This window comes from Mesorhizobium sp. B2-1-3A (assembly GCF_006442655.1).
GTDB lineage: Bacteria > Pseudomonadota > Alphaproteobacteria > Rhizobiales > Rhizobiaceae > Mesorhizobium.
In genome coordinates this window covers 114,638-228,868 of the sequence record NZ_VFWK01000006.1, presented here as the reverse complement: position 1 = coordinate 228,868, position 114,231 = coordinate 114,638, and the positions used below count along the sequence as shown (strand labels likewise).

Below are 114,231 nucleotides of genomic sequence, written 5' to 3'. Positions count from 1 at the left end.
AAGCGGACAGCACCCCTGCCAGAGGCAAGAGACCGTCCAAAGCCGCCCCGCCTGCGAAGGCGGCGCGGCAGACGCTGAGCCGCGAGGCCTGGATCGCGGCGGCGCGCAAGGTGCTGGAAAAGCGCGGCATCGGCGAGGTCAAGATCGACCGCCTCGCCCAACAGTTCAAGGTGACGCGCGGCTCCTTCTACTTCCACTTCGCCAGCCTGGCCGACCTTCGCGACAGCCTGCTGCAGGAATGGCGCAACACCAATTGCGCGCCGTTCTGGGCGATGCGCGACATGCACGACATAGACGGCCTGCAGTTCTTCACCGACATCGTGCATGTCTGGGTGGACGAAGCGCCGTTCAGCCCTCTGCTTGATCTGGCCGTACGCGACTGGTCGCGCACGTCGAAGAAACTGACGCAGGAGGTCAAGGACATGGACGACCTGCGCATCGCGCTCTTGATCCGCTCCTTCCGCGCCATGGGCTATCCCGAGGATGAAAGCCTGGTCAGGGCGCGCATCACCTATTTCCACCAGATCGGCCAGTACGCGCTGTCCTTCAAGGAGGATCCGGCGGTGCGCAGAAGCTACCAGCCGCTGTTCGGAGAGGTGCTGCTTGGACCGCTCGTGCAGGAGCCGGGTTCGGCGCCGCGACCGAGCGAAATGCGGACCGGCCGTCGCCAGCAAGGGGCGTAGCGGCGGCAGGTTGCGGGACGCCCGGGCCGATCTCCAAACAATCTACGAAGCAGTCGCCTCGTTGGCGATGGCGCGTGTCGCGTTCTGGTCCGGGCGCAGCAGAAAATAGAATGCGGTGATGTGCGTGATCATCAGCAGCGGCACGTAGATGACGGGGATGGCATAGGTGGCGCCAAACAATCCCGCATGGGCCGGGAGGTTGGCCTGGATGGCTTGGTAATAATCGACGATGAGGTCGACCATCCCGATAATATTGAAGGCGACGACGAACGGCCAGAAGAGCTGGCGTATCCGCACCGTCAGCAGTGCCAGCATGGCCAGCACACCCGTTGCGAAGTCGCCATAAGCGGCGAAGGTGGCAAAGCTGGCGGGCATATCTGGGCTGACGACGCCCGGAAGGATGAAGACGAGCCCGAAGAAGCGGAAACTGTGCAGTGTGGCGATCGCGCGTTGCGCCGCGACGCGGTCCATCGAGCTCAGCCAGGGCCAGATATACGCAACGAAGCAAAGCAGCCATGCGACATAGCCCAGGACGAGATGGGTCTGGAAAAGGATTTCCGTCGACATTGCGGTCTCCTGTCAGCTGTTGGTGGATGCGGCCTCGAACACCGCGGTCAGGATGCCGAGCCGGCCTTCCATGAGATTTCGCCCCAGATTGGCTGCAAGCTCGGCAAAGTCCGGTCCCATCACCACGCCGAGATTTGGCGACGGCGGCGGACCCGACGCACGCAACTGCGCGAACCAGGTCTTGGCGGCCTCCGTGTCGTCTTGCCATGCCAGCATATGGAAGCCGGCCGGTTCGATCGCCTCGCGCGTCGCGTCGCTTGTCAGGACGAAGCTCGTCGCCGGCGTTCGCGCCCAGGGAAGCGGATAGTGCGGCTGGCCGCTGCCCAACACGACATCGAAAGTTGCAAACCTGCCGCCTGACTTCAGCACGCGTCGAATCTCGCGGTAGAGCCGCGCCCGGTCGGAGATATTCATTGCCACATGCTGTAGCAGCACGATATCGAAGCGGCCGTCATCGAACGGAAGCTCCAGGGCACTGGCGGTCTGGAACGACAACTGCCCGCCCTGCCCCGTGCGCCCGGTCAGATAGCGCGCGGCATCCACGAAAGGCTCGCTGAGATCCACGCCGATAACCCGGCAGCCATAGGTCGCAGCCAGTAAGCGCGCCGGCCCGCCGACGCCCGAGCCGACGTCCAGAACCGACATGCCGGCAGTGATGTCAGCCAATTGGGCAAGCTCGGCCGTCGCGGCAAGCCCACGGGTGTGAAACTGGTCGAGGGCGCCCAGCTGCTGCGGCGTGAGAAGCTGATCCTCCGGGCCGAGGTCGGCGAGCACCGTCCTCAGCCGCTCGGTCAGGCCAGTCGCGCGATAGTGGTCACGCACTTCATCAAGTTCATCGGTCATGGCAAGATGCTCCTGTCTCGGGCTCTTACCTAAACCTGCTTCCATCGTTCGACTATCCGCTATAATCATAACAACCCATGAAGCAGAACTACACAATCCGGCACGGAGCGCTGGAGGGCGTCGAGGTGTTCCTGGCTGTCGCCAGGCGCCGCAACTTCCGCCGCGCCGCCGCCGATCTCGGCGTGACGCCGTCGGCCGTGAGCCAGGCGGTACGCGCGCTGGAAGCGCGGCTCGGTGCGGCGCTGTTTGTCCGCACGACACGAAGCGTCGGCCTGACCGAGGCCGGCCAGCGGTTCCTCGACCGTGCCGGCCCTGCCTTCGAGGAGATCGTCGCGGCCGGCGAGGCCGCGCGTGATGTCGGCCAGCGGCCGACCGGCCTGCTGCGCCTGTCCGTGCCGCGCGCCGTCGTGCCGTTGATCCTGGAGCCGGTGATCGCGTCGTTCTGCCAGGCCTATCCCGAAGTCGAACTGGAGATCGCCGCGAGCGACGAGATGGTCGATCTGGCGACCGGCGGGTTCGATGCCGGTATCCGCCTCGGGCAGTTCATCGCAACCGACATGGTCGCGGTGCGGCTGACCCCGTCCTTCTCGTTCGTTGTCGTCGGCAGTCCCGACTATTTCGCGCGCCATGGCCGCCCCGAACGTGTCGACGATTTGCGCCGCCATGCCTGTCTGCGCCTGCGCCGCTCGAACGGCGCCATCGCGCTCTGGTCCTTCGTCGACGGCAATGAAGCGATCGAGGCCATGGTCTCAGGTCCGCTGATCGCGCATGACTACCCTACCCTGGTCGGGGCAGCGATGCGTGGGATCGGGCTGGCGCAGATCCCGCGACCCGTCGCCGAGGGACCGATTGCCCAGGGAAAACTCGAGCCCGTGCTGGACACCATCGCGGCAACGACGCCGGGCATCTTCCTCTATCATCCCGGCAAGCGCCAGATCCTGCCGAAGCTGCGCGCCTTCATCGACCAATTGAAATCCGGGATCTGAGATAGCGAAGGATCTCGGAGCCTTGGCGCTTCGCTTGCACCAAAGCGCTCACGGTATAAATATCAGAAATACATAAGTAAAAAATACCACGAGATGGACCATTCCGGTCAGGAACGTCGTTCTTTCGGTGCTGAAGCTTACATTGCATATGAAAAGCGCCAGGACCAAAAGGACCGCATCGGCGGCCGGCAGCCCCAGGGTCAGTCCTCTCCCCGTCAGCAGGCTGGCGGCTGCGACTCCTGGTATGGTCAGGCCGATCGTGGCGCAAGCCGACCCCATCGCCACATTCAAGCCGCGCTGCAACTCGTTGTTGAGTGAAGCACGCACCGCCGAAATGGCCTCTGGCATCAACACCAGCCCCGCGATCATCGCCCCCACAATGCCGTCGGCCTGGGTCACCTGATAGGCAACGAGCGTATCTTCGACGCTGGCCGCGACCTGCTCGGCGAGCATGACAATTCCGATCAGCCCGGCCATCAGCAGCAGAGCGCTGGCAGAGATGTTCTCTTGAGGGGCAGCGCGCACCGAAACGTCGTGTGGTTGTCCCTGGGTAAAGTCTTCCCGGTGCCGGACGGTCTGCGCGAACACGAAGCTTGCATAGAGCAGCACTGAAAGGACGCTGACGAAACCAAGTTGGACTGCCGAAAACGTGCCGGGGTCCGTGGTCTGGGTGTAGGTCGGCAGAATAAGCGTCATGACGGTCAGCGCGATCAGAACCGCCAGATAGGCACTGGTCCCTTGCCGCACGATGGCCTGCTTGCGATGACGCCAGCCGCCAAGCGCGAGACACATGCCGACAACACCGGTGGATGTGATCATCACGGTGGAGAAGACGGACTCCCGTGCCAGCGTCGGGTTGTTCTCTCCATGCAGCATCATGGAAACAATGATCGACACTTCGATTGCCGTGACGGCAAACGTCAGCACCAGCGTGCCGTACGGCTCCCCTACCCGCCGAGCCACCGCCTCGGCGTGGTCGAGCACCACGAAAATGGTGACGAACATGATCGCACACGACAGCGCACCGACAAGGATCCTGGCGTCCAGCGAACCCTGGTCCACCGACAGTCCGCTGGCTCTGACCGCGACAGCCATCGCCAGCGCAGCCAGCGGCATCGCATAGGAAATCGCCGATCGCCCGAGACCCGTCATTCAAGCCCCTGTGCGCTTCTGCGAACCTTGGCTGCATTCACGCGCCGACAGATCGAAGCGCCCACCCCTTTCACGCCGTCTTCTGCGTCACCAGCCCCAATTCCTCGACCATCGCCTGGCGCATCAGGAACTTCTGCGGCTTGCCGGTCACCGTCATCGGCAATTCGGTGCGGAAGCGGATGTGGCGCGGGATCTTGTAGTGGGCGATCTGGCCGGCGCAGAAGTTCCTGATCTCCTGTTCGGTGGCGATCTGGCCGGGCTTGAGCACGATCCAGGCGCACAGTTCCTCGCCATACTTTTGGTCGGGAATGCCGAACACCTGCACTTCCCTGACCTTGGGATTGCGATAGAGGAATTCCTCGACCTCGCGCGGATAGACATTCTCGCCGCCGCGTATGACCATGTCCTTGACCCTGCCGACGATGTTGCAATAGCCCTCGGCATCGATGGTGGCGAGGTCGCCGGTGTGCATCCAGCCGTCGCCATCGATCGCCTCGCGGGTCTTTTCGTCGTCGTCCCAATAGCCCTTCATGACGGAATAGCCGCGCGTGCACAATTCGCCCGGCGCGCCGACGGCAACGGTGGCGCCGTCAGAATCGACGGCCTTGACCTCGACATGAGGGTGGATGCGCCCAACCGTCGAAACGCGCTTTTCCAGCGGATCGTCAACGCCGCTCTGGAAGGAGACCGGGCTGGTCTCGGTCATGCCGTAGGCGATGGTCACCTCGGACATATGCATCAGCGACACCACCTTCTTCATCACCTCGATCGGGCATGGCGAGCCGGCCATGATGCCGGTGCGCAGGCTGGAGAGATCGAAGGCGCTGAAATCGGCATGATCGAGCATGCCGACGAACATGGTCGGCACACCATAAAGGCCGGTGCAGCGCTCCTGCGCCACGGCCTTCAGCGTCGCGCCGGGATCGAAACCCTCGCCCGGGAAAACCATGGTGGCTCCCTTCGACACGCAGCCCATCGTGCCCATCGACATGCCGAAGCAGTGATAGAGCGGCACCGGGATGCAGAGCCGGTCGTCGACGGTGAGCTTGATCGCCGAGGTGACGAAATTGCCGTTGTTGACGATGTTCAAATGGGTCAGCGTCGCGCCCTTGGGCGCACCCGTCGTGCCCGAGGTGAACTGGATGTTGATCGCATCGTTCGGCTTCAGTCCCTCTGAAATGCGGTCGAGACTGTCATGCTCGTCGCGACCGGCCATGGCCAGCACGTCGGCGAAATTGAACATGCCTGGCGAATTGTCGTCGCCCATGCGGATGATGATCCTGAGCGACGGCAATTTCGTTGCCTTGAGCTTGCCCGGCGTGGCCTTGGCGATCTCCGGCGCCAGCGTCTCGATCATGCCGAGATAGTCCGAAGTCTTGAAACTGGCGGCCGTCACCAGCGCCTTGCAGCCGACCTTGTTCAGCGCGTATTCGAGTTCGGTCAGCCGGTAGGCCGGGTTGATGTTGACCAGGATCAGGCCGATGCGGGCGGTGGCGAACTGCGTCACCAGCCATTCCCATCTGTTGGGCGACCAGATGCCGACGCGGTCGCCCTTTTCGAGACCGAGCGCCAGGAAGCCGGCGGCCAGCGCATCCACCGTGTCCGACAGTTCGCTCCAGGTGAAGCGCTTGTCCTGGCCGACGAAAACGGCGGCATCCTGCGTGGCGTATTTGCTCGCGGTGTCGGAGAAAAGTGCCGGAATGGTCTTGTCGAGCAGCGGTACCTTGCGCTCGCCCGAGACATGCGCCCTGCCATCGACGGGTGCGATAAAGACGCTGCCGGCGCGCGCGCCGCGGCCACGCAGATTGGTGGCGTTCTTCAGCTCGTCGAGATTGACCGGCATCGCTGTCTCCTCCCAGGCCGCACCGAGCCTATCAGCCTGCCGGGACGGTGGAAATCCCGCCGATGGTACTGAAGTTCTGTTCCCATGGAGGGGGGAGTGATCGTTACCCGACCGCCGCCGCCATCTTCGTGACGATGTCGCGCAAGATGGCTTCATCGCTTGCGGCACGCACCTTCTTCGATGCGACCAGACAGGCCTGCGACTGCAACACGACGCCGTCGCCCAGCACCTTGAGATGGTTGGCCCGCAGCGTCGAACCGGTCGTGGTGATGTCGACGATGACATCGGCAAGTCCCGCCGCCGGCGCACCTTCGGTGGCACCCAGGCTTTCGACGATGCGATAGACCTGGATACCATGCTTCTGCGAGAAGAATTGCTGCGTCAGCCGCCAGTATTTGGTGGCAATCCTCAGCCGCCTTCCATGGCGCTGGCGGAAATCGGCGGCAACGTCGTCGAGGTCGGCCATGGTGTCGACATCGAGCCAGATCTCGGGCACGGCCACCACGACGTCGGCATGGCCGAAGCCGAGACGGGCGACGATTTCCGCGCGCGCCTCCCAGTCGGCCAGGTTTTCCCGAACCAGATCCTCGCCGGTGATGCCGAGATCGACCGCGCCCTGGCCGATCTCGCCCGCTATTTCGGAAGCTGAGAGGAAGGCGACCTCGACATTGTCCAGGCCCTCGACGCGGGCATGATATTTGCGCTCGTCGCCGGGCATGCTGATGGCGAGGCCGGCCTTGGCCAGCACCTCCAGCGCCTGCTCTTTCAGCCGGCCCTTCGAGGGGATCGCCAGAGTGATCATGGTGCCGTCTCCCGCAACGCCTCGATACGGTCGAGCCAGACGGAAAAGCCGACGCCGGGGATCGCGGTCTTGGCGCCAAGCAATGTCAGCAACCGGTCGTAACGGCCGCCGCCAGCCAGAGGCCGCTCGCCGCCTTGTGCCGCGATTTCGAAGACCACACCGGTGTAGTAATCGAGCGGACGGCCGAAGGCGGCGTCATAGCGGATGTTTCCGGCCGGCAAGCCATGTGCCTCGATCGCCCTGGCACGGGCGGCGAATTTCTCCAGCGCGGCACCCAGTGAAAGCCCAGCACCGGCGGCGAAGGTCTCCAGCGCCTCGGCCGCGCCATCGAGTGGCACGTCGATCGCCAGAAAGCTTTTCAATGCCGCGAAGGCCTCGTTCGACAGCCTTACGCTGCGCAATTCGGCCTTCTCGATCAATCGCCGCGCAATGTCGGAGGGCGAGCGCCCGGCCGTTGCCGAAAGCCCAGCCTCTTCCATGCCTCCGGCGATATGGGTCGAGAGACCTTCGAGATCGCCATCTAGGACAAGGGCGGCGACATCGCCAGAGAGCTGGCCGTTGCGCGGCGGGTTGGCGAGGTCGGCAAGTGCCGCCTGCAACATCGGTGCGGAGCCGAAGGCACGAGCCAGCCGCATGCGCCAGCCGCGCGGCAGGCCGAGTGCGGCCAGCACCGCTTCAAAGATGCCCTGGTCGCCAAGCGTGACCGTTAGCGGCTGGCCGGGCAGCACAAGCGACAGCAGCGCATGGGCATCGGCCACGGAGCGGGCATCGGCCTGCGCCGTGTCGCGGTCGCCAAGATCCTCGATGCCGGCCTGGAAGAATTCATTGCCGCCTTCGCGACGCTGGCGGAACACTTCACCCAGATAGGAATAGCGGCGCGGCGTGCCGGCCTGCGAGCTTATGTGATCGAGGCAGACCGGAATGGTGAATTCCGGCCGCAGGCACAAGGTCTGCCCGGTCTCGCTTTCGGTGAGGAAAATGCGGCGGCGCAGATCCTCGCCGGCCATGTCGAGGAACGGGTCCGCCGGCTGCAGGACGGCGACTTCGACCGCGTGCGTGTCGCGCGCGGCGAAGAGGCTGGTGATGTCGGCTGCGATGGCGGGGTAGCGCGAAGTCACTGGCCGCGCTCTTATTTCGCGCGATCGGCAGCCTGTGCCGCCAGGATCTTCTTCACCTCGGCGACCAGTTCACTTTCCGCCACCGTGACCTGCGCCGGGCGGGCGGCACGCCATTCGGCGTTGTCGGTGATTTCCGCCGACATGCGCGCGCCTTCGATCAAATCCTTGATCTGCAGCTCGCCCTTGGCGCGCTCATCGCCGCCCTGGATGATTGCAACCGGGCAGCCGCGCCTGTCGGCATATTTGAGCTGCGCCTTCATGCCGGCGCCGCCGAGATACATTTCGGAGCGGATGCCGGCGGCGCGCAATTCGCTCACCATCTTCTGGTAGCGGCCGAGGCTCTCGGTATCCTTGTCCATGACCAGCACGACGACGGGCGCGATCACATCGGCGCTGTCGAGCTTGCCGAGGTTCTTCAGCGCCGTCATCAGCCTGGAGACGCCAATGGAGAAGCCCGTCGCCGGCACCGGTTCACCACGGAAGCGCGAGACGAGACCGTCATAACGGCCGCCACCACCAACCGAGCCGAAGCGCACGATCTGGCCGTCCTCATTGGGGATTTCCGCCAGCAATTCCGCCTCGAAGACAGGGCCCGTGTAATATTCGAGGCCACGCACCACCGAACGATCCATGGCAATGCGATCCTCGGCATATCCCGCGGCCCGGACCAAGGCTTCGATCGTCGAGAGTTCGCCAACGCCTTCCTGGTAAGTCGCGTTTGAACTGACCATTGAGTCCTGGCCGACCTGTGCATTTCTAGCCGTCGCTTGAAGAACCGCTTCGGCTTGCCCATTGTTCAGCCCGGCACCCTTGGCGAAATCGCCCTCGCCTTCCTTGCCGCCATCCCAGCGGCCGGGCCCAAGCAGGAGCTTCACCCCTTCCGGCCCGAGCTTGTCCAGCTTGTCGATCGCGCGCAGCACCGTCAGCCGGCGGCCGGCATTCTCGTCGCCGCCAAGGCCGATCGCCTCCAGCACGCCATCCAGCACCTTGCGGTTGTTGACGCGGATGACATAGTCGCCGCGCTTGATGCCGAGCGCTTCCATCACGTCGGCCATCATCATCGCCATTTCGGCGTCGGCGGCGACGCCCGGCGTGCCGATCGTGTCGGCGTCGAACTGCATGAACTGGCGGAAGCGGCCGGGGCCGGGTTTCTCGTTGCGGAACACCCAGCCGGAGCGGTAGCTGCGATAGGGTTTTGGCAGGCGTTCGTAATTCTCGGCGACGAAACGCGCCGTCGGCGCGGTCAAATCGTAACGCAGCGACAACCACTGGTCGTCATCATCCTGGAAGGAGAACACGCCTTCATTCGGCCGGTCCTGGTCGGGCAGGAATTTTCCAAGCGCATCGGTGTATTCGATCAGCGGCTGGTCGGCGGGCTCGAAACCATAGAGCTCATAGACCGAGCGGATCGTCGCCATCATCTTCTCGACGGCGCGAATGTCCTCGGCGCTGCGGTCGGCAAAACCGCGCGGCAGCCGCGCTTTCGTCTTTTCCGATTTATCGGCCATGAGATGTTTGCCCGGAGTTTCGTGATGCTTGCAGGTCAACAATGTTGCGATCTTCGCAACGCGCGTGTCCTAACCGATGAAGCCCAGAGCGGCAAGGGTCGCCGCCTCGGACCCGCCCGGATCAAGAGAAGACAGAACCGAACTTGCGTGAAACAAAAACGCACTGAAAATGAAACAATCCCGCCATGAGCGCGGCATCGTACCGACACAATCGGAGCCGATATAGCGCATCGACATGAAGGGGTTCGGGAACATGACCAGCGCAGTGAAATTCCATGCCGATAGCGATGCTGGCGCGTTGCCGGCGCGACTGCGCCCGGCGGGCATCCACGCCCCGAAAATGCTTGGCCAGGCTGCCGGCCCGTTCGATGTGCCGGCCGCCACGGACAACGGGACTTCCCTGCGCGACGCGTTGGTGACCGGCCTGCTAGTCATCTATCCGACGGTGGCCACGGTGGTGGCAATCGTTGCCGGACTTTTCCTGGCCAGCGCCAACGGCACCTGAACCTCCCGTTTCGTCGGGAGCGATATCCAAGAGTTTTCTCGATCGGGGGATTGAGCATGCGACCGGGCTACGCATACGCGCTTGGCTGCGCACTTCTTCTTGGAACGGCAAATCCGGCCAGCGCCGCAAGTTGCAAGCCCGGCGATGCCGGCCTTGCCGGCCACTACTACCTGCGCGGCGTCATGGAGGTTGGCTCCGAACTGCTGCTCAGGAAGGACGGCAGCTTCGAGTTCATGCTCGCCTACGGCGCCAACGACCAGTACGGCAAGGGTTGCTGGGTAAAGAAGGGATCAACCGTCGAGGTGATTCCGGCCGGACGCGGTTCGGCATCGACGCATCACACACCCGACGACAGCGGCTTCAGCGGTCTGGTGCTGACCATTTCCGACCGCGGCCTGGTGTGGGACATCAATGGCAGCGGACACAAGGGACGGTTTGAGAAGTAGTGGCTCCGCTCTTCCTTCTCCCCTTGTGGGAGAAGGTGGATCGGCGCGCAGCGCCGAGACGGTTGAGGGGTGGGTGACGGAGTGCTGTCGGCGCCAAGCTGGAGCACCCCTCATCCGACCTCGCTTCGCGAGGCCACCTTCTCCCACAAGGGGAGAAGGTAAAACTGAGCCCTACTCCGGCCGCTTGAACGCCTTGCGTTCCTTCTCGACCTGCTTGCGGCAGACGCAGCCTTCGAGATGGTCGTTGACCAGGCCCATGGCTTGCATGAAGGCATAGACGGTGGTCGGGCCGACAAAACTCCAGCCGCGCTTCTTCAAGTCCTTCGAAATCCGCACCGACACCGCCGTGGTCGGATTGGCGCGCAAATGGGCGAGATCGACAATTCTGGGCCGCTCCTCCTTGCCGGGTTCGAATTTCCAGAACCAGGCGGCGAGAGAGCCGAACTCGTCCACCATCTCGCGGGCGCGTTTGGCGTTGTTGATGGTCGAGACGATCTTGCCGCGATGGCGGATGATGCCGGCATTGCCGAGCAGGCGCTCTACATCCTTGTCGGTGAAGGCGGCGACCTTGTCGAAGTCGAAGCCGGCGAAGGCCTCGCGAAAATTATCGCGCTTGCGCAATATGGTCAGCCACGAGAGGCCCGACTGGAAGCCTTCGAGGCAGATCTTTTCGAACAGCCTGCGGTCATCGGCCACCGGCCGGCCCCATTCATGGTCATGGTAGTGGAGATAGTCGGGCAGGTTGCCGTGCCAGAAGCAGCGCGTGACACCGTCGGGACCGGCGAGCAGGCCGGTGTTTTCATTGCTCATCGCGAAAAATCCATCCGTTAACGCGCTTCCGCGCCGCTTTTACCGTGGCTTTACCAGATTCCTGAACCGGGCGGTAACCACACCAAAAGGTTTACTGACAGAACCGCATTTTACGCATTCCGATTCATGTTTCGGTTGCTGCTTGCGCGCCAATGATCGCTGAACCGGGGAGCGTTTCCACCCGGTTGTATCAGACGATCAAGGTGCGTTCCCGATGAAGAGAGTCTTGTTTTCCGTGCTCGGCGCCGTGGCTGTGTTTGCCGGCGTCACCCCCTCGGCCGCTGGCGACCGCTATGCCGACAGGCCACCGGTGATGGTGAGCCCCGATCTTTCCGCCCCCTGGGTGCTGCAGCTTGGCCGCGCGCCCGGCATCGTGCGGCAGAACCGCCAAATCGTGCAGCAGCAGCCGCGCCTGCGCACAGCGCAACCGGCACAGCCCGACCGGGTGCAGACGGCCGCCGTGCAGGCGCCGGCCAAGCGCATGGTGATGCGCCCGCAGATCAACCCGGTCTACCTGCCGCAGGAAGTCGCCTACGACGGCCCGCAGAAGCCGGGCACGATCGTCATCGATACGACGCAGAATTTCCTCTTCCTGGTCGAGAAGAACGGCAAGGCGCGGCGCTATGGCGTCGGCACCGGCAAACCCGGCTTCGAATGGTCGGGCACGCACAAGATCACCAACAAGCGCGAGTGGCCGGACTGGCGTCCGCCGGCGGCAATGATCAAGCGCGAGGCCGCCAAGGGCCGTTATCTGCCGACCTACCTGGCCGGCGGCATCGAAAATCCGCTCGGCGCCCGTGCGCTCTATCTCGGCACGACCGAATACCGTATCCACGGCACCAACCAGCCGTGGACAATCGGCGGGGCGGTGTCGTCGGGCTGCATCCGCATGCGCAACGAGGACGTCGTCGATCTCTATGAACGGGTCAATGTCGGAACCACGGTTGAGGTGATATAATAGCTCAAGCGAATCACCTGACCCGGAAATACATCGTTTTCGGAAGTTTGAAGGAATAACGGGGGACGGGCCGTATGGGGATGCGGTCGGTCGAGAAGGGCAGTGCGGGAGACCGCGCTGCCCTTTCTTTTTGATCGGCGTCCGGGCCTGCGGCACGGCCCGCGTCGTTGCGTCGCGCAAAGGGCATGGCGGTTCGCTTTCGTGCTGCCATCTTCGATGTTCTTTTGCTATGTCAGCGCCAACGAAAGAAAGAGTTCACCCATGTCCCTGTCCGATGACAGCCGCTACCTCAAGGGCGGCCCGGTTGCCCAGCGCATCATCGCCGCCGTGCGCGAGGATGCGGCAATTGCCAAAGCCGAGGGTTTTCCGCCCAAGCTGATCTCGATCACCGTCGGCGATACCGATGCGGTTGACGTCTACGTGCGCAACCAGCGCGCCAAGGCTCAGCTCGCCGGCATCGATTTCGAGGAACGGCGCTTTCCCGCCACCATCACGTCAGGTGAGCTGGAGGCGGCAATCCACGGGCTGAACGCGGATCCACGCGTCACCGGCATCATCATCCAACGGCCGGTGCCCGCCCACATCCCGATCAAGACGCTGCAGGCGGCGGTGCATCCGCTGAAGGACGTCGAGGGCATGCACCCGGCCTCGATCGGCAATATCGTCTACAATCAGCTCGATCTGGCGCCCTGCACGGCGGCGGCCTCGGTCGAGCTGCTCAAGGAAACCGGCCTCGACCTCAAGGGGCTGGAAGTCGTCATCGTCGGCCATTCGGAAATCGTCGGCAAGCCGATCGCGTTCCTGCTGATGAGCGAAGGCGCGACGGTGACGGTCTGCCATCACATGACGCGGTCGGTCGCAGCACATGCGCGCCGCGCCGACGCGCTGTTCGTCGCGGTGGGCAAACCCCGGCTGATCAAGGCGGACATGGTGAAGCCGGGGGCGGCCGTTATCGATATCGGCATCAATTCCGAGATCGGACCGGATGGGACGAGCCGCATCGTCGGCGACGTCGACACCGAAAGCGTGCGTGAAGTCGCCTCCTGGATCACGCCGGTGCCCGGCGGCGTCGGTCCGATCACGGTGGCAATCCTGCTGCGCAACACAATGGTGGCGCTCAGCCGCCAGCGTGCACTTTACGAGGCGACCTACGGCACGGCAGACAGGCTCGCGGCCGAATAAGCGCCGCCCCCCTACTCGGCGGCAATCAGGCTCTCGTCCAGAACGCCGTCCGGCTTTGGCCCGCCATAGGCCCAATCGAGCAGTTTTACCGTGTGCACCACCGGCATGCTGGCGGCGGAGGCAATTTGCGTGATGCAGCCGATGTTGCCGGTGGCGACGATGGAAGCTCCCGTCGCCTCGATGTTTTTCACCTTGCGGTCGCGCAGCTTGGCCGAAATCTCGGATTGCAGGATGTTGTAGGTGCCGGCCGAGCCGCAGCACATTTGGCCCTCGCGCGGCTCGCGCACGATGAAGCCGGCCTTGGCCAACAGTTCCTTCGGCTGGCGGATGATCTTCTGGCCGTGCTGCATGGAGCAGGCCGAGTGATAGGCAACGACCGTGCCCGGCTTGCGCACCGGCTCGGGCAGGTCAAGACCGGCCAGATATTCGGTGATGTCCTTGGCCAGCGCCGACACACGCGCGGCCTTGTCGGCATAGGCCGGATCAAGGCGCAGCATGAAGCCGTAATCCTTGATCGTCGTGCCGCAGCCCGAGGCGGTGATGATGATGGCATCGAGCCCGCCTTGGCCGATGGCGCGCGTCCAGGCGTCGACATTCCGCCTTGCCGAGGCAAGGGCAGCCTCTTCGCGCCCCATATGGTGGACCAGCGCGCCGCAGCAGCCCTCGCCCGGCGGCACCACCACCTCGACGCCGAGGCGCGTGAGCAGCGAAATCGTCGTATCGTTGATGGCTGGATCGAGCACCGATTGCGCGCAACCGGTGAGGATGGCAACGCGGCCTTTTTTTGCCCCCTGTCCGGCATGGATGCCCGGCGTGGCCGTCGGCGAAGCCGCCGGGATCGATGCCGGCGCGAGCTTGAGCATCGCACCAATTGGCTTCAGCGCCGGGATTGTCTCGAACAGGCCGATGAAAGGCCTTCCCAGTTTCGCCAGTTTGAGCGCGGCGCGAAACCGCCGGGGATAGGGCAGCACGAAGGCCAGCATGGCGCGGGTCAGGCGGTCGGGCAGCGGCCGCTTGTAGGTCTCCTGGATGTGGGCGCGCGCATGGTCGACCAAATGCATGTAGTTGACGCCCGACGGACAGGTGGTCATGCAGGCCAGGCACGACAGGCAGCGGTCGATATGGGTGACGATCTCCTTGTCGGCGGGCCGGCCGTTCTCCAGCATGTCCTTGATCAGGTAGATGCGCCCGCGCGGTGAATCGAGCTCGTTGCCCAGCGTCACATAGGTCGGGCAAGTGGCGGTGCAGAAACCGCAATGCACGCATTTGCGCAGGATCTTTTCCGATTCCGCGACATGCGGATCGGCAAGCTGGGCAAGTGAAAAATTGGTCTGCATTGCTGACGCTCTGTTTTGACGCAATTCCGGACGGAAAACCGTTTCACACTTTTCCTGGAACTGCTCTAGGCCATGCGGCCGGGATTGAGGAGGTTCCTCGGGTCGAACTCCTGCTTCAGCCGTTGGCTGAGCGCGGCCAGTGCTGGCGCCTGTGGCTCGAATACCGGCAGGGCGGCGCGATGAGCGGGGGCGGCGCGCACCAGCGTCGCATGGCCGCCGCCATGTTTGCGCAACAGCCCGCGTAGCAGAGCGGCTTCCGGGTCGCCCTCTTCCATGCGCAACCACACCAGTCCGCCCTGCCAGTCGTAGAAGGCGCTGACGGCAGCCTGCATGCGGAGCGTCAGGACCATCAGGTGACCCTGGGAAGGTGTCATCGAGACACGCCAGACCGGTTTCTCGCTGCCGTCGGCGAAGGGCCTGATATCGCGCACATCTTGCCAGATCAGCCGGGAAGCCTCGCCCGAAATCTCCTCCAGCGGCCCGGCCCTGCCGAGCAGCGCCTTGAGCGCGGCGATGCGATAGGCGACGGACGGGCCAAAACCTTCGACCCGAAGCAAGGTGGCGGCTTCACTGCCGAGCGCGCCTCCCGCGACTCGCGAGGCGATCCGCTCGGGCAGATGGGCGGCACTCGACACTTCCGCGCTGGAGCCGAGCGCCAAGGCCATGGCAGTTGCCGCGGCATCGTCGAGCAGGCCACGCACGGCGAGCGTCACCTCGGTTTCGGCGGCCGGCAGCACCTTGAAGGTAACGTCGGTGAACACGGCCAACGTGCCCCAGCTGTTGGCCATCAGCTTCGACATGTCATAGCCTGTGACATTCTTGACCACGCGCCCGCCGGACTTGAAGGCCTCGCCCCGGCCGGACACGACATTGATGCCGAGGATATGATCGCGCGCCGCCCCCGCCTTCAGCCGGCGCGGACCGGACAGGTTCGCGGCCAGCACGCCGCCGATCGTGCCTTTGCCCGGCTTGCCGCCGAGCAGCGGGCCGTAGTCCATCGGCTCGAAGGCCAGTTGCTGGCCGTTTTCCGCCAGCAGCTTCTCGATTTGGGCCAGCGGCGTGCCTGCCTTTGCCGACAGCACCAGGTCCGCGGGTTCGTAAAGCGTGACACCGGTGAGTTTCGACAGGTCAAGCGTGTGCTCCGTCTGCAGCGGACGGCCGATGCCGCGCTTGGAGCCGTGACCAAGGATCTCGATCGGCGACTCTTCCACCACCGCTGAGGTAACGGAGGAGAGGACTTCTTCTGACGTGATCGGGGTGAAAGTGGTCATGGCCGTCCCTGGTTCCTCGCCCCTGCTTTGCGGGGCGAGGAACCCCCGTTCTGACAGGCCATCCTCAAAACCTCGGAATATCCGGGAACGCCACCTGTCCCCGGTGCACATGCATGCGCCCCAGTTCCACGCAGCGGCGCAGTTGCGGGAACACTTTTCCCGGATTGAGCAGATGGTTGGGATCGAAGGCGCATTTGACGCGCATCTGCTGGTCGAGATCGGCCTGGTTGAACATTTCCGGCATCAGGTCGCGCTTCTCGACCCCCACCCCATGCTCGCCGGTGAGCACGCCGCCGACCTTGACACAGAGACGCAAGATATCGGCGCCAAAGCTTTCGGCCTTGTCGAGTTCACCGGGCACATTGGCATCGTAGAGGATCAGCGGATGCAGATTGCCGTCGCCGGCATGGAAGACGTTGGCGACGCCAAGCCCGTATTTTTCCGACAGCTCGCGCATGCCAGCCAGCACGCGCGGCAATTCCTTGCGCGGGATGGTGCCGTCCATGCAGTAGTAGTCGGGCGAAATGCGGCCGACGGCGGGGAAGGCCGCCTTGCGCCCAGCCCAGAAAGTCAGCCGCTCCTGCTCGGATTGCGAGATGCGACAGGTGGTCGAACCATTGCGGATGGCGATCGCCTCGACCTCGGTGATGAGATGATCGACCTCGACGCCCGGCCCATCGAGCTCGACGATCAGCAACGCCTCGACATCCAGGGGATAGCCGGCATGGACGAAATCCTCCGCCGCATGGATCGCCGGCCGGTCCATCATTTCCATGCCACCCGGAATGATGCCGGCGCCGATGATGTCGGCAACGCACTGGCCGCCCTGCTCGCTGGTCGGGAAACCGATCAACAGCGCGCGCGCCGTCTCCGGCCGCTTGAGGATGCGGACCGTGACCTCGGTGACGACGCCAAGCAGGCCTTCCGAACCCGTCATGACGCCAAGCAGGTCGTAACCTTCGGCGTCGAGATGGCTGCCGCCCAGCCGCACCACCTCGCCATTCATCAGCACCATCTCGATGCCGAGCACATTGTTGGCGGTGAGGCCGTATTTCAGGCAATGCACGCCGCCGGAATTCTCCGCGACGTTGCCGCCGATCGAGCAGGCGATCTGGGAGGATGGATCAGGGGCGTAATAGAAGCCCTCCTGCTCGACGGCGATGGTGATGCCGAGATTGGTGACGCCCGGCTGGGCGACCACGGTGCGGTTGGGATAGTCAATCGCAAGGATGCGGTTGAAGCGGCTCATGACCAGCAGGACCGCGTCTTCCAGCGGCAGCGCGCCGCCGGACAGCGAGGTGCCGGAACCGCGCGGCACGACACGGATGTTGCGGTCGTTGCAGTATTTCAGCACGCGCGAGACCTGCGCCACCGTTTCGGGCAGCACGACGACCAGCGGCAATTGCCGATAGGCAGTCAGGCCATCGCTCTCGAAAGCGCGCATTTGATTGGTCGCGTCAACGACGCCCTCACCCGGCACGATGATGCGCATATCCGCGATAATCTCGGCGCGCCGGCGCATCGTGGCGTCGTCTGGTTTCGGCATGGCCAGGCCGGACATCAGCAGCCCCCATTCGCTTGACTGGTCAACATCTTTTACCAGTTAAGCGAGCCGGTTGCAAATGCCGCGGTGTGAAGACGCTCGTCCAAGGCCCGGGACGAGCTTCCGTAGCGGCAATCTGCCGCTATTCGCCTGGGTGCTTCGCCGGCTCGGAATGCAGCCGGCGCACGCGGCGCACGCCCCACCAGACCAACAGGATGGCCACCGGCACCGAAGCGGCGGTGACGACCTCCGGCGCAAAGGCGTGACCGAAGATCGAGGCGCCCTTGGCGACATAGCCGATGAGGCCGACGACATAATAGGAGACAGCGGCGACCGACAGGCCTTCGACGGTCTGCTGCAGGCGCAATTGCAGGCGAGCGCGGTTGTTCATCGAGGCGAGCAGGTCACGGTTCTGCTTCTCGACCTCGACATCGACCCAAGTGCGCAGCAGCGTCGTGGCGCGGGTCAGCTTTCGTGACAGATTGGCCTGGCGCTCCTCGACCGAGCGGCAGGTGCGCATGGCTGGCGCAACGCGGCGCTGTAGGAACCCGCCCCAGGTGTCGTAGCCCGGTACGGCCTCTTCCTCGAGCGCTTCCAGCCGCTCGACGACGATGCCGTCATAGGCGCGGCTGGCGCCGAAACGGTAGAGGCTGGAGGCAGCGTCCGCCTCGAGTTCGGCGGCGAGTTCGGTCAGGTCCGCCAGCAACGTCTGGCTGTCGCGTGTCTCGGCGACCTTCATTTCCAGCGTGGTCTGAGCCAGCCTGTCCTCGATGCGGCGGGCGCGGCCCGACAGGGTCAGGGCCAGCGGCAGGCCGAGCATGGCCAGCGTGCGGTAGGTCTCGATGTCGATCAGCCGCTGCGACAGTGCCCCGGTACGGGCCGGTGTCAGCCCGCGATCAAGCACCAATATACGGGTCATGCCGTCGCCATCCTGGCGAAAATCGGTGACGATCGCCGCGTTGCCGCGCTCGACCAGCGAGTAGCACAGGCTGGTCGGGTCGAAAGCCGCGATCAGCCGCTCGCTGACTTGCGTCCATTTGCGGATTTCGAGCCGGATGCCCGAGATGACGGTTCCCGGCGGCGAAAAGCCGTTGCCGAAGGGCGAATCCTCCTGAGTCCTGCCATTTTCAGAAAGCGGCCCCTCCCACAGATAGGTCGAGAATTCCGTATGCCGCTCCCAGCGCAGCGAGCCCTTGCCCCATTTCATCGCATGGTGGCGGGCCTGGCGATCGGGCGCGGCGATGCCGAGGCGCCGCGACAGTTCGGAAAGCACGGCGTGGTCGACGCCGGAGCCGCCCTCCGTCATGAAGGCGAGTTGCACGAGGACGCGCGGCTTTTCAATGAGCGGATGCGGCCGGGCGTGGACCTCGCCGAGCGCGCCGGGCCGGCCCTCATGCGCGGGAAAACCCATGACGCTGCCCTTGGCGCGCGGCTGGAACTCGAGATTGGACGGGTCGTCTGACACGGCTTGTCCCCCGGGTTTCTCTGAACCCTCTTTCTTTGACCCTTTTTGGCGTTCGCGTCCCTCTAGGACCAATCGCCTGACGACGCAAACAGCAAAGTTTAGCCGAAGATCATAGAGCGGCGGGCGGCGAAACCGACGCGCTTCGACCAATTGGATAAATAATTTGACCAGTTGGCGACGCAGGCTTTATCCTGTGCGACACCGGTTCACCTTCCAGGCATTCTGTTGAGCGACATTTTTTCCAGGATCGAGCATTCGCGCACCGCCGACGAGGTGGTGCAACAGATCGAGAGCCTCATCCTCGAAGGCGTGCTGCGCACGGGCGATCGCTTGCCCGGCGAGCGCGAGCTCGCGCGCCAGTTCGACGTGTCGCGGCCAATCCTGCGCGATGCCCTGAAGGCCCTCGAAGGGCGCGGGCTGCTGACGACCAAGGCCGGCGGCGGCACGCATGTCGCCGACATTATCGGCCAGCTGTTCACCAAGCCGGTGGCCGACCTGATCTCGATGCATCGCAAGGCGGTGACCGATTATCTGGAATACCGCCGCGAGATCGAAGGCATCGCCGCCGAATATGCGGCGCGGCGCGCCACCCCGGAGGACCTTGCGCTGCTCGACCGCATCATGGCGCGCATGGACGAGGCGCACCGCACCGGCGATTTCGACGACGAGGCTGAAATCGACGTCGAGTTTCATCACGCGATCTGCGAATGCGCGCACAACATCCTGCTCCTGCACACGCTGCGCTCCTGCTATCGGCTGCTGTCGGAAGGCGTATTCCAGAACCGGCTGCTGGTGTTCACCGTGCCCGGCGCGCGCGAGGCGCTGCTTGCGCAGCACAAGGCAATCCATGGCGCGGTGAAGGCCGGCGATCCCACAGCTGCCCGGCAGGCGGCGATGGACCACATGATTTATGTTGAGCGATCCATGGCCGAAGCCGAGCGCAGCGGCGACTGGCAACGGGTGTCGCGGCTGAGGCTGCGGCAGCGTTCGGAAGCCGGCGATAGCGAACCAGCACGCAGACGCTCCTAGTCATTTCGATTAAGCGGGGACCATCATGAGCGACATTCTCACCATCGCAGACCTCAAGGATCTCGCCCGCCGGCGCGTGCCCAAGATGTTCTTCGACTATGCCGATTCCGGCGCCTGGACCGAGAGCACCTATCGAGCCAACGAAGAAGACTTCCAGAAGATCAAGTTCCGCCAGCGCGTTCTGGTCGACATGAGCAACCGCTCACTGGAATCGACCATGATCGGCGAGAAAGTGTCGATGCCCGTGGCGCTGGCGCCGACTGGCATGACCGGCATGCAGCACGCCGACGGCGAGATGCTGGCCGCGCGGGCGGCCGAGGAATTCGGCGTGCCCTTCACATTGTCGACGATGAGCATCTGCTCGATCGAGGATGTCGCATCGGTGACAAAGAAACCATTCTGGTTCCAGCTCTATGTGCTGCGTGACAAGGATTTCGTGCTCGACCTGATCGACCGGGCGAAGGCGGCAAAGTGCTCGGCCCTGGTGCTGACGCTCGACCTGCAGATCCTCGGCCAGCGCCACAAGGATGTCCGCAACGGGCTTTCGGCGCCGCCCAAGATGACGCTGGCCAACATCATCGACCTGGCCAGCAAGCCGCGCTGGTGCCTGGGCATAGCCGGCACCAAGCGCCGCACCTTCCGCAACATCGTCGGCCACGCCAAAGGTGTCGGTGACGTCTCTTCGCTATCATCCTGGACGACGGAGCAGTTCGATCCGCAACTGTCGTGGAAGGATGTCGCCTGGATCAAGGAACGCTGGGGTGGCAAGCTGATCCTAAAGGGTATCCTCGACAAGGAAGATGCACTGATGGCGGCCAAGACCGGCGCCGACGCGATCGTGGTTTCCAACCATGGCGGGCGCCAGCTCGACGGCGCGTCGTCGTCGATCATGGCGCTGGAAGAGATCGCGGACGCGGTTGGCGACAAAATAGAAGTGCACATGGACGGCGGCATCCGCTCCGGCCAGGACGTGTTGAAGGCGCTCTGCCTCGGCGCCAAGGGCACCTATATCGGCCGGCCATTCCTCTACGGCCTGGGCGCGCTCGGCAAGGAAGGGGTTACCAAAGCGTTGGAAATCATCCGCAAGGAGATGGACATCACGCTGGCGCTGTGCGGAAAGCGTCTGGTCACGGACATGGGCAAGGACCAGCTCCGGCGCTAGGGTCCGATGACAGCCTGACCACGGAGACCACGAGGCCTTGGCGGAACCCGGCATCCATTTTCTCGACGCGCATGGGCCGGACGATGTGCGCCTTTACGCGATCGGCGATGTGCATGGCCGGCTTGACCTGCTGGCCGCCATGCACCAGCGGATCGAGAGCGAGCTGGAGTGGAAACCGGCTCGCGACTGGCGGGTGATCCATCTCGGCGACTATGTCGACCGTGGGCCGGAGTCCAAGGGCGTCATCGATTTTCTGATCGAAGCCCGAAAACGCGATCCGCGCAACCTGATGCTGGCCGGCAACCACGACATCGGCTTTCTCGATTTTCTGGGCAACCCTGAACCGGAAGGGCTCTTCATGCGCTATGGCGGCGTCCAGACGGCGCTGTCCTACGGGGTCTCCCTCACCGCGGACGCCAGTTGGTTCGGCAAGACGGAGACGATGAGACGCGGACATCAGGCATTGCTCGAAGCCGTGCCGCAAAGCCATGTCGATTTCCTGCGGTCGCTGCCGTTCTCGGCGACATCAGGCGACTTCTTCTTCTGCCACGCCGGCATCAGGCCGGGCATTGCGCTGGACAAGCAGAGCCCGCAGGACCTGATCTGGATCCGCGACATTTTCCACGATTACACCGGCCTTTTCCCGAAGATCGTGGTGCATGGCCACACACCCGTCCCCGAGGCCGAAGTGATGGCCAACCGCGTCAACGTCGACACGCTTGCCTGGCAATCAGGCATGCTTACCGCGCTCGTCGTGGACGGAGCGGACAAACGCATCCTGGAAATGACAATAAAAGAAGCTTGAGCCGCGCCGCAGGAAGCGTCGCCAGCGAGCCGGCTTTAGCGAAGCGAGGCGGTAACGCCGTAGCCGTCTACGGCGTTGTGGTTGTTGGCGGCATCGGCGGCATAGATGCCGAGACCGCAAAGCACGATGGCGGACAACATGGCAAAGGACAGAAGCGCTGCTTTCACGGAGGTCATCTCTTGTTGAGCTTTCTGCATCTGTGCACCAGGCGGTTACCAATGCGTTGAAACGGAGAATTCGCTTCAAAGTTTCGACGATTTCGCGCTTCTAGGCGCGTTCTGTATCGACGGTGTGTCGCACGGGTCACACAAAAGGTTCATCGCGGTTGCACTTCAGATGCAGAGCGCGCGCCTTCTAGAATGGCGGGCGGACACAAGCCAAGAATGAAAGAGGTTTTCCCCAGCCGGTTTCACGGCCGCGTGCCAATTATGTCACGCGCAGGAATGGGTGCTCAGAGACTGTTTCGAAATTCGCCCTGGCGAGCGGGTGTCTCAGATGGTCGCCACCCAGGCGCGGGCGATGGCCAGCCCGGCGGCATCGGCGTCGGGTCCGTTGCGGGCCATTTCGCCATCGAGCTTGCCGGCCCAATCGGGATGGCGCGCGGCAATGGTGGGGGCGAAGGAGGTGCACCAGTCCTTCACCATCGGCCGATCGGCCTCGAAATGGAACTGGAAGCCATAGACGGCGCGGCCGACACGGAACGCCTGGTTTTCGGCGACATCATTGCCGGCGAGACGTACGGCGTTTTGCGGCAGTTCGAATGTGTCGTCGTGCCACTGGAAGATCGGGAATTTTTCCGGCAGTTCAGCCAGCACCGGATCGGCCCTGGCATCCCGCGTCAGCGACACGCCGCGCCAGCCGAATTCGTTGGCGGCGCCGATGCGGTTCTCGCCACCGAAGGCGCGGGCGACGAGCTGGCTGCCAAGGCAGATGCCGAGCACGGCGCGGTCCTTGCCGGCAAAATCGCGGGTCAGTTCGAGCAACGCCGGGAAATAGGGATACTCGTCGTCGGCCAACGCATTCTGGCCGCCGCCGAGCACCACCATGGCATCGTGCCCGGCCGCATCCTGCGGCAGCGGGTCGCCCTTGTAGGGGAGGCGCACATCGAGATCGGCACCCGCTTCCGCGAGTGCGGCACCAACCTGGCCGAGGCCGGTATTGTCGTAGTTCTGGACCACCAGCACCCGCATCGCAAAATCCTGCTGACATGAAAATGATGCGACGAGCGATATCATGCCGCCCGCACAGCAGCCAAGATGCGTATCCCAGGAGAGAACTATGCCACTGCAGAACCGGGTCGATCCGTTCGGCGCCATCCACGCCGCGCCCGAGCGCGGCCTGTTCACCGGCAATCGCGGCATCATCCATGATCCCGAAACCAAGACTCTGTTGAAGAAACGCTGGGCGCTTCAGGCCTGGATCATCTGCGTGTGCCAGTTCCGCAATGTGCGGCGCGAGCCGATGGGCCGCAACAGGCCCGGCGGCAAGGCCGGCTGGACCGAGCTTTTCTTCCTGGACGAGGTTACGGCCCTGGCGGCGGGACACCGCCCCTGCTTCTTCTGCCAGCGCGAACGGGCCAAGGAATTTGTCCAGCGCTTCGGTGAAGCCTTCGGCATTGCCGAGCCGCGCGCCCCGCAGGTCGACAAACGTCTGCACAAGGAGCGGCTGGCTTCGGGGGGCAAGCCGCCTGTGGCTGTCGTTGAAGACCTTGGCGGCCTGCCGGACGGCGCCATGGTTGCGGACGGCGGTTCAGCCTATGCCCTGCGCGGCGGCCAGGCACTGCGCTGGTCGTTCGCCGGTTATGGCCCACCCGCCGATTTCGGCTCACTCGGCGAAAAGATGCTTTTGCTGCTCACGCCAGCGACAACGCTCAATGTTCTGCGACATGGCTTTCAACCTGTTTGGCATGCATCGGCCGAGACTTGACGCAGGCGACCAGCTCGCTCATTCCTCGGCGATGCGCGCCAACTACAAGATGCAACGCCTGTTCGTGCCCGACGACCTCGGGGCGGATGCCGAATTCGACGCCGGTCAGCAGCAAAGCCATTATCTGATGCATGTGCTCCGGCTTGGCGAAGGCGCCGAGATCCTGGTCTTCAATGGCCGCGATGGCGAGTGGTCGGCGGCCATCGCGGCGAAGTCGAAGAAAGCGGTCAAGCTCAGGGTGCTGGCATTGCAGCGGCCGCAGCCGCCACTGCCCGACCTCATCTACTGTTTCGCACCGCTGAAGCAGGGGCGGCTCGACTATCTCGTGCAGAAGGCGGTCGAGATGGGCGCGGGCATCCTGCAGCCGGTCATCACCCAGCATACGCAAGTCGCCAAGCCGTCCATCGACCGGCTGCGCGCCAATGTCGTCGAGGCCGCCGAACAATGCGGCGTCCTGGCGGTGCCGGAGGTTCGCGAGGCGGAAAAGTTCGAACGCCTGCTGACCGGCTGGGACAAGGAAAGACGGCTGGTCTTCTGCGACGAGGACGCGTCGACCAACAATCCGCTGCCTGCCTTGCAGGCGGTAAAGGAGAAGAAGCTTGCGCTACTGGTCGGGCCGGAAGGCGGCTTTTCCGATGAGGAGCGCAAGATGCTGCGCGCTCTGCCCTTCGTGACCGCCATTCCGCTCGGCCCGCGCATCCTGCGCGCCGACACGGCGGCTGTAGCGGCACTTGCGGTGATGCAGGCAACTGTCGGAGACTGGTAAGACCTCTTTTCTTGCAAGAGGCCGGCTGGATCGGGGCCTTCAATTCCTCTTGACCTGTGGCTCAGGATTTTTCGCTTGATCGGCTGCTGACATTTCGTCCATTTACCGCCGGCGGTCGCTCGACCGCCTCTGAGGGCTGAACCATGGCGCGCGACACAACCGATTTCCGGCCGATCGAAGACATCGACGAACTCGTCGAGCACTTGGCCGAAGGCAACAAACCGCGCGACAAGTGGCGCATCGGCACCGAGCACGAGAAATTCCCCTTCTATGTCGATGGCAACGCGCCAGTGCCCTATGGCGGCGAGCGCGGCATCCGCGCCATCCTGGAAGGCATGCAAGAAAAGCTGGGCTGGGACCCGATCATCGACGACGGCCGCATCATCGGCCTGGTCGAGCCGACAGGCCAGGGCGCGATCTCGCTCGAGCCCGGCGGCCAGTTCGAGCTTTCCGGCGCGCCGCTGGAGACCATCCATCAGACCTGCCGCGAAGGCAATGCGCATCTGGCGCAGGTGCGCGAGATCGCCGAACCGATGGGCATCCGCTTCCTCGGCCTCGGCGGCAGCCCGAAATGGTCGCTGGCCGAGACGCCGAAAATGCCGAAGTCGCGTTATGAAATCATGACGCGCTACATGCCCAAGGTCGGCACCAAGGGCCTCGACATGATGTACCGCACCTGTACGATCCAGGTTAACCTCGACTTCGAGAGCGAAGCCGACATGCGCCGCAAGATGCAGGTCTCGCTGAAGCTGCAGCCGCTGTCGACGGCGCTGTTCGCCAACTCGCCCTTCACCGAGAGCCGGCCGAACGGACTGCAGAGTTGGCGCGGCGACATCTGGCGCGACACCGACAACCAGCGCTCCGGCCTGCTCGAATTCTGCTTCTCGTCCGAGTTCGGTTTCGCCGACTATGTCGAATGGGCGCTCGACGTGCCGATGTATTTCGTCATCCGCGACGGCCATTATCACGACATGACGCACATCACCTTCCGCCAGTTCATGGCCGGCGCCGCGCGCAACGAAGTGCCGGACGGGCTGCCGACGATGGGCGACTGGGCGAACCACCTGTCGACGCTGTTCCCTGACGTCAGGCTGAAGCGTTTCCTCGAGATGCGCGGCGCCGATGGCGGCCCGTGGCGGCGCATCTGCGCGCTGCCGGCATTCTGGGTCGGCCTGCTCTATGACGAGGCGGCGCTCGACGCGGCCGAGGCATTGACCTCGAGCTGGACCTACAAGGAAGTGCTGGCCATGCGCAACGCGGTGCCGGAGCTGGGCATTTCCGCGCCCTTCCGCAACGCCACGCTGCGCGAAATGGCGCGCGATGTGCTGGCAATCTCGCGTACAGGGCTGAAGAACCGCGGCAAGAAGAACCGTGACGGCTACGACGAAACCTCGTTCCTCAACACTTTGGACGAAGTGGTTGCGCGCGGCACGACCAGCGCCGAGGAGATGCTTTCGGCCTACCACACGCGCTGGGGCGGCTCGATCGAGCCGGTGTTCATGGAATACGCCTATTAACCGCGCGCGTTCGCGTTAAGGAGCGGCAAAAGCCGCTTCAATCGAGTGTTGAAACGAATTAGGCTCTCTTCCAAGGAATTCAGGAGGAGAAGCCGATGCCTACCTTGTTCGACATGCTGACCCAGGCCCAGAACGGCAACGGCATGCAGGCGCTTGCCCAGCAATATGGGCTTTCGATGCAACAGACACAGGCGGCGGTCGCAGCACTGCTGCCGGCCTTTTCGCAGGGGTTGCAACGCAACACCGCCGATCCCTACGGTCTCGGCGCCTTCATGACGGCCATGGCAAGCGGCCAGCACGCCAAATATTTCGAAGACGCGACCCGAGCGTTCTCGCCGCAAGGCGTCGATGAAGGCAACGGCATTCTCGGACATCTGTTCGGGTCCAAGGACCTGTCACGCGCCGTGGCCAGCCAGGCGGCGCAAGCGAGCGGCGTCAGCCAGCAGGTCCTGCAGCAGATGCTGCCCGCGATCGCCTCGATGGTGATGGGCGGCCTGTTCAAGCAGACGACAAATCAGATGCAGTCCGCGGGAGGCTTCGGCGGCGGCAACAATCCGCTCGGCGAGATCATCGAGCAGATGATGCGGCAGGGCGGCATGCAGGCCCCGGCGCCACAACAGCGTCAGGCTCCGCCGCCCCAGAACCCGATGGACAACCCGCTCGGCAAGGTCTTGCAGGACATGTTCGGCGGGCAAAGCCAGCCGCAGCAAGCGCCCAACCCTTATGGTGAAAATCCGCTCGGCAAGGTGCTGCAGGACATGTTTGGTGGCGGCGCGCCGCAACCACAAGCCCGACAGCAGCCACAGCAGACGCAGAGCCCCTATGATGACAATCCGCTGGGAAAGATCTTCGAGGAAATGCTGCGGCAGGGCGGCGGCGGATTGGGCGGCGGGCAGCCGGCGCCTCAGCCTCAGGCGCCGCAGCAGCGCCAGGCGCCGCAACCGCAGGCCAACCCGAGCGGCAGGCCGAGGAACCCGTTCGACGATTTGTTCGGCAAGATGTTCGAGACCGGCGCCCAGCAGCGCGATGACTATCAGAAGGGCGTGGAAACGATCTTCGATCAGTTCAAGCGCGACATGGATCGCAGGTAGGATTTCTCGATCGTCATCCTGGGGCGAAGCAAGGAGCAAAGCGACGCGTCGCTACGCCCAAGGATGACGAAGCAGAGGCAAAGAAAAGCCCGGTCCTTGGGAGGACCGGGCAACTTGCAGGCAGGCCGGCGGGGAACCGGCAGGGAGTGGGAAGCCTGCAGAACCTTTGGTCGCGCTGAGCCCTGAAAAGGTTCAACGCGGCCGAAACTCAACCGATCAGGCCACCTTGCGGGCAAGATCCTCGATCGTCTCCACGCGATCGCTGGCGATTTCACGCAGCATCGCCGTCGGGTCGCGGCCAAACGGCACGTCGATGGCGACATGCAGGTCGGCGCGCGTCAGGCCGATATCGGCGAGCTCGGCGTCCGACATCTCGCCAAGACGGTAGAAGGCGCGGCGGTTTTTCCAGGCGCGGTAGAAATTGAAGACGGTATTGGCCACGCGCATCGCAACGGCCGGACGCGAGGTGATGCGCGAGGTCTCGGTAGCGAAATCGATCGTGGTCATGTCGGCCTCCTTCAAGCTTCGAACGGACAAAGCCAAGCAGTCGGCGCTGGCGACAGCGGCCGTTCCGGCTTCTATTCACTTTCAAAGATGCATGTCGCTGCCCCAAAACCGGTGTCCACTTTTGGGTGACATGCATTGGGTTGATGTGGACGATACCAATTTGCCATCGGCCGATTGATTAATCCAACGAATGTTTCTAATCTTTAGCATCAACATCAATGATGGATTAGACCGATGAAAGCGCCGCTCGATCTCGATCAGTTGCAAACCTTCATCTCGATCGCCGATACCGGCAGCTTCACGCGAGCAGCCGAAGAGGTGCACCGCACCCAGTCGGCGGTGTCGATGCAGATGCGCCGGCTGGAAGAGCGGATCGGCAAGCCGCTGTTCGAGAAGGAGGGGCGCAGCAACAGGCTGACGGAGGAAGGCGACAAGCTGCTCTCCTATGCAAGACGGCTGCTCTACCTCAACCGCGAAACGCTGGCCGCCTTCGATGACCAGCGGCTCGAAGGCACGATCCGCATCGGCACGCCGGACGATTACGCCGACCGTTTCCTGCCGGAGATCATGGCGCGCTTCACGCGCTCCAATCCGCGCGTCGAACTGACTGTCATCTGCGAGCCGACGCCGGGACTGGTCGAACATATCAAGCGCGGCAATCTCGACCTGGCGCTGGTGACGCACAACGATGTGCGCGGCCAGTCGGAAGTGGTGCGGCGCGAACCGCTGCTTTGGGTCACCTCGGCCAACCATGCGACACATGAACAGGTAACGCTGCCGATGGCCTTTGGCCGGCCGAACTGCATCTGGCGGCGCGCCGCCGTCGATGTGCTGGACCAGCAGAACCGCGACTATCGCATCCTGTTCACCAGTTTCTCGGCGACTGTCATCACCGCCGCCGTGCTTTCGGGGCTGGCGATCTCGGTGCTGCCGGAATGCGCGCTCAGGCCCGGCATGCGGGTGCTGGGCGAGGCCGACGGTTTCGGCGCCCTGCCCGACTGCCGCATCGGCATCATGCGCGGCCAGACCTCGCGGCCCGAGATCGTCGATGCGCTTGCCCGCCACATCTCGGAGAGCCTGGACAACATCTCGGTGCCGCTTGGCGAGGAGACGGGAACATTCGACTTCGCCGCACTCGCCTTTGCCAAGATGAAGCGAACGAGACCGAACCAGATCCTGCCCGGCTGGTAGGGAAAAATCGGGCGCCTTGAGCGCGCGAACGGATACGGGCGCCTTGACGTGGGGCGCCAACCAACCCCCAATCGGCCGATGAGCGAAGCAGCATCCGAATCACGCACCAACGCCACCGAATACACGGTGAGCGAGATCTCCGGCGCGCTGAAGCGTACGGTGGAGGACGTCTTCGGCAATGTGCGGGTGCGCGGCGAAATCTCCGGCTATCGGGGCCCGCACTCCTCCGGCCATGCCTATTTCGCGCTGAAGGACGACCGCGCCCGGCTCGACGCGGTGGTGTGGAAAGGCACGATGAGCCGGCTGAAATTCCGTCCCGAGGAAGGGATGGAGGTGATCGCCACCGGCAAGCTCACCACCTATCCCGGCAAGTCCAACTACCAGATCGTCATCGACAATCTGGAGCCGGCCGGCGCCGGGGCGCTGATGGCGCTGCTGGAGGAACGCAAGCGCCGGCTGCAGGCGGAGGGGCTTTTCGACGCCGGCCGCAAGCGCCGGCTGCCCTTCATGCCGCGCGTCATCGGCGTCGTCACCTCGCCGACCGGGTCCGTCATCCGCGACATCATCCACCGCATCAAGGACCGCTTTCCGCTGCATGTGCTGGTCTGGCCGGTGCGCGTGCAGGGCGAGACATCAGGCGTGGAAGTGACCAATGCCGTCGCCGGCTTCAATGCACTGGCCTGGGATGGCCCAATCCAACGTCCCGATCTCTTGATCGTCGCGCGCGGAGGCGGCAGCCTGGAGGATCTGTGGGGGTTCAACGACGAAGCGCTCGCCCGCGCCGTTGCCGCCTCCGGAATTCCGGTGATCTCGGCGGTCGGCCATGAAACCGACTGGACACTGATCGACCTCGTCGCGGATGTGCGGGCGCCGACACCAACGGGCGCGGCCGAAATCGCCGTGCCGGTGAAGGCCGACCTCGAAGCGACGCTTGCCAGCCTTGGCGCGCGGCTCAAGGCGGCCATCTCACGCAATTTCGAACGCAAGCGGCAGGCCGCGCGCGCGGCGGCGCGTGCGCTGCCCTCGCCTGATCAATTGCTGGCGCTGCCGCGCCGGCGCCTCGATGAGGCGACGAGCCGGCTCGGCCGCGGCCTGTCCGTCAGCGTCGATCGCAAGCGGGCGCGTCTCCAGGGCCAAAGGCTGACGCCGGCCACACTGTCGCGGCGCATCAACGAGGCGCGCACGCTGACCGGCCGTGACCTCGCCCGCGCGCAGGCGGCGTTCTTTGCAATCGTGCGCGAACGGCGCGCGCGCTTTGCGCGCACCGCGACGCGGCTGTCGCCGGCACCGATCGCACGAAGGCAGAAGCAGCAGGCCGATGCACTGGCAGCGCTCGCAAGGAGGCAGGATCGTGTCATCTCGCTGCGGCTCGAGCGGCTGCGCGGCCAGTTGAGCCCGGCAGAGCGCCTGCTGACCACGCTGTCGCACAAGGCCGTGCTGGCGCGCGGCTTCGCGCTGGTGAAGGATGCCGATGGCGCGGTCATCAAGCAGGCCGCCGACGTGACATCGGGGATGGCGCTTTCGCTGGAGTTCGCCGACGGCACGGCGGATGCGGTGGCAACCAGCGGTGCGGCGCGGCCGAAGCCGGCTGCCAAGCCAGCGGCCAAGGCGAAAGAACCCGGCAATCAGGGATCGCTGTTCTGACCATGACCGGAAATCCGCACCATCTGGCCACGCCCAGCGGCAAGCCGCGCGCGCGGAGCTTCGGCATAGGCTTCGACGGAACGCCCGGGCCGTTCAACGCAATCACCGATGTGTCCGGCGTCGCTGTCGGCTATGCGACGTTGATTTCCGGGGACGGTGCGCTCGTCGTCGGCAAGGGGCCAGTGCGCACCGGTGTCACCGCGATCCTGCCCAGGCCGCGCGCCGATCTGGCCACGCCGGTCTTCGCCGGTATCTTCAGCCAGAACGGCAATGGCGAACTGACCGGCTCGTACATCGTCGAGGAAACCGGTGCCTTCAACTTCCCGATCACCATCACCAACACGCATTCCTGCGGTGTTTCGCGCGACGGCACGCTGCGCTGGATGCATCAAGTGCTGCCGGCCGCGCTCGACAGCGGCTGGGGCCTGCCGGTGGCGGCGGAGACCTATGACGGGTTTCTCAACGACATAAACGGCCACCATCTGACCTTTGAGCACGTGACCGAAGCCCTTGACGGCGCAACCGGCGGGCCGGTCGAAGAAGGCAGCGTCGGCGGCGGCACAGGCATGATCACCTTCGGCTTCAAGGCCGGGTCGGGCACGGCGTCGCGCATCGTTGGATGGCAGGGACATTCCTATACGGTCGGTGCCTTCGTGCAGTCGAATTTCGGCCAGCGCCACAATTTTACCCTTCGCGGCCTGCGTGCCGGGCCGGAACTCACGGAACCGGCGATCCGCGAAGGCACGCCCCGCGCCGAAAAGGGTTCGATCATCGCCGTTGTCGCCACCGATGCGCCATTCCTGCCGCACCAGATGAAGCGGCTGGCTCGCCGTGTGCCGCTCGGCGTCGCCATGACCGGCGGCTTCGGCTATCACAGCTCGGGCGATATCTTTCTCGCCTTCTCGACAGCCAACCCTGCCGCCGCATTGGCCCCGTCGGGCCGAATCGCCAATGCCGATTTCATTCCCGATACGGACATCGATCCGTTCTTCGATGCGGTGATCCAGACCGTCGAGGAATCGATCCTCAACGCCCTGGTCGCCAATGACGATATGAACGGGCGCGACGGCAATTTCGTGCCGGCGCTGCCGAAGGCCTGGTTGAAAGAAAAATTCGGGCTGAAAGAAAAGTTCGGCTGAGACGAAAACGCGGGCCGACGGGCCCGCGCATTCAGACAGAATGGCCCTTAAAATCTATTCCGCAGCCTTGCTGGAGGCCTGCTGGTGCTCGTCGGCCTCGGCCGCTTCCTCGAGCCGGGAAGCAATGAGTTCCTGGATATCGCCGACTTCTTCCTGGATGTCCTCCAGCGGGATGCCGACCTCGGCCGCCTTGGCGGCGCATTCCCTGGCCAATGTCTCGGCCTGCTTGTCGATCCTGGCCTGGGACTGGCAATGGACCTTTTCGCCGATCCATCCCCGCAAGAACTCGATGGCGTGTTCACTCATACTGCTGTTCCCTGGCGGCAAAGCCGGTTGGTAATCATAAACGTCGGCATCCCGCAAAGGATGCATGCTCCCATTCCAGCCGAGTCGCGGCCAGCCGGCAAGTCAATGCCGTGCAGGGTCCACAGAGCCGAAGGAAATCGAGGGGTGAAGAACATTTTCTGATTCTGAAGGACTGTACCGTTGGCGGGATCTGGCCCGCTCCGAGCAATTGCTTCTACCTTTTACGGCTTTCAGTCCGTTTTTTAATCTCAATGGCTGTCGCTACAGCCGCCTTTTACGTTGCGCCTCAAGGCACCAGCCAACGAGGCCGCCGGTATATAGTGATATCCTCATCCAATGTCGACTCCTCCCAACCGTGCCCACAGGTTGCACCAAAGTCGCACCCCCGCGCACCCATCAAAAGGTTTCGACCCAGGGCCTCAGCTCCATTTCCCAGGTCCAGGCGCTGCGGTGCTGGCGATGGATGGAGAGATAGGCCTCGGCGATGGCGTCCGGAGACAGCCGGCGATCCGGCGGCCCGGACTCCTGTCCGGACGCGGCCGAGGCGATGGCGCCATCGATGATGAAATGCGCGACGTGGATGTTCTTCGGCGCCAGTTCACGGGCCATGGACTGGGCCAGTCCGCGCAAGCCGAATTTGGGCATCGCAAAGCCGGCGGAGCCGGCGAAGCCCTTCACGCTTGCTGTCGCGCCGGTGAAGAGGATCGAGCCCGAACCTAGAGCCACCAGCCGGCGTGCCGCCTGCTGGCCGACCAGGAACCCGCCATAGGCCCCAACCAGCAAAGCCTGCCGGACCGCCTCGGGATCGAGCTCGGCTATCGGCCCGCGAGCGCGTCCGCTGGCGTTGAAAACCACAAGCGAGAGCGGACCCGCCTTGTCGGCGACATCGAACAGACGCTCCACCGACGCGGGATCGGAGACATCCGTTGCCACGGCCTGCGCGCCTGTCTCAGCCTGCAATGCGCCGAGTTTCTCAATGTTTCGGGCGGCCAGAACGACGCTGAACCCTTCCTTGGCAAGGAGGCGCGCCAGCGAGGCGCTCAAGCCGGAGCCCGCACCGGCGATGACGGCGACATTGGATGTCATGAGACCTTTCCTCCTTGCACGGATTGCGGTCGATGGCTGGCGAATGAACGGTGTTGAAGCTTGCCGGATCAGCGCGGCGGCGGCAACGCCGAGGCACGTGGAATTGCTCCAGAAAAATGGCCGGGCGCGAAAGCGGCCCGGCCAAAAAGAAGGTCATAACCTTCAGAGGGGAACACCGCTCAGTGAAATGGGAGGAAAACACCGAACGGATTTTTCTCTTTTGAACCGATTCTCGGACAGATACGACGGATGATTTTCTAAAGATTGGTCAGAATAGCGAAAATTCTGTCCCTTCTTCTTCAGGAAGCTCAACCAACCCGGCTTTCCCCTTCAAGCAGATCCGCGTAGTGGCGCCGCGCGACGTCGGGATGCGAGCGCAGCCGGCTTTTCAGCACATTGGTCCCGACATCGCGAAACAGCGGATTGTCCGGATCGCTGGCCGGTCCACGCGCCTGCGCCGCCAATTCCTCGGAAAGGCCAAGCAACGGTATCGTCGCATCGAGCCTTGCGCTGAAGAAGAACGGCACCGAAATGCGTTCAACGCCGGCGGGTGGCGTCACGACCCGATGCACTGTCGCGCGCAAATAGCCGTTGGAGGCCAGTTCGAGCAATTCGCCGATATTGACGACGAGTGTGCCGGGAATGGGATCGACATCGACCCAGGCGCCGTCATAGTCGACTTGCAGCCCCTTGTTGTCATCCTGGAGCAGCAGCGTCAGGAAACCGCCATCCTTGTGCGCGCCCACGCCCTGGTCGCCGACGGTTGCATCGCGGCCGGGGTAGCGCACGATCTTCATGCGATGGTTGGGCTCCCCGCGATAGATCGGGTCGAAGGCGTCCTCGGGCTGATCGAGCGACAGCGCGAAGGCTTTGAGCAACCGGATCGCCACGGCCGTCACCTTGCTCTGCCAGGCAAGCAGCGCCGGCTTGAGGTCCGGCAGCGCCGCGGGCCACTGGTTCGGTCCCTGCAGCCGCGTCCAGGCGGGAACCCCCGGCCCTTGCGCGATTGCCGGGCGTTCAACGCCGATGTCGAGCTGCTCGCGCCAGTCCTCCTTGCCCTTGGTCAGTTCACCGCCCGCGCGCGTATAGCCGCGAAACTGAGAGGACTTGACCATCTCGATTGCAAGCTTGTCGGCTTCCGGCAAGGCAAAGAAGTGACGCGATGCAGTGAGTACCTCGCTGATCTCCGCCCAGGAGATGCCATGTCCAGCCAGGTAGAAAAAGCCGATGTCGCGCGAAGCGGAGCGCAAGTCCGCCAGAAATGTCCGGCGTTCCGACGCGCCTTGCTCAAGACGGCTCAAATCGAGCACAGGCACTATTCTAGGCATATCAGGCTCCTTTCCCAGTGCTTTGCGGATGTTGCTTGAAACCTCCATCCGCAGAACACGGCCGATTGAACATGCAGGCACTTTTGCGCGACCATAGCCGCCATCAACGCGCGCAAGTCTCATCGACTTCGAATTGCCGGGAAAGAAACGATCGGCCCTTCGTCGCGGCCGCGACGAACAATTTTTCCATTCGGACGCGCGAGCTGATGAAGATCGCGATCATGCCGGGACAGGCAGACGCTGGGCGCGCCCAATCTCCCTCAATCCTGCCGGGCCGCCCTCAACAGCATGCCGAACAGGTCGCGCGGCTCATCGGGGTCTGCCAGCATGTCGAGTTCCTGGTAGAGGCCGGTCGACTTCAGCTGATCCCTGACATAGCGCAGCGCCGAAAAATCCTCGATGGCGAAGCCGACGGAATCGAACAGCGTGATCTGGCCGGCATCGCGCCTTCCTTGCACGGCGCCTGATATGACCTGCCACAGTTCAGTGACCTCATGATCCGGTGCGAGTTGCTGGATCTCGCCTTCGATACGGGTCTGCGGGGGATATTCGACGAAGATGTCGGAGCGCAACAGGATGTCGCGGTGCAGTTCTGTCTTGCCCGGGCAGTCGCCGCCGACCGCGTTGATGTGGACGCCGGAGCCGACCATGTTGTCGGTGAGAATGGTGGCATACTGCTTGTCGGCGGTGACGGTGGTGATGATGTCGGCGCCCTCGACCGCCTCCTGCGCGGTCGTGCAGGCGGTCATGTCGAAGCCGAGACCGGCCAGATTGCGGATGCATTTCTCGGTCGCCGAACGGTCGATATCGTAGAGGCGCAATGTGTCGATGCCGAGCAGTGCCTTGAAGGCCAGCGCCTGGAATTCGGCCTGGGCGCCGTTGCCGATCAGCGCCATGCTGCGGGAGCCGACTGGCGCCAGATGCTTTGCCGCAAGCGCCGACATCGCCGCCGTGCGCAGCGCGGTCAGGATGGTCATTTCCGACAAGAGCACCGGATAGCCGTTGTGGACATCGGCCAGCATGCCGAAGGCGGTGACCGTCTGGCGGCCCTCGCGCATGTTCTTGGGGTGGCCATTGACGTATTTGAAGCCATAGACCTCGCCGTCACTGGTCGGCATCAGTTCGATGACGCCCTCGGCGCTGTGCGAGGCGACACGCGGCGTCTTGTCGAACAGGTCCCAGCGGCGGAAATCATCCTCGATATAGCCGGCAAGTTCGACGAGGAAACGTTCGACGCCGATCTTCAGCACCAGCTTCATCATGTGGTCGACGCTGACGAACGGCACGATGTTGAGATTGGGGATCATTTTGTTTTCCTTGCCGGCGTTCCGGTCAGTCCTTGCGATGCGCGTTGTGCGCCTTCATCATCGCGGCAAGCGCCGGGTCTTTCTCCTCCAGCGCGCTGATGGCGCCACCCGTATCGTAAAGGCGCTCATCCTGCCCCATCTTGAACTTGGCTTCGAGCCGCTCGATCGGCAGGTCGAAGCCGATGATGTGAGGTATGCGCCGTTCCATGCCGCCGGGACCGAGTTCGCGCATGCGCCAGCGGTCGTCGCGACCCTTTTCCAGCACGTCGACCAGTTGCAGCAGATGCCGGGCAGTGGCGTGCTCGTCGAGTGGCACCGGATGGCCGTGGCAATGAACCACCGCAAAGTTCCAGGTCGGCGCGCTGTCGCGCACCGGGTTGCGCGGATACCAGGAGGACGAGATGTAGCCATGCGGCCCGTGGAAAACGCCAACCGTCTCCCTGCCCTGCGCAATCAGCTCGCTGTGCGGATTGGCCCTGGCGAGATGCGAGACCAGCGTTCCGTTTGCGCCCCGCGTACGGTCGAGCACGAACGGCAGATGCGAGACGACGAGCCCTTGCGGCCCTGCTGTCACCACCGTGGCGAAGGCGGCCGCCTCGATCAGGCCGAACACGGCGTCGCGCGACAGCGGCGCGAATTCCGGCTTGCTGTACATCAGATCAGCTACGCTGGACCCGGACCGCCGGGATCAGGCCTTGCGGCCGCAACAGCAGCACGGCGATGACACCCGACAGCACGATCGCGTCGCGATAGGGCGCGATCGCCGCCGGCAGCGTCGCCTGCAGCAGCACCTCGATGATGCCGAGCAGGAAACCGCCCGCGACAGCACCCGGCAGGCTGCCCAGCCCACCGACGACGGCGGCGATGAAGGCTTTCAGCACCGGCGTGAAGCCCATCAGCGGATCGACCGAGGCGCGCTGCGCCACCCACAGCATGGCCGCCAACCCCGCCAGCAAGCCGGAGAGCAGGAAAGCGGTGGCGATGATGCGGCTGGCCGGAATGCCCATCAGGCGCACGACGTCGAAATCCTCCGCCGCCGCGCGCATCGCCGTGCCGGTCACCGAGCGGCGCAGGAAGACCTCCAGCGCAATCAGCGCCAGCGCCGAGACGACGATCGAGATGCTGGGACCGACGCCGATGGTGAAATCACCGAAGGAGAAGGCGCCGGTCATCCAGCCGGGCATGGCGACAGCCTGCGGCCGGGCCGAAATGCCGTTCTGAAAAACAACTTTCAAAAGGCTGGACACGGCGAAACTGGTCAGCAGAAGACTGGTGACGCTGGCGCCACGCATCGGCCTGAAGGCGATACGCTCCATGGCGACAGCGGCGAGCGCGCCGCAGGACACGGCGACAAGCACGGCCACCGGGAAGGGAAAGCCGAGCACCAGCGAAGCCAGGAGCGCATAGCCCGACAGCGTCATCAGCTCGCCATGGGCGAAATTGATGAGGCCGACGATGGAGAAGACGATCGCCAGGCCGAGTGCCAGCAGCGCATAGACGCCGCCGAGGCTGACCGCATTGATGATCTGCTGCGCGACCATGCTTCTCAAGCTCCCAGATAGGCCTGGCGGACGAGGTCCGAAGAGGCGAGTTCTTTTGCCGTGCCCGACAACACCACCTCGCCATTGGCGAGCACGACGGCACGGTCGGCGATTTCCAGCGCCAGTGCCACATTCTGCTCGACCAGAAGGATGGTCAGGCCCTTGCGGCGCAGTTCGGCAATCAGGTCGAAAACGGTGTCGATCAGTTGCGGGGCAAGGCCGAGCGATGGCTCGTCGAGCAGAATCATGCGCGGTTTGCCCATCAAGGCGCGGGCGATGGCCAGCATCTGCTGCTCGCCGCCGGACAGATTGCCGCCCTTGACGCGATGATAGCGACGCAGGATCGGAAACAGCTCCAGCATCTCCTCCTCGCGCACCCTCGCCTCGGCGGCGGGCTGATGCACCGCGCCGCCGAGACGCAGATTGTCGGCCACCGTCAGGCTGGCGAAGATGCGGCGGCCTTCGGGAACCAGCGCGACCCCCTTGCGGGCGATGGCCTCCGGAGCCAGGCCGGTAATGTCGGCCCCGTCGAACACCACCTTGCCGGACGCAGCCGGCACCAACCCGGCGACGGCGCCAAGCGTCGAGCTCTTGCCGGCGCCATTGGCGCCGACCAGCGCGATGATCTCGCCGCTGTCGACGGTGAGGTCGACACGGCGCACCGCCTCGACTTCGCCGTACCGGATTTTCAGGGCTTCGACGCTCAGCATGGCATCACGGCGCGGGAACGTCGGCGGCGGCGGGGATCAGGGTTTCGACATGCTTGCCCTCGCCGCCATCGTAGCGCATCAACGCCACGGGCCTGAGCGGCATGCGGTCGGTGCCGGCATAGGTGATCTTGCCGGTGATGCCCTCGAAATCCTTGAGGTTAGCGATGGCGTCGCGGATGGCCTTGGGATCGTCGGAGCCGGCGGTCTTGACCGCCTGGTCGAGGATCAGGCCGATCTCGTAGCCATTGACCTCATAGGTCGATTCCGGCGCGTGGCCGGCATATTTGGTGAAGGCGGCGTTGAAGGCCTCGAGTTTGCTGCCCGGCTCGGCATAGCCGGCCGCGGTATAGACGACGCCGTCGACCAGCTTGCCAAGGGCCTTGATGGTCGGCGTGCCGATGGCATCGGCGCCATAGACCGGGATGGTGACGCCGGCGCCACGCAATTGCTGGATGAAGGCCGGGAAATCCGGCTCATAGGCGGCCGTCATGATCAGGTCCGGCTTGTCGGCCAAGCCTTTGATATTGGTGATCTCGGCGGAAAAGTCCGGCTGGCCCATTGTGAAGGTGCCGCGGCCGACGACGGCGCCGCCCTTCTTTTCGAACACCTTGCCGAAATATTCCGGCAGGTTGGCGGTGTAGGTGGAGTCCGGCGAGGTCAGCAGGAACACTTTCTTCTTGCCTTCGGAGACGGCGAAATCGGCCACCGCCGTCGCCTGCACATTGTCGGCCGGATAGGTGCCGAACATCACGTCACCGACGGCGCCGGTGAGCACGGGGGCAGAGCCGCACAAGGTCAAAGTCGGGATGCCGAGCGGCTGGGTCAGCTGGCCGGCCGAAATCGAGGGATCGGCGTCGCAGGGCGTGATCATGATCTTGGCGCCGGCGTCGATCAGTTCCTGGGCGACGGTGGCGGTCTGCGCGGTGTCGGAGCGCGTGTCCTTGATCAGCAGCTTGACGGTGTATTTGCCGCCGAGCCCGCCCTTGGCGTTGAGCTCGTCAAGCGACATGCGCAAGCCGGCAAGGGCCGGCTGGTCGTAGGGGGCAAGGCCGCCGGTCTGTGCGGTCGCCGCACCGATGATGATCTCCTCGGCACTCGCCGTCGAAATGGCGGCGATGCCGGACACCGCCGCGCACAGGGCAGCGCGGTGGAGGCGATAGAGGCTTGGCATGTCGGTTCTCCTTCTGGATTTGTTATCGTTGGCTGTCGTCGTTGCGGTCTATGCTGGCTGGTTTTCAGGTGTTGCGGTCTTGGCGCGCGCCGTGCGGCTGCCGAGATAGGCGGCGATGACGGCGGGGTTGTTCTGGACATCGGCCGGCGTGCCGTCGGCGATGACGCGGCCGTGATCGATGACGACGATGCGCTCGCAAAGGTTCATCACCAGCCGCATGTCATGCTCGATCAGCACGACGCCGATGCGGCGCTCGGCGCGCACCGCCGACAGGATGGAGACGAGTTCGGCGGTCTCGACGGCGTTCATGCCGGCGGCCGGTTCGTCGAGCAGCAAGAAGCGCGGCTTCAGCGCCAGGGCGCGCGCCACTTCCAGCCGACGGCGCTGGCCATAGGCAAGCCGGGCCGCCGGCTGGTCGGCTGACTTCTCCAGACCCATGCGGGACAGTTCGCGCATGGCGGCCGCCTCGGCGCGGCCGAGATCAGGTTCGACCTGGCGGGCGGCGACGACGACGTTTTCCAGCACGGTCATGTGCGGAAAGATGCGGATGTTCTGGAAGGTGCGGGCAATGCCTGACCGCGCAAAGCGAAAGGCCGAGGCCTGCCGCACCACGCCGCCGACGGACACGGTTCCCGCACTGGGTTGCACATCGCCGGCCAGCATGTTGAGCAGCGTCGTCTTGCCGGCGCCGTTGGGTCCGATGATGCCGGTGATGCTGTCGGTCTCGAAGCTCAAGCTGACGTCATCGACGGCGACGACGCCCGCATAGCGGCGCGACAGATGATCGGCCACCAGCCGGTCAGCAGCAACCTGCTGCGGCAGCGCGGCCGAAGCCATGTCCGCCCGGCGCCCGGATCGGCGCAGAAGGTTGAGCTCACGCTCGCCGAAAAGGCCGGTGGGCCGGCGCCAGATGACCAGGATCATGGCGATGGCCAGCACGCCCTGGGTCAGGCCGAAGAGAACAGGCAAATGCAGGCCGAGCACCTCGCCGCCGCCCTCGAAGCGGCGCACCACCTCGATCACCACGATGGTGACGATGACGCCGGCGAAGGCGCCGAGCGAGGAGGTCATGCCGCCGACGATCAGCATGGCGAGCATGGTGAAGCCGAGATCGAAATAGAAGTCGCGCGGCGAAAACGCGCCCAGGAACTGCGCCATCATGGCGCCGGCGGCCATGGCAGCGACAACGCCCGCCACCCAGGCGGCGAGCCGCGCCGTGCGCTGGTCAACGCCGACAGCGGCGGCGCCTCGCTCGTCATTGGCGGCGGCGCGGGTGGCAAGACCGAAGGAGGTCTCGCGAAACAGCCTCGCCGCGATCAGCGTCACCGAGGCGATCGCCGCGGCGGTCCACAACCCGACCTCTCGCGGCACGCCGTAGAAGGGCTGGCTGCCCCGGGTGATCTCGCGTCCGGCGACCAGCAGCGTGTAGACGATGATCAGCATGGCGAGCGTGGCGATCGAGGCACTCGATCCGGTCAGTCGAAGCAAGGGCGTGCCGGTCAGCAGACCTATGACAACAGCTAGAACCAGGACGACGGCCAGCGCCGCGAAGAAGGAAAGTTGGTACCCGCCAAGGAATTCCGGCAGATCGCGCAGCGCCGTGCGCTGCAGTGCGCTCGGCATGGTGAGAATACCGGTGGCGTAGGCGCCAAGGCCTACAAAGGCGGCCTGACCGAAAGAGACGATGCCGCTATTGCCGGAGAAAATCTGCAGCCCAAGCACGGCCGTCAGCATGATCGCGGCATAGGTGACGACGCGCTGCATAGCGGCGCCGCCGAAGATGAAGGCGGCAAGCGCCACCAAGAGCAGCACCGCCACCATGCACAAGGCATCGGCCGTGGCGTTGCGAAACGCGGCCGGCATGAAGCCGCGCGGCTTGCTCCCGCCCATCATCACCGCCGCCATCACGCGGCCTTGAAACGGCTGGGCGAAAACGGCGCCAGGATCGGCTGAGCGCCTTCGATGACCAGTTTGGCGATTGCCTCGCCGACGGCTGGCCCGGTCTTGAAACCGTGACCTGAGGACCCTGCCGAAACGACCAGACCTTCGACACCGGGCATGGCGCCGATGACCGGCAGGTCGTCGGGGCTCATATCGTAGAGCCCGGCATAGCCGGGGCGGATGCCAAGCTCGGCCATTGCGGGCACACGGGCAGCAAAGGTCTCCAGGATCTCGACCGATTCGGATTCTTCGACGCCTTCCATGTAGGTGTCGGGGTTCTCGACGAAACGCGGCCGGCCGGCGTGTTCGTGACGCAGGCCGGTGCCGCCGCCCGCCCAGGTGCCGGCCAGGATGACGCCGTCATTGTCGGGCCGCGCGTAGTTGCAGGAAATGTCATCGCACCAGGCGAACGGCATCACATGCCTAGCCTTGCCGGCGGCGTCGAGCACGGCCATCGGATGGCGCTCGACATGCAGCGGCAGATCGAGGCCGGCCGTCGCCAGCAGGCGGCGTGTCCAAGGGCCGGCGGCCAGCACGACCGTATCGGCCTCCAGCACTGTGCCATCGGTCAAGGTGACACCGGTGATGCGGTCTCCCTGCCGTCGGAGGTTTTCGACAAGCGTGTTCTGCAGGATCTTAGCGCCATTGGCACGGGCGGCGCGGGCGATGGCGTTGGTGGCGCCGAAGGCATCGGCATAGCCATATTCGGGTTCCCACAGCGCCAGTGCGACATTGTCCAGCGCGAAACCAGGCGCTGCATCCGCAAAGGCTTGCGGCGACAAGGTCTCGATCCGCGCGCCCTCGCCGCGAATGCGTTCGGCCGCCGCCTTCCAGCCCGCCACATTGTCGTTGCCGCAGACCCACATCATGCCGATCTCGGTGACGAAGGACCCCTCGCCCGCGATCTCGGGCAGCGACACCAGGATCTCGCGGCCACGGATGGAAAGCTGCGACAATTCCGGCATCAGGTAGAAGGCATGCAGCAGCGCCGAAGACTTGCCTGACGGACCGCCGGCGGGATGGGTCTGCTCGATCAGCACGACATTCGCACCGGCCTTGGCCAGATGATAGGCGGTGCTCGATCCAACAATTCCAGCACCAACGACGATGACGTCGCTTCCGTTTCGCATGGCTGTTCCCCACAGTCTCTTGGCTGCTTTCCGACAAGGTAAGGCTACTCTCCCGACTATGTCAACATCTCTTCATTGTTGACCTGAATTAAAATCCCTGTAATAAACTCGACATAACGAGGCTAAGAGCCCAACACCTATTTCGGGGAGGCCAATGGCGATACGCGATGTTCTGATGCGCGGGGATCTGGCGCTGACGCCATCGGAGGAGAAGATCGTCCGGCTGCTGTTGACGGACTATCCGACCTCCGGCCTCGGCACCGCCTCGTCGCTTGCCCGACGTGCCGGCGTCAGCGATCCGACCGTGGTCAGGCTGGTGGTCAAGCTCGGCTATGAAGGCTTTCCGGACTTCCAGGCAAAGCTTCTGGCCGAAGTCGAGGCCAGGCTGCATTCACCGCTGTTGATGATGGAGGCAAAGCGGCAGAGCGGCTCAAGCGACAGCGCCGTGCTCGCCTATCTCGATTCCGTCACCGCGGCCCTGCAGAAAGCCACCGCCGCGACGCCGGTGCAGACCTATGAGCGGGCCGCTCGCCTTTTGATGGAGGCCAAGGGTGAGATCGTGCTGGTCGGGGGCCGGTTCAGCCGCCACATCGCCGGCATGCTGGCCGGATATCTCGTGCAGTTCCGCACCGGTGTCCGCGATCTCGGCGTGCTCTCCCCCCAGGCATTCGACACGCTGGCCGACCTCGGCCGCCGTGACGTGCTCGTCGTCTTCGACTATCGCCGCTACCAGCTCGACGTGATGGCCTATGCAAGCCAGGCAGCGGCGCATGATGTACGCATCCTGCTTTTCACCGACCAATGGCTGTCGCCGATATCGGATCTCGCCGAAGTCACGATCGTCAGCCCGCTCGAAGTCGCCTCGCCCTACGACACGCTGGCGCCGGCAATCGCACAGATGGAAGCGCTCACAGCCCACATCGTTTCGACGTTGGGCGACGACGCCCGGGCTCGCATCGAGAGGATCGAGAAAGTGCGGCACGCCAATGCGGTGACGCTCGACAGCGACCCGCAAGAGAACGGCGCACGCCAGGCAGCCGGACCACGCAAGACACCCGGACCCAAATCACCAAAGCAGGACGACAAAGCATGACCCAAGCCTTATCCAAGCAGGCCTTACCCAAGCGAGACGAAGCCTTCCGTGCCGGCGAGACGGCGCTGCTGCTCGTCGACATGCAGCGCATCTGGCTGGAACCGGGCGCCGATCCCTCGCATCCGGAGCGCGGCCCCGACCATTATTTCTACCGCAAGACATCCTCGCAGACGATCCCCAACCAGGAGCGGCTGCTGGCGGCGGCGCGCGCCAATGGCGTCGAGGTGCTGCACACCATCATCCAGAGCCTGACCGAAGACGGCCGCGATCGCTCGCTCGACCACAAGCTGACGCCGATCCATGTCGCGCCGAGCCTCCCCGAGGGCCTGCCGGTTGCATCGCTGGCGCCGGTCGGCGACGAGATCATGCTGCCGAAGACCTCGTCCGGCATCTTCAACTCGACCAATGTCGACTATCTCCTGAAGAACCTCGGCATCCGCTACCTCGTCGTGGTCGGCGTGCTCACCGACCAATGCGTCGACATGACCGTGCGCGATGGCGCCGACCGAGGCTATCTCGTCACCTGCGTGTCGGACGCCTGCGCCACGATCACCCAGGAGCGCCACGATATCGCGCTGAAGGCTTTCGGCGGCTATTGCTGGGTCAGCGACACCGACACCGTCGTCGATCGTTTCAACGCCCTGGGAAAAAAGGCATGACATCGACCGTCGAGCCCCTCGTTGCCGTCGTCACCACGGATCTCTGCGCCGTCACGCGGGGCCGCTTCGTTGTCGAAAGCAGACTGCAGAAGACCGCGACAACCGGTGTCGGCTGGCTGCAGGCCAATCTGTCGATGACGCCGTTCAATTCCATCGTCGATCCCAATCCCTGGGGGTCGTCCGGCGATCTGCGGCTGATCCCCGATCTGGAGGCGCGCTTCCGCACCGAACGGACCGGAGCGGCGACGCCGTTCGACATGGTGGCCGGCGACATCGTCGAGCTCGACGGCAGCCCGTGGCTCGGCTGCACGCGGACCATGCTCAGGGATGCGCTGGCGGAGCTGAAGGCAGCGACCGGCCTTTCCGTCATCGCCGCCTTCGAGCATGAGTTCCACATTGCCGGCGGCAGCTTCGCGCCGGCGCATTCGATGTCCTTCGCCGCGCTGCGCCGCACCGATCCGTTCGCCCCCAATCTGATGGCGGCACTGGAGGAGGCTGATGTCGGCCCCGAGGTGGTCATCGCCGAATTCGGCGACGAGCAGTTCGAAGTGACGCACGAGCCCGCCGATGCGCTGACGGCTGCCGACCGCGCCGTCGCCATCCGTGAGATCACGCGCGAAGTGGCGCGCAATGCCGGCTGGCGCGCGAGCTTCGCGCCCAAGACAGCGCCAAATGCCGTCGGCAATGGTGTGCACATCCACTTCAGCTTCGTCGACGAGGCCGGCAAGCCGGTGACCTACGACGCGGCGCAACCTGGCGGCCTGTCCGCCAAGGCTGGCGCCTTCTGTGCCGGCGTGCTGCGTCACCTACCGGCGATCACCGCCATGACGGCGTCGAGCGTGTCGTCCTTCTACCGGCTGAAGCCGCATAGCTGGAGTTCGTCCTACACCTGGCTCGCCGACCGCGACCGCGAAGCGTCGCTGCGCATCTGTCCGACGGTGACGATCGGCGGACGTGATCCCGCGCGGCAATATAATGTCGAATACCGGGCAGCCGACGCCACCGGCAACCCCTATTTGTCGCTGGCGGCGATCATCCGCGCCGGGCTGGAGGGGCTGAAGGCGGACCTGCCGTCGCCGCCGCTGGTCACCGGTGACCCGACGCTGATGAGCGAGGCGGAGCGGACAAAGCTCGGCCTGGTGCGGCTGCCCGAGACCTTGCCGGCGGCGCTGGATGCGCTTCTGGCCGACAAGACCGTCACGGGATGGTTCGCGCCTGTCTTCATCGAGACCTTTGTCGGGCTGAAGCGCCATGAGGCCGAGCGTCTGGCCGGCCTCGACCCGGCCGCCATCTGCGATCTCTACCGGACGCTTTATTGATGACTGCGCAGACTGGAAAAGATTGGCCCGACGCCGTCGAGGCTCTCAACGAGCACGGCCACTCGGATATTGTCCTGCTGTGCGAGCATGCGTCCAACCACATGCCAGCCGAGTATCGGCAGCTCGGCCTCGATGCCAGCCATCTGCAGCGCCACATCGCCTGGGATATCGGCGCCGCGGAAGTGACGCGCATCTTGTCGGCACGGCTCGATGCGCCCGCCTTCCTCAGCGGCTATTCGCGGCTTCTGATCGACCTCAACCGGCCATTGGGCACCCCGGGCAGCATTCCGGTGCTGTCGGAAGATACCGGCATTCCCGGCAATGTCGGCATCGATGCGGCGGAACGGGACCGACGCGCCAAAGTCATGTTTTCGCCTTTCCATGACCGGGTGGCCGCACATCTCGATCGACGGGTGGCCGAAGGGCGGCCAACGCGGATCGTAACGATCCACTCCTTCACGCCGGTCTTCCTGGGGGTCGCCAGGCCATGGCATGCGGGTGTGCTGCATGAGCATGCCGCCGGGCTCGCCGAAGCGATCCTTTCGGGCCTGCGCGCCGACGCGGCACTCAATGTCGCGGCCAATGTGCCCTATGTGATCAGCCGTGACGCCGATTACGCAGTGCCCATTCACGGCGACGATCGCGGCATCCCCGCCGTCCTTATCGAAATCCGGCAGGATCTGCTGGCAAACAGGGCCGGCATCGAGGAGTGGGCGGACCGCCTTGCGGCGGCACTGCCGGCACACGAGACGGAGACGGTTTCGTGAGCAATCTGAGCCTGCGCGAACGCGACGCTGCGACCATCGCGCAGATCGGCAAGCTGCGCTTCTCGCCGCTCAGCGTCGTCGGAGGTCAGGGTAACAGGCTGATCGAGGAAGGCGGCCGCTCGCTGCTCGACCTGTCGGGATCGGCCGGCCCGGCGGTGCTCGGCTATGGCCATCCGGCTGTCGTCGAAGCGGTCGAGACCTCGGTCCGGAACATGGCGGGCGCCAGCCTGCTGCTCTATCCGAACGAGCCCGCCGTTTCTCTGGCTGAGCGGTTGCTCGCGATCACACCGGGAGAAGGAGAGCGGCGCGTCTGGTTCGGCCATTCCGGGTCGGACGCCAATGACTGCGCGGTGCGGGTGCTGCAGGCGGCCACCGACCGTTCGCGATTCATCTCCTTCATCGGCTCCTATCACGGCAACCTCTCCGGCTCGATGGGCATCAGCGGCCACACCGCCATGACACATACGCTGCCGCGACCGGGCGTGGTGCTGCTGCCCTACCCCGATCCGTTCCGGCCGAACTTCAGCGGCGAGGAGGTGCTTGCCCTGCTCGATTACCAGTTCGAGACCACCTGCCCACCGCATCAGGTCGCGGCCGTGTTCATCGAACCGCTGATGTCGGATGGCGGGCTGATCGTGCCGCCACCGGGGTTCCTGAAAGCACTGCAGGAACGCTGCCGCAAACATGGCATCAGGATCGTTGTCGACGAGGTCAAGGTCGGGCTCGCCCGCAGCGGCATGATGCACTGCTTCCAGCACGAAGGACTGACGCCGGACCTCGTCGTGTTCGGCAAGGGCATCGGCGGCGGGCTGCCGCTGTCGGCCGTGGTCGGGCCCAAGGAGATCATGGACCATGCGCCGGCCTTCGCCTTGCAGACCACCGCCGGCAATCCGGTGGCGACATCGGCAGGCAATGCGGTGCTGAAGACGATCGAGCGCGAAGGCCTGGTCGAACGCTCGGCGCGGATCGGCACGCTGTTCTCCGGCGCACTGCGGGTGCTTGGCGCAAAGCACGAGATCATCGGCGATGTGCGCGGCCGCGGCCTCGCCATCGGCGTCGACCTGGTCAAGGACCGCGTGACCCGCGAGCCGGTGCCTGCCACGACCACGGCCAAGATCATTTATCGCGGCTATGAGCTGGGCGCGGCCTTCACCTATGTCGGGCTGAAGGCCAATGTGCTCGAGTTTATGCCGCCGCTGACATTGACCGAGGACGAAGTGGCCGAGGGCGTGGCGATCGTTGACCAGGCGATCGCCGACGTGAACGCCGGCAAGGTCTCGGATGCGGATGTCGCGTCCTTCATGATGTGGTGAAGAAGAAACGCGCGCTCCATCAATTTTGCGCCAGCGGATCGGTCCTGTCTCCTGAAACATGAACGGAAGAGCTGTGACCCATCGCTCTGCGAGAGCCCGCGCCTCTGGCGGAGGCGCGGGCTTTCGTCACTGCAACGCGGCCGGCTCAGGCAGCGCGCTGGCTTTGCTTCGGCCGCAAGTTCTGGTTCATGCGGAACATGTTCAGCGGGTCATAACGCTGCTTGATCTCAAGAAGCCGCTGGTAATTGCCGCCATAGGCCGCTTCGACCCGGTCGACCTCGTCCTCGGGCATGAAGTTCACATAGGCCGTGCCGGCGGCATAGGGTTTGGCCGCCTCATAGAGGCCGCGCGCCCAACCGATGCAGGCCCTGTCCATCGCCGGTTCGCGCCAGCGGGCATGGACATTCATGACGAAGTGCGAGCTGCGTTGCGGAAACGCCGTTGCGTTCTGCGCCACTCGGCCCGCCGCACCGCCGACATGGCCGATGAATATCTCGCATTCCGGTCCGGGGAGCTCACGTATCGCTTCGGTGACGATCTCGGCCGCCCTGTCGGAAAGCTCGGTGAAGTCATGGCTTTTCCAGTAGTTGCGGGCGCCCGGGGTGAGCAATGGGTCGAATGCCTGCTGCCAGCCGGTGAACGGGTTGGGGCCGACGACATCGGCAATCGGCGAGCCGATGGCGCGAAGCTTCTTCGTCGCCTTTTCACCTGCCTGGAGATCACCGCAATAGCACATGGCCAGCACCAGAACATCCTTGCCATGCCACTCGGCGGGCAGGAAGGGCAGCGGCGGCGCTTGCCGCATGACCACCCAGCAGGTCAGTTCGTCGGGCGCCGTTTCGAGCGCCTGGCGATACTCCTCCAGCACCTTCTCGGCATCGGCGAAAGGATGGACGACAAGCCCCGACAGAACCTGCGGACCCATCTGGTGAAGTTGAAACTCGAATGCCGTGACAATGCCGAAATTGCCGCCGCCGCCACGCAGCGCCCAGAACAGGTCCGGATTTTCCGTCTCGCTGGCGCGCAGCAACTTGCCGTCGGCGGTGACCACATCGGCGGAGACAAGATTGTCGATGGTCAGGCCGAATTTGCGGGTGATCCAGCCAAAGCCACCGCCCAGCGTCAGGCCTGATATGCCGGTGGTCGAATTGATGCCTGTCGGCACCACCAGCCCAAAGGCCTGCGTTTCGCGGTCGACATCGGCAAGCGTAGCGCCAGGCCCGACCCATGCCCGCTGTGCGGCGGGATCGACCCGCACCGACTTCATCGGCGACAGATCGATCATCAGACCACCGTCACAGACGGCGCTGCCGGCAATGTTATGGCCGCCGCCGCGCACGGAGACGAGAAGCCTGTTTTCCCTGGCGAAATTCACGGCACGGATGACGTCGGAGGCGCCGACGCAACACACAATCAGCCCCGGCCGTCGGTCGACCGTGGCATTCCAGATGGTGCGGGCTTCGTCGTAGGCGGCGTCTCCCTGCTGAAGCAGTGTGCCGCGCAATTGTACGGAAAGCACTTCGATGGCTGCGGTGTCGACTGTCGTCTTGCCGCGATCAAGCGTGGTGAGGCTCATGCTGTTCATGGTTTCCTCCCGATTTGCTTATGAGCCGTTCTCCTTCAAACGCCTTCAATTCTGCTCCCATATTAGATGTCGCGCAAGTTCATGCAGGCTTTGAGCCAGATGGTGGGCCGCCGCTTGGTGCGCATCCAGTTGCCAGTGGTCGAAGGTGACTTGGCCGACGCCGCTAAGCATGCTGGAGCGGCTGACGGGAACGGCGCATGGTCGAAAAAATCCTGGCCTGCATGTCACACTGTCAGATGCTGCCTCGTCATGTGGACGGCACCAACAGAAGGAAGCCAACCATGACCGCAAAAATCGATCTCTTCGCCGTCGCCCCTTCGCTGATGAAGAACTGGCAGCGCTCCTCGATCGAACTCTCCGCAGCCGCCAGCCTCGAGCACAGCCTCACCGAACTGGTGAAGCTGCGCGCCTCGCAGATCAATGGCTGTGCCAACTGCATCAATCTCCACGCGACGGAGGCGCGCGAGAACGGTGAAACCGAGCAGCGCATCTATCTTTTGCCAGCCTGGCGCGAGGCACCCTGCTACAGCGACCGCGAACGCGCGGCCCTTGCCTGGACCGAGGCCTTGACCCGGCTCTCGGAAGGTACCAGCCATGCTAGTGTCTATGAAGAGCTGAAGGCGCATTTCACGGAGGAGGAGCAGATCAAGCTCACCTTGACGATCAACATCATCAATGCCTGGAACCGTATCGCCGTCGGTTTCGGCCTGTATGCCGACCCGGCCGCCGTGAAGGCCGCCCGGGTGGCCACGGCCTAATGACGAGCGCAGCGCCCGACGATGCCGCGGCGGACTTCGGTCCGCTGCGTCCCAAGCTCATGCGCGTCGCCTACCGCATGCTAGGCTCGGTGTCGGACGCCGAGGATGCCGTGCAGGAGGCCTTCATCCGCTGGATGAAGGCCGACCGCGGCGCGGTACGCGAACCCGAGGCATTCCTGCGCCGCACGGTGACACGCCTGTGCCTCGACCAGCTCAAATCCGCGTGGCACAAACGCGAGACCTATGTCGGCCCCTGGCTTCCCGATCCCGTGGTGGAAGACGACGAGGTGGAAGACGTCACCTTGCCATTGATGCTGGTGCTGGAGCGCCTGTCTCCGCTCGAGCGGGCGGCCTTTCTTCTGCACGATGTGTTCGGCCTGGGATTCGACGAGGTCGCGGCCGCGATAGAACGCGACCCGGCGGCCTGCCGCCAGCTCGCGACCCGAGCGCGTGGCCATGTCCGCGAGGCGCGGCCCCGCTTCACGGTGGAAAGGCAACGCGGCCTGGCACTTGCCGAGGCCTTCTTCACGGCTTCGCGCAGCGGTGACATGAAGGCGCTTGGCGCGATGCTGACGGCAGACGTCAGCGCCCATGCGGATGGCGGCGGCAAGCGTCCGGCAGCCGCCGAGCCGGCCCTGGGTTTCGACGCCGTCATGAAGCAATATGAACAGGTGGCGGCCTGGTTGCGCACGCATGGCTCAAAACTTGTCCGCGTCGGTTTCATCAACGGCTTGCCGGGGTTCGTCACCCTGGAAGCCGATGGCGAACTCCAGACCACCGCACTCGACATCGAGGACGGCAGGATCGCGGCCATCTATGTCGTGCGTAATCCTGACAAGCTCAGGCACCTACACTAGGAGCCGGATTCGATCAGGCCAACCCGAACTTCTCCACGGCGCGCATGATGCCGCGCAGTTCCGCGAGGCCTTTCAGCCGGCCGATCAGCGAGTAGCCGGGATTGATCTTCTTCTTGCCGATATCGTCGGCGAGCAGATGGCCATGGTCCGGCCGCATCGGGATGCGCCAGTCGGCGCGGCCTTCCTTGCGGCGGCGCGCCTCCTCCTGCATCAGGGCGAGGATGACATGCGCCATGTCGGTGCCGCCCTCGAGATGCTCGGCTTCGTAGAACGAGCCGTCCTCCTCGATGGTGATGTTGCGCAGATGGACGAAATGGATGCGGTCGGCGAATTCCTTGATCATGGCGACGATGTCGTTGTCGGCGCGCGTGCCATAGGAGCCGGTGCAGAAGGTCAGCCCATTGGCCGGGCTGTCGACGGCGTCGAGGATGAAGCGCGCATCCTGCGCGGTCGAAACGACGCGCGGCAGGCCGTAGAGCGAGAAGGGCGGATCGTCGGGGTGGATGCACATGCGCACCCCCTCCTCTTGCGCCGCCGGAATGATCTCGCGCAAGAACCAGGCGAGGTTGTCGCGCAATTCCTTCGGCCCGATCCCGTCATACTCCGCCAAAGCCTCGCGGAAACTGTCACGGTCATACTTGCGCTCGGTCGCTGGCAGGCCGGCGATGAGGTTGCGCTCGATCTGGTCGACCTGCTCCGATGTAAGCGTCTTCAGCCGCTTCTCGGCCTCGGCGATACGCGCCGGCGTATAGCTGGCCGCGCCGTTCTTGCGCCGCAGCACGAAAAGGTCATAGGCGGCAAAATCGATGGCATCGAAACGCAAGGCGTAGCCGGTTGTCGGCAGGCGATACATGAGGTCGGTGCGCGTCCAGTCCACCACCGGCATGAAATTGTAGCAGATCGTCTTGATGCCGGCCCTGGCGAGCGTGCGGATGCTGTCGCGATAGTAGCCGGCGTAGCGCTCGCGTTCGGGCGCGCCGATCTTGAAGGAATTGTGGACCGGGATGCTCTCGACGACAGACCATGTCAGGCCGGCGGCCTCGATGATGCGCTTGCGCTCGAGCACATCGGCTTCAGGCCAGGCCCTGCCATCATAGATGTGGTGAAGCGCCGAAACCACGCCGGTAGCGCCAGCCTGCCTGACATGCTCAAGCGTCACCGGATCATCCTGACCATACCAGCGCCAACACTGTTCCATTGCAACTTTCCTTTTTGCGAGAGACCGGCAACCTATTGTTTGACTCAGATGAGTGTCAAACTCAGAACCGGGTTTTGATAGCGCATGAAGGAGCTCCCGCGATGAAGGATTTCGACGGCAAGGTGGCATTGGTGACAGGGACGACCGGCATCGCGCTCGCCACCGCAAGACGGCTGGCGCAGGGGGGTGCGGCGATCATCGCCTGCGGCATCGACCGGGCCGCCAATGCCGCCATGCAGGAAAGCCTTGCCAAGGCCGGAGCGGATGCGCTGGTGCAAACGGTCGACGTCTCCGTTTCCGATCAGGTGCGCGACGCGGTCGCGGCCGGCGTCGCGAAATTCGGCGGCATCGACGTCATCGTCAATTCCGCCGCGGTGCATCCCTACGGAACCGCGACGACAACCGACTGGGAAACCTGGAACCGGGCGATGACCGTCAATGTCGGCTCGATCTATCTCACTGCCCATTTCGGCATTCCGGAAATGATCAAGCGCGGCGGCGGCGCCATCGTCAACGTCGCTTCGGTGCAAGGCTTCGCCTGCCAGCAAAACGTCGCCGCCTATGCCACGACCAAGGGGGCGATCCACACGCTGACCCGCTCGCTGGCGCTCGACTACGCGGCATCAGGCATAAGGGTGAATTCGGTCAGCCCGGGCTCGATCCGCACGCCGATTCTCGAAAAGGCCGCGCGTGGCGACCATGGCAGCGATGCCGATGTCGAAGAGGCCTACAGGCGTTTCGGCGCAGCCCATCCGCTTGGCCGCATCGGCGAGCCGGAGGAAGTGGCGGAGTTGATCGCCTTCCTGTGCTCGTCCAAGGCCGGCTTCTGCACCGGCGCGGACTACAGAATAGATGGCGGCCTGACCGCCGGCATTGGTGTGAAGTAGAACGAGGACGATCGGCCTTGCCTTCACCGCCGGCGCGAGGCTCAGGGGTTTTGAGAGCGCAGCGTCCGCAAGGTGATCGAGTAGCGATGCTCGGCGAGCGGCGGGATGCTGTGCTCCCACTCCGTGCGTGAAGGGCCGGTCATGAGATAGGCCGACCGAGGCTCGACGACGATGGTCCGGCGCTCCCATTTGTCACCATGCTTTCGCCGCAGCCGAAAGCTGCAGGGCGTCAGCAGGGAAACGCCGGCGACATCCTCGAAATGCGGCTTGTCGCGATGCCAGCCTATACCGGCGCCAGGCCGGTATTCATTGATCAGCACCTGCGCGAAGGCCTCGGCAGGCCGGTGCGCAAAGGCCGCGACCTGCTCTCGCAACGGCAGCAGGAAGTCGGGGATCGGCAGCGCCTCGACGACTTCGCGACGGTCATAATCATAGCGCAGACCGAAACCGACGACGCGACGGTTTGCCAGATGACCATGGAAATCGAACGCCTGGAACGGCAGTCCTTCAAGATGCCGGGCAAGCTCCGTCTCTTCCCGCGGCGTGATCAATCCGGGCTGGTAAGCAAAACCTTCGGGCAGATCCTCGGCGGCACCAAAGAGATCATGCTGGAGTACCGGAGCGCGGCCGGTGGCTTTCGATTTGAGCGACGACATCCCGCCTAGATGGTGAATGCTGTGTAGCAAGGCAATACGGAGCCCTTGCTCGCGTGCGGACAGGTGATGCCATGGGCAAAGGCAGGGAACTCGATCCGTGGCTGGCGGGTTATCTGGCTGAGCAGTCAGGTGCCAAGATGCCGTCGACCGCGATCCGAAACACACAATACGATCCCGCGACCAGAACCCTCTCCGTCTGGTTCGTGCCGAGCGGCGATCGCTACGATTACGCGGACGTTGCCCCGGCAACCTATGCCGCTTTCAGGAAGGCCACCTCGAAAGGCCGCTTCTTCAATGAATTCATTCGCGACCACTACAGCTACCGCCGCGTGGCATGATGCGAGCGCTGGCGACCTGTCATGCCTTCTTGTTCAACTCCGCTGGCGCCTTGTCCGGCGCCGGTTCCCAACCAAAGACACTGCGGCCGCCAAGCAGATGCGACTGGTCGAATTCGCCGGCGATGATTTCCTTCAGGCTGGGGCCGGTGACGTATCGCTCGACCTGCCGCGACTGATCGTCGAGCCGCCTCAGCGCGCCGACTTCTTCTTCACGACCAAGCCTGGCTTTTTGCACAGCCGACTTCAGCACGCCGATTGTTTCATCATAGACCTTGAGCGGAACAGGGAACGGGTGCCTGTCCTTGCCGCCATGCGCCAGAGAGAACCGGCCGGGATCGGAAAAACGGCACGGCGCGCCATGCACCACTTCGGCGACCAGGGCCAGCGCGCGCACCGTGCGTGCACCCACGCCGGGAACCAGCAGAAGCTCGGAAAAATCCTCCGGGCCGCGTTCGGCGGCGGCCGCCATGTTCCCGTGAAGACGACGCATCACGACATCGCTTTCGCGAACATCATGGTGGGCCGGCATGACCAGATGCGGCAGCAGCGGCTGCTCGGGAGCAGATGCGGTGCCGGGGTGCAAGGCAGCGAACTCGCGCAGAATGCGGTCCGGCCCAAGGTCCTGGAGCAGATCCAGCTGTCCCTGACGAGAGGCCTCGGCGCGACGGTCGGTCAGGTTGACGATCTCGCCCTGGTTGGCGCCCTCGATCGCGGCGTGCGGCTGATCGACAAAACTCTTTAGCCCCTCGGACAGCCAATGGTAGCGGCGCGCCACCTTGCTGTCGCCATGCATGCCTTGCTGCACCACCACCCAGTCGCCGTCATCAGTGACGATGAAACCGTGCAGATAGAGGTCGAAGCCATCCTGAACGGCGGCGCTGTCGACCTTGGCGACCAGCCGGCTGACGGTCGCCAGGCGCGTGCCGTCGAAGCCGATGCGCTCGCCGATAGCGGCAAGTTCATGCGGGGTCTTGCGCGAATGCGCGCCACGGCCGCCGCAGACATGAATGCCGAGTTCGCCCGACAGCGGCGTCAGACCGCGTTTCAAGGCGCCGACGACGCTGGTCGTGATGCCGGAGGAATGCCAATCCATGCCCATCACGGCGCCGAAGGACTGGAACCAGAACGGATGCGCCAGACGCCTTAGCAACTCGTTGCGGCCGTAGTGATGAATGATCGCCTCGCACATGACGGCGCCAAGGCGCGTCATGCGGTCGCCCAGCCATTTCGGCACGCGTCCGCCATGAAGTGGAAGATCAGCACTGCCCGATCGTTGCGCCAAGTCCGTTGCCTGTTCCGGTTGCTATCCGGACAGATATGTATCCGAGATCGCATAAGGAAGCATCGAATGAGAGCGCCCGAGGTGGTTCGATGGGCCACACCGGGTTCGACCCTATCACGGGCACGGCAACTTCCTGCTATCTCACCACGCGTTTTTCGAGCTTGCGGGCCAGGGTGCGCCGGTGCAGGCCGAGCCGGCGCGCGGTTTCGGAGATGTTGAAGCCGGTCTCGACCAGCGTTTCATGGATGCGTTCCCATTCGAGGTTCTTGATCGAGGTGGGACGGCTGCTCAGCGAAACCGAAACATCGCCCTCGGCGCGGCCGAAGGCGGCTTCGATATCGTCGGTGTTGGCGGGCTTGGCCAGGTAATGACATGCGCCGAGCTTGATCGCCTCGACCGCCGTGGCGATGCTGGCAAATCCGGTCAGCACGACAATCCTCATCGAAGCATCGCGGGCGCTGAGCAGCTTGACGCATTCCAGCCCGGAGCCGCCGGCGCCAAGCTTGAGATCAACGACGGCATAAGCCGGAACCGCTGTCTCGAGGGCGCGAGCCAAGTCTTCCCTGCCGTGGCAGACCATGACGTCGTAGTCGCGCTTTTCGAAGGAGCGCTTCAGCGTTTTCGCGAAGGTGGCGTCGTCCTCGACGATAAACAAGGATCGATCAGGCCGCATGATCATCTCCATCGGTCAGCGCCGCGAGCGGCAGCGAGAGCGTAACACAGGCGCCCTGCTCCATATTGCGCGCCGAAAAGTCGCCGCCGAGCTTTCGAACCACGTTGACGACCAGGAAAAGACCAAGGCCACCGCCCGGCCGTCCCTTGCTCGACATATAGGGCTGGCCGAGCGCGGCCAGTATACCCTGGTCAAAACCCGGCCCACGATCACGCACGGAAATCACCAGTTTCTCGCCCTGCCGCTCGGCGGTGACGTCGACCCAATCCTGCGATGCTTCCTGGGCGTTGTCGAAGACGTTGAAGATGACCTGCTTCAGCGCCGTGTCGGAAACGATCTGCTCGTCGGGTTCGAAATCATTGCTGTAGCGCAGATTGAGCGGCTGGCGGCTGACACGCCATTCCTCGACAAGATCGTCGAGGAAATGGCGGATGCTGGTGCGGATCGTGCCTTCGCCCCGCGCCTGTCCCGACGACATCAGGATGCCAGAGACGATGCTTTTGCAGCGCTCGATCTGCGCCTGCATTTCGGCCATGTCCGCCGCCAGTTCGCGGTTGCGCGTGACGCTGCGCATCTGGCGCCAGTCGGAGAGGATGACGGAGATGGTCGACAGCGGCGTGCCCAGCTCATGCGCGGCGCCCGACGCCAGCAGGCCCATGCGCACAATGTGGTCCTCCTCGGCCGACCGCTGGCGCAGATCGGCGAGATAGGCATCACGTTCGCGCAGATTGCGATTGATGCGCGTCATGAAGATCACGATCAGGCCGGCAGCCAGCACGAAGCAGATGAACATGCCCCTGATATGCAGGACCAGCAGGTCGCTGCCGCCGTGATGCGGGATCGCGATCGGCTGGAACTGGAAGGTGAGGAAGACGAAGCAGGCGGAAGCGGCGGCCACCAGGCTCCAGGTGGACCAGGGTGTCAGCAGCGCGGCGCCAAGCGTAATCTGCAGCAGATAGAGCGACACGAACGGGTTCGAGGCGCCGCCGCTGAGGTAGAGCTGGGTCGTCAGCGCCGCCATATCGAAAATGAGCGCGACGAACAGTTGCGCGTTGCTGATCGGGCGCTGACCGCGCAAGGCGAGCAGGCTGAAGATGTTCAGCCCGACGAGGAAAAGCACCACGCCCGCCATCTCCGGCAACGGAAGCGGGATATCGAACCAGTATTCCGTCACCAGGATGGTGAGGACCTGACCCGCCACCGCCAGCCAGCGCAGCTGGATGAGCAGGAGCAGGTTCTTCCTGTTCGCCGCGTCGGGATCGGCGACCGCGCCGCCCTTGCCAGCAAGGGATGCCGCCGCGAAGGATTTGTCGTTGCGAAGCATTTGGGTCGGAACGCTCATCTTGCAGGTCCTTGCCGCCGGCGGCGACCGATCATCGGCGCGGCCAGGGCCGCGGCAAGCATCGCAGCGAGCGTGAACCAGGTCAAAGCATAGACCAGATGGCTGTTGCGGAAAGTCACGACGGTCAGGCCGCCGCGCGGCCAGTCACCGGATGCCCCCGCATCGACGAAATAAGGCGCGACATCTGTCAGGCCGCGCGCGGTTGCGATGGCGGCGACGTCGCGCGAATACCAGCGATTGGCCACGGCATCGTTGCTGCGCAGGAAGCCGCCGCCGGGTTCGCTCATGCGCAACAACCCGTCAATGACGGCCGGCGACGGAAAACCGCCGCTCTCCCGTTCGAATTCGGCCTTGCGCTCCTGGGGAATAAAGCCGCGATTGACCAGCACGACAAAGCCGCTGTCGGTTCCCATCGGCGTCACGACCCAATAGCCGCCGCCAAGCTCCGTCACCGCCTGCACCAGCGTGTTGGCGCCGCCCAGAAAGCGCCCGGCCAATCGCACATGGCTGTATTCGCTGCTGGCTGCGGTCATTCCGTCCCAGTTGCCCGGGCCAGGCGCATCGACAAGCGGTGCATGGATACGTTGGTCGACACGGGCGATCAGGTCGAGCTTCCAGACCCGCCTTTCCAGTTGCCATATGCCGAGCCCAACAAACACCAGCACGCCGAGGAGGCCGAGCAGCACAAGGAAAAATCGCGACGCGGGCGACCTGCCGGCGTCCCTGCGCGGCGCGGCGGACAAGCCGATGCCAGCCTGCCCGATCCCTATCTCGCCAGTGGTCCTCCCCGCGCCCGGCGACGGGCTCATGGCATCTCGCGCATGTCGTGAAGCCCGGGCATCATGTTGGCGTTGAGATGGTACATCACCCAAAGCGAGCCGGTCAGCACGATGACGACCAGGATCAGCGTGAAGATCAAGGCCAGCATCGACCATCCGCCCTCCGAGGCGGTGTTCATATGCAGGAAGAAGACCATGTGGACCACGATCTGCACCGCGGCGAAGACCATGATGACGATCGCCGTGGCCTGCTTGTTGTCGAGGGCGCCGGTCATGACCAGCCAGAACGGGATAGCGGTGAGGATCACCGACAGGACGAAGCCGGTCAGATAGCTTTTGAGCGATCCATGCGCGGCCCCGCCATGGGCGTGGCCGTGATCGGCGGCATGATCATGAGCGCTCATCGCAACATCCCCATCAGATAGACAAAGGTGAAGACGCCGATCCAGACGACGTCGAGGAAGTGCCAGAACATCGAGAGGCACATCAGCCGGCGGCGGTTGGCTTCGATGAGGCCGAACCGGGCGACTTGCGTCATCAGCGTCACCAGCCAGACAATGCCGAAGGTGACATGCAGCCCGTGCGTGCCAACCAGGGTGAAGAAGGACGACAGGAAGGCACTGCGCTGCGGCGTGGCGCCTTCATGGATCATGTGGGCGAATTCGTAGAGCTCGATGGACAGGAAGGCCAGGCCGAACAGGCCGGTCACCGCCAGCCAGGCCTGGGTCGCAGCGATCCGGCCCCTGTCCATGGTCAGCATGGCAAAGCCATAGGTGATCGAGGAGAACAGCAGCATGGCGGTGTTGACCGCCACCAGATTGAGGTCGAACAGGTCCTTGGGCGCCGGACCCGCGGCGTAGTTGGCGCCGAGCACGCCATAGGCCGCGAACAGCATCGCGAAGATCAGGCAGTCGCTCATCAGATAGAGCCAGAAGCCGAGCATGGTGCTGCCGCCTTCGGCGTGTGCATGCTCTTCTTCCAGGTGAAAGACCGGTTCGGTTCCGGTCGTGGTTGCCATCGAAGCCATGCTCGAACCCTAGCCCTGAGCGGCGAGGAGCGTCGTCCTCGCCTCCTCCGTCTGCGTGACCTCGGCAGCCGGAATGTGGAAGTCTCTGATATAGTTGAAGGTGTGGCCGATCACGGTGGCTATGAGGCAGACGAAGCTCAGCGCCGCCAGCCACCAGATGTACCAGATCATGCCGAAACCGAGCGCGACGCTGAAGGCTGCCAGGATGATGCCGGTGCCGGTATTGCTGGGCATGTGGATCGGCTTGAAGCCCGAGAGCGGCCTGATATAGCCGGCCTTCTTCATGTCCCACCAGGCGTCATTGTCGCGCACGACAGGCGTGAAGGCGAAATTGTAGGCCGGAGGCGGCGAGGACGTCGACCATTCGAGCGTGCGGCCATCCCAGGGATCGCCGGTCGGATCGGCGAGCGCCTCGCGCCTGCGGATGGAGACGAAGATCTGGATCAGGAAGGCGGCAATGCCGATGGCGATCAGCACCGCGCCGAAGGCGGCGATGACGAACCAGATCTGCAGCGAAGGGTCGTCGAAGACGCGCATGCGGCGCGTCACGCCCATCAGGCCGAGTATGTAGAGCGGCATGAAGGCGAACCAGAAGCCGACCACCCAGCACCAGAACGACACCTTGCCCCAGAACGGATCGAGCTTGAACCCGAAGGCCTTGGGCCACCAGTAGGCAATGCCGGCGAACAGGCCGAACAGCACGCCGCCGATGATGACGTTGTGGAAATGCGCGATCAGGAACAGGCTGTTGTGCAGCACGAAGTCCGCCGGCGGGACGGCAAGCAGCACGCCGGTCATGCCGCCGACGGTGAAGGTGAGCATGAAGGCCACCGTCCACATCATCGGTAGTTCGAAGCGGATGCGGCCGCGATACATGGTGAACAGCCAGTTGAAGATCTTCGCTCCGGTCGGGATCGAGATGATCATCGTGGTGATGCCGAAGAAGGAATTGACGCTGGCGCCGGAGCCCATGGTGAAGAAGTGGTGCAGCCAGACAAGGTACGACAGGATGGTGATGACCACCGTCGCGTAGACCATCGAGGTGTAGCCGAACAGGCGCTTGCCGGAGAAGGTCGAGGTGACCTCGGAAAAGACGCCGAACAGCGGCAGGATGAGGATGTAGACTTCCGGGTGACCCCATATCCAGATGAGGTTCACATACATCATCGGGTTGCCGCCGAAGTCGTTGGTGAAGAAGTTGGTGCCGACATAGCGGTCGAGCGACAGCAGCGCGAGCACCGCCGTCAACACCGGAAAGGACGCCACGATCAACACGTTGGTGCACAGCGACGTCCAGGTGAAGACAGGCATGCGCATCATCGTCATGCCGGGCGCGCGCATCTTGATGATCGTGCAGATGAGGTTGATGCCCGATAGCGTCGTGCCGACGCCGGCCACCTGCAACGCCCAGATGTAATAGTCGACGCCGACGTCGGGACTGTAGCCGATGCCGGAGAGCGGCGGATAGGCGAGCCAGCCGGTGCGGGCGAATTCGCCGACAAACAGCGACGCCATGACCAGGATCGCGCCGCCGACCGTCATCCAGAAACTGAAATTGTTGAGGAAGGGGAAGGACACGTCACGCGCGCCGATCTGCAGCGGCACGACGAAGTTCATCAGCCCGGTGACGAAGGGCATCGCCACGAAGAAGATCATGATCACGCCGTGCGCCGTGAAGATCTGGTCATAGTGATGCGAGTTGAGATAGCCCTCGGAGCCGTTGAAGGCGATGGCCTGCTGCAGGCGCATCATGATGGCGTCGGAGAAGCCGCGCAGCAGCATGACGAGGCCGAGCACCATGTACATGATGCCGATCTTCTTGTGGTCGACGCTGGTGAACCACTCGCGCCACAGATAGGTCCACAGCTTGAAATAGGTGATCGCGCCGAAAAGGGCGATGCCGCCAAGCGCCACCGCGACGAAAGTGGCCACGACGATCGGCTCGTGCAGCGGCAGCGAGTCCCAGGTCAGACGGCCGAAGATGAACTTGGTCAGCGTATCGGGCATCGGTTGTCTCTCACAATTCGCGCCGCAGCAGGCCAAGCGCCGGCATATCCACCTCGGCGCGACGGCTCTCGGTCCCGGGCCTGAGCAGCCCCGCCCCGCGCAGCGGGGAAAGATCCTTTGACGGCCAATCCGTCGGCGTGGCATTGCTGGCGGCGCGTGCCGCGGCAGCCGCTTCCTCCGCCGTGCAGATGCTGGCGACATAGGACGGATCGTTGCCGAATACCGCGCCGCGCCGGGCGAGCTTGTCGTATTGCAGCGGCAAGGTGTTGCGGACGCCGGCAAGACCGAGGCCACCCTTGGCATCGATCGACATCATCTCGTTCATGCACATCTTGCCGCGCTCGACGCACAGGTTGAGGATAGCGCCGTAAAGGTCGGGATCGACGGAGGCATAGTGGCGGACCGGCTCGTTCTCGCTCGGCTTTTCGAGTTCGAGATAGTTCTCGCGGTTGAGAGCCGCCGAGGCAGCCTTGCTCTGCGCCACCCACTGGTCGAAAGCCTGGTCGGACAGACCGTGGAAGGCAAAGCGCATTCCCGAGAAGCCAGCGCCGCTGTAATTGGCCGAGAAGCCGCTATAGGTGCCCGGCTGGTTGATGACGGCGTGCAGCTTCGTTTCCATGCCGGGCATGGCATAGATCTGCCCGGCCAACGCCGGAATGTAGAAAGAGTTCATCACCGCCGACGAGGTGATGCGGAAGTCGATCGGCTGGTTGACCGGCGCCGCAAGTTCGTTGACCGAGGCGATGCCGTAGTCTGGATAGATGAACAGCCATTTCCAGTCGAGCGCCACGACCTCGACCTTGAGCGGCTTGTGGTTCTGCGTGACCGGCTGGCCGGGCTCGATCCGGTCGATCCGACGGTATGGGTCGAGCAGGTGCGTGCCGAGCCAGGTCAGCGCCCCGAGACATATGATGATGAGCAGGGGCGCGGCCCAGATCACCAATTCCAGTTTCGTCGAATGGTCCCAGTCCGGCGCATAGGTCGCCGAGGCGTTGGATTGCCGATAGCGCCAGGCAAAAAAGACGGTCAGCGCCATGACCGGCACGATGATGACCAGCATCAGCAAGGTCGAGACCACGAGCAGGTCGCGCTGCTGGACCGCGACATCGCCGGCGGGCGCGAGCACGACCAGATCGCAGCCGCTCAACAACCCGGCCAGGGGGAAAAGAAGCAAGGTTCCAAATCGTTTCATCAAACGCTGCCCTCGATGGACCGCGGCAACGGCTCATGTTGCAGTGCGGTATCAATCAAGGGCTACTGCTCGCGGCGGCGCGGTGACATTGGACAATTTGTCCAATGCCCAGAAGGCATGGCTTTGGCCCAGTGTGCAGCGCACAATGGAACCTTTGGGGAATCCCCCGAATTGGATCCCGGACACTTCATTCCACGCGGTGGCGACGGATAAGATGGCTCAGACTTCGACTGCCGAAACGAACAGCGAGCTGATCGGCTCGCATCATGGCCAGGTCAGCGCGGGCGACATCGCGGTTGGCGTGATCGTCGGCAGGACGTCGGAATTCTTCGACTTCTTCGTCTATGCGATCGCGTCCGTCATCGTGTTTCCCAGGCTGGTGTTTCCGACGCACGATCCGCTTGTCGGAACGCTCTATTCCTTTTGCATCTTCGCACTGGCCTTCGTCGCGCGCCCGTTCGGCTCCGTGCTGTTCATGGCCATCGATCGTGCCTATGGCCGTGGCGCGAAACTGACGATCTCGCTGTTCCTGCTCGGCACGTCGACCGTCGCCATCGCGTTTCTGCCTGCCTATGGCGATATCGGCGTGGTCGCGATCTGGCTGCTGGCGCTTGCCCGCATCGGACAGGGACTGGCGCTCGGCGGAACATGGGACGGACTGCCCTCGCTGCTGGCGCTGAACGCGCCGAAGAACCGGCGCGGCTTCTATGCCATGATCCCGCAACTGGGCGCCCCGATCGGCCTCATCGTGGCAAGCTCCCTCTTCGCCTTCTTCGTCGCCAACCTGTCGGCCGACGACTTCTTCACCTGGGGCTGGCGCTATCCCTTCTTCGTCGCCTTCGCCATCAATGTGGTCGCCTTGTTCGCCCGGCTGCGCATTGTCGTCACACCTGAATTCTCGAAACTGTACGAGAGCGGCGACCTGCAGCCGACACGCATCAGGGACACGATCCGGGCCGAAGGCCGCAACGTCGTCGTCGGCGCCTTCGCGCCACTGGCGAGTTTCGCGCTGTTCCACATGGTGACGGTGTTTCCACTCTCCTGGGTGTTCTTGTTCACCAATGAGGGACCGGCGCGGTTCCTGGTGATCGAGGCGGTGAGTGCGCTGTTCGGCATTGCGGCCATCGTCGCGTCAGGGCCACTGGCCGACCGCGTTGGACGCCGTGCGCTGCTTGGCGGTTCGGCGATCGCCATCGCGACGTTCAGCGGCTTTGCCCCGCAGCTTCTGGATGGCGGCGCCGTCGGCGAAGCCCTGTTCATGGTGCTGGGCTTCATCCTCCTGGGGCTGAGTTTCGGGCAATCGTCGGGCGTCGTCGCCTCGAGCTTTTCCCGGCAGCATCGCTATACCGGCTCGGCAATAACCTCGGATCTGGCATGGATGTTCGGCGCCGGCTTCGCGCCGCTCGCGGCCCTGCTGCTCGCCGGCAATTTCGGCCTCATCGCCGCCGGCGCCTATCTGCTGTCGGGCGCGGCTTGCACATTGCTCGCCCTGTGGATTGACGGGCGCCGTCCGGCCGCGGATCGTCAAGCCGATTAATCCGGGGCCTTCGATTGCGGATATGAGTCCGATCGCATTGGTGACCCAGCCCGTTGCCGCATTGCCATGCTCGCCTGCCCGCCCAATGCGGCGCATTCTCCAGGCGGAGGTGATCCACCGGGCCATGTCGCGATAGAAGGCTGGGCGCCGGCCGACAAATTCGCGCAGGATGAAGCCCATCCGCGGCTCGAGATCCTCCTGCTATACACGCAAACCCGACTAAACCACCGAAGCAGCCGGCTTGGCTTGCCGCATGGCGGACCGGTGCGCCGCACTGGCATATTTCTGGGCGATCATGGCGCAGACCATGAGCTGTATCTGGTGGAAGAGCATCAGCGGCAGAACGATCGCGCCGACACCCTGGCCGGCAAAGATGACGTTGGCCATCGGGACGCCGCTCGCCAGGCTCTTCTTCGAGCCGCAGAAGGTGATCGTGATCTGGTCGGCCTTGTCGAAGCCGAGAAGCCGGCTGCCATAGGCCGTGCACAGAAGCACGAGGCCGAGCAGCACCATGTCGGCGACAACGACCACGGCGATATCGCGCAGCGAGAACATATGCCATAGCCCCTCGGCGACGGCCGTACTGAAGGCCAGGTAGACGACCATCAGGATCGAGCCGCGATCGACGGGCATCAGCAGCGTCTTGCGAGAGCGTATCCAGTTGCCGATCCGCGGTTCCAGCAGCTGTCCAAGTGCAAAGGGCAAGAGCAGTTGCACCAGGATCTGGCTCACCGCATTCCATGAAAATCCGCCGTGACCGCCGATGGAGAAGAGCAATCCGACGAGCAGGGGCGTGAGGAACATGCCGAAGATGTTGGAGGCGGAAGCCGAGCAGATGGCCGCTGGGACATTTCCACCAGCCATCGAGGTGAACGCGATCGAGGACTGGACCGTCGAGGGCAGGACACACAGAAAAAGAATGCCGAGGTAGAGCGGCTTGGGCAAGATCGAGGCAGGCAGATAGCCGAGCGCCAGACCCAGCAGCGGGAACAGGCCAAAGGTCGTCAGAAGGATGACCAGGTGCAGGCGCCAATGCATCAGGCCGGCGACAACGACATCGCGCGAGAGCCGCGCGCCATGCAGGAAGAACAGAAGCGCCACGGCAAGATTGGTCGCAACCGCGAACCATCCCGCGAACGTCCCGGTTGCTGGCGCGACAGACGCAAGCGCGACCGTGCACAACAGCAGGATCAGAAAGGAGTCCGGCAGAAAGCGGCGCATGACATGTTCGCTCCAGAATGGGTCCAGCGCCGTCTTTTCGTGCATTGTGAAATAGGATACAAGGAATAACAGTTATCGTGATTTGAGATATCAGTGCTCGATCTGGTCCAACTTCGCAGTTTCGTCACCGTCCAGCAGATGGGAAGCTTCACCTTCGCGGCCGAGAGGCTGGGGCTGGGGCAATCCACCGTCAGCCAGCACATCGGCAAGCTGGAGGCCGCGATTGGCAGGCGGTTGCTGGCCCGGGATACGCACAAGGTGGTGCTGACGCCTGACGGCGAAGCCCTGCTCGGCCATGCCCGGACCCTGTTGTCCATAGAGGGGCAGGTGCAAGCGCTGTTCACCGCGCAGAGGCTGCGCGGCACATTGAGGCTCGGCGTATCCGAGGACCTGGTTGCCAGCCGTCTGCCACTGGTGCTGGAGGATTTTGTCCGGTCCCACCCATCCGTCGATCTCGAACTGACCGTTGCTCTCAGCGGCGTGCTCTACGAGATGCAGGACAATGGCGAACTCGATCTCGTCCTGGCGAAGCGCCGGCTGGGCGACAGCCGTGGGCGGCTCGTCTATCGTGAGCCGCTTGTCTGGCTCGCCCGTGATCCGGAACACGTCCTGTCACTCGCGGCCTTGCCGTTGATCTCCTTCCCCCCGCCGAGCGTCACGCGCAGCATCGCGCTGGAAGCGCTCGAGCGGCATCGCATGCCGTGGCGCATTGTCTGCACCTGCGGAAGCCTGAGCGGGCTGACGGCCGCCGCACGCGCCGGGATGGGGGTTCTGGTGCAACCGCAAAGCATGTCGCCTTCAGGTCTCAAGGAGATCGGCCACCTGCCACAGTTGGAGGACGTGGAATTCGTCCTCATCCCGAGCAAGGGCGCCGACAGGGCGCTCGTCTCAGCGCTTTCGGATGATATTCTGAACAAGGTGAGAGGCCTGCGCTGACCGGCAGCGTAGGTGGCGGTCAGGGCTAGCCGGGCCGGGCGCGCCCGTCCCGCTCCTCGATGCCTTTCGGCTTTTCTGAAATCAGGCCGGCTGAACTGAAGCCACCTTGCCGTCGCTATCGACGATGCAGCTGGTTGGCTTTCCCGCGACGTTCAGTTCGACCTGGAAGCTCTTGGCATCGAGCCTGCGCGAGCTGGTCGGCAACGCCTTGCCGCTATCGACCCCGCCCGCTTTCGCCGCCGCGCCGGCGCAAAGAAGCTGGAGATCGGCCGGTGCTGTTTCGACCGTCGTCCTCGACATCTGGTCGGGCGTCGGCGCGCTCTGGCATGCCGCCAGAACCGTTGTGATGACGATTGAGGCCGATCCGCAAACGGCCCAGTGCCTCATCCTGATCTGCCTGCCGGTCTCCATGGTGTTGTCCCCTGTGTTTATCGAACTATACGTCCGTCCTTGATCACACACCCTTGTAGAGCGCCGCGCCCTGCATCAGCACGATGACCTTCGCCCCGACCTTGATGCGGGAATGCAGATCGATGATGTCGCCATTGTTCATGCGGATGCATCCGGAAGACACGTCCAGACCAATGGTCCACGGTTCGGGCGTGCCATGGATCCGGTAGATGGTGTCATGGCCGTCTTCGTAGAGGTAGAGCGCCCGCGCGCCGAGCGGATTGTCGGGCCCACCGGGCATGCCATTGGCCCACGGCCGGGCTTTTGGATCCCGGGCAACCATTTCGGCCGGCGGTGTCCAGGTCGGCCATTCCGCCATGCGCCCGACCTTGACGATGCCGGCCCATCCGAAGCCCTCCCGGCCCACACCGATGCCGTAGCGGATCGCCTGCTGGCCGGGCTGGACGAGATAGAGGAAGTGCTGGTTGCCGTCGATGATGATGGTGCCGGGCTGCTCGGCGGTGCGGAACTTGACCACCTGCGGGCGGAAGGATTCCGGCACCTGCTTGTGAAGCTTGTAGTACTGGTAGGCCTTGGTGCGATTGTAATCCGTCCACTGCCGCGTCTTGGGATCGTAGACCTGCGTTCCCGCGGCAAGGGACGCGGTGGTGGAAAAAACCAATCCCAGCGCCAGCACGACCGCGAGGCCTGCCGCATGCCTGCCGCCAGTTCCCGCCGCTCGTTCGTCGGTGCCGAACCTCATCTTCCTGCGTCTGGTCATTGCTTGGCCCATCCTTCGACGCGCGCCTCGTTCTTGGCCACCCATTGCTCGGCGTAAGCAGAGGGCGCCTGCCGCTCGACCTGGAGCGCGTAGCTCATATCGATCGCCTCCTCCGGCTTGAAGTCGACGTGCTCCAGGAAGCGAACCACCTCCGGATGTTTCTTGCGCAACGAGGTCGCGTAGGCGATGTGGTAGTGGGCCGTGTCCCAGCCAACCGCGGCATTCGATTTCGAAAGCCATTGCGGGTCTTCCGTCGGCAGGACGATCTTCCATTTGGCGGCATCGTATGGTGGCTCCGTCAGGCGGACGATGTCGTGCAATTTGAAGACCACATGCGGCGCATAGCAAGCGAAGACCATCGGCCGATCCGAGGCCTCCGCCGCATCTACAGCCGCCATGCCCACATCTTCCGGCATTTCGAGCAGCGTCAGGTTTTTGGCATAGCCGTAGCTGTTGGCGCGGATGCGCTCGATGGTGGTCGACGACCACGTTTGGGCGCCAATCCACATCTCGCCCTTGCCGTCTCCGTCCGTGTCGAGCGCCTCGGTCTTCTTCGGATCACTGAGGTCGGAAATGTCCTTGAAGCCGTATTTGTCGGCCGCTGTCCGGTTGGCACAGATACCCTGCCAGGCCGGAACTCCGATCGGGCTGATCGCGACCGTACCGGCCTGGGTGACATACTTCTTGACCAAGGTGTCGAGGTTCGGCAGCCACACTTCCGGATGGATGTCGACCTGGCCGGAGTCAAGACCGGCGAATGCAATCATGGTGCCCATCTCCACCACATCCGCATCGAGCCCGAACTCCTTCTTGAGACTCACTTTCAGGATGTTGGCCGTCGCCTGGCCCGACGACCAGTTCGGCATTGCAATAACCAGATCAGCAGCGTGGGTGCGAATATCGCCGAACACAATCGCCGAGGCAACCACCGCCACTTTCAATGCCAGTTTCACCAGGTCGGCCATCAAGTGATCCTCTTCACGTGCTCATTTGGAATCCTGTCGAAGACACCCAATCGCTAAAGCAGTTCATCGACAGCTGGTTTCGTTCGTCGATTGCCACCGGAGGTGCCTCCAACCTTTCGGCCAGATTGTTGGTCTGACCCGGAAGGTTGCGTCGCCTGTTCGGATCCACAACGGACAGAGTAGCGCTTACCGCCAAGCGGCGCCAGCGCTCCTCCCGCGCGGTGGCGTGGGCGGTCGAAATCGTCGGAGGAGCCAAGATGAGCAGGGATTGCTTCGCGACGGTCATAGGAGCCCCGAATCTGACTGGCGTCGCTGCCAAGCTTGCATCTGAGGCTGCATCGAAGGAGTACGTAACAGTAACAACCATCGGCTCACACAGGAAGCAACGGGCGTTGCAACCGCCACCACGACGCACGTCGTCGATCGGAAGCACCCACTATTGCCGTCATCGCCGAAGCAGCTTCCCGCCGCCTTGGAAACCTCCGCGGGATCCGCCTCCGCCACCAGGATGGGAAATCAGGGCGTTGTGCTGGATCCGGTCAGCAGCTGCCGCATGGTGCGGCCTGCCTTGGAAAGCGCGACATCGCCGTCACTCCACCGTGACGGATTTCGCCAGGTTGCGGGGCTGGTCGACGTCGGTGCCCATGAAGACGGCGGTGAAATAGGCCAGCATCTGGATCGGCAATGCGTAGATGATCGGCGAGATGATTTCCGGCACGTCCGGCAGGATGATCGTCTCCATCGTCTTCACGCTCGCCTGCGCCGCCCCCTTGCTGTCGGTGATCAGGATGATCTTGCCGCCGCGCGCCGCCACTTCCTGCATGTTGGACACCGTCTTCTCGAAGATCCGGTCATGCGGCGCGATCACGATGACCGGCATGTTCTCGTCGATCAGCGCGATCGGTCCATGCTTCAGTTCGCCGGCCGCATAGCCTTCGGCGTGGATGTAGGAGATTTCCTTGAGTTTCAGCGCGCCTTCCATGGCCAGCGGGAAATTGGTGTCGCGGCCGAGATAGAGCACATCGGAATAGCGTGACAGCTCCCGCGCAATGCGCTCGATCTGCTCCTCGAGCTTGAGCACCTGGTTGGCATAGCGCGGCGCCTCCGAGAGCGCCCGCACCAGGGTCTTTTCCTGCTCTTTCGAGATCGCCCCGCGCGCCACGCCGGCGCGCACCGCAAGCGATGCCAGCACCGAAAGCTGGCAGGTGAAGGCCTTGGTCGAGGCGACGCCGATCTCGGGCCCGGCCAGCGTCGGCAGCACGACATCGGATTCGCGCGCCATGGTCGATTCCCGCACATTGACGACGGCGCCGATCTTCATGCCGGCCTTGCGGCAGTAGCGCAGCGAGGCCAGCGTGTCGGCGGTCTCGCCCGACTGCGAGATGAAGAAGGCGGCATCGTTGGCCGACAGCGGCATCTCGCGATAGCGGAACTCCGAGGCGACATCGATGTCGACCGGCAGCCGCGCATAGCGCTCGAACCAGTATTTGCCGATCAGGCCGGCGAGATAGGCGGTGCCGCAGGCCGAGATCGCCAGCCGGCCGATCTTGGCGAAGTCGAACGGCAGGTCGAGCGGCTTAGAGACGCCGGAGACGAAGTCGACATAATGCGCCAGCGTGTGCGAGATCACCTCGGGCTGCTCATGGATCTCCTTCTCCATGAAATGGCGGCGGTTGCCCTTGTCGACCATGAAGGAGGTCGACAGCGACTGCTGGCGCTTGCGCTCGACTTGTCTGCCGTCGATGTCGAAGATGGCGACGCTGTCGCGGCGCACCACCGCCCAGTCGCCGTCCTCCAGATAGGTGATCGAATTGGTGAAGGGCGCCAGCGCGATGGCGTCGGAGCCCAAAAACATCTCGCCGTCGCCATGGCCGACGGCCAGCGGCGGGCCGTTGCGGGCGCCGACGATCAGGTCTTCGTCGCCCTTGAACATGATGGCCAGCGCAAAGGCGCCTTCGAGCCGCTTCAGCGCCTGGTGCGCGGCCTCGACGGGCTTGCGCCCCCTGGCCAGTTCGCGCGCCACCAGATGGGCGACGACCTCGGTGTCGGTCTGCGAGGAGAAGGAATAGCCGTCGCGCGTCAGTTCATCGCGCAGTTCGGCGAAATTCTCGATGATGCCATTGTGGACGATGGCGACACCGTCGGAAAAATGCGGATGCGCATTGGTTTCGTTGGGCACGCCATGGGTCGCCCAGCGCGTGTGGCCGATGCCGATCGTGCCCTCGAGCGGCTCGTCCTTGAGCCGGCGTTCGAGGTTGATCAGCTTGCCCTCGGCGCGACGGCGGCCAAGCTGCCCCTTTTCAATGGTGGCAACACCGGCCGAGTCATAACCGCGATATTCCAACCGCTTCAGCGTAGCCAGGATGAGCGGAGCAACCTGCGAGTGGCCGACTATTCCAACGATGCCGCACATGGCTTTGCCCCCATAGCCTGCAGAATTCCAGCCCCATTGCACACAAGAGCCATGTTATCCCTCCCCGACCACGGGCTGATCGTTCATTTGAAGGAGCCCATGGACTTAATCGAAAGCTGACCTGTCGCGTTTGAAGTCCGAAGTCGCCCAAGAAGGCGCAGGCTCCGTGGCGGAGCCTGCGTGGTCGGCCGCGAGACACCTGAAGACGGGCAGTTCGTTCGAATGATGCGCTTCGGTCAGCCGAGGCGCATGTTGAGTCAGCCGGCAAACCAAAACACACCCAACAGCCGGTTAGGCCCGGCCGCCTGATGCCCCCCTCCAAGAGGCTGTCGGGCCGCTTGATCTACATGGGGCTCGGACTGCCCCGGATGCCGGCAAGCGAGCGGTACTGAGTCCACGCAGGAGATGAACAAACCTTGGCCTGTCGCTCACAATTTTCGACCACTCCTTGCGGTTAAGGCGCTGAAATCGCTGGCGCTCGGCATCGTTTGATTGCACGAAGACGCCGAACTGACCTCTCGATACAAAGGGGAAGCTTAATCCTCGCCTTGCTCGATCCAGGCATGCTGAAGGGGGATGTAGGGCATGAAGTTCAGAGACCTGATCAGGCGTGCTGACAACGCCGAGAAGTCCTTCGAGGACCTTGAGGCCGACTTGGCGAACGCCGTCGACGAGTGCCTTGGTTTGTCCGATCTGTCAGAGCAGGCAACAGATGCCGTCGCTGGCGAGACGCCCATGCAAGAGGACAACAGCGAACAGGACAACAGCACCCAAACCGGAGACGGCGCCGTCACTGCGGAACCCGCGCGACGACTGACCTCCCATACGCAGAGCCGTATGGCCGCCTTGACTTCGTTTGATGGGCTGTTTCGCGATGCGAAGCTCCACTTCGAGGAGATCAACTCGAAACTGTCGGAGATCGCAAGCACGCATCACCTGACCCGCGAACTGTTCCACATTCTTCACGCCGACATTCTGCGAGCCAACGAACTGGAGCTGGCGAATCTGAACCTGACCTCGGAGCAAAGGAGCCTGTCGGACAGGCTCAATGATCTGAACCGAAGGCAGCATGAGCGGGAAGGCATTGTGGAGGCCTTGCAGCAGCGCGAAGCAAGCCTGGTTCAAGACTGTGAGGCGCTTCGCGGCGCACTGGCCGGGGCAAGGCTGGAACTCGTGGAGGCCGCGAACACGAACGCGAAAAACGAAGCGGAATTCGGGGACATCACGAACGCACTTGCAGCTGCTACCGTCGAGGCCGACAGACGCGCGCGCGAAAACAAACAGCTGCGGGAGAAGAATGTCAGCCTGTCGATCGACCTCGAAAAAGCGCTGAAGCGGGAAGACGAGGCGCGGCACAGGCTCGACGGGTTTTCCACGATCCATGCCAACGAAGCGGCACGAAATTCCGAATTGCTGGCTGCACTCGGCAAGAGCGAAAAGGAAGCGACACGACTCCATACGTCGCTTGAGGTCGCCCAGGCGAAACTGTCCGAGATGACGGAAGCCGCCCGTATCATGGAAGCGGAGAAGAACGCCGAGATCGAACGCTGCCGTGCCGAAATTCGAGGATCGCGTTCCGAGATTCAGAACCTCCATTCGCGACTGGAACTCGCATCAAACGCAAACAGCGAAGCCTCGAACGAACTCGCCAAGCTCAGGCTTCAATGGAGCGAGGCCGTGGCGGAAAAGCAGGTCGCGGATGAACGGTTGGCTGCTCTCACCAAGGAGGCTGAAACCGACAAGCTGAATCTTTCGAAGATAACCGCCAATTTTTCACAGCTTTCCCTGCAGCAGGCGTCCGATCAGATACAACTCGATGTCCGCCGGCAGGAATGCGAAGACCTGCGGACCGAAATTGCGTCGGTCAACGCCCGGATCAGGGACCTCCTGCCTCTTGAGAGGCTCCATGCGACGACGAAGGCCAACGCCTTGACGCACAAGAGCGATGCAGCCAAGGTTCCCGTGACGGTGGAGCGAACAGCGCGCTCCATGCGCCGCGTTCGCCGGAGGGCGCTCACCGCATCATAGAAGGAGGCTGCCCATATTCGCCGCCTGCTTCCAACGATCCCTCACATCATTGGCGGAAAGCCCTCGACATCTGATCGGTGAGAGGCTTCAGCAGATAAGACCAGACGCTGCGTTCGTCCGTGCTTATATGGACCTCTGCCGGCATGCCTGGCTTTAGCACCTTGGCATCGGTCAGGCAGGCTGCCTTGTTCTCGACATTGATACGCGCCGAGAAATACGAAAGCTGTTTTTGTTGATCCTTGATCAGGTCCGCCGAGATGCGCTTGACCGACCCCTGGCAAGCAGGCGTGGTGCCGGAGTCGAAAGCAGGAAACCGGATCGAGACCCGCTGGCCGGGACGAATATCATCTATGCGCGACGGCGGAATCAGCGCGTCGACGACGAGGTTGTCGGTGTCGGGGACAATCATCATGAGCACTTCCCCCGGGGCGATGACGCCGCCGATCGTGTGGATGGAGGATTCCTGCACCGTTCCCGATTGCGAAGCGCGGATGGTGGTTTTGGTCAATTCGTCCTGCGCCACAACCTTGCGCTCTTCGAGTTCGGTCTGCTTGGCCTCGGTTTCGCGAAGTTCGCTGGTCACCTCACTGCGCCTCTGTTCATCGAGCTGAAGAATTTGCAGCTCGGTCTCGCTGATCCGGGCCTGCGCCTCGGCAACCGCCGCCGCGAGGCGCCCTGACTCTCCGTGCGCCCGGGTGGCATCCAATCTGATGTTGCTCAGCCGCTCCTTGGACACTAACTTTTTTGTGAAAAGCGCCTGGACGTCGGCAAGATCCCCATCCAGCAAGACCACGGATTGGTCTTCCGCAGCCTGCTGTGCCTTGAGGCCATCGATCTGACGCTCGAGTTGCTTTGAGCGACTTTGCAACTGTGCCTTCTGCCCCGTCAACGCCGCGGCGCGGCTTTCAAACAGGGCGCGCTCGCCATTGACGAGTGCGGCCAGTTCCGGGTCGCCCATCCGTGTCTGAAGGCCGGAAGGAAGCTGCATCTCCGACAGGCCTTGCCGCTCGGCTTCCAACCGCGCCAGTCGAACGGTGGCGCGATCGAGATCCTCACTGATTATTTGCAGGTTGGCCCGCGTCAGCGTGTCGTCCAGCCTGGCCACCACATCGCCGGCCCGGACATGATCGCCATCTTGCGCGAAGATGCCCCCGATCGTGCCGCCTGTCAGATGCTGGACTTTCTTTATGTTGCTCTCGACCACCACGGTGGCAGGCGCAATCACCGCGCCGGCGATCTTGGTCAAACCGAGCCAAAGCCCGCCGCCGACAATCAGCAGAGCCGTGATCGCCGCGCCCAGGATCAGGTTGGCCCGGATATCATCCCGCACCTCGGCCGAGTTCGCCTCGGTCCTTCGGCTCGCATCGGCGAGCGGCACGTATGAAAACATCGTCGCGTCAGACATGGAGCAGCACCTCACGCATGACCGCTTACTCCCTTCTGTATCGGGACAACCGACGCCGGCCGTTCAGCTGGCGAGGGGAAGGGCCGGATAACGTTGGCCAGCACCTCCTCGCGCGAGCCAAAGGAGTGAAGCGTCCCATTCGACATTACCAGTACCTTGTCGATATTGGTGAGGGCTGAAGGACGGTGCGCAACGACGATGACTATGCCTCCACGCTGGCGCACCGCCAGGATCGCGCCGGCCAGGGCGGCATCGCCATCGACGTCCAGGTTTGAATTCGGCTCGTCGAGGACGACAAGAAACGGCTCGCCATAAAGTGCCCTGGCAAGCCCAACGAGTTGCCTCTGTCCGGCCGAAAGGGCTGCCCCTCCCTCGCCTACGCGTGTTTGAAAACCATTCGGCAATCGCATGATCATCTTGTCGACGCCCGCCGCCCTGGCGGCTGCCAGCACGCCCTTGGCGTCGCCCTTGCCGCCAAATCTCGAAATATTGTCGGCAACCGTTCCATCAAACAGTTCAACATCTTGCGGCAGATAGCCGATATGGGTGCCAAGCTGTTCGTGACCCCATTGGTCGAGCGAGGCTTCGTCCAGCCTTACCGTTCCGCGAAGCGGCTGCCACACGCCCACCAGCGCGCGCACAAGTGTCGTTTTCCCGGAACCGCTTGGGCCGACAATCGCCATTCCCGCGCCCCCCTGCAGGCGGAAACTGACATTGGCCACGGTCGGTTTTTGCTGGCCTGGCGGGGCTATTGTCAGTTCCTCGACCGCAAGCATCGCCTGCGGCGCTGGCAGTTCCATGAGCTCGTCATGGCTGCCGAAGGCGGTCAGCGCCCTCGCCAGTTGGGAATAGCTCTGACGAAATGCCACAAACCCTCTCCAGTTTGCCATCGCCGCGTCAACCGGGGCCAACGAGCGGCCCAGCAATATGGATGATGCTATGATCACGCCAGGCGACGCTTCACCTCCAATCACGAGATAGGCACCAAGCCCCAGGACGCAGGACTGCAAGGCCATCCGCAGCGCCCTCGACGTTGAACCGGTGGCGCCGACGATGTCGGAAAGGCGCTCCTGGTGCGTGAGATATGCGTGATTGACCTCACCCCAACGGCGGGCAAGCCGCCCGGAAAGGCCCATCGCGCGGACAACTTCCGCATTGCGACGGCCAGAGTCGGCAAGGTTGCGTTGCGACACAAGCGTCTCGGACGCGCGCGCGGCCGGGCCGCGACCAAGGATTTCCGCGACAACCGTGAGCAGCACGACAACAATCGCGCCGCCCGTCGCCAGCAGACCGAGCGAAGGATGCAGAAGAAAGATGACCAGTAGATAAAACGGTATCCACGGTGCGTCGAAGACGACAGTCGGCCCCAATCCGGAAAGGAAGCCGCGCAACTGATCCAGGTCACGAAGCGGCTGTACCCGGCTCGCGTCCTGCCCGCCGATGAGCGGCAAGGACAAAGAGAGGCCGAAGACCCTTTGCTGCAGAGTCTTATGGAGGCGATTGCCGATTCGAACCAGGAGGCGAAGCCGCACAAAATCCAGCAGGCCGTAAACCGCGTAAAGGCCCAGCATCCCGATCGTAAATCCGACCAGCGTCGGAACGCTCTGCGAAGGCAGAACGCGGTCGTAGACTTGCAGCATGTAGACGGAGCCGGTCAGGGCAAGAATGTTTATGACCGCCGAGAACACGCCAACGCCTACCAGTGCGGGCGCGGCGCCAAGCATAGCGCCACGCAGATCGGGCGAGTTTCCACCAAGGCTCATGGCTTGCGACCTCCGGTAAGAAGTCGTCGGGCAGGTTCACTGGCTCCGCCGGCCGTCAACAATTTTTTGGTTTTCAGGAGCGTTTTCCCTTTTTGCCTTATAATATTACGCCCCACTAACGTACGTGGCCTTCGGTCAAAATGTAGCAAAATCGTGACGCTGGCCCGAAAAACCGGGAATCGACGCATTAAACCAGGGGAAAACTGCCGTTTTAAGGTGCGAGGAGGGCTGTACAGATCGCGTTTCAGGCAAACGAAACCGAGCCAACATCATTTTTTTCGGGGGGTGAGTCGCCGCAGAGGCGAAGCCGCGGCGCCTGGCTCACGGCCGTTTCACCGAGCCATTTTAGTGAGCGATCTCGTCTTCTAATGCTTCCTCGCGATCTAATGCTTCCTCGCGATAACCAGGAAATGCTGCGCCAGTTGTCCGGGAACGCGCAGGGTTCTGGATAGCTTCTCGAAGGGCTCGATCAATGCTTCGCAGATCCGCGGCAAGAGGCGTCCGGGCCGAGGCAGATAGCCGTAAGGTATCACTTCCTCCACGACGAAGCCCGAAGCGGTCAGGAGTTTCTTGAATCTCGTCTCGCTTAGCGTGTTGCGAACCGTGCGTCCAAGCGACCAATTGAGCAGCCGGCAAACCAGGCCGATGGGCGAAGTCGCATTCATATGAACGTTGCACACGAGCCGTCCGTCATCCTTCAATTGCTGGTTTATCGCTTTCAGCGCTTCCCGTTTCAGCTGATCCTCGGCATTCAGAAAGAAGCGAAACGCGGTTACGACATCGAAGGTCTCTTCGAGGGATTCCATCGTCATATCGATGTTGCGCAGTTTCACATTGTTCGGAACCTGCGCGCAGGCAAGCATGGATTTGGAAACGTCGACGCCGACCACCTCGCCGAAAACCTCAGCCGCGACGTTGGTGATGCGACCTGTTCCGCATGCAAAATCGAGGCAGTTTCGACCGGCTCCGCCCATTGGGCGAAGAACGTCCAGGATCATGGGCCTTTCGATTTTGTCCCACAGCGCACCGTAATAGCCGAACTCGTGCGTCATGTTGTAGTGCGCGCCGTAGCCTGGCGCGCAATGACTGGCCCTGTAGTCGTCCGACACCCGGTCGCCCTGCGTGTGGATCTGTTGGCTGGACGCCAGATCCTGCCAAATCGCGGGCTTGCCGGGTTGAGCCTCGGCCATGAGAATTCGGACCGCCGAAGGCGTATCGACAGCATAAGCCGCCGGCTGAGCCATCCGAGCCGTGTTCATCAACCATTTCCGCTTCGCATCTCGCCTGGAATTGAGCCTCACCAGGATCTCCTGTTCGGTTTGTTCGACCCTCCAATCGAACAGTTTCCCAAGCCCCCCTTTTATCGGCCGGCGATTGAAGCCGCCCTATTGGATTGCAGCACTTTGCAGATCACTGCTGAATTTGGCTTCGACGGTATCCCCCGGCATCACAATCGTATCTTCGTCCGCCGAGATTTTGCGCCACTCGTCGCCTATCTTGCGCACGATAGTGACTTGAGCCTGGATCGTTTCGCCGGCGATCGGCAATGGCTGGGCGGATGCTCCGGTCGGTTGCAACTTCTCGCTGGCGGCACGGAGTCTGGCGGTGACATCCCCCAGCCGCGCGTTGGTGTCCTTCAGATCCGTCAGCAAGCCAACCTTCCTCTGATTGTCATTGCGTTCGCGCTGCCTGACATAGTCCTCCTGCTGGCGCCGCGCTCTCATGAGCTCGACCGAGGTTTGCAGCGCACCGCTTGAAGACAGAAGCAAGGCGCGCCTGACATCGGCGAGCCGGGTGTTGGTCAGATTGCCTGCGTCGAACGCCTTGGTCACTTTCGCCAGGTCGTCCTGATCAGCCTTCACGCTCTCGGACTCGACCTGTTCGCGCTTCTGCAAAAGCTCGATTTGATCGGCCGCGTCCTTCTGGCCCTTCTCAAGGAAGGCCTGTTCCTGCTGGAAGTCGCTCAGCGCGATCTTCAGCGCGTCCGCCTCGGCCTGGGCGACCGCTGACCCGACGCTGGGCGACAGAGGCGACCCCTGTGGCGTCTGCTTGTCGAAATCCGCCTGGTCCTGAAGTTCGGCGCGGAGACGGGCGGCGTGAAAATACTCTTTGGTGTAGTCGCCCCAGAGTGTCTCGTAATCGCGCCTGAGATCAACTGGGTCGGGTCCTGTCTGGCCCGCGCGCGACCGCAAGAGGCTGAAGCCGCCGGAGACGGCGAGCGCCTGCCGCACGGTCATGAGCGGACGGTAGACCTGCTGTCCCGGCGTAAGCACGTCGCCCGTCACGTAGATCGGACGATAGTCAGCGATGATGGCCGTTATATCGCCTGGTTTGACGACAACCATCTGCTCTCGTCCATCGGGCAAACGCACGTGAAAGATCGTGGCCGGCAGAAGCGTCTGCATGCGGTTCTGCAATTCGGACGCGGTCAACCCTCCGACCATAACCATCCCGACTTCGGGAAGGGCGATATTGCCGTCCATCTGGACCACGGCTCGCTGCGTTCGATCCGGAATTGGCGCTATCCCTATCTCAACCGTATCGCCAGGTGACAGGCGATAGGGCTCGACGTCGCCGGCGGCAGCCATCGATGTCAGGAACATCCCGGCAACCGAGGCAAGAACGGTTCGTTTAGCGAAGGCCATTTGCGACAATCTCCTTCTGGTTCGGCACCGGCTCCGAAGGCCATTCAAGACGGGAAACGAAATCGTATACCGGGCCACCGGGCACGCCCCAATTGCTAGACCAGATCACCTGCGAGCCATCCGGAGATGGCGAGGCATGCGTCTCGCTCCAGTAATCGAAGTGCGCGTTTTGCGTGTCGACGACACGGCGGACCTCTCCGCTGCCGTCCAAGCGCAGTGCAATGACCTGCTGCGCGTAAGGCGCCCAATCCGGGTGCTGCGCTATTTCGGCTGGCGTACCGCCATAGCTCAGAAACACCCAGCCCGGCCTGTCCAGCGACCTGAGCGACGCATGCATGGCCTCGCCATATTTCATCAGCGAGGTGACCTTGCCGTCAGTCAATCGGCGCTTGATCACCTGATATTTGTCGGGATCCGATTTGCTGATCCCGACATAGATTTCGCTGCCGTCGGCATCGACCGTCATGTCGCCATGACCGGGCCGGTGGTGCTCCATCCACTTCTGGCGCAGGACGCCGTCGATGGAAAAGATGAAGTTCGGTTCATTGCCGTCCGGCAATACCTGTGAGCACACAATGTTGATCCCGAGCGGGGAGATCGAACAGGAGCCGGTGGTTCCTGGAAGCTGGGCAAGATCGATATCCGGGAACTTCTTCCGCTCCTTGAGGTCGTAGCCAAAGACCACCGCCTTGCCGTCATTGCGCGTCGCACGCACAGCAATGCGGTTGCCATCGCGGCTCGGATTGCCCTTGTTAGGCCCGAACTGAAGTTTGGTGTAGGCCGACGAGGTGAACACGACGTCCTCATGGTTGGTGCGTGGCGCCCAGGTTGAAATCTGCCGGTCGGCAACGCAGATCATCAGCTGGGGATCCCTGGGATGCCATTCGCACTCAATCGAGCGGTCGCGGTGGAATAATGGGACGTAGCTGTGGCCGTCGAGAAAGCACATGCCACCGCAACCATTGACGATCAAAAGAAGGCTCTGGTCGGCATTCCAGGCCTGTGCGCTTGAATAGCGGTGGGTGCAGTATTTCGTCCCGCATACACCGGCCAGGCCGAGAATTCCGGGTTCTGTGATGCGCAAGAAGACCGTGCCGGACGCCGGATCCCTTGTTTCACCCAGATAGTCCGGAAGGTTGGCCGCCACCAGCGGCCCCGACGCGTTGCTTGCCCGACCGCCGGCCATGTAGAAATTCAGGAATACGGCACCGGCAATCAGCAACAGTGCCACCAGATGCCGGCGCAGCAGGGTCATGTCATATAGCCCTTTTCGCGCCGTACCCGGCCTTCGCCAAGGCGCGCGCGCCACCACGCGATCGTCCGCTCGAGCCCATCGCGCAGACTGGTCTGCGCCCGCCATCCCGTCTCGCTTTCAAAGCGCGAGGAATCGGCGAGCAAGGCGCGAACCTCCGAATTTTGCGGCCGCAAACGGCTTTCGTCGCGATGGACCGGTTTTTTGGAACCGCTCAATTCGAGGACGAGGTCCAATACGTCGGAGATGGTCACGGCGCGTTGGCTGCCGGCATTGTAGGCATGGCCGAATTCGAGCCCCGCCAAGCCGGCCGTCAGGAACGCCGCGGCGGTGTCTTCGACAAAGGTCAGGTCACGGATCGGGCTCGTATCACCGACCATGATCGCAGGGCAGTTCGGGTCGAGGGCCTGCCGGATGATGGTCGGCACGATGGCGCGCTCACTCTGGCGAGGACCATATGTGTTGAAGGGCCGCATAATGACGACCGGAACATCAAACGACCTGGCGTAGGACTCCGCCATCATGTCGGCACCGATCTTGGATGCCGAATAGGGTGACTGTCCCTGCAGCGGATGCGTTTCGCGAATGGGCATGGTCTGGGCGGTTCCGTAGACCTCGCTCGTGGAGGTATGAACCACCCGCTCCGTCTCCCATTGACGCGCCGCTTCGAGCACGTTCACCGTGCCCAGGATGTTGGTTTCCACATAAGACTGGGCGGCCGCATAGGAATATGGAATCGCAATCAGGGCAGCCAGATGAAACACGACGGCCTGGCCCCGCATGATCCGGTTCAGGAACGCGCTGTCGCGGACGTCGCCGCGGACGAGCTTCAGCCGGCTGCGGATGTTGTCCGGCAAATCGTCCAGCCATCCATGGCTGTCGAAGGAATTGTAGAGCGCCAGGGCCGTGACATCGGCCCCGTTGCGAACAAGCGCTTCGGTGAGATGCGAACCGATAAATCCATCCGCGCCTGTCACCAGAACTTTCTTGCCATTGTAGCTCATGACTGCGCATTCCCTTGGCTTGATGGAGCGCTTTCCATTTTGGGGTTCATACGTCGATCGGCGGTGATGGAACCCAGCCGACAACCGCCAGGAAGCCGCGTGCCATCCACATGATGTCGGAGCCGATGGTGCGCTGCGGATAGTAGGACAGGTCGAGCCTTGCCTTGGCCGGGAACATGACCTCCCGGTAGAACAGGATCGGATCCACGGATTGGGGAAATAAACGCGCCTCGTGCCGGAAAAGAACCTGCGTTGGGCCCAGCAGGCCAGGTTTGTAGCGCAGGACGGCCTCCAGGCCACCGTGGAAGCAATCGGCGAAAGCCAGGCTCTCAGGTCGTGGCCCAACGATCGCCATCTCGCCTTTGAGGACATTCCACAGCTGCGGCAATTCGTCGAGTTTGGTCGCGGCGAGGAACCGGCCTATCGTCGTCATGCGGCTGTCGCCAACCATGGTCAGGGCGAGGCCTTGGGAGCTGCAGTCCACCCTGAACTTGCGGAATTTGTACATGCGGAAGGGTTGGCCACCGGCGCCCATGCGCGTTTGCACGAACAAGACGGAGCGGCCACCTTCGACCAGAAGCGCCACGGCAATCAGCAGCATCAGCGGCGCCAAAATAACGGACGCGGCGCCGGCGACCGCGAGATCGATCGAACGTCTCACGAAGCCATGCGTGGGGCTTGCCACGAGACGCCGGTGAAGTGAGAGATCTGATGCATTCATGCCGCGGTTCCTGTCTGAGCGCCGCTGCTAAGCGCGGCTGCCAGCGCAGCCACAACTGCCTCCGCGACAGGCGACGTGATCTGGGGGTGCAGTGGAATTGTCAGCTCTCGCTGGGCAAAATCCTCTGTACGCGGCAAATGGGTGTCGGGATAACGCTCACGATAGAGTGTCATCTGGTGCACCGGCGGATAATGGATCGTGGTCTGGATCCCCAGCGCCCGCAATTCGTCGATAACATCCTGCCGCCTAGCATAGCGCGGCAGGAGGATCGGCATGATGTGGTAAGCCGACGTCCGGGGTTCGCTGAAGGGAACCGTCACGGCAGGGCAGCGTTCCGCGATGAGGCGCCGGTACAGCACGGCCAGGATGCGCCTGATTTCGTTCCACTCCTGCAGGTTCTGCAGCTGAACCAGTCCGATCGCGGCCCGCAACTCATCCATGCGGTAGTTGAACCCGAGCATGGTGACATCATATTGCGGCGTACGGCTGTTCAGCCGCTGATGTGTCCCGGTCGTCATGCCATGCCCGCGGGCCTGGCGAATCCTGTCGAGCAGATCGGGGTCGCGCGCAATCACGGCGCCCCCTTCCGCCGTTGTCATGTTCTTGTTGCCATAGAAGCTGAAGGCAGCCGCTGCGCCGAATGTCCCCACCTCCCTCAGGCCGGGAGCATGCGCGGCATCTTCGATGATATGCAGCCCTCTAGCCCGGGCGAAACGCTGCCACTGTTCCCGATTGGGGAGGTAGCCCGCGAAATGCACGAGAATGACCGCCTTTGTGCGTGGCGTGCACCGCGCTTCGGCCTCCGCGAGCGACATCAGCGGCACGTCGGCCGACTCGATATCGACAAAGACCGGCGTGGCCCCGACATACAGCACGGCATTCGCGGTCGCCACGAAGGTCAGTGACGGAACCAGCACCTCGTCGCCCGGCCCGATTCCCAGCGCGTGCAGGATGAGATGAAGCGCCGCGGTACAAGAACCGACCGCAACGCAATCCTGTGCGCCATGGATGTCGGCAAAGGCCTGCTCGAAAGCTTGTACCCGCTCTCCCATGGTAAGCCAGCCGCTATCAATCACCTTCGATAGGGCTACCTTCTCCGGTACACCTAGAATTGGTGCGCTCACCAAGAGCATCTTGACCTCCTGAACTGTTATTTGCTGGTTCGGCCTCTGATTTCTGAACTCTTCACGCGGCCGCGGCGGCGACCTCGATCGAGGTCGACTGCTCTTCCCAGGCAATCGCCTGTGCGTTCTGGAAGTCGTCAACGCGACCGATGTCGAGCCAGAGACCGTCGTGCTTGTACACATGCACGGCCGTGCCGCCCTGCATCATCTGGAGCATCAGATCGTCAAACCCGAAAGGGATGCCGGAAGGAATGAACCGCAGGACATCCGGGTTCATGCAGTAAATGCCCATGCTGACGAGATGGGAAAGTGTCGGTTTTTCCCTGAAGAGCTGAACGGCATTGTCGACCTCGTCGATGACGCCGAAGTCCATCTTGATCAGCCGGCAGGCAGTGGCGATCGTGACCGGATCCTTGTGCATACGATGCGCGGCTACGAACCGGCTGAGGCTTAGATCGGTAAGAACATCGCCGTTGAGCACGACAAATGTATCGTTCAGTTCTTCCCTGATCAAAGACAGAGGCCCGATGGTGCCGAGCGGCTCCATTTCCTGGGTGTATCTGATCTTCAGATTCCATTGCGATCCATCTCCACAGACGCTGCGGATCAGGTGCCCGAGATAGCCGGTCGTGATGTAGACCTCTTCTATGCCGTTGCGCCGCAGCCACTTGAGAAGCAACTCAAGAACGGGCCGGGCTCCGATCGGCATCAAGGGCTTCGGCAAGACCGACGTGAAGGGCCGAAGGCGCGTGCCCATTCCACCACATTGAATCACCGCTTTCATCCGATCCTCCCTGATTTACAATTTGGTTCTGTCCGGGCATCTCGTGTTCGAGTTCATTCGGACTTGGCATCCGGCCCGACCCTCGGCGGCACTCCGAACATCATACGAGAAGGGTATGTGACAGCTGGGGTGGCTGTCGTCGTGCATTCGAATGGCAACGCGCCAACGCTCTTCCGGTATTGAATTTTCCGCGAAATCGAGGCCGGCCTGAGCGGTCAGGACCTGGCCGCGAGCAGCGTCCGCCAAGTGCCGGGATTGGCCTGTGAGCCCCCGGTGAAGGCAGGTGCTGGCATCAAAAAGCCGTGAGGCAACGCGGCCTCTTGTGCTCGATATCGCTCAGCAGGCCGGGCAGCTCGCGCAGGGTTAAAAAAAATAACAGAAGCTTTTTCGCAATTTAGGATTATATTATGCATGCGTGATGTTCGCGGGTGGGGACGCCGTGGATATCACTGTGATGTGACGACTGGTGGTTGATCACGACTTTCAGGATCGCCGCAGTTGTGTCCATCATGGAGGAATGGGAGGTTTCAGCGGGTTTTCTCGTCGGGAACCGAGTGAGCGTTGGGGTAGTTCAATGTATCGGATCGTCATCGCTGACGATCACGGCTTGTATCGGCGCGGCTTGCGGCTGGCACTTACGGCTGGGATTCCGAATGCCGAAATATTCGAGGCTGCGTGCTTCGATGCCGTGGTCAATCTTCTCGAGGAGCAGGCATCCATCGATCTTGCGATCCTCGACCTTAACATGCCCGGACTGTTCAACCAGGAGGTCCTCGGGGACGTTCTGTCGGCCTATCCCGGCACGCGCTTTGCGATCGTTTCGGGGGACGATTCGCGCTCTGAGATACTGACCGCTCTTTCGATCGGACTTCACGGTTACATCGTCAAGTCGCAGAAAGACGAGGAAGTCGTGCTGGCCGTAAACGAGATCCTCTCCGGCCGGATCTATGTGCCGGCGCTATTGTCTCGAGCGTCGGCCGAGAAGCCATATCCGACCTTGCCCCCGGCGAAAAATCAAACTCGTCGGAGCGTGAACGGCGCCAATCTCGACAGGCTCACACCGAGACAGCAGGACGTCCTCAAACTGATGGCGGAGGGGTATTCGAACAAGGAGATCGCCCGCAACCTGGATATTGCGGAGGCGACAACGAAAATTCATGCTGCTGCCGTTCTGCGCGAGCTCGGCGTCCGAAACCGGACCGAAGCAGCCGTTTTGCTGCAAAGCTGGCTGTCGAGGAATGTCAACTGACGGCCATCGCTCAAGGCGAGCGGTTTGGGTGACATGCGCAGGGCAAGAACTTAAAGCGTGTCACCAGATCGTCTCACAGATGACGCGCTTCAGAGTTCGATTTCCTTCCGCGACAGCCGCAACGAATACCGCAGTCCGTGCTCCGATATTTCCAGTTTCGGGGAATGACCGACAAGCGGCGTGCCGTCGACGCCGATTATCATGGAACCGAAACCGTGGCGCACGACCTTTGCGTTCTTCCGCCGTCCCGATTCCACCCAGTCGAACACGAGATCGTCGCCCGCGCCGTCGGATGCGAATTGCCACTTAACCTCGACCTTGCCTTGTGAGTCACCCAGCGCACCGTGTTTCACGGAGTTTGTCGTCAGCTCGTGAAGTATCATCGCAAGGCTCTCGGCGGCGCCACCTGGTACTAAAACGGAGGGGCCGCTGATCGTTATATCCCGTGTTTCCTTGAAGGGCTGCAGTTCCTGGGCCACGAGCTCGTGGAGCAACCCTGAAATATTGCTATGACCTGAAAGGAGCATGTGCGTCGCTTCCAGCGTTCTGATCCGATCGATCAGCATTTCCTTGTATTTGGCAACGTCGTTCTCGGGAACATTGATCATCTTCACCAGGGCCGTGATGACCGGGAACAGGTTGCTGAACCGATGGCGTTCTTCGCGCATGATGCGCTCGCGCTTCTTCACGGCAGCGCGAAGAAGCGTGGTTTGTCGACGCTCGGTGAGATCGGCAGCCACCCCGATGCGCAACGGTCGATCGCCGTGTTTTTCCTGCCGACCGCGCATGGCAATCCAGCGCACATGGCCGTCCGTCCGCCGGACACGGATCTCGATGTCGTAATTCACACCCGACGATGGTTTTGCCGAGGCCGCCAGCTTCAGCCAATCGGCCGGATGAATCACGGTCGAGAGTTCTTCCAAGGGGCGGACGCGCGTAGGCGGCAGGCCAAGGATGTCCCAGAACTTGTCGGAGCCTGTGACTGTCCCCTCCTTGAGATCGATACGCCACGTACCTAGGCGTCCGGCAGACAGAGCGAGATCAAGCCATTCCTTCTGAGCCCGGAGAGCCTCGCGGGCGGCTCGGCGTTCGGAAATATCGTCGATCACCACGAACACGCTCTCGGTGGACACCTCGTCAGGCCGCGACGAAGACAGGGCCAGGCGAGCCCAGAACGCCTTGCCGTCCTTCCTCAACAGGCGAACATCCGCAGCGGATGACGCGGCGCCATTGCTCAGATCTTTCAACAAATCCCGCACGGCATCTCGATCGTCAGGAAGAACGAGCGCCTCCAGCTCCAGCTGCGCAAGTTCCTCTTCTCCGTAGCCGGTCATCTCAAACAGACGTCTGTTCGATTGCAGCAGTTCGCCACGTCGATTGGCATTCGCAAAACCCAAGGCGGCGCGCTCGAAGGCCCACCGATAGCGGCCCTCGGCAGCATCGATGGCAGCAAGCCTTGCCTCGGCGACCTCGAGCGCCTCGCGCAAATCCTGTCGCAGGCGGTGGAACACAAACGCGATCAGACCACCCGAAACCAGGAGGAAGATGGCGCGCGTCCAATCCTCCGCAGAGATTTGAGAGTTCAGGACGCGCTGTTCCCACAAGCCGGCGGCTGCCATGAGAAGCGTCGCGGCGATGGCGAGCAATCGCCCTTCGAGATATGCAATGATAATAATCGCGGGGATAAACGCAATAAAGGCCGCGTCCTGCCCAACATGTATTGTATTTGTTATCACGAATATTAAAGAGACTGCCAGCACCAACAGCGAAGCTACATGAGCTAACGGGGTGCCTGGCACATTCAATTTCAGTCGACGCAGAACCAAACCCATGCGTCAGCCTACAACCTTCCGTCTAGTCCGTCGAGACTAGGCCGTGAAGGGGCAACCTAGTACCACTGCCGGATTGCCACGCCTTTCCCGGCGAATAAAATCGAGGGTTGGAAGGGCTCATCAGAACGCACATTTCAACGAACGCTGCGGAATCGTTCTGCCGCAGACTTCTTCAACTATGTCAAAACCCAAGACAGAGGAGCGCGCTCTGGGTGATATGTGAAACTCATAGCAAGTAAATGATGCGTAATTTACTTGCGTCAGAAGCAACTAGGGTTGGGGTAGAAGCTATGACACTGATTGACAGGCACAACGACGTGGCTGCGGGCAGCCAATACATCGTACTGAGGAATACTCGCAATGCACGCTCGACACACCTCTCGGATCGATCGGACGCCAGAATTGGCGGGGCACAGCGACGCAGTTTGGAATCCATAACCGGCATGCTCGACCGCATAGGCTGCGGTTATCTGGTGCTGGATCGCGACAGAAAAGTAATCGAATGGAATGGGGCCGCTCAAGACACACTGGAGCGGCAGGGCGAAGCGGCCGAAACGGCCAGCGAGCTTTCCGCGGGGCTAAGGCGGCTGGTCGCGAATGTTCCGGTCCATTTTCAGCCAGGCTCACTGTCATGGGTGGTGATCCGCAGCAGAGGCGACAGGCCGGTGATCCTGAATGAAACGGGCGTCATCGCGCCCGACGGGACGAGCATCGTCGCCTTGCTGGATCGGGAGAATACGTCAGCGGCCAATCCTCAGACATTGCAAAGGATGTTTGGCCTGACCAGCGCGGAAACGCAGCTGGCATTGCGCCTGGCTCAAGGCGACGCGCCGCTGGAGATCGCTCGCAGTTGGCGCCTCAGCCGCACGACGATCCGCTCCCAGCTTGCCTCGCTGTTCGCCAAGACCGAGACAAAGCGCCAGGCAGAGCTGGTGGCTCTTCTGGGGCGCATTTCGGTCCTGCCGTGAGATAGGCAACTTCGCCAGGTGTCGGCATCCGTCCGGATCCACTCGATCGGGAATCGAGCGTAGCAACGCAGCCGTGCGGCTGCGTTGCCACGGTCATGGAACTGACGGCACCCTCCATGCCCATTTCGACGCGCGGTCGGACACAGGCAGCGCCTGGGATCTCGAAACAGGAGTGACTTGCTATGGTCGAACTGAATTCGACAGGGCGGAAGCTGGCGGATGCCGCTCGCGTGCAGTCTGACGGCGCTGTGTCGAAACTTGCGCGCGCTGGGCCGGTCGTCGTCACGGGTGCCGCTGGATTCATCGGATTTCACGTCGCGTCGCGGCTTTTGCGACACGGCGTCGAGGTTGTCGGCGTCGACAATTTCACGCCCTACTACGATCCAAGGCTAAAGGAAGAGCGATTTGCACGCCTCTGTGCCGAGCCGAGGTTTACTCCCATGCGGATGGATCTTGCGGACCAGGCGCTCGTGAAAGCGCTGTTTTCCGACTTCCGGCCATCGCATTTTGTACACCTCGCCGCTCAAGCCGGGGTGCGCTATTCGCTCGTCGACCCACATGCCTATGTGCAGTCGAACATCGTCGCGTTTCTCAATATCCTGGAGGGTTGCCGGCACACCGGCGTCGGCCATCTCGTTTATGCCTCGTCGAGCTCCGTTTATGGCGCCAATCGAAGCATACCGTTTTCCGAGCACCATGGCGCCAATCATCCGGTCAGCTTCTACGCCGCGACCAAAAGCGCCAACGAATGCATGGCGCATTCCTACAGCCACCTGTTCGGCCTGCCCGTGACCGGATTGCGCTTCTTCACCGTCTATGGTCCCTGGGGCAGGCCCGACATGGCGGTCTATACGTTCACCCATGCCATAGCCGAGGGACGAACGATCGAAATCGCCAATGCCGGCCACGTGTGGCGAGATTTCACCTATATCGACGACATCGTCGAAGGGGTGGTTCGAGTGCTCGCCGCGCCGCCGCGCGCGGATCCCGATTGGGACAGTCAGGCGGCCGATCCCGCCACCAGTTCGGCGCCCTATCGGGTCTACAATATCGGCAATGACCGGCCCGAAGAAATCAACCGCCTGATCGCGATCATCGAGAAGGCGCTCGGCCGCCGTGCGCTTCGCGTCAATGTGCCTTTGCCTCCGGGCGACGTCCTAGAAACCCGCGCCGACGTCAGCGATCTTCGCCGCGCTGTCGGCTTTGCGCCGGCAACCGCACTCGAGGACGGCGTGCAACGGTTCGTGGAATGGTACCGGGATTTTCACGGAAAACCCGCCAGCCGGGAACGACAAGCGTTCATTCCGGCATAGGCGAGAAACGGGTGCCGGCGCGGCAACCGGAAGGAGGGCAACGCCGGTTCATCTACCCAAGCCCATGGGGTTCCACATGCGAACGGATGGCGTTCGCCCTGGAGCAGTTCACCATTCACGGAGATGGCGAACTGCTCTAACTATTTGTTTTGACGGGATTCTTGCGGGAGAACGTTTCACACTTTTCCCGGAATTGCCCTGGCCGGCAGCGTTGTGGTGCTCGGTCAGTCTGCCTTGGGATACGCCGGCACCGGAAATGGGCGCAGCTGCTGTCGGGCGCTGGACCCGACTCCCAAGAGGCGTCGGGCACGGCCAGTCAGCGGCTTCTCGAACAGGCGGTAGATGATGAGTGCCACGCCGAAAGTGGTCGCCAGCGCCAACGCGATAAAGGTCCAGGGGCCAAGCACCAAAATCAGGCCGGTTCGCCAGAAGAAGATGCGCATGGCGCGGATCACGAACGGATGCAGCAGGTAGAGAGCGTAGGACGCATCGCCAACACCAGCGCCCCATCGCGCGGCCAGGCTTTCCTGCCGCAGCTCGCCTGGTGCCAAGGCAGCACTCCAGACGATGAGAGATGCCGGGATGCCATAAACAACGGGGCGAGCAAGGCCGATCGAGATATCGGGAAAGGCCGCCGCGAGCATCAGGGCGGCCAGTCCTGTCGCAGCGACGCAGGCCCTGATGAAACCGGATGGCCGCAGGGTCGAGGTGCACATGATGCCGATTACCACGCCGAAGGCGAACTCGAGGATGATCGGATCGGTCCAGAACGCGAATGGCTCTCGCAAAGGCGCCGCGAGACGGCCTGCGAGCACCATCCCCACCAGGGTCGTGAGCAGGACCGTGACGGCCCAACGCATGGGGAGCACGATCGCCGCTGCAAACAACACGTAGAAAAGCATTTCATAGTTGAGCGTCCAACCTAGCTCGTAGAGAGGCTGAACGACGCCGTCAGGGCGAGTGGCGGGGATGAAGAAGTAGGATTCGATTACAAACCTGAAATTGATGTAGGTCTGGTTGAGGAAGGTGGGAGCGAGCAAAGCCACGGCAAGATAGAGCGTGGTGACCGACCAATAAAGCGGGACAATCCGGGCTATCCGGCGAGAAAGAAAGAGACGCGCGCCACCCGTCTTTGCGAACAGCTGTCGTGACGTGTGCACCATGATCAGGCCGGAGATCACGAAGAAGATATCGACTCCGGCGCTCCATGGTATCGGATCCCAGGCTTGAAAGGTGCGGCCGGCCTCCGATTCCAGCGTCGCCGCATCATGCTGGGCGTGGCGCAGCGCAACCGAAGTTGCCGCGAGGGCGCGCAGAACCTGGACCTGTGTGAGGGTTTGACGTTGACCGGGCTCGACAGGCGTCGATCTTTCGGACCGATGGCGCATCGAAGACGTCGAGGCCGCCGCCATTGGTTCTTGTCCCATGGATGCTCCGCAGCTTGCCACAACACGGTGACGCGCGTCCGGAACTCACGCATCCTTCATATGACGGACACAGCCGGTAAAATATGATGGCAGCAGGCCTTCAGCCATCTCGGATGGTGCCAAGCCCACCCGCCGCCGCGATGCCGATGAACATGCATCGGGGCCTTCGTTCACTGACTGGTCGACGACGGGGACCGGCACCGATGGATGAAGTGCCCTCATTTGCCCGCCCTCAAGAACCAATTCCCTTGCTGGGCGTCAATCGCGTTCGGCCTGATCGAGAGCAGGGCAAAAACCAAGCCCGGCAAGATTTTCAGTCGCTTGCCGATATAGATGGCCATGGCAACGCTCCAGATACTTAGGGCAAGCGCGACACCCACGGCAGCGCCGATCGGGCCGTAGATCGCGACGCCGACGGCACAGGCTATGATGTTGGCCGCGGCGCCGGCGATCATCGTCGTTGCGGCGGCCCATTCGTTTCCAGTCATGGTCAGGAGATTCTGCTGAGGCCCGCACAGCGCGACAAAGACATATCCCAAAATGAGAACACGCGCGATTGGCGCTCCCGCGATGTAGCCCTCACCGAAATAGCTCAAGAACGGTTCGACGATCAGCATCATGGGGATGGCCACCGCTATGGCGCCACCGGCGGAAAGCAACGTAGCCCGTGCAAACAGCTGCTGCAGGGCCTGACGATCTCCCCTGGCATGCAGATCGGCCGCGGTTGGCGAAAACATGGTGGCGACGGCGATGCGAGAGAGTCCCACAAGCATCGCGACATTCAACGCCAAGGCGAAAATACCGGCTTCACGAATATGGTCTGTCCAGCCCAAAACCAGCACCCCTGCCCGGCTGACGAAAACATCGAGCCCGGTGATGAGCATGAGCGGGGGGGCAGCAAACCACCATTCCCTTGATGCATAACTGGGTTGAGTCTGCCGCAAGCCAGATGGTTCGAACCTCCTCGCGGTGATGAACACCAGCCCAACCGTGAAGGCGGAACTTATCAGCACCGCCACCATCACCGCCGGCGCGTCCACGACCCATAGAGCGGACTTGGCCATGATCGCCACCAATATCAGCAGGAGCCCATCTCGCACGATGCGCTCCGGCAACAGCGCCGAGACGACGCCCCCAAAGGCGCGTATGACCGTAGCGCCAATGGCATAGGCGGTAATCAAGGGTACGGCCGCCATGCCAAGCACGATACTGATCTCAAGTCCGCTTCGCATATGATCCGATCGCGCGTGATCCGAAAAGAAGAGGACCAAGGCAGCGCCCGTCATTCCGAACAGCGCCGCCGCAAGAAGCGATTTCTGCAGAGCGAATTTTATCACCCCCCGCGCCAGATCAAGCCTGCCGTTGGCTCTGTAGGCGGGCACAAAACGCAGCAAGGATACATTGAAACCAAGCGTTGCCAGATAGGCGAGCACTGAAGTCCAAGCCAGAACATAGGAATAGATGCCGTAATTGCCGGGTCCGATGAGACGTGCAATGGCCAGTTGTGCAAGGCTCGTCAGCCCGGCACCTCCGATATATATCATAAGGGCGAAGACGCTTGCCCGAGCGAGCCGCGAGCCGACGTCCTTGTTCCGTCGAGGTGTGGCTATTGAGGGAGGGGCAGCGGGATAAACTGAAGCCTTTCGAGACACGCGACTGTCGAGACCCATGACATGGGTTTCGGGGACGCCTTCTCTTCGGTCTTGACCTGCCAATCCCCTATCCATCCGCGAAAGCGCGGAAATGACTTGCTTCTCGACTGTACAAATACCCTTGAACTTCGATTGACTGTCGACATTGTCGACGGGAATAATTTTTTGGCCGGAAGTCGCGAGAAGACCATTTATGGATTCGAACACATCAACGGAGAGCATATTCACGTTCAAGTCGGCCTCAAAGACCCGCTCCGCCGGCGGTTGATGCTTGATCCGCTGCCGTAAACGGTTCTCCACGACATCCGACGGCACCACCAGCCTGATGGTGAGATCGGCCCGCGGCGCGAGGCTGAGCGCCGTTGCGAGCACATCGTTGTCTGTGTTCCCATTGAAAATCGCCAGCGATCCAATCGCTTGAACGTATCCTTGGTCGAAAATTATAATATCAGGCGATTGCCTGGCCCGGCTCCAGCAATGCGAAAGATGCAAAATATATCGCCAGATTCGAGCACGCCAGATTCGCTTCTTTGGTGTTATCAATCTTACCATCGACAGCGAAATCGACAGATCGTTCGCTATCCCGCCCGAGGAAAGCAATATTCTTAGAGTGGAGAATATTGCCGACGCGATTCTCGTGATGAACAGAACGATTCCAAGATCAAGGCTTCCCGCCCTCGTGCTGGGCTTATAGCTGAGGGCGACCTTGGCGTTATAGCCTTTCCCACGCAATTGCTCTGCCAGCGCGTGTGCAAAGGTTGTTTTGCCGGATCCTGGCGGTCCAAAAAATTCAATGATCATTCCGGGTCAGGTCCGATTGCGGGAACGCACCTAGTTCCCTGTGGTATTTGGCGGAAAGCGGAGGCACGGCCCATCAAACCTTCGCCAACAGGAGGTCGGCGTTATCCCCGAGCCGGTAGCCGCCGTGCCTCTTTAGATTCACCTGGGTGAGCACGCTCCCTACTGGAACGGCAACGGATCCACCGCCCCGGAGCGACTCCAGAACACCACGGGCAATGCTGCGCCTCGTCCTGTCCCAGCGAACGGCGAAAAGCACCGCGTCAGCCCAGCGCTTCAGAAGTCTGGTTTCGGGGCCGTCGAGTCCCAGGGGCCCGTTCATGATGACGACGTCGTAGACCGAGAGCAGTTCATCGGTGAACTGGGATTTGTCGACCGTCGACAGAAGTGTCAGCAGATCATCCGAAGGGGCTGGGGCGGCCATGAGGTCGATGCCGACTTCTGGCATTCTCGTGATTGCATCCTGCAGCGCGCAGCGTTCACTCACATAGTCTCCGAAGGAGTTGTGAGCCTTGATGGTGCTGAATTCACCACGAAACTCGTTCGTGAGCCGCACGTCCTTGCGATCGAGGTCGAGGAAAAGCACCCTTCCGCCCAGTCTCGTTGCCGCCAGCGCCAGGCTCCATGCCAGTTCTGTCTTGCCCTCGTCCTGGATGCTGGACGTCACGAGGATGATATGCGGCGGCTGACCCCTGCCCTGAGTGGGCGCCGCGGTGACGAGAAGGGATGTCGCGGCTCGACTGAACGGTGAGTTCTGCTGGCCCAGTACCAGATGCCGCAGCTGTCTCGCATGAAGTCCCGAAACCTTGGGAAGCAGCCCTATGCACGGAATCCCAAGCTCGGCTTCGGCTTCAGCTTCGCTGCGCAAGGTCTGATTGAAGTTGTTGCGGATCAGAACGAACACCGCCCCCATCAGGCCAAACACGATCATGCCGGGTGGAATCAGGAAAATTGGCGACAGGGTCTTGGGATTTGACGGCGCCCATGCCGTCGAAAGGACCGCTACGCCTGGCGAAGGAGCGGCGATGCGCCGTATCAGATCCTGCTGGCGGCCAAGCAGTTCGTTGTAGTGCTGTGTCACGATGGCCACCTGCGGCTCAAGGGCGCGCAATCCGGAAAGCTGGCTCGCGGTGTCGGCCACGGCCGCATCGAGCACTCTCTTGCGGTCCTCGAGAGCCGCGACCTGCGCGCGGTAGACATTCGCCTCCGCGGCGATGTGTGCGATGGCCTGTTCCATTTCGAGGGTGATCGCGCTGCCCGGATCGCCGTCCGCAACGGCCGGCTGGCGTGCCATCAGGTCCGTCAACACAGGCGATCCGATCTCTTCAGCTATGGCCGAGACAGAGGCGCCCGCCTTTCGCAGGTCCTCGATATGGCTAAGGCGCGATTCCGAGGCGGAAAGATTGGCCTTCGACAAGAAAATCTGCCGGCCGAGCTCCGCTGTTTCATTGGCTGCGTTGTTGGCCGCACTTTGATCAACGGCGCCGTGTGTCAGCCGGTAGGTCTCCAGCCGATCGGTCGCGGCGACCAGATCCTTTTGTACTTGCGGCAGACCGGCGACCAGCGACTCCAGCTCGAGCTGATCCGATGCACGACGTTTCTGCACGAGGTCTTCGATATAGACCTGAGCGAATGTGTTGGCGATGAGCGCTGCACGCGCCGGACTGGCATCGGTGAAGCCGATGGTGATGACGCGCGAGCGCAGCTCTTGTCCAACCCTCATCCCGTTCCGCAGCGTCTTCAGCTCGGCGGCATCGGCGGCATCAGCCGCTTCCGGACTTCCCGCCGCCGGCTTGCCCTGCGACCAGATCCGGTTCAGGAGATTGCTCACGAATGAGCCAGTGGCGGGCGGGACGGCACTGATGCCGCTCTTTCCGGCAGCGTCGGCATCCTGAGCCTTGCGTAGTGCCACCAGAACTCGACGCAGGTGGGCTTGCGACGAGAGCATCGTCAGATGGTCATCTATGCTCGAATCCAGGGAGTCTTGAACGAGCGCCGCGCCACCCGGATTGCCGGTGCTTGGGGCGTCGATGATGACCTGCGTCGTCGCCTCGAACAGCACCGGACGGGTAAGGCCCGCCAGGCCGGCCAGGATGCCACCCAGAAGGGCGATGGCAAGCAACAACCATTTTCTCGTCGCCAGGGTGGTGACAAGCTGATGGAAGGGAGACGACGGTTGCATATGCTCGCGCGGCGGTCGCCTCATCCGCGAATTGGTGTCAAGCGTAGCGACGGCCATTTGCGTAGCGCGCGGAAGTCTGGCGCGGCTGGCTATGGAACCTTCCATCTCAATCCCCTGTCAGTTCGATATCGTAAGAAAGATGCGTTGCCGGCGCCGATGGCCGCATGGCTTCGTTGCGCCACGCCTGGAACATCAGCAGCGGCCACAAGTCGCGGAAATGATCCTGGTTTCCACGCAGGTGATCGCGCCAACATGCGTCGACCTTCGCACAGTCGATGACCCCGTCTGCGGACAGGCGTATCGTGGCGATGATATCGGTTGCCCAGTCGCGCAGGGGTCCTTTCAGCCAGGCCCCGACCGGAACGTCGAAACCTTGCTTCGGCCGATCGACCAGTGAGCGCGGGACATAACGATCGAGGAGCTGGCGAAGGATCCATTTGCCCTTGCCATTACGGACCTTGGCACTGGTCGGAAGGCGCCAGGCGAATTCCACGACGCGATGGTCCAGGATCGGGCACCGCCCCTCGAGGCTGTTGGCCATGGTGGCGCGATCGAGCTTCACCAATATGTCGCCCGGCAGATAGCCTGTCATGTCGTCGAACAGGAGACGCGAAAGCAGGTCGTCGAGCTTTGCTGCGACGGCAAGCGATGCCGGCGGCTTGTGATGAAGGAGGCTGTTGGTGGAAGACCCCGTCAGTTGCCGAAGCAGTTCGTCTTCATCTCGCGCCGCGAGCAGGGCGGCGAGGCGGTTCAACCTGTCACCGCGCAATCCGTGCCGCATACTCGCCGAAAGCGGCAGGCTGCCGAAGATGTCTCGGTGGGAGGCCTGAGCCAGCAATCCAGCCCCCGCCGCCAACATTCGACGAAACGATGATGGCAGCTCATGCTGCCTTCTGAGGCGGGTTGCCAGGAAGTGCCGGGAATAGCCCGCGAAACACTCGTCGCCACCATCGCCCGATAGCGCCACCGTTACGTGCTGCCTGGCGAGGCGCGAGACCAGCAGCGTCGGTATCTGCGACTCATCGGCGAACGGCTCGTCCCAGATCCGCGGCAGTTCCGGAATGACGTCAAGCGCCGCGGCCGGTGAAAGGTGAAGTTCGGTATGATCGGTGCCCAGATGCCGAGCAACCGCGGCCGCATGGGGAGCCTCGTCGAACCCGCTCTCGCCGAACGCTATTGTGAACGTGCGAACGGGCTTCCGGGACTGTGCCTGCATCAGCGCGACGACCGCCGAGCTGTCGATTCCGCCCGACAGGAAGGCGCCAAGCGGGACATCTGCAATCATGCGTTCCTTGACGGCAAGGCTAAGCAGCCTGTCGAGCTCCGTCGTAAGCTCCTCGTCGCTGCCGGCGATCGGATCCCGCTGCGCCTTGCTGGCGACATCGGCCAGCGACCACCAGCGGCGAACACGATGCGCAAGCGACCCGGCGCCGCGGGCATTGGCGAAATCCGCCGCCGTCACCGACAGGACTGAACCAGGCGGCAGCTTGAACACGCCCTGCCAGATGCAAAGGTCATCCGGCACCCACCCTTTCGAAAGCATCGTCGCCGCCGCATCGACATCGAGTTCAGGGTTGAAGCCGGGGAAGCTCGTGATCGCCTTCAGCTCCGAGGCGAAGACGAGCGCTTCACGTGTCGAGGCGACATAGAGCGGCTTTTTGCCCATTCGGTCGCGGGCGAGGTGGAGAATCCGTTTCTTCAGGTCCCACAGCCCGAAAGCGAACATGCCGGCGAAGCGCTGGAGTGCCGTATCGAGGCCCCAGCTCTCGATCGCGCACAGCATGACTTCCGTGTCGCTGGTGCCACGGAAATGGTGGCCCTCCCCCTCCAGTTCGCGACGCAGATCGCGGAAATTGTATATTTCGCCATTGAAGGTGATGACATACCGGCCGCTTGCGGAATGCATCGGCTGGCGACCCGCCTCCGAGAGGTCGACGATGGCCAGGCGCCGGTGTCCGAAGGCGATCCCCGCCTCACGGCTCATCCAGAATGCCTCGCCATCAGGCCCGCGATGACGAAGGGCCATCGCCATCGGCCCGATCGCCCTGAGGGCATTGGTATCGGCTGCATCTGGCGCCAAGAGAATTCCGGCGATCCCGCACATTCTAATATCTCCTCTGACGAATGATCGTGGGAACCGACTGAGGTGTTCCAGCGACAAGGCAGAGGGTCAAAGAAAACCACACGATCGGATGGCGGATGATCAGGTGCGGAGCACTGAAGACAGCGATCGATGCCGTAAGCGCCACGAGAGCGTCCAGCCTCGCACGCCAAGCGGACCAGGCGGCCGAGCCGAGGATCCACACCAGGGCCAGGACTGAAATCAGGCCGCCCTGAGTGTAGAGATCGAGGATCGTGCTATGGGCCTCGAAAGGCCGCGGCAGAAACTGCTGATTGACCACGGGCGGAGTATCAAGGTGTGGGCCTGGGCCGAGACCCAGAGAGCCGGATCTTGCCCCCTTGTCCAATGCCGCGTCCCAAAGATAGAGGCGAAGTGCCGCGGTTTCCGCGGTCGCTTCCCCGCCCTTGTCCTTGGTGAGGCTCTTGGCGAAATCTTCGGCGCTGGCGGCCTCGCTGAGCGCGTAAGGCGCCATCGACACCGCCAATGGAAGGAACGCAACCGCGAGCAGGAGGGCAAGTTGGCGCGAAAGGCTGGCCTTGCCGCCGTCGCCTGCCAGCAAGGCCCGAAGCCGCAATCCCAGAAGGATCAGGCAGGCCAGGACTGTCGTATAGAGATAGGTATCGCTCTTTGTCAGCCTTCCGACATAGAAGGTGATGATCAGGCTGAATAGCCCAAGGCATCTTCCCCACGGATTGCTGGTGGTTATGGCAAGATGCAGGGCCAGGGGACCAAGCAGAGCGCAGTAGAGCGCAAGCTGGTTCGGATTCTCGGACCAGCCGGAAAAGCGGTCCCAGTACCAGGGACGGACGCCAGACTGATGGATCCAGCCGAAACCAACCCCTAGCTGAACGACAAAGCAAGCACTCGCGATAGCGACCATCCACCAGGCGATACGACGTAAACGGACAGCCGCGTTCGGCTCCGCTGCGGCCAGGCAGGTGACACAGGCCAACAAAACGTACGCCATCGTGTCATGCAACAACGGATCGAGAAACAATGTGGTCGTCATAAAGCCGATGATGGAACCGACGCCCAGGGCAAGCGTCAGGATCAGCCAGAAACGTGCAAGTTTGGCCAGGGCCGGCGTTACCTCCAGCCGGCCGCCAGCAAGGACCCGCGTGATCGACATCAATATCCAGAGCGTGAGGAAGAGTTCGCTGTAGCCGAACGGCAGCCCCGGAATGCTGAGCTGCACCGCGTAGGACATTGCTATGCCGATGGCCAGGAACGCATCACGGATCATTGCCGCGCCTCACCCAATCGGGGGTTTCGCGCACGCTCTTCCATCATGGTCGCGGGGGCCGATCGAGCAAGACTGCCGCTGCCACCGAGCACGGTCTTGTATAGCTCGCAATACTGATCGACGACCCACGACAGCGAAAAGCGCTCCCGCACGAGTCCGACGGAACGGCCGCCCATGATTTTTCCGCGGGCGCGGTCGGACAGGATCTCGATTATTCTGGATGCGAAGCCTTCCGCATCGCGCGGCGCGACGAGATAACCGTTCCAGCCATCCTCGACCACGTCATTGCAGCCCGGCATTCTCGAGGCCACGATTGGCAATCCGGACAATCCCGCTTCCAACAGCACGCGCGGAATGCCCTCGCGATATTGCGTCGGAAACGCGAACAGATCGGCCATGCCAAGGAGGGCCGGAACATCCCGCCTTGACCCCAAGGCGATCACGTGAGGAGCATATCGCTCGATATCGGACTTGTTGACCGCAAATGGACCTTCCGAATCCTGCGGGCCGACGAGCACGAAACGTGCATTGGGCCTCTCGGAGAGGATGCGGGGAACCGCCTTGAGCAGGGTCGGGATCCCTTTCTGACGGGTCAGCCGACCGACAAAGATCACGACTTCGGCCGACTGAAGCCCCAGTTCCTCGCGCATCGTGGCGGCCGACGGACCACGATACCTTGCTGTCGAGAATGCATCCAGGTCGATGCCAGAGCTGCGGATCAGCCGCGCTTTGCCGTTGCCCACCAGCCGGTAGCGCTCGAAGAAGGCTTGATCGTCGCGATTCTGGAAGACGGTCATCGCTGTCCACAAGGACGCGAGGCCCTGAAGAGCGCAGAAGACCGGACGCAGCGCCAGAGCGCGCGGCTCCAGCGACGAGAATGTCCACCCAAGGCCATTGATGGTGCGGATGACCGGAACCTGCCCGCGCACGGCCAAGGGGGTCAGGAGATTGGGCTTGGTGTCGAAACTTTGAACGATGTCCGGACGCAGTTCGGACATCAATTTGCGGACCGTGCCGAGAGCGCCCCATTCCCCTCCGCCGCTGCTAAAGCGGTCGAACCCAAATCGGCGATGGGGAATGCCATGGAGGGAGAAGGCGGCCCCCGCATCGCTCGACACGGCAGTGACTCGAAAACCCTTCTCGCGCATCGCCAGCAGGAATGGGATTCTGAGGCGGTGATCCTCGCCTCCGATGCAGACAAGGTGCGGGCTCATCCCATGCCCCCAGGATGCCGGCAGTATCCCGACCGCATCAAATGGCTGGCTCTTGGATCTGCTCTCATGGCCGTTCATCGCCCCTACGCACACAACGCCAAATCCACGCTAGGAGCAGGCCTTCCCGCTGTCCTCGTCTGTTTGAATGAAGCAGGGCGTTGGACGATGCGGCGATGATCGGTCGGCGCATATCGGATCGCCGAGTCCGGTCCGGAATCATTCGTTCTAACGATGCCACGACCGGCATGGTCGCGTAGGACACTGCAAAGCCAGTCAGCAAAAGGGGGACTGTGTTGGAAGCGTTCGAGCGCCTGCGTTCAGAAAGCTCGTTCCCACGCCCCTTGGCGTCCGTTAGTGGGCTGGCAACGCGGCAGGACGTTACGATAGATCGCAATATCGGACCTCCAGACGATTTCACATGGAAACGGGCATCGACCCGCCCTCTGGACGTGGACGGACCAACCAGCCATCCATTCCAATGGATGGGCGACGATTTCTCTGAAAAACCGGCGTTCTGGCATCTGGAGCGAGTTGTCGAAAGATGCCCGGACAAAACCGCGATCAGTGACGGCTCTACATCGCTCAGCTTTGCGGAATTGTTGAACGCAGTCCGAAACCTGGCGGGTGCGATCGCTGGTTCTGTCCCACCGGGCAAGGCGGTCGGGCTCCTTATCGGAAATACGTTGTGGTATCCGGTGGCCATGCTCGCCGCGATGCGCGCTGGCAGGCCCGCCGTGCCGTTAAATCCCCGGGATCCGTTTCAGCGTCTCGCTGCGATTGCCACCAGCGCGCGGCTGGCCGCGATCGTCAAGCCAGGACCAGGCAAGCCGGCAGGCTGGCCGGATGCCTCGCCCCTGGAATGGATCGATGCGGCAAGCTGCATGGCCGCAACGGAGGGCAGCTTGCCGGCGCTGCCGTCCGATCCGTCGGTCGATGCCCCGGCAATCGTTCTGTATACATCAGGCAGCACCGGGGCTCCGAAGGGCGTCGTGAACAGCCAACGGGCGATCCTTCACCGCGTCCAGCAATATGTAGATGCCTGCCACATCGGTCCTGACGATGTGTTCATGCCGCTGACAGGGCCGGCGACAATCGCGGGATGCCGCGAGATGATGACCCCCATGCTGTGTGGGGGCACATTGTATCTCCTGGACATCGAGAGCGCCGGCATTCGAGCCGCCCGCGACAATTTCCAGAAATGGCGGGTGACGGTCGCCTATCTAGTGCCCGCGCTGCTGCGTGTGCTGATGAATGGTTCCGCGTCCGACACATTCTCTTCACTGCGGATCGTGCGCGTTGGTGGAGAAAAGATCTTGTGGTCGGACATCGACCGGCTCCGCGCCAGCGTTCCCGAGTCCTGCTTTGTGCAGATCAGCTATTCGTCCACGGAAACAACAGGCACGCAGTGGTTCCTGCCGAGGGACTACCCGGAACAGGGCGCAACGGTCCCGGTTGGCTTCGTCCTCCCCGGCATCGAATACACGGTCGTGGGGGAAAACGCATGCGAGGTCGCTCCGGGGGACGAGGGCGAGTTGTTGATCAAAAGCAACTACACCACGCTGGGCTATTGGGTGGATGGGGAAAACGTCCCTCTTCAGGCAAGCTCCGCCGATCCCCAGCTTCGGATCTTCGCAACGGGTGATCTGGTCAAGGTCGACGACACTGGACGGATGTGGATCGTCGGGCGAAAGGGACGCCAGATAAAGATCAACGGAAGACGCGTCGAACCCGCCGAACTGGAACTCGTCCTGCGCCGCGCGCCTCAAGTGAATGATGCCGTTGCGGTGGTGACGGACGCGAACGAACTGGTGGCCTTCGTCGTCCCCGCGAGACCGGGCGGAAGCAAGTTCATTGCTGATTTGCGCGACTTGATCAGGACAGCCCTGCCCCCGGCGGTTCATCCAACACGTCTGCACAGTGTTGAGGAGATACCGCAGCTCAAGGGCGGCAAGGTCGACGGCGTCAAGTTGCGGGATCTGGATCGCGCGCTGAATGCGCAAGACGCCCAAAACGCGCAAGATGTCCGGCAGGCGACCGACCCGCTCGATATCGAAGGTGCCGCGGCCGCCGTATGGGAGAGGATACTCCCGGGTAAGAAAGCGGCTGGCAGCCACTGGGACGATGCCGGTGGCGATTCACTGAAGCTGCTGCAATTCGTCATGGAACTTGAGACAGCTTTGGGGCGTGAGCTCAACCTGGACGCGTTCACTGTCGGGATGAGCTTCGCAGATGTCGTCAGGGCAGCGTCTCCAGGGCAAGATGGAGGCAGCTCGCGTGTCGATGCCTCCGGCCCCAAGCCCATCCTGTTCATTGTGCCGGGATCGATCGGCTACGGTCCAAGTCTGGCGGCCTTCGGCGCCGAAATGGGCACTGTCGCCAAGGTTGTCGCGGTGCGCTACGGGGATCTCAACGATCTGCTCAAGGGCCATGACACAATACCGCGAATGGTGGATGCGGTCGTCGAGCAGATCAGCCAGGCCCAGCCAGAAGGCAATGTCAATCTGATCGGCTATTCGCTTGGCGGCGGTGTCGCGTTCGAGGCCGCCGCCAAACTTGTTGCCGCGGGTCGATCGGTCACGTTCCTGGGAATCCTCGACACCAACATCGGGCCAGGGCGGCACAACTACCGCGAAACCCTTGCACGCACCGCCCAGCGCATCCGCGCGCATAGGGTGACGGTGGATCGCATGACCTTGCGGGCGCTCGCAAAATTGTTTGCCCAATTTGGTGCCGAGGCTGTGCTGGCAAGGGGCATCGACTGGCTGAAGTGGAGGGCTTTTGCCAGGACGCGATTCATTCTGCGCCTCGAGCTCGAGGAAATCCTGCGCATGCGTGCATTTGGCCAGTGGCTCGCGCGACCGAAGCCCGCATTGCCGATTACCGCCACCCTGTTCCGGTGCAGGCGCACAGGCGTTCCGGCAGACCTTGGCTGGAGTGCTTTCGTTGCCGATCTGAGCATAGTCCCGATCGTGGGCGGACACCTCGACATGCTCATTGAACCCCATCTCAGCCATAACCGTCCATTGATAGAAAGGGCATTTCTGGTGCGCGGCACATAACAAATAGATGGCCGCGATGCGCGCTCCACTGTTCTGCGTGGAGCGCTAAATATCTTTGGTAATCAAATGCCTCGGAGCCAAGACAGCTATCCGACTTCGTAATGTTTTGTTTGCGATGATCAACGATTCTATCAAGGGGCGCCGGTATTTGATTTGTCTCTAAAGTATCCTTTCCACTAGGCAGGCGTGGGGCACCTACCGAATCGGACGAAGGATATTTGCATGACAACCCTCCACTATGCCTCGGGTGGGTCGGCCTCCCAGGTCGCAACCGCCGGATTCAACCTTGTCGACGTTTCATCCGTGGACGAACTCAACGCCCTGCCGGCCGGCACGAAAGGCCTGGTCTGGCTCGATGAAGCCAATGGGGCGACCTCGTCCTTTATCCAGAAAGTCACGCCCTTCATCGGCAATCCGAAGGTGTTTGGCTTCTTCCTCGTCGATGAGCCGGACCCAACCGGCAAATGGGGAACCTACGCCACCGCCGCGAATTTGAAGGCGGAATCCGACTGGATCCATTCGCATTTTCCAGGCGCCAAGACCTTCATAACCATGATGAACATGGGGTCTTCCGCAAACCCTGATTTTTCGAACACCTACAATCCTGCCAACACGCATATCGACTATTACGGGCTGGATCCCTATCCGGTGCGCACCGGAACAAGCACGGTCGACTACAACATGATCGACAGGACCGTGGCCGCGGCTGTCGCCTCGGGCATCCCGGTCAGCCAGATCGTTCCGGTTTACCAGACATTCGGGGGCGGCAGCTTCACGACCGACACGGGCGGCAAATACGTGCTTCCCTCCGTCGCCCAGGAGCAGACCATGCTGGACCACTGGTCCAAGCTGGTTCCGACCCCCGCTTTCGACTATGCCTATGCGTGGGGTTCCCAACAGGGTGACACGGCGCTTGGAAACTCGCCGGCGCTGCAGGCTCTTTTCCTCCAGCACAACCAGAGCGACGGCGGCACATCTTCAAGCGGCGGCAGCAGTTCATCCGGCGGCACCACCGTGACGCCGCCGCCCATCACCACGCCCGTGCCCCCGACGACCGGCACGCCCGTGCCCCCGACGACCAGCACGCCTTCGAGCAGCGATCACGTCTTCTACGGCACTGGCGGGGCGGACGTAATGCACGGCACCACCGGCGCCGACACGATGGCCGGTCGTGGCTACAACGACACCTATTATGTCAACAACGTCGGTGACAAGGTGGTGGAACTGAAGGGCGGCGGCAACGACACCGTGCTGGCATCGGTGAGTTATGCGTTGTCGGCCGGGTCGGAGATCGAACATCTCGCCACCACGAGCCGATCCGGCACAACCGCCATCAACCTCACCGGAAACGAGTTTTCCCAAACCATAGACGGCAATGCCGGCAACAACGTCATCAATGGCGGTGGCGGGCAAGACGTCCTGACCGGAAATGGGGGCAAGGACGTCTTCGTCTTCAATTCCGCCCTCAAGGCCAGCAATGTCGACAAGATCACAGACTTTAATGTGTACCAGGACAAGATCCAGCTCGACCACACCATATTTGCCGGCCTTCAAAAGGGCGCCCTTCCCACCTCGGCCTTCTTCGCCGGCGCGGGTGCTCACGACAGCAACGACCACATCATTTACAACAGCTCGACCGGCGCGCTCTCTTTCGACAGCGATGGCACAGGCAGAGCACATCAGATCCAGTTCGCTACCCTTTCTCCGCACCTATCGTTGACGGCATCCTCGTTCATCGTAACGTGAGCCTTGGGGACGTCAGACCCTGATCAAAAGGGTCTGACGTTTTCTTGAATGCACCTCGGCGGAACGAAATCGCTCCAATGAGCTTTTGTTCGTCATGAGCGCTCGCGGCATCGAATTCCTGCACAAATGGGTGGAGGAAAATGTTCCACCTTATTCGACGGCCGATCCGGCCCTCGCGGCGAAGCTCGCCGAACAGGCGACCGCGGACGCCATCAAGGCGGGGATTCGGCCTGAGGAAATCTCGGAAGAAGTCGGAAGCATGCTGACCACCATGCTTGAAGTCCTCGATCACCGTGACACCGAGTGATTGCTCATCCGGCTGCATCGGCAGCCGGCATCGGTGTGTGGGACCTGTATAGGGGGTTATCCTCGATCCCTTTGGACCAGGACACGCGCCTTCTCCGCGGCAGACCGCCTGATGGCATCGAGTACATGCATTCCCGCCACCGCGTCGCTGATTGGCCAGGACTGCTCGATCTGACCCCTTATGGCGCGCGCAAACTCGCGGACCTCTTCTTCATATTGGTTTGCCGGCGCAAAGCCGATGACTTCGACATCCCGGTCATAAATATCGTCACGCTTGCGCAGCTTGATGATCGTCTCTTGCTTTGCCGAGGGCCAGACGGCGACCGGGATTTCCATCCAGCCGTCCGTACCGATAACCATGATCCAGTGTGCCCATGCCTGCAGCAGGGCGCCGCTGAACAGAAGATTGCGGTTGTCGGGAAATTCGAGCAGGCCGGCGACAGCAATATCGACACCATCGGGCGCGAGCTTTTCGAATGTCGCGGTCGCGGCGATCGGCTCAGCCTCGAAGAGGAAGCGGGCTGCCGTTATCGGATAGACGCCAACGTCTCCCAAGGCACCTCCGCCGAGTTCCGGCTGGAACCTGATGTCCTGCGGATTGTCGTTGATCACACTGTAGGTAGCGTGGATCTGGGTGACGCGTCCGAGCCTGCCACTGCGGATGATTTCACGCGCGGCGAGCCATCGTGGATGATATCGGACCATGAAGGCCTCCGATATCTGCACACCCGTCTGCAGTTGAACCTCGGCCAGGCGCAGGGCGTCCGCCGCATCCAAGGCAAGTGGTTTCTCGCACAGGACGTGCTTGCCGGCCCTCGCCGCGGCAATTGCATCTTCGACGTGCCGATTGTTCGGCGTCGGGATATAGATTGCCTCGACCTCGTCGTCGTTCAGCAAGTCGGTAAAAGACGTATAGTGTTTCGAAATACCGAATTCCGAGGCGACGCGGGCCGCACGAGATCCGTCGCGTGAGGAGATGGCTACCACTTCACACTCCGGTACGGCTTTCATCGCCGGTATCACCCAGTCACGGGCGATCTTCGCTGTCGACACAATCCCGAAACGGACCGGCTTCATCGTCTTGCTCTCTCTTGCATCTGATGGATCACACGCTCGGGCGCAGGCGAACGAATGTGGACTTCGCCTGCATGAATTCCAGTAACCCGTCAGGACCGTTTTCCCTGCCGAGCCCGCTGGACTTGCTGCCGCCGAATGGCAGTTGGGGAACCGTCTCAAGATAGGTGTTGACGTAGACAAACCCGCTTTCAAGGGCACTGGAGACAGCCATTGCGGTGTCGAGGTTAGAGGTCCAGATGCCATTGGCCAGGCCGTAATGTGTCAGGTTGGCCAGCGCGACTGCTTCGGAAACATCCTTGAAAGTGGTGACCCCAAGCACCGGTCCGAATATCTCCTCGCTGAAGATCGTCATGTGCGGCTGGACGCCGGTGAATATGGTCGGTTCGACGAAATAGCCGTCGCGCAGTCCCGGGCTTGTCGGCGCTCCTCCGCCTGTCACGAGCGTTGCACCTTCCTCCCCGGCCTTTTCGATGTAATCGAGAACCTTCCGCTGATGCTGCGCATGAATCATCGGGCCGAGATCGGCATCGACGTCGTCAGGCGTACCAAGCTTCAGCGCCCTGGCCTTTTCGGCCAGCTTCGAGACAAACTCCGATGCAATAGTTTCCTGGACCAACAGCCTTCCGCCGGCGCAACACTCCTCACCCTGATTGATCGTGAAGGCAGCGAGCGCACCGGCGACCGCCGCGTCGAGATGCGCGTCGGCGAACACGATGTTGGCGCCCTTGCCGCCGAGTTCAAGCGCCACTTTCTTCAGCGACTGGCCGGCAAGGCTGGCGATCTTGCGCCCAACGGCGGTGGACCCCGTGAAGGAGATCATGTCGATGTCCGGATGCAGGCACATGCCCTGGCCAACCACCTCGCCCGTGCCGGGCAGGACCGCAAGGACTCCGTCGGGGATTCCAGCCTGCTTGGCCAATCGCGCATATTCGATCGCCGTGCCCGCTGTGAGCTCCGAAGGCTTGATCACGACGCAACATCCCGCAACGAGGGCGTAGGGCAACTTCTGAAACAGGGTCACCGTCGGAAAATTCCAGGGAAGAATCATGCCGATGACGGGAAGTGGCTCGTAAGTCACAAGGCCCAGTTTCTCGGCACCCTCGTGATTGACGACACGGCCGGGAATGCTCCAGGCGAGCGACGCGGCATAGCGCAGCAACTCCACCGACCACTCGATCTCGCCCTTGGCGGCAGCGATCGTCTTCCCTGCTTCATCAGCCTCGATGCGGCTGAGCGTTACGAGATTCTCAAGGATGAGATCGGCCCAACGCAGCAGGATCTTCCCGCGCTCGCTTGCCGCAAGCCCCTTCCATCCGCCTTTCCTGAACGTCTCCTTGGCGAGAACGACCGCACGGTCGAGTTCTGTTGTCCCGGCGAGATGAACTCTGGCGACGCTTTGGCCTGTGGAAGGCGAATTTCTCTCGAAGAGAGCGCTTCCCGCGGGCAACTCGGCAGCCCCATTGATCCAGATGCCGTATTCACGTTTGGTCATTTCAGAATCCCGACGAAGATCGGCAAGGCAGGAGACGCTTCGCATCCCGCGGCTTCAGGTCAGTCATGCAGCTCTTTGGAGATCGGTGGCCCGACCACGAAGTCAGCGAAAGCCACCTCGAACCCCGCACGTTGCGGAGAGCAGCACATCATGCCGACGTCCACCCGGTCGGATGGCGGGAAATAGCCGAGCCTTACCGGCTTCCAGCTGTTGTCGGCGGAATCCAGATACTGAACGCGAACCGCTTCGCGATGCCGGGTGAGGCGGATCCTCACGCCCGCCGGATCCGTCGGAATGGCAACCAGGGACCAGTCCGAGACATCGTTTGTGATAACGACGGAAAAGTACATCCGCCCGTCGGTAAACTCGATTCCGGCTTTCACCCAATGTGTTTCGCCGAGCCGCATCATCAGGCCGGCCTGATCGTAGAGGGCTTCATATTCACCCTTGATCGTCACCTCGGCGGTGAAATCCCCGGTGACGCTGCGATACAGAAAATGGCCGTTGTCGCGCCAGAAACCGTAAAAGGTTTCCCTCCAGAAGTCGGTTTCGTGGCCTGTGGTGACACGAAGGAGACCGCCGTCGTTTGTGTATCGCGGTGGCTCGTTGAGCCATTTCAACTGTTCTTCCGCCATCTTCCCACCTTCCCATTCGTTTGCGCCTGTGGCGCCGAGACACTCAGCCAATGCCTGGGCCACAAGGGTGCCTGTCGATCAATTGAACCAGGTGTCGGATAGGCGGTAGCCTTCAGGGAACGGATCCTCGGGATCCACGCCGTAATGGCTCACACCCGTCAACCAGGCGCGACCAGAGACCTGCGGAATGACCGCCGGCACATCACCTGCCCTGGTTTCTGCGATGATCTCGCAGTCGAAAACCGTGTCGAGAATGGACAGGTGCCTGAATTTCTCACCGACAGCGAGATCGCCACGCGCATGAAGAAGCGCCATGCGCGCCGAGGTGCCTGTCCCGCATGGGCAGCGATCGAGCCGCCCGGGCGACACGACGACCGCGTTCTTGGATGTCTTGACGCCGTTGATGACCTCCATCGGGCCAGCAAATTCGGTCTGATTGATCGTATGGATGAGCGGATTTTCGGGATGGATCGACGGCAGCTGGATGGCCGCCGCCGCCTTGATCCGCTCGCCGATCTCGACAAGCTGCCTGGCCTCGCCGCGCGCGAGCGTCAGGTCCAGATCCGCCGAATTCACGATGCAGTAGATCATGCCGCCATACGCGACATCGACCCGCAGCGAACCAAGTCCCGGAACTTCGATCATGCTGTCGCGATGCATGACGAAGGAGGGGATATTGCGAAAGGTAATGCTCCGGCACTTGCCTGCCCGGCATTCGGCGATCACGTCCACCAACCCCGCGGGCGTGTCGACCCGCACGATCGTCTGAGGTTCCTTCATGGGAATCATTCCGGCCTCGAGCGCGACGGTCACCGTGCAGATCAGATTCGAGCCCGACATCGGCACGAAGTAATCGGACTCCATGACGATCATGCCGATGTCGGCATCAGGATGGATTGGCGGCGTGATGAGGTTGACGGCGGCATTCACGCTGCCCCTCGGATCGAACAGCAGCATGTTCCTGAGCCATGAGCTGTCGCGCTCCAGATTCTCCATCCTTTCGAACATCGTCGCCCCGCGCGGGGGGAGAATGCCACCCGTGATGACCCGGCCGACCTCACCTTCGGCGTGTGCGCCAACGACAGTTATAACGCGATCCAACTGCATGCTCGACTCCAGTGGCTTCTATATCCAATATCCAATATTTATTGAGAGCAAGCAATAGCCAATGGCGGCTTCGCGCAAAAATTACAAACCAACGATCAGGAGTTTTCGAAATCCGGCAGCGCCTGCAGGCCCGCCATCACGTCGTCACGAGCGTCCTCGATGTGCTTCCTGAGAAGCTTCTGCGCCAGGGTCTGATTGCCTTCGGCGAATGCAACCGCCAGCGCCTTGTGGTCTTCCAGCGCTTTGGTCTGCGCCGATCGGGCATCGATCTGCAGACGGAGATATCTGTCGGCGGAATTGTAAAGCGATGACAAAAGAGCGAGAGACCGCGGCCGCCTTGCGGAACGGGACATCGCCTTGTGAAACGACCAGTTGAGTTCACTGAGCTTCGCCGGCGATTCCTTTGCCTCCACCCCCTTGGTATAGTCATCCAGGGCGCGTCGCACATGCTCGACGTCAACCTCAGTTGCCCGTTCGATCGCCTTCTTCAGGATGAACGGCTCAAGCGCGAGGCGTGCTTCGAAGATATCGATCGCATCATCCACGGTCAGCGACGCGACAACCGCGCCCTTATGGGTGTGAATGACGACAAGTCCCTCCGCTTCGAGTTGAAGAAGAGCTTCGCGGATCGGGATGCGGCTGACCCCGGCTTCTTCGGCGATCGCTTCCTGCCTGATTTGCTGACCGCCTTTGTAGAACCCGGATATGATCCTGTCGCGGATCAGGTCAACGACCGAAGACGTGACGGTTCGGCGCTTGATGGCGACAGACGGATCCATTTATGACCTATCAGGAAAATTCCAAGCATATTGAATATAGGATATAGAATTGTAACGCTAGTGCAGCGCTCCGTACTGCACGTCCAAATGGATGTCAGGATGACGTCCGGGCAAGCGGCAGAACGGTCGCACTGTCCTTACGCCACGAGACATGGACCTTGTCGCCCGCCGCCGGAAGGGCCGCACCAGGCATGTTTTGAACCTGAACCCGGAATTTCTGGCCGGCCCGGCTGACCAGATGGAAGAAAGAGCGACTGCCTGAAAAGATCACGTCGGCAACTTCGGCGTCCATCGCATAGTCAAGCTGCGCATCGGATTGCCGGAAGGACATCGCTTCCGGCCGGACGGACATTACGGCGGCGTCATTCTCAGACACCGGGACATCGTTCGAAACCACATCAAACGGTCCGTCCCTGGTTTCCAGCGAAAGCCGCCCGATGCCAGACCCAGTCAGTTTTCCCTCGAACAGATTTGTTTCGCCAAGAAATTTTGCCGCAAACAGGGATCTTGGGCGAAAGTACATGTCCTGAGGTCTGTCGACCTGAACGATCCGGCCGTGATCGATCAGCACAACCCGGTCCGAAAGGATCATCGCTTCATCCTGATCGTGCGTGACATAAACGAACGTTGCGCCGGTCTCCAATTGGATTCGTTTCATTTCTCCGAGCATATGTTGGCGAATCTTGAGGTCGAGCGCGGCCAAAGGCTCGTCGAGCAGCAGAACCCGGGGGCCATTCACCAGGGCTCGGGCCAGCGCCACCCGCTGGCATTGGCCACCGCTGAGCTCGCCGATGAAACGATGCGAAAGGCTTTCCATCTGCACGGTCCTGAGCATCGCCTGGACTCTTTTGCGGCGTTCGTCCTTCTCGACACCTTTGACCTTGAGGCCGTATGCGACATTGTCGAAGACGTCCAGATGAGGGAACAGCGCGTAGCGCTGGAAGACCATGTTCACCGGCCGCTTTTCCGGGGGCAACGCAGCGACGTCCTTGCCGTCGATCTTCAGAGTGCCGGATGTGAGGGCCTCGAAGCCGGCGATGATGCGCATCAAGGTGGTTTTGCCGCAGCCGCTCGGGCCGAGCAAGGTCACGATCTCCCCCTCGTTTATCGTGAGATTGATGTCGGTCAGGGCCTGAAAGAGGCCGAACTGTTTTTGACCGTTCGACAGTTCAATCAACGGTGCTTCTGTTGAAATTCCAGTGTTCATTTGTAGCCTCAAGAGGACGCGCGTTCTGACAGGGCCGATGCTCGCTTGAACCGCCCGACGAGGAAGCCGATCGCCATGACGGCGATCGAGAACAAAAGGGCGAGCGTCGAGACCGAGTTGATCAGTGGCGTGACCGTGCGGCGCATCATCGACCAGATGTACATGGGCAAGGTGGTTTCGGTGCCGGCAACAAATGACGTGACGACGAACTCGTCAAACGACAGGGCAAAGCTCAGGATCGCACAGGAGATCAAGGTCGGCGCGATCAGCGGAAGCGTTACCCTCCTGAATGTCCCGATCTGCGAGGCGCCAAGGTCACGGGAGGCCTCTTCGAGTGTTCGATCGAACAGCGCAAGCCGGGCCCGCATGGCGATCATGAGCATCGGCACGGATAGAACGACGTGGGAAACGACGATCGTGACCGTCGAAAGACGGACGCCCAGTTGCGCGGCCAAGACGAGCAAAGAGACACCCAGGAAGAGACCAGGCAGGGCGATCGGGGTGATGCACAGGATTTCGAGAACGCTTCGGCCAATCCTGCCTAGCCGCAGCCAGGCAAGGGACGCGGCCGTGCCAAGGACAAGGGTGACGATGGCTGTTGCCGTGGCGATCATCAGGCTTTTGACAAGAGCCTGGCCAAGCTGCGGATCCTCGAAGATCAGCGCGTACCATCTCAGACTGTAACCGTTGATGGGAAAGGAAAACGATTGCTCCGCATTGAAGCTGAACAAGACGATTACGACGAGCGGAATCAGGAGATATGCCAAGGTCGCGTAGACGACCGCCTTCAGCAACATCACGCAACCTCATTGGCAGGTTTGGTCTTACGCTTGGCCGGAATGAGTCCCGTGAGGCGGCCCAGGGCAAGCACGAGTGCATAGATGACCAGCGATACAAGGAACATGAGAAAGGCCTGGGCGGCCCCGAGCGGCCAATTGCCGGTCTTTCGGAATTGATCCGCGATAAGAAGGCCGGTCGTTTGGCCCGAGGATCCGCCCACCATCTGCGGCGTGACGTAATCACCTGCCACAAGGATGAATGTCAGCATGAAGGCGCCGATAAGGCCTTGCGCGGCGTTGGGAGCGACAACCCGGAAGAAGGCCCCCAAAGCCGATGTGCCGAGATCCCGCGATGCCTCGATAAGTTCCGCCTTGATCTCGCTCATCGCCGAAACGACCATCAGAATCGCGAATGGCAGATAGATGTGGGTCAGCGTTATCGCGACCGCAAATGGGCTGAACAGGAACGCTTGGACCGGTGTGTCGACGATCCCGAGTTGAAGCAACACCGCGTTGAGCAGGCCATTGGTGCCAAGCAATGTGCGCCAGGCGTAGATTCTGACGAGGTAGCTGGAGAACCACGTGACGAGAACGAGATAGAAGATGATCTTCGATCTGGCGACGTAGGTCAGGTAATATCCAACAGGGATCGATAGACAGAGCGTTACGGACGCGGTGACCAGACCGATTACGATTGCGTTGTAGGTCACTCGCAGGAAGAGCGGCGATCGTAGCGCCGATATGTAATTGGTCAGCACAAAGTCTGGAACGATGCGGAAGCCGGATGACATCCAGAAACTATAGGAGAACAGCAATATAGCGGGCACCACGAAGAACAACAGCATGTAGATTGCCGCCGGCGCGGCCAGAACGCCTCCGGTTCTTTGTGATGGAGTCATCGCAATTCCTTTGACGAGAAAGCGCAAGAGCCGGTCTCGCCGACCGGCCCCGACGACTGGTTACGGTGGATTACAAGCCTGCCTTGAATTCCTGCCAGGCCTGGACCCAGTCCGCATAGGTCGCGTGCTCGCCATCATCGTCGACGGGGGGAATACCCGGCAAGCCAGACGCGAATATTTCGTTGATCTTCGAATAGTCGATCCGCTTGCGGGCGTCGGCATCCAGAAGCTCGACGGCCTTCTTCGAGACCGGCGCCTGTACGACCGCCGTCGCGACCTTGGCCTGGATCTGAGGATCGAGAGACTGGTTGATGAACGCGTGCGCGGTATCGATGTTGTCGGCCGATATGGGAATGAACCAAGCGTCGACCCATAGCACCGGGCCTTCCTCGGGGATCGCCATTTCGAGCGGCACGCCTTGCGCGCGCACCTGCGTGATGATTGACGGATCCGCCACAAGAACCGCCGCGACTTCCTTCGACGCCACGAAATTCGCAACATCGCCCTGATTGATCGAGATCAGGCGTGCCTGGTTTCGATACAGGACGTAGTTCTCGAACGCCTTAGCTAACTCCTCGCGGGTCAGCAGAGGATACTTGTCTCCCAGGCCGACCAGGCGGGCGATCAACGGCCAGTTGCCCGTCGCATCGTCCATTATCGCGATCTTCCCTTTCAGGCTCGGGTCCAGCAGATCCTTGTAGGACGCGGGTTTTTTGATCATGTCGGAGTTATAGAGGAGGGTGTTGAAGCCCCATATGTAGGGCGACCCCCAATGCTTGCCGTCCGAGAACCATGTCGGCTTGTCAAAGAATACGTCAAAGAGATTGTCCGCGTTGTAGTTCGGTATCTTGGACATATCGATTGGCGAAACGATCTTCATGTCCTTGATATAAAGCTTGCTGTAGGCCTGATTATATTCGGCAAGATCGATGGGAGGAGGATTGCCGGCAATGAATTTGGCCTGGACATCGTCCTGAGACGCTATCGAGGAGGTTTCCGCGGTGACACCATTGGTCGACCGCCACTCCCGCAGCTCATTCGTCATGTCGTAGCCTTCCCACGCCATGATCTGCAATGAGCCGCCAACCGCCGCACGGGCTGGCGTTACGAACAGTCGCCCGGTCGACACTCCAAGGCCGGCCCCTGCCAGGCCGAGCAGCGCGGTACGTCGGGTGAGCTGGATTGTTTCAAGCATAGACGTCTTCGGTTCTTTCGCCATGTCATTCCCCTTTCGTGTTGGTTCACTCACTCTTTTATAATGGATATTGGATATAATAAATTCGCAGTCAAATCATTTGTGAAGCATGGCGTGGGCCAGGCAGTCCGGCTCCGCGGGCGATCGCCCTCCTGTGGATTTCAGCCCAAGCGCTTCTCGTCGGCGTAGTGCGCCACTTGCGGTGGCAGCGCCTGGCGACCTCGCACGCGATCGACCATCTTCTCGGCGATCATCATTGTCGGGCAGTGGAGGTTGCCGTTGGGAATGCGCGGCATGACCGAAGCGTCGATCACCCGGAGGCGTTCGACACCATGGACCCGACCTTCGTCATCAACGACAGCCATGTCGTCATTGCCCATCCGGCAACTCGAGCACGGATGGTATTGCGTCCCCATATTCTCCTTGAGCCAAGAGAAGACCTCTTCGTCGGATTTCTTGCGCAGGCCGGGGACGATGGCTTCGCCGCGGATGCTATCCCAACCCCTTTGTTGGATGATCTCGTCGGTATGACGAACCCCGTCGATCAGATTCCGCCTGTCCTGCTGCTGCTGGAGATAGTTCAACACGATTGACGGGTGCAGCCTCGGGTCAGCCGATTTGAGCGTCACCGCTCCTCGGCTTTCCGGCCGGCCAAGGCACACCTGATATTGGAATCCTTCCTCGATGTTGACCTTTCCATGCATCAGTTCGCCGAGCATCGGCAGGAACTCGTGCTGGATGTTGGCATACTCGACGGAATCGCTGCTTTTGAAGAAGGAGCCTACTTCCCACAGATTGGTAATGCCCAAGCCCTTTCTGAAGAACAGCCATTGTGCGCCGATGAACGCCATCTTGATGAGGTTCATGTCGACCGCCGGAGACACGCCTCGATGCGAGGCACGGTACTTGACGGATACGGCGACATGATCCTGC

General features: G+C 62.5%; 101 protein-coding genes (2 of these 101 only partly in view). 34 read left to right on the top strand and 67 right to left on the bottom strand.

Annotated elements, in window-relative coordinates; all coding sequences use genetic code 11:
* On the top strand, positions 1 to 683 hold the 3' portion of the coding sequence (locus tag FJ977_RS25570; RefSeq protein ID WP_140774943.1) for a TetR/AcrR family transcriptional regulator. 4 nt of this gene lie to the left of the window's left edge; the window shows 683 of its 687 coding nt (coding positions 5-687); its start codon lies beyond the left edge, outside the window; its stop codon occupies positions 681 to 683.
* Positions 684 to 725: 42 nt separating this feature from the next.
* Here the strand turns inward: FJ977_RS25570 and FJ977_RS25565 are convergent, their stop codons facing one another.
* Both FJ977_RS25565 and FJ977_RS25560 read right to left on the bottom strand, forming a co-directional pair.
* On the bottom strand, positions 726 to 1,250 hold the full coding sequence (locus FJ977_RS25565) for a hypothetical protein (protein WP_140774942.1): 525 nt from the start codon (positions 1,248 to 1,250) through the stop codon (positions 726 to 728).
* A gap of 12 nt (positions 1,251 to 1,262) precedes the next feature.
* A complete protein-coding gene (locus FJ977_RS25560) occupies positions 1,263 to 2,093 on the bottom strand; it encodes a class I SAM-dependent methyltransferase (protein ID WP_140774941.1) in 831 nt (276 codons plus the stop codon).
* A gap of 77 nt (positions 2,094 to 2,170) precedes the next feature.
* Between FJ977_RS25560 and FJ977_RS25555 the strand changes: the two genes are divergently transcribed.
* Positions 2,171 to 3,079 carry a LysR family transcriptional regulator gene (locus tag FJ977_RS25555; RefSeq protein ID WP_140774940.1) on the top strand — a complete coding sequence of 303 codons (909 nt, stop codon included), beginning with the start codon at positions 2,171 to 2,173 and terminating at the stop codon, positions 3,077 to 3,079.
* A gap of 48 nt (positions 3,080 to 3,127) precedes the next feature.
* On the opposite strand, the gene FJ977_RS25550 is transcribed toward FJ977_RS25555, so the two are convergent.
* The 5 genes from FJ977_RS25550 to hisS all read right to left on the bottom strand — a co-directional run bounded on the left by FJ977_RS25550 (position 3,128) and on the right by hisS (position 9,502).
* Positions 3,128 to 4,231 (bottom strand): calcium:proton antiporter, encoded by a 1,104-nt coding sequence (locus FJ977_RS25550; protein ID WP_140774939.1) that lies wholly within the window; start codon positions 4,229 to 4,231, stop codon positions 3,128 to 3,130.
* A gap of 70 nt (positions 4,232 to 4,301) precedes the next feature.
* Complete coding sequence (locus FJ977_RS25545) at positions 4,302 to 6,074, bottom strand: AMP-binding protein (protein WP_140774938.1); 1,773 nt, start codon at positions 6,072 to 6,074, stop codon at positions 4,302 to 4,304.
* A gap of 103 nt (positions 6,075 to 6,177) precedes the next feature.
* Entirely contained in the window at positions 6,178 to 6,876 is a 699-nt protein-coding gene (hisG, locus tag FJ977_RS25540; protein WP_140774937.1) for an ATP phosphoribosyltransferase, read from the bottom strand.
* A complete protein-coding gene (locus tag FJ977_RS25535) occupies positions 6,873 to 7,994 on the bottom strand; it encodes an ATP phosphoribosyltransferase regulatory subunit (RefSeq protein WP_140774936.1) in 1,122 nt (373 codons plus the stop codon). The genes hisG and FJ977_RS25535 overlap by 4 nt, the downstream gene beginning before the upstream one ends.
* 11 nt (positions 7,995 to 8,005) lie before the next feature.
* A complete protein-coding gene (gene hisS, locus FJ977_RS25530) occupies positions 8,006 to 9,502 on the bottom strand; it encodes a histidine--tRNA ligase (RefSeq protein ID WP_140774935.1) in 1,497 nt (498 codons plus the stop codon).
* Between the two features lie 253 nt (positions 9,503 to 9,755).
* Here hisS and FJ977_RS25525 point away from each other — a divergent pair, with 253 nt between their 5' ends.
* Together FJ977_RS25525 and FJ977_RS25520 are read left to right on the top strand one after the other, a co-directional pair.
* Positions 9,756 to 10,007, top strand: a complete 252-nt coding sequence (locus tag FJ977_RS25525; protein WP_140774934.1) for a hypothetical protein — start codon at positions 9,756 to 9,758, stop codon at positions 10,005 to 10,007.
* Positions 10,008 to 10,063: 56 nt separating this feature from the next.
* Positions 10,064 to 10,453 carry a hypothetical protein gene (locus FJ977_RS25520; RefSeq protein ID WP_140774933.1) on the top strand — a complete coding sequence of 130 codons (390 nt, stop codon included), beginning with the start codon at positions 10,064 to 10,066 and terminating at the stop codon, positions 10,451 to 10,453.
* Between the two features lie 171 nt (positions 10,454 to 10,624).
* Here the strand turns inward: FJ977_RS25520 and FJ977_RS25515 are convergent, their stop codons facing one another.
* On the bottom strand, positions 10,625 to 11,263 hold the full coding sequence (locus FJ977_RS25515) for a DNA-3-methyladenine glycosylase I (RefSeq protein WP_140774932.1): 639 nt from the start codon (positions 11,261 to 11,263) through the stop codon (positions 10,625 to 10,627).
* A 214-nt stretch (positions 11,264 to 11,477) separates the two neighbouring features.
* Here FJ977_RS25515 and FJ977_RS25510 point away from each other — a divergent pair, with 214 nt between their 5' ends.
* Both FJ977_RS25510 and FJ977_RS25505 read left to right on the top strand, forming a co-directional pair.
* Entirely contained in the window at positions 11,478 to 12,221 is a 744-nt protein-coding gene (locus FJ977_RS25510; RefSeq protein WP_140774931.1) for a L,D-transpeptidase, read from the top strand.
* Positions 12,222 to 12,482: 261 nt separating this feature from the next.
* Entirely contained in the window at positions 12,483 to 13,403 is a 921-nt protein-coding gene (locus FJ977_RS25505; RefSeq protein WP_140774930.1) for a bifunctional 5,10-methylenetetrahydrofolate dehydrogenase/5,10-methenyltetrahydrofolate cyclohydrolase, read from the top strand.
* Positions 13,404 to 13,414: 11 nt separating this feature from the next.
* Here FJ977_RS25505 and glcF read toward each other — a convergent pair whose 3' ends face one another.
* The 4 genes from glcF to FJ977_RS25485 form a co-directional block, all read right to left on the bottom strand.
* Positions 13,415 to 14,740 (bottom strand): glycolate oxidase subunit GlcF, encoded by a 1,326-nt coding sequence (glcF, locus tag FJ977_RS25500; protein ID WP_140774929.1) that lies wholly within the window; start codon positions 14,738 to 14,740, stop codon positions 13,415 to 13,417.
* A 65-nt stretch (positions 14,741 to 14,805) separates the two neighbouring features.
* Positions 14,806 to 16,011, bottom strand: coding sequence for an FAD-binding protein (locus tag FJ977_RS25495; protein WP_140774928.1), 1,206 nt, complete (start codon positions 16,009 to 16,011; stop codon positions 14,806 to 14,808).
* A gap of 64 nt (positions 16,012 to 16,075) precedes the next feature.
* Complete coding sequence (locus FJ977_RS25490; protein WP_140774927.1) at positions 16,076 to 17,572, bottom strand: FAD-linked oxidase C-terminal domain-containing protein; 1,497 nt, start codon at positions 17,570 to 17,572, stop codon at positions 16,076 to 16,078.
* A 124-nt stretch (positions 17,573 to 17,696) separates the two neighbouring features.
* The gene (locus FJ977_RS25485; protein WP_140774926.1) at positions 17,697 to 19,019 is read right to left on the bottom strand and encodes a DUF3422 family protein; all 1,323 of its coding nucleotides are present in this window, start codon (positions 19,017 to 19,019) and stop codon (positions 17,697 to 17,699) included.
* 225 nt (positions 19,020 to 19,244) lie between these two features.
* Between FJ977_RS25485 and FJ977_RS25480 the strand changes: the two genes are divergently transcribed.
* From FJ977_RS25480 to FJ977_RS25470, 3 genes are read left to right on the top strand one after another with little or no spacing between them, the layout of a single operon-like run.
* Positions 19,245 to 20,048, top strand: coding sequence for an FCD domain-containing protein (locus FJ977_RS25480; RefSeq protein ID WP_140774925.1), 804 nt, complete (start codon positions 19,245 to 19,247; stop codon positions 20,046 to 20,048).
* Between the two features lie 25 nt (positions 20,049 to 20,073).
* A complete protein-coding gene (locus tag FJ977_RS25475; RefSeq protein ID WP_140774924.1) occupies positions 20,074 to 21,210 on the top strand; it encodes an alpha-hydroxy acid oxidase in 1,137 nt (378 codons plus the stop codon).
* Between the two features lie 37 nt (positions 21,211 to 21,247).
* Positions 21,248 to 22,015: a metallophosphoesterase family protein gene (locus tag FJ977_RS25470; RefSeq protein ID WP_140774923.1), complete on the top strand. Its 768-nt coding sequence runs from the start codon at positions 21,248 to 21,250 to the stop codon at positions 22,013 to 22,015.
* A 35-nt stretch (positions 22,016 to 22,050) separates the two neighbouring features.
* Here the strand turns inward: FJ977_RS25470 and FJ977_RS36700 are convergent, their stop codons facing one another.
* Entirely contained in the window at positions 22,051 to 22,182 is a 132-nt protein-coding gene (locus tag FJ977_RS36700; protein WP_013893872.1) for a hypothetical protein, read from the bottom strand.
* A gap of 324 nt (positions 22,183 to 22,506) precedes the next feature.
* A complete protein-coding gene (locus FJ977_RS25460) occupies positions 22,507 to 23,205 on the bottom strand; it encodes a type 1 glutamine amidotransferase (protein WP_140774922.1) in 699 nt (232 codons plus the stop codon).
* Between the two features lie 88 nt (positions 23,206 to 23,293).
* Here FJ977_RS25460 and FJ977_RS25455 point away from each other — a divergent pair, with 88 nt between their 5' ends.
* The 4 genes from FJ977_RS25455 to FJ977_RS25440 all read left to right on the top strand — a co-directional run bounded on the left by FJ977_RS25455 (position 23,294) and on the right by FJ977_RS25440 (position 27,315).
* Entirely contained in the window at positions 23,294 to 23,941 is a 648-nt protein-coding gene (locus tag FJ977_RS25455; protein ID WP_140774921.1) for a hypothetical protein, read from the top strand.
* A 31-nt stretch (positions 23,942 to 23,972) separates the two neighbouring features.
* The gene (locus FJ977_RS25450) at positions 23,973 to 24,707 is read left to right on the top strand and encodes a 16S rRNA (uracil(1498)-N(3))-methyltransferase (protein WP_140775220.1); all 735 of its coding nucleotides are present in this window, start codon (positions 23,973 to 23,975) and stop codon (positions 24,705 to 24,707) included.
* Between the two features lie 143 nt (positions 24,708 to 24,850).
* Positions 24,851 to 26,224: a glutamate--cysteine ligase gene (locus FJ977_RS25445; protein WP_140774920.1), complete on the top strand. Its 1,374-nt coding sequence runs from the start codon at positions 24,851 to 24,853 to the stop codon at positions 26,222 to 26,224.
* 95 nt (positions 26,225 to 26,319) lie between these two features.
* A complete protein-coding gene (locus tag FJ977_RS25440; protein ID WP_140774919.1) occupies positions 26,320 to 27,315 on the top strand; it encodes a DUF937 domain-containing protein in 996 nt (331 codons plus the stop codon).
* A 216-nt stretch (positions 27,316 to 27,531) separates the two neighbouring features.
* Here the strand turns inward: FJ977_RS25440 and FJ977_RS25435 are convergent, their stop codons facing one another.
* Positions 27,532 to 27,822 (bottom strand): DUF1127 domain-containing protein, encoded by a 291-nt coding sequence (locus FJ977_RS25435; RefSeq protein WP_056565295.1) that lies wholly within the window; start codon positions 27,820 to 27,822, stop codon positions 27,532 to 27,534.
* A 234-nt stretch (positions 27,823 to 28,056) separates the two neighbouring features.
* Between FJ977_RS25435 and FJ977_RS25430 the strand changes: the two genes are divergently transcribed.
* The 3 genes from FJ977_RS25430 (at position 28,057) to FJ977_RS25420 (ending at position 31,796) form a co-directional block, all read left to right on the top strand.
* Positions 28,057 to 29,013, top strand: a complete 957-nt coding sequence (locus FJ977_RS25430; protein ID WP_056565299.1) for a LysR substrate-binding domain-containing protein — start codon at positions 28,057 to 28,059, stop codon at positions 29,011 to 29,013.
* Between the two features lie 78 nt (positions 29,014 to 29,091).
* The gene (gene xseA / locus FJ977_RS25425) at positions 29,092 to 30,657 is read left to right on the top strand and encodes an exodeoxyribonuclease VII large subunit (RefSeq protein ID WP_140774918.1); all 1,566 of its coding nucleotides are present in this window, start codon (positions 29,092 to 29,094) and stop codon (positions 30,655 to 30,657) included.
* Positions 30,658 to 30,659: 2 nt separating this feature from the next.
* Positions 30,660 to 31,796, top strand: a complete 1,137-nt coding sequence (locus tag FJ977_RS25420) for a P1 family peptidase (RefSeq protein ID WP_140774917.1) — start codon at positions 30,660 to 30,662, stop codon at positions 31,794 to 31,796.
* Positions 31,797 to 31,850: 54 nt separating this feature from the next.
* On the opposite strand, the gene FJ977_RS25415 is transcribed toward FJ977_RS25420, so the two are convergent.
* The 10 genes from FJ977_RS25415 to FJ977_RS25370 all read right to left on the bottom strand — a co-directional run bounded on the left by FJ977_RS25415 (position 31,851) and on the right by FJ977_RS25370 (position 42,316).
* Complete coding sequence (locus tag FJ977_RS25415; RefSeq protein ID WP_056565310.1) at positions 31,851 to 32,102, bottom strand: DUF768 domain-containing protein; 252 nt, start codon at positions 32,100 to 32,102, stop codon at positions 31,851 to 31,853.
* A 396-nt stretch (positions 32,103 to 32,498) separates the two neighbouring features.
* Positions 32,499 to 33,188 (bottom strand): SDR family NAD(P)-dependent oxidoreductase, encoded by a 690-nt coding sequence (locus tag FJ977_RS25410; RefSeq protein ID WP_140774916.1) that lies wholly within the window; start codon positions 33,186 to 33,188, stop codon positions 32,499 to 32,501.
* A gap of 308 nt (positions 33,189 to 33,496) precedes the next feature.
* Positions 33,497 to 34,516, bottom strand: coding sequence for an isopenicillin N synthase family oxygenase (locus FJ977_RS25405; RefSeq protein ID WP_140774915.1), 1,020 nt, complete (start codon positions 34,514 to 34,516; stop codon positions 33,497 to 33,499).
* A 260-nt stretch (positions 34,517 to 34,776) separates the two neighbouring features.
* Positions 34,777 to 35,823 carry an ornithine cyclodeaminase gene (locus FJ977_RS25400; protein ID WP_140774914.1) on the bottom strand — a complete coding sequence of 349 codons (1,047 nt, stop codon included), beginning with the start codon at positions 35,821 to 35,823 and terminating at the stop codon, positions 34,777 to 34,779.
* 25 nt (positions 35,824 to 35,848) lie between these two features.
* Positions 35,849 to 36,478: an FMN-binding negative transcriptional regulator gene (locus FJ977_RS25395; RefSeq protein WP_140774913.1), complete on the bottom strand. Its 630-nt coding sequence runs from the start codon at positions 36,476 to 36,478 to the stop codon at positions 35,849 to 35,851.
* A 4-nt stretch (positions 36,479 to 36,482) separates the two neighbouring features.
* Positions 36,483 to 37,364 (bottom strand): branched-chain amino acid ABC transporter permease, encoded by an 882-nt coding sequence (locus tag FJ977_RS25390; RefSeq protein WP_140774912.1) that lies wholly within the window; start codon positions 37,362 to 37,364, stop codon positions 36,483 to 36,485.
* A 5-nt stretch (positions 37,365 to 37,369) separates the two neighbouring features.
* Positions 37,370 to 38,074, bottom strand: coding sequence for an ABC transporter ATP-binding protein (locus tag FJ977_RS25385; RefSeq protein ID WP_056565325.1), 705 nt, complete (start codon positions 38,072 to 38,074; stop codon positions 37,370 to 37,372).
* 4 nt (positions 38,075 to 38,078) lie between these two features.
* On the bottom strand, positions 38,079 to 39,245 hold the full coding sequence (locus tag FJ977_RS25380) for an ABC transporter substrate-binding protein (protein ID WP_140774911.1): 1,167 nt from the start codon (positions 39,243 to 39,245) through the stop codon (positions 38,079 to 38,081).
* A gap of 48 nt (positions 39,246 to 39,293) precedes the next feature.
* Entirely contained in the window at positions 39,294 to 41,138 is a 1,845-nt protein-coding gene (locus FJ977_RS25375; protein ID WP_246683333.1) for a branched-chain amino acid ABC transporter ATP-binding protein/permease, read from the bottom strand.
* 11 nt (positions 41,139 to 41,149) lie between these two features.
* Entirely contained in the window at positions 41,150 to 42,316 is a 1,167-nt protein-coding gene (locus FJ977_RS25370; protein ID WP_140774909.1) for an FAD-binding oxidoreductase, read from the bottom strand.
* A gap of 154 nt (positions 42,317 to 42,470) precedes the next feature.
* On the opposite strand from FJ977_RS25370, the gene FJ977_RS25365 reads away from it, so the two are divergent.
* Genes FJ977_RS25365 through FJ977_RS25345 form a run of 5 tightly spaced genes read left to right on the top strand, consistent with a single transcriptional unit; the run spans position 42,471 to position 47,467 of the window.
* A complete protein-coding gene (locus FJ977_RS25365) occupies positions 42,471 to 43,409 on the top strand; it encodes a MurR/RpiR family transcriptional regulator (protein WP_140774908.1) in 939 nt (312 codons plus the stop codon).
* Entirely contained in the window at positions 43,406 to 44,068 is a 663-nt protein-coding gene (locus tag FJ977_RS25360) for an isochorismatase family cysteine hydrolase (protein WP_140774907.1), read from the top strand. Before FJ977_RS25365 ends, FJ977_RS25360 begins: the two co-directional genes overlap by 4 nt.
* Positions 44,065 to 45,387: a glutamine synthetase gene (locus FJ977_RS25355; protein WP_140774906.1), complete on the top strand. Its 1,323-nt coding sequence runs from the start codon at positions 44,065 to 44,067 to the stop codon at positions 45,385 to 45,387. The genes FJ977_RS25360 and FJ977_RS25355 overlap by 4 nt, the downstream gene beginning before the upstream one ends.
* Entirely contained in the window at positions 45,387 to 46,154 is a 768-nt protein-coding gene (locus FJ977_RS25350) for an N-formylglutamate amidohydrolase (protein WP_140774905.1), read from the top strand. Before FJ977_RS25355 ends, FJ977_RS25350 begins: the two co-directional genes overlap by 1 nt.
* A complete protein-coding gene (locus FJ977_RS25345) occupies positions 46,151 to 47,467 on the top strand; it encodes an aspartate aminotransferase family protein (RefSeq protein WP_140774904.1) in 1,317 nt (438 codons plus the stop codon). Before FJ977_RS25350 ends, FJ977_RS25345 begins: the two co-directional genes overlap by 4 nt.
* A 145-nt stretch (positions 47,468 to 47,612) precedes the next feature.
* Here the strand turns inward: FJ977_RS25345 and FJ977_RS25340 are convergent, their stop codons facing one another.
* On the bottom strand, positions 47,613 to 49,052 hold the full coding sequence (locus tag FJ977_RS25340; protein WP_140774903.1) for an FAD-binding oxidoreductase: 1,440 nt from the start codon (positions 49,050 to 49,052) through the stop codon (positions 47,613 to 47,615).
* A gap of 281 nt (positions 49,053 to 49,333) precedes the next feature.
* Between FJ977_RS25340 and FJ977_RS25335 the strand changes: the two genes are divergently transcribed.
* Together FJ977_RS25335 and FJ977_RS25330 are read left to right on the top strand one after the other, a co-directional pair.
* Positions 49,334 to 49,810 carry a carboxymuconolactone decarboxylase family protein gene (locus tag FJ977_RS25335; RefSeq protein ID WP_140774902.1) on the top strand — a complete coding sequence of 159 codons (477 nt, stop codon included), beginning with the start codon at positions 49,334 to 49,336 and terminating at the stop codon, positions 49,808 to 49,810.
* Positions 49,810 to 50,667, top strand: coding sequence for a sigma-70 family RNA polymerase sigma factor (locus FJ977_RS25330; RefSeq protein ID WP_140774901.1), 858 nt, complete (start codon positions 49,810 to 49,812; stop codon positions 50,665 to 50,667). Before FJ977_RS25335 ends, FJ977_RS25330 begins: the two co-directional genes overlap by 1 nt.
* Before the next feature lie 13 nt (positions 50,668 to 50,680).
* Here FJ977_RS25330 and uxuA read toward each other — a convergent pair whose 3' ends face one another.
* Positions 50,681 to 51,865: a mannonate dehydratase gene (gene uxuA, locus FJ977_RS25325; protein ID WP_140774900.1), complete on the bottom strand. Its 1,185-nt coding sequence runs from the start codon at positions 51,863 to 51,865 to the stop codon at positions 50,681 to 50,683.
* Between the two features lie 101 nt (positions 51,866 to 51,966).
* Here uxuA and FJ977_RS25320 point away from each other — a divergent pair, with 101 nt between their 5' ends.
* Entirely contained in the window at positions 51,967 to 52,752 is a 786-nt protein-coding gene (locus FJ977_RS25320) for an SDR family oxidoreductase (protein WP_140774899.1), read from the top strand.
* Between the two features lie 41 nt (positions 52,753 to 52,793).
* Here the strand turns inward: FJ977_RS25320 and FJ977_RS25315 are convergent, their stop codons facing one another.
* On the bottom strand, positions 52,794 to 53,408 hold the full coding sequence (locus FJ977_RS25315) for an alpha-ketoglutarate-dependent dioxygenase AlkB (RefSeq protein WP_140774898.1): 615 nt from the start codon (positions 53,406 to 53,408) through the stop codon (positions 52,794 to 52,796).
* A 71-nt stretch (positions 53,409 to 53,479) separates the two neighbouring features.
* Here FJ977_RS25315 and FJ977_RS25310 point away from each other — a divergent pair, with 71 nt between their 5' ends.
* Complete coding sequence (locus tag FJ977_RS25310; RefSeq protein ID WP_244735233.1) at positions 53,480 to 53,746, top strand: KTSC domain-containing protein; 267 nt, start codon at positions 53,480 to 53,482, stop codon at positions 53,744 to 53,746.
* Positions 53,747 to 53,765: 19 nt separating this feature from the next.
* Here the strand turns inward: FJ977_RS25310 and FJ977_RS25305 are convergent, their stop codons facing one another.
* The 8 genes from FJ977_RS25305 to cyoA form a co-directional block, all read right to left on the bottom strand.
* Positions 53,766 to 55,028 carry a DUF763 domain-containing protein gene (locus tag FJ977_RS25305; protein WP_140774897.1) on the bottom strand — a complete coding sequence of 421 codons (1,263 nt, stop codon included), beginning with the start codon at positions 55,026 to 55,028 and terminating at the stop codon, positions 53,766 to 53,768.
* 136 nt (positions 55,029 to 55,164) lie between these two features.
* On the bottom strand, positions 55,165 to 55,701 hold the full coding sequence (locus tag FJ977_RS25300; protein ID WP_056570570.1) for a response regulator transcription factor: 537 nt from the start codon (positions 55,699 to 55,701) through the stop codon (positions 55,165 to 55,167).
* The gene (locus tag FJ977_RS25295; protein ID WP_140774896.1) at positions 55,691 to 57,043 is read right to left on the bottom strand and encodes an ATP-binding protein; all 1,353 of its coding nucleotides are present in this window, start codon (positions 57,041 to 57,043) and stop codon (positions 55,691 to 55,693) included. Before FJ977_RS25295 ends, FJ977_RS25300 begins: the two co-directional genes overlap by 11 nt.
* The gene (locus tag FJ977_RS25290) at positions 57,040 to 57,852 is read right to left on the bottom strand and encodes an SURF1 family protein (RefSeq protein ID WP_140774895.1); all 813 of its coding nucleotides are present in this window, start codon (positions 57,850 to 57,852) and stop codon (positions 57,040 to 57,042) included. The genes FJ977_RS25295 and FJ977_RS25290 overlap by 4 nt, the downstream gene beginning before the upstream one ends.
* Entirely contained in the window at positions 57,849 to 58,226 is a 378-nt protein-coding gene (cyoD, locus tag FJ977_RS25285; RefSeq protein ID WP_140774894.1) for a cytochrome o ubiquinol oxidase subunit IV, read from the bottom strand. Before cyoD ends, FJ977_RS25290 begins: the two co-directional genes overlap by 4 nt.
* A complete protein-coding gene (gene cyoC / locus FJ977_RS25280; protein WP_140774893.1) occupies positions 58,223 to 58,849 on the bottom strand; it encodes a cytochrome o ubiquinol oxidase subunit III in 627 nt (208 codons plus the stop codon). Before cyoC ends, cyoD begins: the two co-directional genes overlap by 4 nt.
* Before the next feature lie 9 nt (positions 58,850 to 58,858).
* Positions 58,859 to 60,856, bottom strand: a complete 1,998-nt coding sequence (cyoB, locus tag FJ977_RS25275; RefSeq protein WP_140774892.1) for a cytochrome o ubiquinol oxidase subunit I — start codon at positions 60,854 to 60,856, stop codon at positions 58,859 to 58,861.
* 10 nt (positions 60,857 to 60,866) lie between these two features.
* Positions 60,867 to 62,048 (bottom strand): ubiquinol oxidase subunit II, encoded by a 1,182-nt coding sequence (gene cyoA / locus FJ977_RS25270; RefSeq protein ID WP_140774891.1) that lies wholly within the window; start codon positions 62,046 to 62,048, stop codon positions 60,867 to 60,869.
* Between the two features lie 214 nt (positions 62,049 to 62,262).
* Between cyoA and FJ977_RS25265 the strand changes: the two genes are divergently transcribed.
* Complete coding sequence (locus FJ977_RS25265) at positions 62,263 to 63,585, top strand: MFS transporter (protein ID WP_140774890.1); 1,323 nt, start codon at positions 62,263 to 62,265, stop codon at positions 63,583 to 63,585.
* A gap of 219 nt (positions 63,586 to 63,804) precedes the next feature.
* Here FJ977_RS25265 and FJ977_RS25260 read toward each other — a convergent pair whose 3' ends face one another.
* Positions 63,805 to 64,806 (bottom strand): bile acid:sodium symporter family protein, encoded by a 1,002-nt coding sequence (locus tag FJ977_RS25260; protein WP_140774889.1) that lies wholly within the window; start codon positions 64,804 to 64,806, stop codon positions 63,805 to 63,807.
* A 93-nt stretch (positions 64,807 to 64,899) separates the two neighbouring features.
* On the opposite strand from FJ977_RS25260, the gene FJ977_RS25255 reads away from it, so the two are divergent.
* On the top strand, positions 64,900 to 65,742 hold the full coding sequence (locus tag FJ977_RS25255) for a LysR substrate-binding domain-containing protein (protein ID WP_140774888.1): 843 nt from the start codon (positions 64,900 to 64,902) through the stop codon (positions 65,740 to 65,742).
* An 81-nt stretch (positions 65,743 to 65,823) separates the two neighbouring features.
* Here the strand turns inward: FJ977_RS25255 and FJ977_RS25250 are convergent, their stop codons facing one another.
* The 4 genes from FJ977_RS25250 to glmS all read right to left on the bottom strand — a co-directional run bounded on the left by FJ977_RS25250 (position 65,824) and on the right by glmS (position 70,291).
* Positions 65,824 to 66,153 (bottom strand): hypothetical protein, encoded by a 330-nt coding sequence (locus FJ977_RS25250; protein WP_140774887.1) that lies wholly within the window; start codon positions 66,151 to 66,153, stop codon positions 65,824 to 65,826.
* Positions 66,154 to 66,196: 43 nt separating this feature from the next.
* A complete protein-coding gene (locus FJ977_RS25245; RefSeq protein WP_140775218.1) occupies positions 66,197 to 66,895 on the bottom strand; it encodes a L,D-transpeptidase in 699 nt (232 codons plus the stop codon).
* 14 nt (positions 66,896 to 66,909) lie between these two features.
* Positions 66,910 to 67,878, bottom strand: a complete 969-nt coding sequence (locus tag FJ977_RS25240) for a glycine betaine ABC transporter substrate-binding protein (protein ID WP_140774886.1) — start codon at positions 67,876 to 67,878, stop codon at positions 66,910 to 66,912.
* Between the two features lie 589 nt (positions 67,879 to 68,467).
* Positions 68,468 to 70,291, bottom strand: coding sequence for a glutamine--fructose-6-phosphate transaminase (isomerizing) (gene glmS, locus FJ977_RS25235; protein ID WP_140774885.1), 1,824 nt, complete (start codon positions 70,289 to 70,291; stop codon positions 68,468 to 68,470).
* 585 nt (positions 70,292 to 70,876) lie between these two features.
* Here glmS and FJ977_RS25230 point away from each other — a divergent pair.
* The gene (locus FJ977_RS25230) at positions 70,877 to 72,319 is read left to right on the top strand and encodes a hypothetical protein (RefSeq protein WP_140774884.1); all 1,443 of its coding nucleotides are present in this window, start codon (positions 70,877 to 70,879) and stop codon (positions 72,317 to 72,319) included.
* Positions 72,320 to 72,365: 46 nt separating this feature from the next.
* Here FJ977_RS25230 and FJ977_RS25225 read toward each other — a convergent pair whose 3' ends face one another.
* The 9 genes from FJ977_RS25225 to FJ977_RS25185 form a co-directional block, all read right to left on the bottom strand.
* Positions 72,366 to 73,709, bottom strand: coding sequence for an HlyD family type I secretion periplasmic adaptor subunit (locus FJ977_RS25225; RefSeq protein WP_140775217.1), 1,344 nt, complete (start codon positions 73,707 to 73,709; stop codon positions 72,366 to 72,368).
* Between the two features lie 26 nt (positions 73,710 to 73,735).
* Positions 73,736 to 75,448 carry a type I secretion system permease/ATPase gene (locus tag FJ977_RS25220; RefSeq protein ID WP_246683332.1) on the bottom strand — a complete coding sequence of 571 codons (1,713 nt, stop codon included), beginning with the start codon at positions 75,446 to 75,448 and terminating at the stop codon, positions 73,736 to 73,738.
* 422 nt (positions 75,449 to 75,870) lie between these two features.
* Complete coding sequence (locus tag FJ977_RS25215) at positions 75,871 to 76,788, bottom strand: class I SAM-dependent methyltransferase (protein ID WP_246683331.1); 918 nt, start codon at positions 76,786 to 76,788, stop codon at positions 75,871 to 75,873.
* Positions 76,789 to 76,872: 84 nt separating this feature from the next.
* The gene (locus FJ977_RS25210) at positions 76,873 to 78,132 is read right to left on the bottom strand and encodes a polysaccharide biosynthesis/export family protein (protein ID WP_140774882.1); all 1,260 of its coding nucleotides are present in this window, start codon (positions 78,130 to 78,132) and stop codon (positions 76,873 to 76,875) included.
* Positions 78,119 to 79,387, bottom strand: coding sequence for a hypothetical protein (locus FJ977_RS25205; protein WP_140775215.1), 1,269 nt, complete (start codon positions 79,385 to 79,387; stop codon positions 78,119 to 78,121). The genes FJ977_RS25210 and FJ977_RS25205 overlap by 14 nt, the downstream gene beginning before the upstream one ends.
* Positions 79,384 to 80,388 (bottom strand): NAD-dependent epimerase/dehydratase family protein, encoded by a 1,005-nt coding sequence (locus FJ977_RS25200; protein ID WP_140774881.1) that lies wholly within the window; start codon positions 80,386 to 80,388, stop codon positions 79,384 to 79,386. The genes FJ977_RS25205 and FJ977_RS25200 overlap by 4 nt, the downstream gene beginning before the upstream one ends.
* Positions 80,389 to 80,434: 46 nt before the next feature.
* Positions 80,435 to 81,109, bottom strand: coding sequence for a sugar transferase (locus FJ977_RS25195; RefSeq protein WP_140774880.1), 675 nt, complete (start codon positions 81,107 to 81,109; stop codon positions 80,435 to 80,437).
* Complete coding sequence (locus tag FJ977_RS25190; protein ID WP_140774879.1) at positions 81,106 to 82,242, bottom strand: DegT/DnrJ/EryC1/StrS aminotransferase family protein; 1,137 nt, start codon at positions 82,240 to 82,242, stop codon at positions 81,106 to 81,108. The genes FJ977_RS25195 and FJ977_RS25190 overlap by 4 nt, the downstream gene beginning before the upstream one ends.
* Before the next feature lie 52 nt (positions 82,243 to 82,294).
* Positions 82,295 to 83,017, bottom strand: coding sequence for an NDP-sugar synthase (locus tag FJ977_RS25185; protein ID WP_140774878.1), 723 nt, complete (start codon positions 83,015 to 83,017; stop codon positions 82,295 to 82,297).
* Positions 83,018 to 83,591: 574 nt separating this feature from the next.
* Here FJ977_RS25185 and FJ977_RS25180 point away from each other — a divergent pair.
* Complete coding sequence (locus tag FJ977_RS25180; RefSeq protein WP_140774877.1) at positions 83,592 to 84,266, top strand: response regulator transcription factor; 675 nt, start codon at positions 83,592 to 83,594, stop codon at positions 84,264 to 84,266.
* Positions 84,267 to 84,355: 89 nt separating this feature from the next.
* On the opposite strand, the gene FJ977_RS25175 is transcribed toward FJ977_RS25180, so the two are convergent.
* Positions 84,356 to 86,098, bottom strand: a complete 1,743-nt coding sequence (locus FJ977_RS25175; protein WP_140774876.1) for a PAS domain S-box protein — start codon at positions 86,096 to 86,098, stop codon at positions 84,356 to 84,358.
* Positions 86,099 to 86,388: 290 nt separating this feature from the next.
* On the opposite strand from FJ977_RS25175, the gene FJ977_RS25170 reads away from it, so the two are divergent.
* The gene (locus FJ977_RS25170; protein ID WP_140774875.1) at positions 86,389 to 87,066 is read left to right on the top strand and encodes a helix-turn-helix transcriptional regulator; all 678 of its coding nucleotides are present in this window, start codon (positions 86,389 to 86,391) and stop codon (positions 87,064 to 87,066) included.
* Positions 87,067 to 87,248: 182 nt separating this feature from the next.
* Positions 87,249 to 88,379: an NAD-dependent epimerase gene (locus tag FJ977_RS25165; protein WP_246683330.1), complete on the top strand. Its 1,131-nt coding sequence runs from the start codon at positions 87,249 to 87,251 to the stop codon at positions 88,377 to 88,379.
* A gap of 224 nt (positions 88,380 to 88,603) precedes the next feature.
* Here FJ977_RS25165 and FJ977_RS25160 read toward each other — a convergent pair whose 3' ends face one another.
* The 6 genes from FJ977_RS25160 to FJ977_RS25135 form a co-directional block, all read right to left on the bottom strand.
* Entirely contained in the window at positions 88,604 to 89,806 is a 1,203-nt protein-coding gene (locus FJ977_RS25160; protein ID WP_140774874.1) for an acyltransferase, read from the bottom strand.
* Positions 89,807 to 90,024: 218 nt separating this feature from the next.
* Positions 90,025 to 92,259 (bottom strand): oligosaccharide flippase family protein, encoded by a 2,235-nt coding sequence (locus tag FJ977_RS25155; RefSeq protein ID WP_140774873.1) that lies wholly within the window; start codon positions 92,257 to 92,259, stop codon positions 90,025 to 90,027.
* Between the two features lie 73 nt (positions 92,260 to 92,332).
* Positions 92,333 to 94,543, bottom strand: coding sequence for an exopolysaccharide transport family protein (locus FJ977_RS25150; protein WP_140774872.1), 2,211 nt, complete (start codon positions 94,541 to 94,543; stop codon positions 92,333 to 92,335).
* A 1-nt stretch (position 94,544) separates the two neighbouring features.
* Positions 94,545 to 96,542: an asparagine synthase (glutamine-hydrolyzing) gene (asnB, locus tag FJ977_RS25145; protein WP_140775213.1), complete on the bottom strand. Its 1,998-nt coding sequence runs from the start codon at positions 96,540 to 96,542 to the stop codon at positions 94,545 to 94,547.
* Position 96,543: 1 nt separating this feature from the next.
* On the bottom strand, positions 96,544 to 97,803 hold the full coding sequence (locus FJ977_RS25140) for a polymerase (RefSeq protein ID WP_140774871.1): 1,260 nt from the start codon (positions 97,801 to 97,803) through the stop codon (positions 96,544 to 96,546).
* Positions 97,800 to 99,017, bottom strand: a complete 1,218-nt coding sequence (locus tag FJ977_RS25135) for a glycosyltransferase family 4 protein (protein WP_140774870.1) — start codon at positions 99,015 to 99,017, stop codon at positions 97,800 to 97,802. The genes FJ977_RS25140 and FJ977_RS25135 overlap by 4 nt, the downstream gene beginning before the upstream one ends.
* A gap of 482 nt (positions 99,018 to 99,499) precedes the next feature.
* Between FJ977_RS25135 and FJ977_RS25130 the strand changes: the two genes are divergently transcribed.
* From FJ977_RS25130 to FJ977_RS25120, 3 genes are all read left to right on the top strand, one after another.
* Positions 99,500 to 102,076 (top strand): AMP-binding protein, encoded by a 2,577-nt coding sequence (locus FJ977_RS25130; RefSeq protein WP_246683329.1) that lies wholly within the window; start codon positions 99,500 to 99,502, stop codon positions 102,074 to 102,076.
* A 222-nt stretch (positions 102,077 to 102,298) separates the two neighbouring features.
* The gene (locus FJ977_RS25125) at positions 102,299 to 103,822 is read left to right on the top strand and encodes a calcium-binding protein (protein WP_140774869.1); all 1,524 of its coding nucleotides are present in this window, start codon (positions 102,299 to 102,301) and stop codon (positions 103,820 to 103,822) included.
* Positions 103,823 to 103,916: 94 nt separating this feature from the next.
* Positions 103,917 to 104,129: a DUF768 domain-containing protein gene (locus FJ977_RS25120; protein WP_140774868.1), complete on the top strand. Its 213-nt coding sequence runs from the start codon at positions 103,917 to 103,919 to the stop codon at positions 104,127 to 104,129.
* A gap of 56 nt (positions 104,130 to 104,185) precedes the next feature.
* On the opposite strand, the gene FJ977_RS25115 is transcribed toward FJ977_RS25120, so the two are convergent.
* From FJ977_RS25115 to FJ977_RS25070, 10 genes are all read right to left on the bottom strand, one after another.
* Positions 104,186 to 105,205, bottom strand: coding sequence for a Gfo/Idh/MocA family oxidoreductase (locus FJ977_RS25115; RefSeq protein ID WP_140774867.1), 1,020 nt, complete (start codon positions 105,203 to 105,205; stop codon positions 104,186 to 104,188).
* A gap of 28 nt (positions 105,206 to 105,233) precedes the next feature.
* Entirely contained in the window at positions 105,234 to 106,697 is a 1,464-nt protein-coding gene (locus FJ977_RS25110; RefSeq protein WP_140774866.1) for an aldehyde dehydrogenase family protein, read from the bottom strand.
* A 59-nt stretch (positions 106,698 to 106,756) separates the two neighbouring features.
* Positions 106,757 to 107,332 carry a DUF1349 domain-containing protein gene (locus FJ977_RS25105; RefSeq protein WP_140774865.1) on the bottom strand — a complete coding sequence of 192 codons (576 nt, stop codon included), beginning with the start codon at positions 107,330 to 107,332 and terminating at the stop codon, positions 106,757 to 106,759.
* A gap of 78 nt (positions 107,333 to 107,410) precedes the next feature.
* A complete protein-coding gene (locus FJ977_RS25100; protein ID WP_140774864.1) occupies positions 107,411 to 108,439 on the bottom strand; it encodes a proline racemase family protein in 1,029 nt (342 codons plus the stop codon).
* Between the two features lie 95 nt (positions 108,440 to 108,534).
* On the bottom strand, positions 108,535 to 109,218 hold the full coding sequence (locus FJ977_RS25095) for a GntR family transcriptional regulator (RefSeq protein ID WP_140774863.1): 684 nt from the start codon (positions 109,216 to 109,218) through the stop codon (positions 108,535 to 108,537).
* A 94-nt stretch (positions 109,219 to 109,312) separates the two neighbouring features.
* Positions 109,313 to 110,425, bottom strand: coding sequence for an ABC transporter ATP-binding protein (locus FJ977_RS25090; protein WP_140774862.1), 1,113 nt, complete (start codon positions 110,423 to 110,425; stop codon positions 109,313 to 109,315).
* A gap of 8 nt (positions 110,426 to 110,433) precedes the next feature.
* On the bottom strand, positions 110,434 to 111,222 hold the full coding sequence (locus tag FJ977_RS25085) for an ABC transporter permease (protein WP_140774861.1): 789 nt from the start codon (positions 111,220 to 111,222) through the stop codon (positions 110,434 to 110,436).
* Positions 111,222 to 112,130 (bottom strand): ABC transporter permease, encoded by a 909-nt coding sequence (locus FJ977_RS25080; protein ID WP_244735240.1) that lies wholly within the window; start codon positions 112,128 to 112,130, stop codon positions 111,222 to 111,224. Before FJ977_RS25080 ends, FJ977_RS25085 begins: the two co-directional genes overlap by 1 nt.
* Before the next feature lie 43 nt (positions 112,131 to 112,173).
* Positions 112,174 to 113,322 carry a PotD/PotF family extracellular solute-binding protein gene (locus FJ977_RS25075; RefSeq protein WP_140774860.1) on the bottom strand — a complete coding sequence of 383 codons (1,149 nt, stop codon included), beginning with the start codon at positions 113,320 to 113,322 and terminating at the stop codon, positions 112,174 to 112,176.
* A gap of 137 nt (positions 113,323 to 113,459) precedes the next feature.
* A protein-coding gene (locus FJ977_RS25070; RefSeq protein ID WP_140774859.1) for a choline dehydrogenase crosses the window boundary here: on the bottom strand, positions 113,460 to 114,231 show its 3' end. Its footprint extends 875 nt past the window's final position; the window shows 772 of its 1,647 coding nt (coding positions 876-1,647); its start codon lies beyond the right edge, outside the window; the stop codon is at positions 113,460 to 113,462.

What these genes read in the sequence shown, in the direction of transcription:
- FJ977_RS25505 (WP_140774930.1), top strand. Translation starts at nt 12,483, where the DNA reads ATGTCCCTGTCCGATGACAGCCGCTACCTCAAGGGCGGCCCGGTTGCC.
- FJ977_RS25390 (WP_140774912.1), bottom strand. Translation starts at nt 37,364, where the DNA reads ATGGTCGCGCAGCAGATCATCAATGCGGTCAGCCTCGGCGGCGTCTAT.
- FJ977_RS25200 (WP_140774881.1), bottom strand. Translation starts at nt 80,388, where the DNA reads ATGAGCTACAATGGCAAGAAAGTTCTGGTGACAGGCGCGGATGGATTT.
- FJ977_RS25365 (WP_140774908.1), top strand. Translation starts at nt 42,471, where the DNA reads ATGGCGATACGCGATGTTCTGATGCGCGGGGATCTGGCGCTGACGCCA.
- FJ977_RS25135 (WP_140774870.1), bottom strand. Translation starts at nt 99,017, where the DNA reads ATGAGCCCGCACCTTGTCTGCATCGGAGGCGAGGATCACCGCCTCAGA.
- FJ977_RS25155 (WP_140774873.1), bottom strand. Translation starts at nt 92,259, where the DNA reads ATGATCATTGAATTTTTTGGACCGCCAGGATCCGGCAAAACAACCTTT.
- FJ977_RS25360 (WP_140774907.1), top strand. Translation starts at nt 43,406, where the DNA reads ATGACCCAAGCCTTATCCAAGCAGGCCTTACCCAAGCGAGACGAAGCC.
- FJ977_RS25375 (WP_246683333.1), bottom strand. Translation starts at nt 41,138, where the DNA reads ATGATGGGCGGGAGCAAGCCGCGCGGCTTCATGCCGGCCGCGTTTCGC.
- FJ977_RS25250 (WP_140774887.1), bottom strand. Translation starts at nt 66,153, where the DNA reads ATGGAGACCGGCAGGCAGATCAGGATGAGGCACTGGGCCGTTTGCGGA.
- FJ977_RS25230 (WP_140774884.1), top strand. Translation starts at nt 70,877, where the DNA reads ATGAAGTTCAGAGACCTGATCAGGCGTGCTGACAACGCCGAGAAGTCC.
- FJ977_RS25115 (WP_140774867.1), bottom strand. Translation starts at nt 105,205, where the DNA reads ATGAAGCCGGTCCGTTTCGGGATTGTGTCGACAGCGAAGATCGCCCGT.
- FJ977_RS25210 (WP_140774882.1), bottom strand. Translation starts at nt 78,132, where the DNA reads ATGGCCTTCGCTAAACGAACCGTTCTTGCCTCGGTTGCCGGGATGTTC.
- FJ977_RS25555 (WP_140774940.1), top strand. Translation starts at nt 2,171, where the DNA reads ATGAAGCAGAACTACACAATCCGGCACGGAGCGCTGGAGGGCGTCGAG.
- FJ977_RS25545 (WP_140774938.1), bottom strand. Translation starts at nt 6,074, where the DNA reads ATGCCGGTCAATCTCGACGAGCTGAAGAACGCCACCAATCTGCGTGGC.
- FJ977_RS25140 (WP_140774871.1), bottom strand. Translation starts at nt 97,803, where the DNA reads ATGATCCGTGATGCGTTCCTGGCCATCGGCATAGCAATGTCCTACGCG.
- FJ977_RS25265 (WP_140774890.1), top strand. Translation starts at nt 62,263, where the DNA reads ATGGCTCAGACTTCGACTGCCGAAACGAACAGCGAGCTGATCGGCTCG.
- FJ977_RS25475 (WP_140774924.1), top strand. Translation starts at nt 20,074, where the DNA reads ATGAGCGACATTCTCACCATCGCAGACCTCAAGGATCTCGCCCGCCGG.
- FJ977_RS25385 (WP_056565325.1), bottom strand. Translation starts at nt 38,074, where the DNA reads ATGCTGAGCGTCGAAGCCCTGAAAATCCGGTACGGCGAAGTCGAGGCG.
- FJ977_RS25415 (WP_056565310.1), bottom strand. Translation starts at nt 32,102, where the DNA reads ATGAGTGAACACGCCATCGAGTTCTTGCGGGGATGGATCGGCGAAAAG.
- FJ977_RS25095 (WP_140774863.1), bottom strand. Translation starts at nt 109,218, where the DNA reads ATGGATCCGTCTGTCGCCATCAAGCGCCGAACCGTCACGTCTTCGGTC.
- FJ977_RS25335 (WP_140774902.1), top strand. Translation starts at nt 49,334, where the DNA reads ATGACCGCAAAAATCGATCTCTTCGCCGTCGCCCCTTCGCTGATGAAG.
- FJ977_RS25340 (WP_140774903.1), bottom strand. Translation starts at nt 49,052, where the DNA reads ATGAACAGCATGAGCCTCACCACGCTTGATCGCGGCAAGACGACAGTC.
- FJ977_RS25260 (WP_140774889.1), bottom strand. Translation starts at nt 64,806, where the DNA reads ATGCGCCGCTTTCTGCCGGACTCCTTTCTGATCCTGCTGTTGTGCACG.
- asnB (WP_140775213.1), bottom strand. Translation starts at nt 96,542, where the DNA reads ATGTGCGGGATCGCCGGAATTCTCTTGGCGCCAGATGCAGCCGATACC.
- FJ977_RS25190 (WP_140774879.1), bottom strand. Translation starts at nt 82,242, where the DNA reads ATGCTCTTGGTGAGCGCACCAATTCTAGGTGTACCGGAGAAGGTAGCC.
- hisG (WP_140774937.1), bottom strand. Translation starts at nt 6,876, where the DNA reads ATGATCACTCTGGCGATCCCCTCGAAGGGCCGGCTGAAAGAGCAGGCG.
- FJ977_RS25370 (WP_140774909.1), bottom strand. Translation starts at nt 42,316, where the DNA reads ATGCGAAACGGAAGCGACGTCATCGTCGTTGGTGCTGGAATTGTTGGA.
- FJ977_RS25455 (WP_140774921.1), top strand. Translation starts at nt 23,294, where the DNA reads ATGCCACTGCAGAACCGGGTCGATCCGTTCGGCGCCATCCACGCCGCG.
- FJ977_RS25295 (WP_140774896.1), bottom strand. Translation starts at nt 57,043, where the DNA reads ATGAGCGTTCCGACCCAAATGCTTCGCAACGACAAATCCTTCGCGGCG.
- FJ977_RS25520 (WP_140774933.1), top strand. Translation starts at nt 10,064, where the DNA reads ATGCGACCGGGCTACGCATACGCGCTTGGCTGCGCACTTCTTCTTGGA.
- FJ977_RS25330 (WP_140774901.1), top strand. Translation starts at nt 49,810, where the DNA reads ATGACGAGCGCAGCGCCCGACGATGCCGCGGCGGACTTCGGTCCGCTG.
- cyoC (WP_140774893.1), bottom strand. Translation starts at nt 58,849, where the DNA reads ATGGCTTCGATGGCAACCACGACCGGAACCGAACCGGTCTTTCACCTG.
- FJ977_RS25075 (WP_140774860.1), bottom strand. Translation starts at nt 113,322, where the DNA reads ATGGCGAAAGAACCGAAGACGTCTATGCTTGAAACAATCCAGCTCACC.
- FJ977_RS25445 (WP_140774920.1), top strand. Translation starts at nt 24,851, where the DNA reads ATGGCGCGCGACACAACCGATTTCCGGCCGATCGAAGACATCGACGAA.
- xseA (WP_140774918.1), top strand. Translation starts at nt 29,092, where the DNA reads ATGAGCGAAGCAGCATCCGAATCACGCACCAACGCCACCGAATACACG.
- FJ977_RS25420 (WP_140774917.1), top strand. Translation starts at nt 30,660, where the DNA reads ATGACCGGAAATCCGCACCATCTGGCCACGCCCAGCGGCAAGCCGCGC.
- glmS (WP_140774885.1), bottom strand. Translation starts at nt 70,291, where the DNA reads ATGTGCGGCATCGTTGGAATAGTCGGCCACTCGCAGGTTGCTCCGCTC.
- FJ977_RS25150 (WP_140774872.1), bottom strand. Translation starts at nt 94,543, where the DNA reads ATGGAAGGTTCCATAGCCAGCCGCGCCAGACTTCCGCGCGCTACGCAA.
- FJ977_RS25525 (WP_140774934.1), top strand. Translation starts at nt 9,756, where the DNA reads ATGACCAGCGCAGTGAAATTCCATGCCGATAGCGATGCTGGCGCGTTG.
- FJ977_RS25400 (WP_140774914.1), bottom strand. Translation starts at nt 35,823, where the DNA reads ATGATCCCCAATCTCAACATCGTGCCGTTCGTCAGCGTCGACCACATG.
- FJ977_RS25315 (WP_140774898.1), bottom strand. Translation starts at nt 53,408, where the DNA reads ATGTCGTCGCTCAAATCGAAAGCCACCGGCCGCGCTCCGGTACTCCAG.
- cyoD (WP_140774894.1), bottom strand. Translation starts at nt 58,226, where the DNA reads ATGAGCGCTCATGATCATGCCGCCGATCACGGCCACGCCCATGGCGGG.
- glcF (WP_140774929.1), bottom strand. Translation starts at nt 14,740, where the DNA reads ATGCAGACCAATTTTTCACTTGCCCAGCTTGCCGATCCGCATGTCGCG.
- FJ977_RS25440 (WP_140774919.1), top strand. Translation starts at nt 26,320, where the DNA reads ATGCCTACCTTGTTCGACATGCTGACCCAGGCCCAGAACGGCAACGGC.
- cyoA (WP_140774891.1), bottom strand. Translation starts at nt 62,048, where the DNA reads ATGAAACGATTTGGAACCTTGCTTCTTTTCCCCCTGGCCGGGTTGTTG.
- FJ977_RS25460 (WP_140774922.1), bottom strand. Translation starts at nt 23,205, where the DNA reads ATGCGGGTGCTGGTGGTCCAGAACTACGACAATACCGGCCTCGGCCAG.
- cyoB (WP_140774892.1), bottom strand. Translation starts at nt 60,856, where the DNA reads ATGCCCGATACGCTGACCAAGTTCATCTTCGGCCGTCTGACCTGGGAC.
- FJ977_RS25410 (WP_140774916.1), bottom strand. Translation starts at nt 33,188, where the DNA reads ATGACATCCAATGTCGCCGTCATCGCCGGTGCGGGCTCCGGCTTGAGC.
- FJ977_RS25495 (WP_140774928.1), bottom strand. Translation starts at nt 16,011, where the DNA reads ATGACCACTTTCACCCCGATCACGTCAGAAGAAGTCCTCTCCTCCGTT.
- FJ977_RS25220 (WP_246683332.1), bottom strand. Translation starts at nt 75,448, where the DNA reads ATGCTTGGCGCCGCGCCCGCACTGGTAGGCGTTGGCGTGTTCTCGGCG.
- FJ977_RS25380 (WP_140774911.1), bottom strand. Translation starts at nt 39,245, where the DNA reads ATGCCAAGCCTCTATCGCCTCCACCGCGCTGCCCTGTGCGCGGCGGTG.
- FJ977_RS25435 (WP_056565295.1), bottom strand. Translation starts at nt 27,822, where the DNA reads ATGACCACGATCGATTTCGCTACCGAGACCTCGCGCATCACCTCGCGT.
- FJ977_RS25170 (WP_140774875.1), top strand. Translation starts at nt 86,389, where the DNA reads ATGACACTGATTGACAGGCACAACGACGTGGCTGCGGGCAGCCAATAC.
- FJ977_RS25565 (WP_140774942.1), bottom strand. Translation starts at nt 1,250, where the DNA reads ATGTCGACGGAAATCCTTTTCCAGACCCATCTCGTCCTGGGCTATGTC.
- FJ977_RS25320 (WP_140774899.1), top strand. Translation starts at nt 51,967, where the DNA reads ATGAAGGATTTCGACGGCAAGGTGGCATTGGTGACAGGGACGACCGGC.
- FJ977_RS25310 (WP_244735233.1), top strand. Translation starts at nt 53,480, where the DNA reads ATGGGCAAAGGCAGGGAACTCGATCCGTGGCTGGCGGGTTATCTGGCT.
- FJ977_RS25085 (WP_140774861.1), bottom strand. Translation starts at nt 111,222, where the DNA reads ATGTTGCTGAAGGCGGTCGTCTACGCGACCTTGGCATATCTCCTGATT.
- FJ977_RS25125 (WP_140774869.1), top strand. Translation starts at nt 102,299, where the DNA reads ATGACAACCCTCCACTATGCCTCGGGTGGGTCGGCCTCCCAGGTCGCA.
- FJ977_RS25245 (WP_140775218.1), bottom strand. Translation starts at nt 66,895, where the DNA reads ATGAGGTTCGGCACCGACGAACGAGCGGCGGGAACTGGCGGCAGGCAT.
- FJ977_RS25120 (WP_140774868.1), top strand. Translation starts at nt 103,917, where the DNA reads ATGAGCGCTCGCGGCATCGAATTCCTGCACAAATGGGTGGAGGAAAAT.
- FJ977_RS25205 (WP_140775215.1), bottom strand. Translation starts at nt 79,387, where the DNA reads ATGACCCTGCTGCGCCGGCATCTGGTGGCACTGTTGCTGATTGCCGGT.
- FJ977_RS25175 (WP_140774876.1), bottom strand. Translation starts at nt 86,098, where the DNA reads ATGGGTTTGGTTCTGCGTCGACTGAAATTGAATGTGCCAGGCACCCCG.
- FJ977_RS25195 (WP_140774880.1), bottom strand. Translation starts at nt 81,109, where the DNA reads ATGAATGCATCAGATCTCTCACTTCACCGGCGTCTCGTGGCAAGCCCC.
- FJ977_RS25165 (WP_246683330.1), top strand. Translation starts at nt 87,249, where the DNA reads ATGGTCGAACTGAATTCGACAGGGCGGAAGCTGGCGGATGCCGCTCGC.
- FJ977_RS25180 (WP_140774877.1), top strand. Translation starts at nt 83,592, where the DNA reads ATGTATCGGATCGTCATCGCTGACGATCACGGCTTGTATCGGCGCGGC.
- FJ977_RS25355 (WP_140774906.1), top strand. Translation starts at nt 44,065, where the DNA reads ATGACATCGACCGTCGAGCCCCTCGTTGCCGTCGTCACCACGGATCTC.
- FJ977_RS25290 (WP_140774895.1), bottom strand. Translation starts at nt 57,852, where the DNA reads ATGAGCCCGTCGCCGGGCGCGGGGAGGACCACTGGCGAGATAGGGATC.
- FJ977_RS25350 (WP_140774905.1), top strand. Translation starts at nt 45,387, where the DNA reads ATGACTGCGCAGACTGGAAAAGATTGGCCCGACGCCGTCGAGGCTCTC.
- FJ977_RS25225 (WP_140775217.1), bottom strand. Translation starts at nt 73,709, where the DNA reads ATGTTTTCATACGTGCCGCTCGCCGATGCGAGCCGAAGGACCGAGGCG.
- FJ977_RS25300 (WP_056570570.1), bottom strand. Translation starts at nt 55,701, where the DNA reads ATGCGGCCTGATCGATCCTTGTTTATCGTCGAGGACGACGCCACCTTC.
- FJ977_RS25130 (WP_246683329.1), top strand. Translation starts at nt 99,500, where the DNA reads ATGGGCGACGATTTCTCTGAAAAACCGGCGTTCTGGCATCTGGAGCGA.
- uxuA (WP_140774900.1), bottom strand. Translation starts at nt 51,865, where the DNA reads ATGGAACAGTGTTGGCGCTGGTATGGTCAGGATGATCCGGTGACGCTT.
- FJ977_RS25185 (WP_140774878.1), bottom strand. Translation starts at nt 83,017, where the DNA reads ATGAAAGCGGTGATTCAATGTGGTGGAATGGGCACGCGCCTTCGGCCC.
- FJ977_RS25395 (WP_140774913.1), bottom strand. Translation starts at nt 36,478, where the DNA reads ATGTACAGCAAGCCGGAATTCGCGCCGCTGTCGCGCGACGCCGTGTTC.
- FJ977_RS25515 (WP_140774932.1), bottom strand. Translation starts at nt 11,263, where the DNA reads ATGAGCAATGAAAACACCGGCCTGCTCGCCGGTCCCGACGGTGTCACG.
- FJ977_RS25550 (WP_140774939.1), bottom strand. Translation starts at nt 4,231, where the DNA reads ATGACGGGTCTCGGGCGATCGGCGATTTCCTATGCGATGCCGCTGGCT.
- FJ977_RS25510 (WP_140774931.1), top strand. Translation starts at nt 11,478, where the DNA reads ATGAAGAGAGTCTTGTTTTCCGTGCTCGGCGCCGTGGCTGTGTTTGCC.
- FJ977_RS25560 (WP_140774941.1), bottom strand. Translation starts at nt 2,093, where the DNA reads ATGACCGATGAACTTGATGAAGTGCGTGACCACTATCGCGCGACTGGC.
- FJ977_RS25430 (WP_056565299.1), top strand. Translation starts at nt 28,057, where the DNA reads ATGAAAGCGCCGCTCGATCTCGATCAGTTGCAAACCTTCATCTCGATC.
- FJ977_RS25240 (WP_140774886.1), bottom strand. Translation starts at nt 67,878, where the DNA reads ATGGCCGACCTGGTGAAACTGGCATTGAAAGTGGCGGTGGTTGCCTCG.
- FJ977_RS25100 (WP_140774864.1), bottom strand. Translation starts at nt 108,439, where the DNA reads ATGCAGTTGGATCGCGTTATAACTGTCGTTGGCGCACACGCCGAAGGT.
- FJ977_RS25105 (WP_140774865.1), bottom strand. Translation starts at nt 107,332, where the DNA reads ATGGCGGAAGAACAGTTGAAATGGCTCAACGAGCCACCGCGATACACA.
- FJ977_RS25450 (WP_140775220.1), top strand. Translation starts at nt 23,973, where the DNA reads ATGCGCGCCAACTACAAGATGCAACGCCTGTTCGTGCCCGACGACCTC.
- hisS (WP_140774935.1), bottom strand. Translation starts at nt 9,502, where the DNA reads ATGGCCGATAAATCGGAAAAGACGAAAGCGCGGCTGCCGCGCGGTTTT.
- FJ977_RS25090 (WP_140774862.1), bottom strand. Translation starts at nt 110,425, where the DNA reads ATGAACACTGGAATTTCAACAGAAGCACCGTTGATTGAACTGTCGAAC.
- FJ977_RS25490 (WP_140774927.1), bottom strand. Translation starts at nt 17,572, where the DNA reads ATGTCCGGCCTGGCCATGCCGAAACCAGACGACGCCACGATGCGCCGG.
- FJ977_RS25160 (WP_140774874.1), bottom strand. Translation starts at nt 89,806, where the DNA reads ATGGGACAAGAACCAATGGCGGCGGCCTCGACGTCTTCGATGCGCCAT.
- FJ977_RS25405 (WP_140774915.1), bottom strand. Translation starts at nt 34,516, where the DNA reads ATGCCTAGAATAGTGCCTGTGCTCGATTTGAGCCGTCTTGAGCAAGGC.
- FJ977_RS25110 (WP_140774866.1), bottom strand. Translation starts at nt 106,697, where the DNA reads ATGACCAAACGTGAATACGGCATCTGGATCAATGGGGCTGCCGAGTTG.